The following is a 112826-nucleotide window of genomic DNA, read 5'->3' as shown; positions in this document are numbered from 1 at the left end:
GCCGAAACACGTTAAATATCTCACCCGCGCGGCTTATTTTTATTTTTCAGGTCACCTCAAAGTAGTAATTCCTGAACAAAAATAGCGATAAGCGAAGCTATTTAATTTCTATAAAGCCTTATCCATCGCAAATGAGTGAAACATCGCAGCGGCTGTTCCGACGCGAGAGAGGAAGGGTTAAACGTAACGACAGGATGACATTAACGTTAACGTGTGACACAAGACGCGATTTCTTAAGGCGAAGCGGCATTCATTCCGTAGGTTAGATTTTTTTTGAAACTCACACTTTAAAATTTCTGAAAAAGAATAGCATAAAAATATTAAAATCAGTCACATATAAATATTTGTATGATTTTTAAAATCTGTGCATCATTATTTAGCTGTACAACTTTTTCATCAATTAAAGGCTTTCAAGAAGGTACGCATTCATAAATTAATATTGATTTTTACATATTGTTACACGTTTAACACTTGCTTTAAACTTCGTAAAAGCTAGATTGAAATTAGATGTACGAAATTCGTTTTATATTTTCCTCCCTTGTGGAGGTTATGGTTTGATTCTACACACAGCAGCGCAACATCTGTCAGTACTTCTGGTGTCCTCTTTTCGCAGGAGGACAACTGCCAGGTGTCATAAAAAAGTGGGGTTTCATCATGTATAATGAAGTCCATAGTTTACATGGTCATACATTACTGTTGATCACAAAACCTTCTTTGCAGGCGACCGCTTTATTACAACATTTAAAGCAATCTTTATCACTGAACGGGAAATTGCATAATATTCAACGTTCTTTCGATGATATTGCACCTGGCTGCATTATTCTTTTCGATATGATGGAAGCGGATAAAAAGCTCATCCATTACTGGCAAGATACTTTGAGCAGGAAAAACAATAACATCCGCGTGTTATTATTGAATACGCCTGACGAGTATCCTTTCCGGGACATTGAAAGTTGGCCGCATATCAATGGCGTGTTCTACGTCACTGAAGAAGAGAACCGGGTGGTAGAAGGCCTGCAAGGTATCTTGCGAGGAGAGTGTTATTTTTCGCAAAAGCTGGCCAGCTACCTTATCACGCACTCCGGAAATTACCGCTACAACAGTTCAGAGTCAGCACTGCTAACGCACCGCGAGAAAGAGATCCTGAACAAATTGCGCATTGGTGCTTCAAATATTGAAATCGCCCGTTCGTTATTTATCAGCGAAAATACGGTAAAGACGCACCTTTATAATCTTTTCAAAAAGATAGCTGTTAAAAACCGAACTCAGGCGGTTTCATGGGCAAACGATAACCTCAGGCGTTAATCACATGAAACGCACCATGAGTTGGATTGCCGCAGCGGGCTTTCTGCTCGCTGCCGGGAACCTGAAGGCCGTCGAGGTCGAAGTTCCTGGATTGTTAACGGACCATACCGTCTCTTCTGTCGGACACAATTTTTATCGTGCCTTCAGTGATAAATGGGACAGTACGTATCCTGGAAATATAACAATCAACGAGCGGCCCAGTGCACGATGGGGAAGTTGGATAACAATAACGGCTAATCAGTTCGTTATTTATCAAACATTTTTATTTCCCACCAAAATAGACTTCGATAAAAACGTAGCCTTGGCGCTGGCGCAATCAGAAGACGCTATTAATCGCATGCAAATAGACAAAGCGCTATTAAGCACAAGAGATTTAGCAAAAGACGAGTTCTAGCGAACCTATATCCGGAGGCTGTCATGCGTATTGCATATGCAGTTGTTTCGATAATGCTCATCACCCCATTAAGCTGGGCCGGGAATATGACATTCCAGTTCCGTAATCCCAACTTTGGTGGTAACCCGAATAATGGGGCGTTCATGTTGAATGAAGCCCAGGCGCAAAATTCTTATAAAGATCCCAGCTTCAAGGATTTTAGCGTGGATACGCCATCTGCACTGGACAACTTCACCCAGGCGATCCAGTCGCAAATTCTGGGCGGTTTGCTGACCAATATCAACACCGGCAAACCCGGCCGCATGGTGACCAATGACTTCATTGTCGATATCGCCAACAGGGACGGGCAGCTCCAGTTGAACGTTACCGATCGTAAAACCGGAAAAACCTCAACCATTCAGGTTTCCGGTTTACAAAATAACTCGACTGACTTTTGAACAACCCCAAAATAAGGACAACGATCATGCAGCGCTTCCTGATACTTGTTGCAGTGTGCTTATTGAGCGGTTGTTTAACTGCTCCACCTAAAGAAGCTGCAAAACCGACATTAATGCCTCGGGCTCAAAGTTATCGTGATTTAACCCATTTGCCTGCCCCGACAGGTAAAATATTTGTCTCCGTCTACAACATTCAGGATGAAACCGGGCAATTTAAACCTTACCCGGCAAGTAACTTCTCTACGGCCGTACCGCAAAGCGCCACCGCCATGCTGGTGACCGCGCTGAAAGATTCGCGCTGGTTTATTCCACTGGAACGTCAGGGGCTGCAAAACCTGTTAAATGAACGAAAAATTATTCGTGCGGCGCAGGAGAATGGTACCGTTGCAGATAATAACCGCATGCCGCTGCAATCTCTGGCTGCGGCGAACGTTATGATTGAAGGGTCGATTATCGGTTACGAAAGTAACGTGAAATCTGGCGGTGCTGGCGCACGTTATTTCGGTATCGGAGCAGATACGCAGTATCAGCTCGACCAAATTGCCGTTAACCTGCGTGTCGTTAACGTCAGTACCGGGGAAGTGCTCTCTTCGGTAACCACCAGCAAAACCATACTCTCTTATGAAGTGCAGGCCGGGGTGTTCCGCTTCATTGACTATCAGCGTCTGCTGGAGGGTGAAATCGGTTATACCTCTAACGAGCCGGTGATGATGTGCCTGATGTCAGCCATTGAAACCGGAGTTATCTTCCTGATAAATGATGGTATCGACCGCGGGCTGTGGGATCTGCAAAACAAAGCAGACGTGCAAAACCCGGTACTGGTGAAATACCGCGATATGTCGGTTCCTCCGGAATCCTGACAGGACGCGCATAAAAAAGGCGAGATAGTTATCTCGCCTTTTTTTATTCACTCACCGCTGGCACGTTTTGCGCCTTTTCTCGTCGTGCCGCCAGCCACAGACCACTGTTCTTCATGGCATAGCCAAACAGCAACCCCAACGCCAGCGAGGGGACCACCAGCTTCCAGTCACCCTGCCCCGCAAAGGTGGCACACGCCCCCATAAACGTGCCTGGTACAAACGACAGCAACAGATGCTTTGCCTGAACGCACATCAAAAAGGCGACCACGCCCGTCATGATATAGCCGAGGATCTCCAGATGCGGAGCGAGCGCACTGCCCTTCATGATAACCAGCGCCCAGATAACGCCGCTCATCAGCGTGCAGCCTGAGATAAAAAGCCCTTTGATCCCGCCCTGCGGGCAGGCGAAGTAGGCCGTGCAGCCGAGAAATCCAGCCCAGCTGAGCAGTCCGAGAGAGACGGCCACCCATCCCCAAAGCCCGGAGAGGATACCTGTTGTGAGTGCGATACAAAGTAATATGTTCATGGCGCGCATCTTAACAGAAGCGCGCCATGGAAATGAGATCAGAAGCACATTATATGCAAGATGATGCGTTGCGTTGCAGAACTAATGTGATCATGATCACTCTTCATTCTCTTCTTCCAGCTCATCCCACATTGCAGCGATGGCGTCACGCGTCAGGGGAGCCAGCGTTCTCCAGAATGGCGAGGTGGCATGCGCTTCAACTTTCCCAAGGAATGTCCCGACCCACGGCAGCAGATACATTTCGAACAAGGTTTCGATGGCTTCGTTCTCATCGTCACCGGCGTGGTCCTCAATCCAGGATGCGGCCAGCAGCAGCGTACCGATATGATCGGCAGGCGTGTCGGTCAGCGGCATGCCGCGCTCTGAAAGAAAAGCGCGCACTTCCGCTTCCGTTGCCCCTTCCTGCCAGGCAGAGCGGTAAGGTGAAACACGGCACTCTTCCCCCACAAACAGCGCGTTGTAATCTGTGGAGATTTGCTGCATGTCGCAGCTTTTCTGCAGGCGCTCCAGTAAATCATCCTGTTCCAGCGGCCAGTTCTGCGCCAGTTTCCCTTCACGAATTAATGTAAAGAGCGGGACCAGCAGCGGGTCTTGAGGCTGGCGGTAGTACAGCGTACCCAGCACGCGGCAAAGGATGGAAAACTCATTCATTTTTTTATTCCATTACACAATTAAAGATCGGCAAATTCGGCAATCGGTTCCATTCCGCGCGACTCAAGGAAATCGAGCATGCGACGAGGGGTCACGTTCAGGATTTGCGCTTCCGGGAAGTTAACATCATTCAGCACTTTCAGGCACTCGCTGAAATCACCCAGTGTGAACGCAGTATGGGAATCTGAACCCAGCGCCACCATGCCTCCTGCATCACGCACTGCGGCCGCCACTTCGCGGCAGTTCGCTTCACTGCCCTTACGCGAGTGCACGAAGGAGGAGTTGTTAATCTCCAGCGCCACGTGATGCTTCGCTGCCGCCTGCGCGACAGCCTGAATATCGATTGGGTACTTCGGGTTGCCGGGGTGGCTAATAATATGCACGTTGCCGCTGGCAATGGTGGCAATCATCGCCGCGGTGTTGGTCTCTTTATCCTGGGGCGCAAAGACAGGTTCATGGAAACCGGCGAGAATAAGGTCAAGAGATGTCAGCATCGGGCCGGTGCAGTCGATCTCACCGTCGGTATTTTTAATGTTCGCCTCAATGCCACGCAGTATCCCAATACCGTCCACCAGGCGTGGCCAGATCCGCATATTCACAAAATGCCAGTAGTGCGGCGCATCCGCCATATCCGGGCCATGATCGGTGATCGCAAAAAGCCTGATGCCCTTGAGCTTCGCTTGTGCAATGTAATCATGGAGGTTGCTATACGCGTGGGTGCTGGCGACGGTGTGCATATGCAGGTCAACGGGATACATCTCTCTCTCCTCTGCGGTTTTTCCAAAGGATAGCAGTTATCTGCTGCGATTATTAGCAAAAACCCGGCTAACGCCGGGTTTCACTCAGTAGCCGCGCGTTCTGTCGACCTGCCCGGTCACCGCGTTGCCCTGCTCTATCTCACTGATGGTGTGCGTAATATAGGCCACCGCCTCTGCCGGACGCGTCACGGCGGCGACGTGTGGGGTCATCGCCACGCGCGGATGTGCCCACAGCGGGCTCTCTGCCGGCAACGGCTCGCGGCTGTATACATCCAGCATCGCGCCTTTCACCTTGCCACCCTCAAGGGCTTTAAGCAGATCGGCTTCCACCAGATGAACCCCGCGCGCCAGATTCATCACGTAACTCTGATCCGCCAGCTGATTCAGAAGCGCGCTATTAATAATGCCGACCGTTTCCGCCGTATTCGGCAGCAGATTGATCAGTACGCGCGTCCCCTTCAGAAACACCGGGAGTTCATCTGTTCCGGCAAAACTCTCAACGCCAGGATAGTTCTTGCGGCTGCGGCTCCAGCAGCGCAGCGGGAAGCCCCACGGTGCCAGCGCTTCGGCCACTTTTGAGCCGAGCACGCCCGCCCCGAGAATACCGATGGTAAACTCTTCACGTTGATATTCTGGCAGCGGCTCCCAACGGGATTGCAGTTTTAAGGCCTGATAATCGTCAAAACGTCGGAACCAGTGCAGCACCTGACTCACGGCATATTCCTGCATTTGCTGGCCCATGCCGGTATCTTCCAGGCGGAACAGGGGGATTTCCTCCGGCAGCATTTCAGGGTGCGCTTTCAGTTTGCTCAGAATGGAATCCACACCGGCACCGAGGGCAAAAACGGCCTTCAGCTTGCGCCCCTGGAGCATCTCGACCGGGGGATGCCAGACCAGCGCGTAGTCTGCATGTTCGTTATCACCACGCTTCCATTCACGCACGCGCGCCCCCGGTAACGCTGCCGAAAGTGCCTTAATCCAGTAAGCCGTATCAAAAGTGGGGTGATAGAAGATAATATCCATACTCATTCCTGCCTTTTTTGCGCTGTTTTATTTTCATTTTCAACTGGATTGCCAGCATAACAAATTTATCGCCGGACCGCGTTGCCGATAAAAAAGGCGCTTTCAGCACATTTAAGAATCATGTTGTTTGAAGTTTGTCTAAATGCGCTAATTTACTGAAAAAGTGTGTTGACGGCTGTTCGGCTTTTCCTTACATTAGCGCCCGTCCCGACAACAACGGGATGACAATATGGTGAGGTGTCCGAGTGGCTGAAGGAGCACGCCTGGAAAGTGTGTATACGGCAACGTATCGGGGGTTCGAATCCCCCCCTCACCGCCATATTTAAAGAAGAGCTCGCATGAAAATGCGGGCTTTTTTTTCGCATGTTGCTCGCTTGAGGGGGATGAGAACCTTGAGCCCCCTGCGCTCTTTATGTCGGGTGGCGCTGCGCTTACCCGACCTACAAAAAGCTACTCTTCAACCATCCGTGCATACTCTTCTGTAAGAAAATCCACCAGCGCCCTGACGGACGGCAGTAATCCGCGTCTTGATGGATAAACCGCATGAATCACTTCTCTTTTTGGCTCCCACGCCTCCAGCACCCGAATCAGCTCTCCTGATGCCAGCTGATCTTTCACCATCAATATCGGCAGTTGCACCACACCGATGCCCGCCATGGCCGCTTCACGCAGCGCCAGCATGTCGGTGGTAATCAGGCGCGGGATAAAATGGATTTCTGCTTTCGCGCCTTCCGGGCCGCATAATTGCCATTTATGGATATGCTTACCCTCGCCCATACTCAACCCGGGCCAGGCGCTGAGTTCTGACGGCATCGACGGTTTTCCCAGGCGTTCAATCAAGGCCGGGCCCGCGACCAGGCAATGTCCCCGGTCGGCAAGCACCCGTAATACCAGATCGCTGTCATCAAACGGACGGGGACGCACGCGGATCGCCACATCCACACCTTCCCCCACCAGATCCACCCGCCGGTTCGTTGCTTCCAGCTGAAGGTTGATCCCGGGATAGCGCACCATAAACCGCGCCAGCATCGGGCCGACATGCACATGCAACAACGTGACAGGACAGGTGAGCCTGACGATACCGCGCGGTTCCGCCTGCAGCGCGGCCACGGCTTCTTCCGCTGCTTCCGCTTCAACCATCATGGCTTTGCAGTGTTGATAGAACGTCTGCCCGACCTCCGTTACCGTAAATTGTCGCGTTGTACGTTGAATTAACCGCACGCCGAGCCGCTCTTCAAGCTGCGCAATACGGCGGCTCAGCCTGGACTTAGGCAGATCGAGTGCCCGCCCTGCTGCTGCAAAACCACCGTAGTCGACCACTTTCACAAACCACACAAAGTCATTGAGATCCTGCATAAATCCTCATCGTTCTATTTTCAGAACAGTGAATGCCATTTTCACTCTCTACCGGAACATTAACTCTGAATATAAGCTAATTACATCAACAGAACATCAGGAGTTCATCATGAAAAACGTAACAGGCATCTATACCGCCCCCCGTCAACACTGGGTTGGCAATGGTTTCCCGGTGCGTTCGATGTTTTCTTATCAGACACACGGCGAGTCGCTGAGCCCGTTCTTACTGCTGGACTACGCAGGCCCACATACCTTCCCGGCGGATGGCACAAAACGCGGGGTGGGCGAGCATCCGCATCGTGGTTTTGAAACGGTCACCATTGTCTATTCCGGCGAAGTGGAGCATCGCGACTCCACCGGCAGAGGCGGCGTCATTGGTCCGGGCGACGTGCAGTGGATGACAGCCGGTGCAGGCATTCTGCATGAAGAGTTCCACTCCAGCGCGTTCGCGCACAAAGGCGGAGAACTCAAGATGATGCAGCTTTGGGTCAACCTGCCGGCGAAAGACAAAATGGCCACGCCGGGCTATCAGAGCATTACCAAAGCCGATATCCCGGTGGTGACGCTGCCCGACAACAGCGGCTCGCTGCGGGTTATCGCTGGTCACTACGGCGATGTTAGCGGCCCGGCGCATACCTTCTCACCGCTGAACGTGTGGGACATTGCCCTCAACCAGGGCAGCCACGTCACGCTCAGTCAGCCAGAGGGCTGGAGCACGGCGCTGGTGGTGCTGGAAGGCCATGTCACGGTGAACGGTACGGCTCACGCGGGAGAAGCACAGCTGGTGGTCATGAGTCAGGAAGGTGACAGGTTACACCTGGAAGCCAGCAGCGATGCCAAAGTACTGCTGATGGCCGGTGCGCCGCTAAATGAACCGATTGTGGGCTACGGCCCGTTCGTGATGAACAGTAAAACCGAAATCAATGAAGCCATTCGTGATTTCAACTCCGGCCGTTTCGGCCAGATCTAACCGTAATAAAGGAGATGAACATGTCTACACCTGCCAACTTTAATGGAGCACGTCCGGTCATTGATGTGAACGATGCGGTGATGTTGCTTATCGACCACCAGAGTGGCCTGTTCCAGACCGTCGGCGATATGCCGATGCCAGAGCTGCGTGCCCGTGCGGCGGCTCTGGCGAAAATCGCGACGCTTGCGAACATCCCGGTGATCACCACCGCTTCCGTCCCGCAGGGCCCGAACGGTCCGCTCATCCCGGAAATTCATGCCAACGCGCCGCATGCACAGTATGTGGCACGTAAAGGGGAGATCAACGCCTGGGATAACCCGGAATTTGTGGCCGCGGTTAAAGCCACCGGACGTAAGACGTTGATTATCGCCGGTACCATCACCAGCGTCTGCATGGCGTTTCCGTCGATTAGCGCAGTGGCGGATGGCTATAAAGTCTTTGCGGTGATTGATGCGTCCGGTACTTACAGCAAAATGGCGCAGGAGATCACCCTGGCCCGTGTGGTGCAGGCGGGCGTGGTGCCAATGGATACGGCGGCTGTTGCCTCTGAGATCCAGCGGACATGGAACCGTGAAGATGCGGCCGAGTGGGCAGAAGTCTACACGCACATTTTCCCGGCGTACCAGCTGCTGATCGAGAGCTACGGTAAGGCGCAGGAAGTGGTGAAAAACAGTGAAGCGCTCGATTCACAGCGTTAAGTGCCCGTGCTGTGACCAAAGCTGATTAAGGCTTAACCGAACACGCACTAAAGCTGAAAATCTGCTTGACCGTTTTAGCGCAACTCCCTATAGTAGCGCCCCGTTGCCCCCCAAGCGGTCAGGCAGCAAAACAATATGGTGAGGTGTCCGAGTGGCTGAAGGAGCACGCCTGGAAAGTGTGTATACGGCAACGTATCGGGGGTTCGAATCCCCCCCTCACCGCCATATTTAAGACAAGAGCTCGTGCGAAAGTACGGGCTTTTTTCTTTTATAGTCTCCGAAAGGGGGGATGAGAATCCCCGACCGGGGTTCGACAAAGACAGTTCAGCAACGTAGTCGCCTTATTCGCCGGGTGGCGCTAACGCTTACCCGGCCTACAAGACCCATGGGCCCGTAAATTAATACGGGCTACCACGATTAATTGTTCAGTTTCCCTGCGTTCTGCTCTCTCACGACAGAAGTCGTCTGTTCTGGATTCGCAGCAGGTTCATCTTTACGCTCTTCCAGCCAGTAATCCGCGTTTTTAATCCCCAGTCGAATCGGGTCAAAGTGCGGATCCACCCCCTGCGCATTCTGAATTTCATAATCCTTAAGGCTGGCAAACGCTTTTTTATGTAAAAGCACAATGGCAATAATGTTAAGCCATGCCATCAGCCCTACCCCAATATCCCCCAGCCCCCATGCCAGATCCGCCGTACGGACTGTGCCATATACCGTTGAAGCCATCAGGCATAATTTGAGAACGAATGTCAGCCATGGACGGTGAATTTTACGGTTGATGAAGGCGATATTAGTTTCAGCAATATAGTAGTAAGCAATAATGGTTGTGAAGGCAAAGAAGAACAGCGCAACAGCAACAAAGTAATTACCAAAGCCTGGCATCATACTTTCCATTGCCGTCTGCACATAGCCAGGCCCTGCTGCCACGCCGGAAATACCGGTATAGAGTGCAGCACCGTCAATGCCCTGGACGTTATACAGACCGGTGATCAACAGCATAAACCCGGTCGCCGAGCAGACAAACAGCGTGTCGATATAGACCGAGAAAGCCTGAACCAGCCCCTGCTTCACCGGATGGCTCACTGCCGCCGCAGATGACGCATGCGGCCCGGTACCTTGCGCCGCCTCATTGGAATAGACCCCGCGCTTAACGCCCCACATGATAGCCTGACCAAGAATGGCACCAAAACCAGCTTCCAGACCAAAAGCGCTTTTCCAGATCAACAGAATCACACCAGGAAGCTCGGTAATATTAATGGCGATAATAACGCAAGCCACAATAATATAGCCGAGCGCCATAAACGGAACGACCATACTGCTAAAACTGGCGATCCTTTTTACACCACCAAAAATAATAAAACTTAACAGTACGGCAAGTAATGCTGCCGTGACATTTGGATCAAGCCCAAATGCAATATCCAGGCTGGCACCAATCGAGTTTGCTTGTACCCCTGGCAGTAATAAACCGCAGGAGAAAATGGTGACGACGGCAAATAACCATGCATACCATTTAACGCCTAATCCTTTTTCAATATAAAAGGCAGGACCGCCACGATATTCACCGTTGATTTTTTCTTTATAAACCTGGCCCAACGTAGATTCCACAAACGCAGAGCTGGCCCCCAAAAACGCCACAATCCACATCCAGAAAAGTGCGCCCGGTCCACCGAAGGTAATAGCGGTGGCGACGCCTGCAATGTTCCCGGTCCCTACACGCCCTGCCAGCGTCATCGTCAGTGCCTGGAACGACGATACACCAGCATCGGTAGGACGCCCCTGAAACATCAAGGTAATCATATGTTTTATATGACGTAACTGCAAAAAACGACTACGTAATGAGAAATAGAGGCCGACACCCAGACATAAAAATATTAACGCCGGGCTCCAGATAACACCGTTAATTGCACCAACCAGTTCGTTCATGTATGACCCTCAACGTGATGTTCCAGGGAAACGGTTCCCCATGGGATTTTCTTGTTAGAATGTTGTTTGAATCAGTACGAAACATAGAGAATTAGACACAATACACCAACTTAATTTTCACATCTTAGTAACATTATGTGACAACATTCACGTTTAAATTTGAGCGAACAATTAGCGCGATCATGATATTCATGGGTACTTTGTGGATATTATAAATACACATCACATTTCGCTGAGCGTGATAAAAAACCAGCGTCAAAAATGAATAACCGACATGATGAATTCCGCAAGACAGGCAATCTTATAAAAGACAACCAGACGCGAGTCGTGAGAAGAAATAAAAGAAGCTTCCCGGCATTACGCCGGGAAGGGATGACAGGTGAGCGGTAAAACGGCGATGTTTTACCGTCAGTCGGAATAGACTTCCAGCGTGCGCTGGCACAGCGCCGACCGCACACAATCTTCTTTGGTAAAGCGTACTACCCCAATCATGTCGTCTTCCTCAAAACGTGACATGGCGTCGCTCAAGCCGGATTTCACGCCGGATGGCAGGTCGCACTGGGTAATATCGCCATTGACGATAACCGTCACGTTCTCCCCGAGGCGCGTTAAGAACATCTTCATTTGCGCAGCGGTCACGTTCTGAGCCTCGTCAAGAATGACGACCGCATTTTCAAATGTACGTCCGCGCATATAGGCGAACGGCGCGATTTCCACCTTGCCAATCTCTGGTCGCAGGCAGTACTGCATAAAGGATGCACCCAGTCGCTTCACCAGCACGTCATAAACGGGCCTGAAGTAAGGGGCAAACTTCTCCGATATGTCCCCGGGCAAGAAGCCGAGATCTTCATCAGCTTGCAGTACCGGACGGGTAACAATAATTCTCTCCACGTCCTTATGGATCAGGGCCTCCGCTGCTTTGGCTGCACTGATCCAGGTTTTACCGCATCCGGCTTCACCGGTTGCAAAGATGAGCTGTTTACTCTCGATAGCATTCAGGTAGTGCGCCTGAGCCTCATTGCGCGCCACAATTGGGGAATTATCACGGCTGTCCCGCGCCATGCCAATTGCTTCTACGCCACTCATCTGCACAAGCGAGGTGACCGATTCTTCTTCACGCTGTTTATGACTACGTGAATCCCGTCTCAGCACACGTTTTGCTTCGCGACGAGCTTTGATCACTGCTTTTTGTCTTCCCATGGATAGCACCTTGAGTTGTTGGTATTCATCACACGCGCCAGTTTCGGCACGATTATGCGCACGAACATCAGAGGGTTGGCTTCCTTGTAAGCCATTGCTTGCCTTGCCGGATGACGATACAGAATAGCTACGCGCACCATTCTGCACGTCGGTAGAATCTGGTTTCTGAATAGAAGGGGAAAATTTAGTGGTGAGGAAATCGCTGCCGGAGTCTGAGCCTCCGCGCCGGGTACTGCGGTTGTTGTGTTTACCTTGTCCAGTACAGGACGATACCATTCGCGATCTCCATAGTGATTCAGCATCACTGCCGGGAACTACCGCTGTCTTATCTTAAGTACATCAGGGATTATCATAAATGCAACATTTATTTTACCTGAACGCAACTTTTAAGACTGCTCCTGCAGTTGAAAACAGTCTCATACAGGAATATTACAGAAATATAACAGAGGGATAGTCATATGAAAAAATAATGTCCCCGCGAACTATCGCAGGGACAATTATCAGGCTTCTATCAGCCCTTGCGCGAGCCATGCGTTCGAATCGCGCACGCCGGGCAGCGCGAAGAAATAGCCGCCGCCGATAGGTTTAACGTACTCTTCCAGCGCTTCACCGTTTAACCGCTTCTGCACGGTGAGGAAACCCTTCTCCAGATCGTGCTGATAGCAGACAAACAGCAGCCCCATATCCAGCTGACCGGAGTTGGTCACCCCCAGCGAGTAGCTATAGCCCCGGCGCATCATCAGGCTTGACTGCGTCTCTTTGGTGCGCGGGTTCGCCAGCCGGATATGGCTGTCCAGCGCAATGGTATCGCCATTAGGATCGCTGGCGTAATCCGGCACATCATGCTCGTGCTTCATGCCAAGCGGCGCCCCGCTCTGCTTGTCACGGCCAAAGATCGTCTGCTGCTCTTTAAGCGGCGTGCGATCCCAGAATTCCACATGGAACTGAATCACCCGCACCGCCTGATAGCTCCCGCCGACGGCCCAGGCAGGCTCACCCTGATCGGCTGTGACCCAGACGACCTCTTTCATTAGCGCGCCGTTGCTGCTGTCCGGGTTGGCGGTGCCATCCTTAAAGCCCAGCAGGTTCACCGGCGTCTCTTTGCCTTTGCTGCGGGCAGCATGGTCAGAGATAAACCCTTCCCGCTTCCAGCGCACGCTCAACAGATCAGGCGTGTGTTTGATGATATCCCGCAGAGCGTGGATCACCGTGTCCTGCGTGTTAGCGCAAATCTGCAGGAGCAGATCGCCGTGGCAGAGAGCAGCATCCAGAGAATCATTCGGGAAACGCGTCATTTTTTGCAGCGCTTTCGGCTTCTGTTTTGCCAGCCCGTAACGTTCATCAAACAGCGATTCGCCCAGCGACACCGTAATGGTCAGATTATCCGGGGCGATGAACGACCCTAAGATCCCCGAGTCCATAGGCGGCAGTCGTGGATTTGGCGTTTCTGGCGCCGGTCCCCCTGCAGTCAAAAACGCGATGCGCGTGGTCAGCAGGCGAAACAGGCGCTCCAGGTCAGCTTTATCACTTGCCAGCGAATCAAAGGCCACCAGCATCATGGAGGCCTGCTGTGGTGTCAGAATGCCCGCCTGATGTTCGCCATAGAAAGGCTGCGTCTCCATACGGGCATCCGGTGACAGCGTACCGGGCGCACTTTGCGGTTTTACCGCATGCGCCACCGGACACCCTCCGGCCAGGGCAAATGCGCCCCCCAGCGCCCCTACCCCTTTCAACAACCGACGACGTGACGGTTCTGCCACGTCGTATTCGTCATGCTTGTTCATCGTGCTTAGTCCAGACCCAGTACGCCACGCAGCAGGGAGAGATCTTCCGCCAGGGTGGTAATCGGGCCTTTCAGCGCGTTACGGTCGGCGTCGGTCAGTTTGTCGTAGGTTTCAAACCCGTCTTTGGTGCGGTACTTCGCCAGAATGGTGTCGACTTTCTTAAAGTTGGCATCCACTTTTGCCAGCAGCTCGCTATTCTCTTTCTGCAGCTGTGGGCGCAGCAGGTTAACAATTTTCTGCGCGCCATCGACGTTCGCCTGGAAATCCCACAGATCAGTGTGGCTGTAGCGATCTTCTTCACCGCTGATTTTGCTGGCGGCCACTTCTTCAATCAGTCCGGCCGCACCGCCCACCACTTTAGATGGCGGGAAGGCCAGCTCGCTGATGCGCTTTTGCAGCTCCAGCACGTCGCTGTTGAGCTGATCGGCATACTTCTCCATCCCTTTGGTGGAGTTATCGCCAAACAGGGCTTTCTCCAGACGGTGGAAGCCGGTGAATTTTGGATCGGCCGCTTTCTGCTCGTAATCGTCTTCACGGGCATCAATACTGCCATCAAGATCGGAGAACAGCTCCGCAATCGGCTCAATGCGCTCGTAGTGCTGACGGGTGGGCGCATACAGGGATTTCGCTTTGTCGATATCGCCCGCTTTCACCGCATCCGTAAAGGCTTTGGTTCCCGCCGCCAGGTCTGCCGTCTCTTTGACGACGTACGCTTTATAAGCGGTGATGGCATCGCCCAGGCTCAGCAGGGCCGTGCCTTTCGCGGCATCCGCTGTGGCATTCCCCTTAACGATGAGCTTACCTTTCGGGTTGGTCAGCAGACCGCAGGTCATGTCATATTCACCCGGCTGCAGGTTAGCCGTCATTTTCTGGCTAAAGCCCGGCGCGATATTTTCGCGCTCTTCCACGACCATCACGCCTTTGAGAATTTCCCACTCCAGCGCTTTCTGGCTGTGGTTCTGAATAATAAATTGTGTCTTACCGCTGTTGACCGTAATGGTCATCGGCTCACACTGCTTATCATTCACCGTCACCTTGACCTGTGGAATATCAGCAGCCTGAGCGGCGAAGGCAGAAGCAACAAGCGCTGCCACACCAACCTGTAACGCACTACGACGAAATTGAATTGTCATGACCCTTCCCTTTTAAAAGTATGTTGTAACTACAGTAAGCACATCAGGGCGCAGTACGCGACGGCTGAGCACTGGGGCGCGATGGCATAAAGAACAGCGCCAGCGCCGGAATAAGATAGATAAAGTACATCGCCACTTCACTGACGCTTGGCGTTTCCTGATAGCCGAAGATCCCTTCGAGCAGCGTGCCGGTCAGTGAATGGGTAGAAAGAACATTGCTAAGATCGAACGCCACATCCTGGAAGTGGTTCCACAGACCCGCCTCATGGAAAGCGCGGATCGCCCCTGCCGCCAGCCCTGCGGCCACCAGCAAAATGAACAGGCTGGTCCATTTAAAGAAGGCCCCCAGGTTCAGGCGAATGCCGCCCCAGTAGAGCAGGAAACCCAGCACCACGGCCGTTGCCAGCCCCAGCATCGCCCCCAGCGGTGGCCAGATCCCCACATCCTGCTGAAAGGCAGCCAGCAGGAAGAATACGGATTCCAGACCTTCACGCGCCACGGCGAAAAAAACCATCATGATCAGCGCCCAGCCGTGATGATTTCCCTTCTGCAGGGCATTATCTACCGCCTGCTCCAGCTGCACCTTCACGTTACGCGAGACTTTACGCATCCAGAACACCATCCAGGTGAGGATCACCACCGCTATCACCGCAACGATACCTTCGAACAGCTCCTGCTCTTTCTGCGGGAATTCACCGGTGGTTTCATTGATCAGAATGCCCAGGCCCAGACAGAGCGCAGCGGCGAGGAAAACCCCTATCCACATCACCCCAATCCAGCGTCCGCGCTGGGTTCGCTTCAGATAACTGGCGATGAGGCTAACAATGAGGGCCGCTTCCAGGCCTTCGCGTAACATAATGAGAAATGGAACAAACATGCAGACACCTTAAATGTTTATCGCGGTCAACTGATGCAAAGAAAGGTAAATTCTTGTGATAGTGATTATCATTACGGCGATAAGAAAAACAAGCGAAATGTGTGGTTTTTGATGACGAGTTGTAAACGCATCGCGGGGTAATAGTTGCGCTCGTGACGTTCCGGTTTATAAGGTATAACGAAAATGCCCATTTACGGTTAATCAGCGCTGTGGCTAAATATCCGCCTCGCAAACTAACCGAAAATAAACCATGTTTAAGATTGTCCATTTCCTGCTGGCGCTGGTGATTATTCTTGCGCTTGCCTGGCTGGTAAGTTTTGACCGCCGAAAAATTCGCATTCGCTTTGTTTTACAGCTGATCGTTATTGAAATTGCGCTGGCGTTCTTTTTCCTGCACGCCGAAAGCGGGTTATTCCTGATTAAATACATCTCCGGTTTCTTTGAATCACTGCTGAAATTTGCCGGCGAAGGGACCAATTTCGTCTTTGGCGGAATGGGTGAAAAAGGGCTGGCGTTCATTTTCCTCGGCGTGCTTTGCCCGATTATTTTTATCTCCGCACTCATTGGTATTCTTCAGCACTGGCGCATTCTGCCGATTTTTATTCGGCTGATTGGCACGCTGCTGTCAAAACTGAACGGCATGGGCAAGCTGGAATCCTTTAACGCGGTGAGTTCGCTGATCCTCGGACAGTCTGAAAACTTTATTGCCTACAAGGGCGTACTGGGCGATCTCTCGTCACGTCGTCTGTTCACCATGGCGGCCACGGCCATGTCGACCGTCTCCCTGTCGATTGTCGGTGCCTATATGACCATGCTCGACGCTAAATTTGTGGTGGCGGCGCTCATTCTGAACATGTTCAGCACCTTTATTATTCTCTCCGTCATCAACCCGGTTCGCCCGGAAGCGGAGCCGGATATTAAGCTCGAAAAACTGCATGAATCCCAGAGCTTCTTCGAAATGCTGGGCGAGTATATTCTGGCCGGTTTTAAAGTGGCGATGATTATTCTGGCGATGCTGATTGGCTTTATTGCGCTTATTAGCGCCATTAACGCCCTCTTCTCCAGCGTATTTGGTATGAGCTTCCAGCAGATCCTGGGCTATGTGTTTTATCCGCTGGCGTGGCTGGTGGGTATTCCGCTGGGCGATGCCTTAAATGCCGGCAGTATTATGGCAACTAAGCTGGTAGCGAATGAATTTGTGGCGATGATTGAGCTACAAAAAATTGCGCATCAGATGTCACCGCGCGGGCTGGGAATTTTATCCGTGTTCCTGGTGTCGTTCGCCAACTTCGCCTCTATCGGTATTGTCGCAGGTGCAATCAAGGGCCTGAACGAGCAGCAGGGCAACGTGGTGTCGCGGTTTGGTCTGCGTCTGGTGTATGGCGCGACGCTGGTGAGTTTGCTGTCGGCGAGCTTTGCGGGCCTGGTGCTGTGATGTGATGCCGGGTGGCGCGCAGCGATCCCGGCCTACGATACAACAACGGCGGGTTATCCCGCCGTTTTCTTTAAAACTGCACACACACCGGCTGATCGACCCGCATCACCGACTCCTGCGCAAAGCGGGATTTATAGATCCCGCGTAACGCCTCAATGTTCTTCTCGCTCTGCGCATCTTTTCCGTGGATCAGCATCAACGCCTTGCTCGGCTCACGCGCCACTTTACCGTCGTTGCCCAGCCACTGTCCGCGCGCATCAAACACCGTTAAGCCATCACGAAAACGCGGCGTCACGTCCCGGTCAACAAACTGCTGCCACTCGTCGGGGGTGATCTGCGCCCCGGCCGGACGATTTAAGCCGAAATAAAGCGTGGTCTGCTGCATCTGGTTATCCACTTTGCAGGTGTCAGTCGCCATATGCTGCGACGGTGCCGTACAGCCAGCCAGCATCAGGAATGCCGCTGCCAGTAACCCTGTTTTGATTGTCATGCTTCGCTATCCTCATTGTTATAAGTGCAGCGATATCACCGTAAATTACGGATTTTGGCAAGAAAAAAGCCGGGTGGCGCTGACGCTCACCCGGCTTACAGTGTGCAGGAAGAAAAATTACTCAGCCTGGAGCTTCGTCGGCGGCGCAGTGTGGTAATGGGCATCCGCTTCCGCAAAGCGTTTCTGCATGGAGGCAGACGGCGCTTTACCCAGCAGGCTAAAGACCACAATACCGAGACTGCCGAAGATGAAGCCCGGGATAATTTCGTACAGACCCAGCCACGCGAACTGTTTCCAGACGATAACCGTGACCGCACCGATAATCATCCCCGCCAGCGCGCCGTTACGGGTCATACGCGACCACATCACGGAGAACAGCACCACCGGACCAAACGCCGCACCAAAGCCCGCCCACGCGTAGCTCACCAGACCCAGCACGCGGTTTTCCGGGTTCGACGCCAGCGCAATGGCCACCAGCGCCACCACCAGCACCATGAAGCGCCCTACCCACACCAGCTCTTTCTGGCTTGCGCCTTTACGCAGGAATGCCTTGTAGAGGTCTTCGGTGATCGCACTGGAGCAGACCAGCAGCTGGCAGCTCAGGGTGGACATCACCGCCGCCAGAATAGCGGAGAGCAGAATACCGGCAATCCATGGGTTAAACAGCACCTGCGCCAGCTCGATAAACACACGCTCGGCGTTCTGGTTTACCGCGCCCGCCTGCGCCGGGTTGTTGTTGAAGTATGCAATGCCAAAGAAACCCACCGCGCACGCCCCTGCCAGGCAGAGGATCATCCACGTCATACTGATGCGACGCGCATGAACGATGGTGTGGTGAGAATCGGCCGCCATAAAGCGCGCCAGGATATGCGGCTGACCGAAATAGCCCAGACCCCAGCCCATCAGGGAGACGATGGCGACAAAGTTCAGCCCTTTCAGCATATCGACGTTTTCAATGCTCTTCTGCTTGATCACTTCCAGCGACTCGCCAAAACCACCTACGGTGAAGATCACAATCACCGGGGTCAGGATCAGGGCGAAAATCATCAGGCTCGCCTGCACGGTGTCGGTCCAGCTTACCGCCAGGAACCCACCCACGAAGGTGTAGAGGATGGTAGCCGCCGCACCGGCCCACAGGGCGGTTTCGTAGCTCATGCCGAAGGTGCTTTCGAACAGACGCGCACCGGCCACAATGCCGGAGGCACAATAAATAGTGAAGAACAGCAGGATCACCACCGCCGAGATAATGCGCAGGATGCGGCTGTTATCTTCGAAACGGCCGGTGAAATAATCCGGCAGCGTCAGGGCGTTGTTGTTCACTTCGGTATGCACGCGCAGACGGCCTGCTACCAGCTTCCAGTTAATCCACGCCCCGAGAGTCAGGCCAATGGCGATCCAGCTTTCAGAGATGCCGGAGATGAAAATCGCACCCGGCAGCCCCATCAGCAGCCAGCCACTCATGTCCGATGCCCCCGCAGAAAGCGCAGTCACCATTGGGCCTAAACTGCGGCCACCCAGAATGTAGTCGTCAAAGTTCTTTGTAGAACGCCATGCCAAAAACCCTATCAGGATCATGCCAAAAATATAAACGAGAAATGTCACCAGCATCGGTGTGCTCATTGCCATTCAAATTCTCCAAAAGTCGAGCGACAACCGTCCGGGTTGCCTTGTTATGTCATCACCGGAACGGGGTGATGGGTATCTGTGTTTCTGTTGGCCGCGCGTATCCTGCCGTAAGCAGTGCTCGCACACAAACGATTTAACACTGCATTTACATCAAATTCATCCCCGGTTTTATATGTCTTTCCTATAGGTTGCACTCGCTCACATTTATACGGGTTGCACCTTTTAAAAGTGTTAAGTACCGCATAAAAACAGGCTTCGTATGCAGAAGCCAGCGCTTTTTTCCAGCTAACCATCCGTTAACAATCCATTCATTTTTCAGCTTGCTAGCCGGGTCACATTTAACACGGTTGCACAAAGTTGCAACATGGTGGATATTTCAGGCTAACCACCGAACACGATCAAAGAACAACAGGAGTTTTGGCATGGGCATGACCACCATGGGGGTTAAGCTGGATGACGCAACCCGCGAACGGATTAAGACCGCAGCAACCCGCATTGACCGCACGCCGCACTGGCTAATCAAGCAGGCAATTTTTAACTATCTCGAACGGCTTGAGAGCGACGAAGGTCTGCCCGAGCTGCCCGAGCTGCCCGCCCTGCTGGCAGGTGCCGCCAATGAGAGCGAAGACGCGCCGGTTGCTGGCGACGAGAATCATCAGCCGTTCCTGGAGTTCGCGGAGCAGATCCTGCCGCAGTCCGTCAGCCGCGCCGCCATTACCGGTGCGTACCGCCGTGCTGAAACGGACGCCGTGCCAATGCTGCTGGAGCAGGCTCGCCTGCCTGAAGCCGTCGCCGCGCAGGCGCACAGCCTGGCGTATCAGCTGGCCGACAAACTGCGTAACCAGAAAACCGCCAGCGGCCGTGCCGGTATGGTGCAGAGCCTGCTGCAGGAGTTTTCCCTCTCCTCCCAGGAAGGCGTGGCGCTGATGTGTCTGGCAGAAGCACTGCTGCGTATCCCTGACAAAGCCACCCGCGATGCGCTGATCCGCGACAAAATCAGCAACGGCAACTGGCAGTCACACATTGGCCGCAGCCCGTCGCTGTTCGTTAACGCCGCCACCTGGGGTCTGCTGTTTACCGGCAAGCTGGTCTCGACCCACAACGAAGCGAACCTCTCCCGCTCCCTGAACCGTATTATCGGCAAGAGCGGCGAACCGCTGATCCGCAAAGGCGTGGATATGGCGATGCGCCTGATGGGCGAGCAGTTTGTTACCGGTGAAACCATCGCCGAAGCGCTGGCTAACGCCCGCAAGCTGGAAGATAAAGGGTTCCGCTACTCTTACGACATGCTGGGTGAAGCGGCCCTGACCGCTGCCGACGCGCAGGCCTACATGGTCTCTTACCAGCAGGCGATCCACGCCATCGGTAAAGCGTCCAACGGCCGCGGTATTTATGAAGGTCCGGGCATCTCAATCAAGCTCTCCGCCCTGCACCCGCGCTACAGCCGCGCGCAGTACGACCGGGTGATGGAAGAGCTCTACCCGCGCCTGAAATCCCTGACCCTGCTGGCGCGCCAGTATGACATTGGCATCAACATCGACGCCGAAGAGGCAGACCGTCTGGAGATCTCGCTCGATCTGCTGGAAAAACTGTGCTTTGAGCCAGAACTGGCAGGCTGGAACGGAATTGGCTTTGTTATTCAGGCCTACCAGAAACGCTGCCCGTTCGTTATTGATTACCTGATTGACCTGGCCAGCCGCAGCCGTCGTCGCCTGATGATCCGACTGGTAAAAGGCGCTTACTGGGACAGCGAGATCAAACGCGCCCAGATGGAAGGTCTGGAAGGCTACCCGGTTTACACCCGCAAGGTTTACACCGACGTCTCTTACCTCGCCTGTGCGAAAAAGCTGCTCGGCGTACCAAACCTGATCTACCCGCAGTTCGCTACCCACAACGCTCATACCCTGGCGGCGATCTATACCCTGGCCGGGCAGAACTACTATCCGGGCCAGTACGAATTCCAGTGCCTGCACGGCATGGGTGAACCGCTCTACGAGCAGGTCACCGGTAAAGTGGCAGAGGGCAAGCTGAACCGTCCGTGCCGTATTTATGCTCCGGTCGGTACCCATGAAACCCTGCTGGCGTACCTGGTGCGTCGTCTGCTGGAGAACGGGGCGAACACCTCCTTCGTTAACCGCATTGCCGATACCACCCTGCCGCTGGACGAACTGGTTGCCGATCCGGTGCAGGCCGTTGAGAAAATGGCGGCTCAGGAAGGCCAGATTGGTCTGCCGCATCCGAAGATTGCCCTGCCGCGCGAGCTGTACGGCAAAGGCCGCATCAACTCGGCGGGTCTGGATCTCGCCAACGAACACCGTCTGGCGTCCCTCTCTTCTGCCCTGCTCAACAGCGCGCTGCAGAAATGGCAGGCCAAACCGATGCTGGAACAGCCGGTCGCAGACGGCGAGATGCAGCCGGTGATCAACCCGGCAGAGCCAAAAGATATTGTCGGCTACGTGCGTGAAGCCACGGAAGCGGAAGTGGAGCAGGCGCTGGAGAGCGCGGTAAACAACGCGCCAATCTGGTTCGCCACCCCGCCGCAAGAACGTGCCGCCATTCTGGAACGCGCCGCGGTGCTGATGGAAGATCAGATGCAGTCGCTCATTGGTATCCTGGTGCGCGAAGCGGGGAAAACCTTCAGCAACGCCATCGCCGAAGTCCGTGAAGCCGTCGACTTCCTGCACTACTATGCAGGCCAGGTGCGCGATGATTTCGATAACGAAACGCACCGCCCGCTTGGTCCTGTGGTCTGTATCAGCCCGTGGAACTTCCCGCTGGCGATCTTCACCGGCCAGATTGCCGCCGCGCTTGCCGCAGGCAACAGCGTGCTGGCCAAACCGGCGGAGCAAACCCCGCTGATTGCCGCTCAGGGGATTAACATCCTGCTGGAAGCGGGCGTACCGGCGGGCGTGGTGCAGCTGCTGCCAGGCCGGGGTGAAACGGTGGGTGCGAAGCTCACCGCGGATAACCGCGTGCGTGGCGTGATGTTTACCGGCTCGACCGAAGTGGCCTCCCTGCTGCAGCGTAACATCGCCACCCGTCTGGATGCCCAGGGCCGCCCAACGCCGCTCATCGCGGAAACCGGCGGCATGAACGCCATGATTGTCGACTCCTCCGCGCTCACCGAGCAGGTAGTGGTAGACGTGCTGGCCTCCGCCTTTGACAGCGCGGGGCAGCGCTGCTCCGCCCTGCGCGTGCTGTGCCTGCAGGACGACGTGGCCGACCACACGCTGAAGATGCTGCGTGGTGCCATGGCCGAGTGCCGCATGGGCAACCCGGGCCGCCTCACCACCGATATCGGGCCGGTGATCGACGCGGAAGCCAAAGCGAATATTGAAAACCACATTCAGGCCATGCGTGCCAAAGGCCGTCCGGTGTTCCAGGCCGTGCGCGAGAACAGCGAAGATGCCCGCGAGTGGCAGACCGGCACCTTTGTGCCGCCTACGCTTATCGAGCTGGCAAGCTTCGACGAGCTGAAAAAAGAGGTCTTCGGCCCGGTCCTGCACGTGGTGCGTTACAACCGTAACAACCTGAATGCATTGATTGAGCAGATCAACGCCTCCGGCTATGGCCTGACGCTCGGCGTGCATACCCGTATCGACGAAACCATCGCCCAGGTCACCGGCAGTGCCAAAGTGGGCAACCTGTACGTCAACCGCAACATGGTTGGCGCGGTCGTGGGCGTGCAGCCGTTCGGCGGCGAGGGGCTCTCCGGCACCGGTCCTAAAGCGGGTGGCCCGCTCTATCTGTACCGTCTGCTGGCGAACCGTCCTGAGCGCGCGCTGGGCGTGACGCTGGCACGCCAGGATGCGGACTATCCGGTGGATGTCCAGCTGAAAACCGTGCTGACGCAGCCGCTGGAAGCACTCATCACCTGGGCGGAAAAACGTCCTGAGCTGCGCGCTGTCGCACAGCAGTACGGCGAGCTGGCGCAGGCTGGCACGCAGCGTCTGCTGCCGGGTCCTACCGGCGAACGCAACACCTGGACGCTGATGCCGCGCGAACGCGTGCTGTGCGTGGCGGATAACGAACAGGATGCGCTGGTTCAGCTGGCCGCCGCGATGGCAACAGGTTGTGAAGTGCTGTGGCCGGAAGACGGTCTGCACCGCGATCTGGCGAAGCAACTGCCGAAAGCGGTTTCTGCCCGCATTCACTTTGCGAAGCCTGATGCCCTGCTTGCGCAGCCGTTTGACGCGGTTATCTACCACGGTGATTCCGATCAGCTGCGCGAACTGTGCGAGCAGGTTGCGGCCCGCAGCGGGGCGATTGTTTCGGTGCAGGGCTTCGCTCGCGGTGAAACCAACCTGCTGCTGGAGCGCCTGTACGTGGAGCGTTCGCTCAGCGTCAACACCGCGGCAGCGGGCGGTAACGCCAGCCTGATGACAATCGGATAATCGTGTACACTCTCCCCGGTGACGCTACGCTAACCGGGGCTACAACTTCACCTTAGGCCGGATAAGCACAGCGCATCCGGCTTTTTTACACGGAGGGGATGATGAAAAGAGTATTTCTCGCAGGCGCCGCCCTGCTGCTGAGCGCCAGCGCGCTGGCCGACGAGTGCGACAACGCCACTACGCAGCTTGAACTGAACACCTGTAGCGCGCAGCAGTACCAGGCCGCTGATAAAAAGCTCAACCAGACTTATCAGTCCGCCATTAAGCGTGCGGCGGCCCCACAGCGTGACCTGCTGAAAAAGGCGCAGCAGGCGTGGATCGCCCTGCGCGATGCGGATTGCAATTTTATCGGTTCTGGTACCGAGGGAGGCAGCGTGCAGCCTATGATCATGAGTCAGTGCCTGACGGAGAAAACCGTGGAACGCGAGGCGTTTCTGGCCTCGCTGATGCAGTGTGAAGAGGGCGACTTAAGCTGTCCTCTCACCCCATAGGGGCGAGGGAGAAAAGACAGCACAGAACAGTCCCCTCTCCCCGTGGGAGAGGGTTAGGGTGAGGGAAACTAGCGCACGCGGATCCCTTCAATAATCATCCGCTGCACGTTTTCGAGAGTGCTCTGGAAAAACGCTTCGTCCTGCAGCGTCTTTCCGGTTACCGCTTCCACCTGGGCCGCAAAGTCAGCGTAGTGCTGGGTGGCGGCCCAAATCATAAAGATCAGATGCTGCGGATCGACAGGTGCCAGTTTGCCGCTGGCGACCCACCCGGCGATGATCGCGGATTTATCGTCCACCAGCTGTTTTAAATCCCCCGTCAGCTCTGCCTTCAGCAGCGGCGCGCCCTGCAGCATCTCCAGACAGAACAGCCGGGATGCCTGCGGATAATCACGGGAGACCTCCAGCTTCAGGCGAATGTACTCTTTGATCGCCACCAGCGGGGCGAACTCCTGACGAAAGGCCTTTAGCGGCGCCAGCCAGATATCCAGGATCTGCTGCATTACTGCCACATACAGCGCCTCTTTCGACGGGTAATAGTAGAGCAGATTGGTTTTGGACACCCCGGCCTGCTCCGCCACCTGTTCCAGGCGCGTGCCGTGAATGCCGAACTGTGAAAAGGTCTCCAGCGCCGCACTGAGGATGGCGTGTTTTTTGGCGCTCACCGCCTGCGAACGTTTACCTGCTGTTTTCACTGCGCCTTGTGTCATCCCGCTCTCCTTATTCTGCGTTGCCAACAGCATAGCAAAACCCCAGCCTCGCCACGACATTCTGCACTCCCATCGCGCATGAATGCCTGTTTTGTGTGCAATGTTTTTGACCAGTTAGTCCACTTTTGTCACGCTCAATTCACCAACCATTGATTAACACATTAATAACAAAGCCATTTTGAAAACTGGCACTCCCTTTGCAAAACCCTGTTCACCTGCAACGTAGTGAAGAGAGGTTCGTGATGAAAATTGGCGTATTTGTACCCATCGGCAACAACGGCTGGCTTATCTCGACCACTGCTCCGCAATACATGCCGACCTTTGAGCTGAACAAAGCCATCGTGCAAAAAGCGGAGCACTACCATTTCGACTTTGCACTTTCGATGATCAAGCTGCGCGGCTTTGGCGGTAAAACCGAATTCTGGGATCACAATCTGGAGTCCTTCACCCTGATGGCGGGCCTGGCGGCGGTGACGTCACGGATTCAGATCTACGCCACCGCCGCCACGCTGACCCTGCCGCCAGCCATTGTCGCGCGGATGGCCTCCACCATCGACTCCATCTCCGGGGGGCGTTTTGGCGTCAATCTGGTCACCGGCTGGCAAAAGCCGGAGTACGACCAGATGGGGCTCTGGCCGGGAGATGAGTACTTCTCGCGCCGCTATGAGTACCTTACCGAATACGTGCAGGTGCTGCGCGATCTGTGGGGTACCGGCAAGAGCGATTTCAAAGGTGACTACTTCACCATGAATGACTGTCGCGTCAGCCCGCAGCCTTCTGCACCAATGAAGGTGATCTGCGCCGGGCAGAGCGACGCGGGAATGGCGTTCTCGGCAAAATACGCCGACTTCAATTTCTGTTTCGGTAAAGGTGTCAACACCCCCGCCGCCTTCGCCCCAACCGCCGCACGCATGAAAGAGGCCGCCGACAAAACCGGCCGTGATGTGGGCTCTTACGTGCTGTTTATGGTCATTGCCGACGAAACCGATGAGGCCGCGCGCGCCAAATGGGAGCGTTATAAGGACGGGGCTGACGACGAGGCCCTGAGCTGGCTCACCGAACAGAGCCAGAAAGATACCCGTTCCGGCGCGGACACCAACGTGCGCCAGATGGCCGACCCGACCTCTGCTGTCAATATCAACATGGGCACGCTCGTCGGCTCGTATGCCAGCGTTGCCAGAATGCTCGACGAAGTGGCCGCCGTTCCCGGCGCGGAAGGCGTTCTGCTGACCTTCGACGATTTCCTCACCGGTGTGGAGACCTTCGGCGAGCGCATTCAGCCGCTGATGCAGTGCCGCGCCCACATTCCTGCCATCACCAAGGAGGTGGCGTAATGACAACCCTTAATGCCCGTCCGGAAGCCATCACCTTTTCTGCACCGCAGAGCGCGCTGATTGTGGTGGATATGCAAAACGCCTACGCCAGCCCCGGCGGTTATCTGGATCTGGCGGGGTTTGACGTCTCCGCTACCCGGCCGGTGATTGAGAACATCAAAACCGCCGTCGCCGCCGCACGCGCCGCCGGGATGCTCATCATCTGGTTTCAGAACGGCTGGGACGATCAATACGTGGAAGCCGGTGGCCCCGGCTCGCCCAATTTTCACAAATCGAACGCCCTGAAAACCATGCGCAAACGGCCCGAACTGCAGGGCAAGTTGCTGGCTAAAGGTGGCTGGGATTATCAGCTGGTGGATGAACTGGTGCCGGAGGCAGGCGATATCGTGCTGCCCAAACCGCGCTACAGCGGCTTTTTCAACACGCCGCTCGACAGCCTGCTGCGCAGCCGGGGCATTCGTCATCTGGTCTTTACCGGCATTGCCACCAATGTCTGCGTGGAGTCGACCCTGCGCGACGGCTTCTTCCTCGAGTATTTCGGCGTGGTACTGGAAGACGCCACTCATCAGGCGGGGCCGGAATTTGCCCAGAAAGCGGCGCTGTTCAATATCGAAACCTTTTTTGGCTGGGTCAGTAACGTCGCCGATTTTTGCGACGCCCTGAACCCGCCGCTCGCCCGTATCGCCTGAGGAGACATACGATGCCGAAATCCGTGATTATTCCACCGGGCACCAGCACGCCGATTGCGCCGTTTGTCCCCGGCACGCTCGCCGATGGCGTGGTGTACGTCTCTGGCACCCTGCCGTTTGATAAAGACAACAACGTGGTGTTTATCAACGACCCAAAGGCGCAAACGCGCCACGTGCTGGAGACGATCAAGACCGTGATCGAAACCGCAGGTGGCACGATGGAGGATGTGACGTTCAACAGCATCTTTATCACCGACTGGAAAAACTACGCCGCGATTAACGAGATCTACGCGGAGTTCTTCCCCGGCGATAAGCCGGCCCGCTTCTGCATTCAGTGCGGGCTGGTAAAGCCGGACGCGCTGGTTGAAATCGCCACCGTTGCGCACATTGGAAAGTGAGGCTGCCATGAAGCTCTCCGTCTCACCGCCCCCGTTTGACGGCGCGCCCGTCGTGGTGCTGATTGCCGGACTCGGCGGGGGCGGCAGCTACTGGTTACCCCAGTTAGCCGCGCTGGAACAGGAGTATCAGGTGGTCTGTTACGACCAGCGTGGCACCGGCAATAACCCTGACACCCTGCCGGAAGAGTACACCCTGGCGCAGATGGCCGGTGAGCTGGCACAGGCGCTGACCGCGGTCGGCATCACCCGCTACTGTGTGGTCGGCCATGCGCTGGGGGCGCTGATCGGCCTGCAACTGGCGCTCGACACCCCCGATGCGCTCAAAGCGCTGGTGTGCGTCAACGGCTGGCTGACGCTGAATGCCCATACCCGACGCTGCTTTCAGATCCGCGAACGGCTGCTGCATGCCGGTGGCGCGCAGGCGTGGGTAGAGGCGCAGCCGCTGTTTCTCTATCCGGCAGACTGGATGGCCGCCCGCGCACCGCGTCTGGAGGCAGAAGAAGCACTGGCGCTGGCGCACTTTCAGGGCAAAAACAATCTGCTGCGCAGGCTGAACGCGCTGAAAAAGGCCGATTTTAGCCGCCATGCCGCCCGCATCGCCTGCCCGGTACACCTTATCTGTTCCGCCGATGACCTGCTGGTGCCCTCTGTCTGCTCGTCTGAGCTGCAGGCGGCGCTCCCGCACAGCCACAGCGTGGTGATGCGCCAGGGCGGTCATGCCTGCAACGTCACCGAGCCGGAAACGTTTAATACCCTGCTGCTTAACGGGCTTGCCAGCCTGCTGCACAGCCATGAACCCGCTTTATAAGGAGTTTCGATGAGCGAAGCCATTACCTCTGCCGCGCTGGATTCACTGTTCACCGGCGCACGCACCCACAACGGCTGGCTGGACATACCGGTCAGCGACGAGACGCTGCGCGAGATCTACGACCTGATGAAATGGGGGCCTACCTCCGCTAACTGTTCCCCGGCCCGTATTGTGTTTGTGCGCAGCGCAGAGGGTAAAGAGAAGCTGCGCCCCGCACTCTCCAGCGGCAACCTGGAGAAAACCCTCACCGCACCGGTCACCGCGATTGTGGCGTGGGACACGGAATTTTATGAGCGTCTGCCTGAACTGTTCCCGCACGGGGATGCGAAGAGCTGGTTTACCACCAGCCCCGCGCACGCTGAAGAGACCGCCTTTCGCAACAGCTCCATGCAGGCCGCTTATCTCATCTTTGCCTGTCGCGCCCTGGGGCTGGACACCGGCCCGATGTCCGGTTTTGACCGGCAAAAAGTCGACGAGGCCTTTTTCACCGGCACGCTGCTGAAAAGCAATCTGCTGATCAATATCGGCTATGGCGATGTGGGCAAACTCTACGGCCGTCTGCCGCGCCTGGCCTTTGAAGACGCCTGCGGGCTGGCGTAAGGAGCCATCATGACGACACCCGATAAACAAACCTTTCGCGATGCCATGGCCTGTGTGGGCGCGGCGGTCAATATCATCACCACCGACGGCCCTGCTGGCAGAGCGGGCTTCACCGCCAGCGCCGTATGCAGCGTCACCGACTCGCCCCCGACGCTATTGGTGTGTCTTAACCGCGGCGCGTCCGTCTGGCCGACGTTTAGCGAAAACCGCACCCTGTGCGTCAACACCCTGAGCGCCGGACAGGAGCCACTCTCCAACCTGTTTGGCGGCAAAACGCCGATGGAAGATCGCTTCGCCGCTGCCCGCTGGCAGATGGGTGAGACGGGCTGCCCGCGTCTGGAGGAGGCGCTGGCCTCGTTTGATTGCCGTATCAGCCAGGTGGTCAGCGTCGGCACCCACGACATTCTGTTTTGCGACATCGTGTCCATTATCCGCCACCCCGCCCCGCAGGGGCTGGTGTGGTTTGACCGCGGCTACCACGCGCTTATGCGACCCGCCTGTTAACCCTTCTTAAGGAAGCAGCTCATGGCAATGTTCGGATTTCCCCACTGGCAGTTGAAATCGACCTCTACAGAACCTGGCGTGGTCGCGCCGGATGAACGGCTCCCGCTCGGGCAAACCCTGGTGATGGGCGTGCAGCACGCGGTTGCCATGTTTGGAGCAACGGTGCTGATGCCGATGCTGATGGGCCTTGACCCCAATCTCTCCATTCTGATGTCGGGTATTGGCACCCTGCTGTTCTTTTTTGTCACCGGCGGGCGCGTGCCCAGCTATCTGGGCTCCAGCGCCGCCTTTGTCGGCGTGGTCATCGCCACCACCGGGTTTAACGGTCAGGGGATCAACCCCAACCTCAGCGTCGCCCTCGGCGGCATTATCGCCTGTGGTCTGGTCTATACCCTGATTGGCGTCGTAGTGATGAAGATCGGAACCCGCTGGATCGAGCGAATGATGCCGCCAGTGGTTACCGGCGCGGTGGTGATGGCGATTGGCCTGAACCTGGCGCCAATTGCCGTGAAGAGTGTCTCCGGCTCGCCGTTTGAGAGCTGGATGGCGGTGATCACCGTGCTGTGTATCGGTCTGGTGGCGGTATTCACCCGCGGCATGGTCCAGCGTCTGCTGATTCTGGTCGGGCTGATTGTGGCCTGTCTGATCTACGCCCTGCTGGCCAATGTCTTTGGTTTCGGCAAGCCTGTCGACTTTACCCTGCTCCATCAGGCTGCCTGGTTCGGTCTGCCGCAGATCACGTCGCCAACCTTTAACACGCAGGCGATGATGCTTATCGCCCCTGTCGCGGTGATCCTGGTGGCGGAGAACTTAGGGCATCTGAAGGCCGTGGCGGGCATGACCGGGCGCAGTATGGATCCGTATATGGGGCGCGCGTTTGTCGGGGATGGCCTGGCGACGATGCTTTCCGGGTCGGTGGGCGGCAGCGGTGTCACCACCTACGCCGAGAACATTGGCGTGATGGCGGTAACGAAAGTCTACTCCACGCTGGTGTTCGTGGCGGCGGCGGTCATGGCGATGCTGCTCGGCTTCTCACCTAAATTTGGTGCGCTGATCCACACCATTCCCTCGCCGGTCATCGGCGGCGCATCGATTGTGGTGTTCGGGTTGATTGCCGTGGCGGGAGCGCGCATCTGGGTACAGCATCGCGTCGATCTCAGCCAGAACAGTAACCTGATTATGGTGGCGGTCACGCTGGTGCTGGGTGCAGGTGATTTTGCCCTGACGCTGGGCGGATTTACGGTTGGCGGGATTGGTACGGCGACCTTTGGGGCGATCCTGCTTAATGCCCTGCTGAGCCGCCGGAAAGGGGATGAAGCGCAAGGGGAAGCCATCACCCCCTCCACCTGATATAAGTCCCCCTTACTTGCCGGGTGACGCTGCGCTTACCCGGCAATCGCCTTACGTCGTTTTTTGAGCTTTAGCTCACTCACCAGCACCCCAACAACGATAAACGCCGCGCCGACCAGCGCCAGCAGCGGTAAGCGCTCTCCGGCAATGCGTCCAAAAATCCCCGCCCAGACCGGCTCCCCGGTGTAGATCACCGTCGCCCGCGTCGGCGACACGCTGCGCTGTGCCCAGTTCATGGTCACCTGAATAATGGCGCTGAAAATACCCAGTCCCAGTGCCACCACCACCAGCCCGGCAGACATCGGCGGAACCGACTCCCCTGCCGGAACCATCGTCGCGAACGCCACCAGCGACGCCGTGGCAAGCTGTACCACCGTGACGCGCTTAACGTCGACCTTCCCGGCCCAGGCGCTAATGAGGATAATTTCCGCGGCAATCGCAATGGCTCCCACCAGGGTAATGATCTCGCCCGGCCCCATTGCCAGCAGGTTATTTTCCGGCCCGGCCAGCAAAATCAGGCCGATAAACGCCAGCACAATACCAATGCAGGACATCACACCCGGCAGGCGTCCCAGACACAGCCATTGCAGTAACGGCACCAGCGGCACATACATGGCGGTGATAAAGGCCGATTTACTGCTGGAGATTGACTGTAACCCCCACGTCTGCAGGCTATACCCCATGGCAATCGCCACGCCAATCGCCACCCCGGCCTTGAGCTCCTGAAGGGTCAGTCCGCGCAGGGTTTTCAACGAGATCAACCCCACGGCAATCGCTGCCGTCGCAAAGCGCAGGCCGACAAAGAAGAACGGATCGCTCAGGGTGACCGCATACTGGACGGCGAGAAAGGTTCCGCCCCAGAACATGGTGATCAGAATGAGGATCGCTTCCTGAGGTTTGACGGAGAAGGTAAAACGAGAAACAGACATGAGGCACCAGAACGTAGAATGAAGGGACTAGTGTGCGATGCCTTTGATTGCAGTTCAATGTTACAGAAATAAAAAAACCGCCGGGAGATCCCGGCGGCAGAGGTCTTTCAACCCGGCGACTTACTTATTGCCGCCATGGCTGTTTTTACCCCCTTTTTTGCCAGCCTCAGATGCGCGCTGAGGGTCATTTTTAAAATTACCCCCGCTATGCTGGCCACCTTTACGGCCTGCTTCTGATGCTCTTTCACGATCTTCGGCGAAATTACCTGAACCACCACGATGGTTTGCCATCTCTAACCTCCAGTGTGTGAAACATTAGACATCATATTGCATTCAGTAAAAGAGGATTCTTTCACCTCGCGGCTAAAGGACAGTGCCTTTATCTGTGCCGCGTGAAACTAAGCTTAGTGGACTGAGGGTATCCGGCAAGCTGTAGTTAATATTCTGCAACAAGATCTCAGTCTTTTGGGTGAGAAAACGCGGCGGTCATTCATAAGCCTTTCTTATCATTTCAAAAATCGTCGGCGGTAAAAATGTTTCATTTTGCTACAAGCCGCGATGGTCAGCATATTGTTATAAATCAAAGAAATGCCGTTCATTTTTGCAGTCTGGCTGTGATGTCATATCTTTAAATGAACGCAGCGATTCGCTGTCAGAAAAAACAAACGAGGAGTGATGCAAAATGGCTAAAGTTCTGGTGCTCTATTATTCCATGTATGGACACATTGAAACCATGGCTCACGCGGTAGCAGAAGGTGCAAACAAAGTGGACGGCGTGGAGGTTGTGGTAAAACGCGTACCGGAAACCATGCAGGCAGAAGCGTTCGCCAAAGCCGGAGGAAAAACCCAGAATGCGCCGGTCGCCACGCCTCAGGAACTGGCGGATTACGACGCCATTATCTTCGGCACCCCCACCCGTTTTGGCAATATGTCAGGCCAGATGCGCACCTTCCTCGATCAGACGGGCGGGCTGTGGGCCTCTGGCGCGCTGTACGGCAAACTCGCCAGCGTGTTCAGCTCCACCGGGACCGGCGGAGGCCAGGAACAGACGATTACCTCAACCTGGACTACCCTTGCTCATCATGGGATGGTGATTGTACCGATTGGCTATGGCGCGCAGGAACTGTTTGATGTCTCTCAGGTACGTGGCGGCACACCTTACGGTGCAACCACCATTGCCGGTGGCGATGGATCCCGACAGCCGAGCAATGAAGAGCTCGCTATCGCCCGCTATCAGGGTGAATACGTCGCGGGTCTGGCCAAAAAACTGAACGGCTAACTCAACAGGAGGACAAGCATGCCAACTCAAGAATCCAAAGCTCACCACGTGGGCGAATGGGCAAGTTTACGCAATACCTCTCCGGAGATCGCCGAAGCCATTTTTGAAGTCGCGAAATACGATGAAAAACTGGCAGAGCAGATTTGGGAAGAAGGCAATGATGAAGTGCTGGTACGCGCCTTCGAAAAAACGGACAAAGACTCGCTCTTCTGGGGTGAGCAAACCATCGAACGTAAAAACGTCTGAGCGTTTCCCCCCGCCTGCGCGGGGGGATTATCTTATTTCGCCGCGTCGTTCATCACCGTATTAAATTTATCGATCGGGCAAAAACCGTTCGCATCCACCGGACACCCCTTCAGTTCCAGCGTCACGCGCTGCGCCGGAGACTGCAGCGACAGCACGCTGGCGTTACGCAGCTGCTCTGAGCTCTGATACACATACTCAATTTTCATCAGCTCGCGGTTGCCGTTTTTGTCGTGCCAGCGCTGGAAGACAATTTTGCCGCCGATTGGGGTGCGCTCCTGCTGGTCATGCAGCTGGTACGGCTTGAAGTCCAGCGCCGTCAGCAGAGAGGCAATGTTGGAGTCATGCCCCACCAGCAGGGTGATTTTCGGCGCTTTTGCCTGATCGGTCACCAGGGCGTTATCGATATACTTCACCAGCGGTTTGGCGACGTTTTGCGCCACCTCGGTTGAGGTAAACAGCGAGTCCTGATATCCGTTTTTCAGCTTCGACAATACGCGCCACTGCTGGTCGGTTTTAATCTCTCCCCAGGCCACCTGGTCGGCCGGGAAGCCTTCGTAATACTGCAGCGTGAACGCATCCACCAGCGAGTTGCCCACTTTCAGCGGCCCGGAAACGCCCGGTTCTTTTTCGTAGTCGGCGCTGAAGGTATCTTTCGCGTCTGCCAGTGAACAGACTTTTTTCTCTTTGCATGACGGCGAATCGGCGTAGTTCGTCATCTGCTCCAGCAGCTTATAGCTTTCGCCAAGCTGCATTTTCTGCCGCTCGGACTCCATCGCCTTGAGCGCTTTTTCGCGGAATTCCGGCGAGTTATCGGTAATTACCGGATTAAAGGTTGGGTCCATGGTGCCCATTTTGTCCTGATGGTGCACAGGCACGTCGCAGCCCGGGAAAGCCCCGGTAATGAAGAACTGCGCGGTGGCCACGGTGCGCTGCAGGCTGTTGGCGTAAGCATAAACGCTCTCCGCCGGTGGACATTCTCCCGTCTTCACCATCCCCTGCTGGGCCAGCCACTCGCGCATGTAGTGCCCCATGTAAACCTCCAGCACGCCACCTTTGGTGGTGAGCTGACCGCCCGGCACTTCCCATTCAGGCCATTGCTTTGGCGTGGACTGCTCCAGCACGCTGCCGTTATTGGCGAGCGGTGCGCGCAGGTTGTGACGGCTCATAATTAAAACTTGCTCCAGCTGATACCCTTCCGGCGTCTCTTGCGCCTGCACCCCGGAGGCTGCTGAAAAGAGACCGGCTACGGCCACCGCGAGTAGTGCTTTTCTCATCCCTAATTCCTCACTCGTTTTAAAATGTCGCGTTCAGTGTGACAGATCCGTGACAATTTTCCGGGAAGCATTTCTCAAACTGATGAATAACACGCTTACCCGGTGAGCAGATTAGTTTTATAATAAAACTACATACGCCCGGAGATTTGCCTGTGAAACGCACCCGTCTTGAAGAGAGTACCTGCCCTGTCGCCCGTTCGCTGGATATCATCGGCGACTGGTGGTCGCTGCTGATTGTTCGCGACGCATTGCGCGGGATTAAACGCTTCGGCGAGTTCCAGAAAAGCCTCGGTATCGCGAAAAACATGCTGACCGCGCGGCTAAAACTGCTGGTCGATGAAGGCATCCTCCGGCTCCAGCCCGCCTCCGACGGCAGCGCCTGGCAGGAATACGTTCTGACCGACAAGGGACGCGCACTCCAGACGGTGCTGGTTGCCCTGTCCCAGTGGGGCAATGAATTTTTGTTCGCGGAAAACGAATGCGGCACCGTTCTCGTTGATAGCGAACAGCGCAAACCGCTGCGTAAACTGCTGCTTATCGCCGATGATGGCCGCGAACTTACGCCTGAAGAGATCGTGGCTAAACTCCCCTCCTGATCGTTCCCGGCGGCAAAAGCACAAAATGACCACCAATATAGTTGCATTATAAAACCAAATAGCAGACAGTGAATTCAGTTTCATATTGAAACCAAATAACTCACTTTGCTTTGAGGTAACACACGATGACTACGCAAATCACTACCGCCCTGATTACGGGTGCCTCTTCCGGGATTGGTGCCGTCTATGCCGATCGCCTTGCCGCGCGCGGCGCTAACCTGGTCCTGGTCGCCCGCCGCGAGGATCGGCTGCAAACCCTCGCCGCCGACCTGCGCGCGCGCTATGGCGTGACCGTCGATATTCTGGTGGCCGATCTCACCGATGAAACCGGGATCCGCGCGGTAGAAGACGAACTGCGTAGCAATACCGCCATTGATGCGCTGGTTAACAACGCCGGCACCGCGCAGATGGCGCCGTTCCTCGCGGGCGATGTGGCCCAACATCAGGCCATTAACACCCTCAATACCACGGCGCTGATGCGCCTGACCTATGCGATCCTGCCGCGCCTGGCGCAGAATAACCACGGTACGCTTATCAATATCGCCTCGGTGTTGTCCCTGCACGTGCGTGCAGGCAGCGCGCTGTACAGCGCCACCAAAGCCTGGGTGCTCAGCTTTACCCGTGGGTTACAGGAGGAGTTTGCCGACAGCAATCTGCGTATTCAGGCCGTGTTACCCGCCGCAACGGCAACAGAAATCTGGCAGCATTCCGGCGTGACGGTGAACGATCTGCCCGAAGGCTCGGTGATGACCACTGACGATATGGTGGATGCTTCGCTGGCGGGTCTGGATCAGGGCGAGCTGATTACCATTCCGCCAATGCATGATGCCAGCCTGTGGGATCGCTACGAAACGGCACGTCTGGAACTGTTTAACAGCGCCCGCACCGGCATCCCGGCGCCGCGCTATGTAAAACAGTAGGCTAACGCTCAAGCTGGTCGCCGTACTCACTCATCCAGGCGGCCAGCGGCGAGAGCGCCCCTTGCAGGGTCAACCCCAGCCCCGTTATCTGGTACTCCACGCGCGGTGGGATCTCCGGGTAAACCGTGCGCGACACCAGCCCGCGCTGTTCGAACAGCCTGAGCTGCTTCGTGAGTTCTTTTTGCGTGATGGGGGCGGTAGCGCGCAGCAGATCGCCAAAGCGTACTGGCGCATTGAGGATAATCAGGCGATAAAGAACAGGGATCGCCCACTTCCCGGAAATCAGGTTCACAAACTGCGTCATCGGGCAGACATAAACCTCAGAATTTTTTTCACAACGTATATCGAGCAATTCCGCCATAGCACACCTCTTGCCGCATTAGTATCCAATTGGTACCTGGTTTCCTTTCGATACTAACGTTTCTATAGTGCTTTCTCCAGAGACATTTCAGGAGAAGAACATGGGTCGTTTAGCAGGTAAATATACGCTGATTACCGGCGGAACCAGCGGCATTGGCCTTGCCACTGCGCAGGTGTTTCTCGCCGAAGGGGCGCATGTCGCCGTCACCGGTCGTAACCCGGAAACGCTCGCCGAAGCAGAGCGCATTCTGGGCGATAAGGCCTGGGTGATCCCGACCGATGCGGGAGATATTGCTTCGCAAAAAGCGCTGGCGGAGACGCTTGCCGCCCGCTGGCCACGCCTGGACGCGGTGTTTCTCAACGCCGGCGACGTGACGCACGCACCGCTGGAAGCGTGGCAGGAAGAGGCCTGGGATCGTCTGATGGACATCAACCTGAAGGGACCGTTCTTTTTAATTCAGGCGCTGCTGCCGCTGCTGAATAATCCGTCCTCGGTGATCCTGTGCGGCTCCGTAAGCGCGCGCATCGGCCTGCCCACCAGCAGCGTGTATGCCGCGAGCAAGGCTGCCCTGCTGTCGCTGGCACGCACACTGTCGGCAGAGCTGTTACCGCGCGGCATTCGCGTTAACGGTCTGAGTCCCGGCCCGGTAGAAACCCCGGCCTTTACGAAAACGGGCTTAAGCGAAGAAACGCTTAACGCGATGATGGCGGAGATCATCAAGCTTGTGCCGCTGGGCAGAATGGGCTCGACGACGGAGCTGGCAAAAGCCGCGCTCTATCTGGCCTCCGACGAATCCAGCTACACGGTAGGAACGGAACTGCTGGTGGACGGCGGAATGGGAAGTTTGTAACTTAAAAGGCGCTGATGCCGGTGACAATGCCGACATACAGCGCCGCCCAGACGGCGGCAGAAAACAGGCTGACCGCGTAAACCTTCACCCGGTTGAGCCTGAGCATGCCCGCCGCCAGCGGCACGATATAGCGCAGTACCGCCAGAAAACGGGCGGTGAAGAGCACCAGCACGCCGTTTTTCTGTAGCTGATGCCGCACCCGCAAAAATGTATCGGCATGTCTTGAGGTAATGCGCGTCACCAGCCGCGTATGCCCCATCAACTGACCGATATGATAGTTCAGCAGCGAACCGAGCGTGGCCCCCATCACCACCGCCAGCCACGTCAACGCCGGATGCAGGCTCGCCTGGCTGACGGTGATCCCGGTCAGCAACATCACCGAGGCGGGCGGCAGCACGGAGGAGATCAGCACCGTGGATTTACTCAAAGCCAGCACGAAGAGCAGCGCAAAGAGATGCGTCGGATAATGCGCAAAATGATTGAGCAGATTGTCAAACCACGCCACCTTGTTCTCCTCGTGAATATTTATCCTCCCATTAAAGTCGAGCAAGTTTAAATAAAGGCTCAACGCGTCATGAATAATGAATACATAAACATTCCCTAAACATTTTTTAAATTCCAGAGCGGGAAAATAAAATAAGCGTATTATCCCGCTGGTTTACAACGATCTCGTTATGGCGAGGCTCCTGTACAAATACACGTTATCGCTCTGGCAGGTTCGAGAGAACCCGCACAGGGTAAAACAGGCACTGTCGAATCAAGGCTTTGTCAGTATAACTTCCCTTACGGGATACGGTGTACAGTGCTGAACCCAGGACGTGGGGATCTCCTCTTCGACATGCCCTGTCTTGCTCGCCCCTGAGAGATTTTTTATTCAAAGGGAATTCACTATGTCTTACGCTATTCACAACCAGAACCCGGTATTCAATGACAGCGCTATCGCGCAATATATGAATACCGATTTTATCGTCCTCGATATTTCATTATGCGTGGCGCTGGCGCGCGAGCAGTTTTTCGAAAAATTAAAAGACGATGATATTCCGTCGCATATTTTCATTGAAGATCAGGGTCGCCTGGCAGGCATGATTGCGGTACGCAAATTGCTGCAAACCACCGATACCGTACAGCCGGTAAAATCGCTGATGCTGTCGCAATTTCTGCAGGTCAAACCGGAAGATGAGCGGGCCGATGTCGCCGGACTGCTGGCTCACAGCGGTGCGGATGTAGTGCCTGTTGTCACCCACGGCAAGCTGGTTGGCTGCCTCACCGAGCGAGAAATGGCTCACCTGCTGGAAGACGATGTCACCGAAGATGCCCAGCGCCAGGGGGCCACGCTGCCGCTGGAAAAGCCCTATCTGGAGACCAGCGCCGTTAGCCTGTGGAAAAAACGCTCCGTCTGGCTGCTGCTGCTGTTTGTCGCGGAAGCCTACACCAGCTCGGTGATCCAGCACTTTGAAGAGGCGCTGGAGTCCGCCATTGCGCTGGCGTTTTTTATCCCGCTGCTGATTGGCACCGGCGGGAACAGCGGAACGCAGATCACCTCCACGCTGGTGCGCGCCATGGCGCTGGGTGAAGTGCATCTGCGCGATGTTGGTCGCGTACTTTGCAAAGAGATGACCACCTCACTGATGATTGCCGTCACGCTCGGTATTGCCGGGTGCATCCGCGCATGGATGATGGGGATTGGGCTGGAAATTACCCTTATCGTCAGCCTGACGCTGGTGTGCATTACGCTGTGGAGCGCCATAGTCTCGTCCGTTATTCCCATGGTACTCAAGCGCTGCGGCATTGACCCGGCCGTCGTCTCCGCGCCGTTTATCGCGACGCTTATCGACGGTACCGGGCTGATTATCTACTTCAAAATCGCCCAGTATACGCTGGGGCTGGAGTAATCTTACGAGCACCTCTTTCCTGTGATTGAGGTGCTCACTCCGCTACACATCACCCAGTTGATGCGCAATCTCGCGCAGCTGCTGGGCCAGCGCCTGGAGGTTTTTTCCCTTCTCCCCTTTCGGCCCGGTGGACTGTCGCACCACCAGACGGGCAGGTAAAATCGAAGACATGCGCAGGGCACTCTCTTCGCCGCTGTCCAGAATGCGGCGCACCGCCTCTTTGCCCTGCAGATCTAAATCCAGTGAGACCGTCGTCAGCGCCGGGTAGAAGAACGAGCTTTCGTAGGTATCATCGTAGCCAATCACCGACTTCTCGCCAGGAATGGAAATCTGCTGCTGGTGGAAGGCGCTCAGTACGCCCAGCGCCATCTGGTCGTTGGCCACCAGTACGGCGGAAAACTGCGGCGTTTCGCGCAACATCTGCAGCGCACCGGCATACCCGCTCTGCGCATCCCAGTTGCCGCGGATCACCGAAGCGGGCTCCAGCCCGTAACCCTTCAGGGTTTCGATCCAGCTTTTTAGCCTCAACTGTGCCGACACAGAGGACTCCGGCCCCGCCAGCAGGGCGATGTCGCGATGGCCCAGCTCGTAAAGGTATTTAACGCTGGCGCGGGTCCCATCCGCCGGGTTAAACGAAACGTTAAACACAGAACTGTACGGGTCGACATCCAGGAAAAGACAGACGATATCGTCGTTGTCGGTGGCGATTTTCTGCGCCTCTTCGGCCTCCAGAGGCACGTTAATGATCACCTTGCTCACCAGCTGGGACTTCAGTTCGTTGATAGAGTCCTGAATACTTTGGTTGACGTTCTCATCTATCATCGAGATCAGTACCTGGTATCCCTCCACGTTCGCATAGCGTTTTACCGCTGCCGCCACCTGAGAAGGCGCGTGCAAAGCCAGTGAAATGGTCACCAGCCCGACGGTCTGGCTCTGCTTGCCTACCAGTTGCTGGGCCAGGCGATTCGGCACATACCGCAATAACTCTATGGATTTCTCAACCTTGTGGCGCGTGGCCTCGGATACATTGGCAGATTTATTCAGTACCCTGGACACGGTCTGATAGGAGACGCCTGCGTGGCGTGCGACGTCCTCTAACGTTGCGCTTTTCGACTTCATGGTCCGGTTCCTTATGTTGTTATGCGATGATTGTAACAGGGGCGCTGTAAAAAAACGCTCACCGCCCTCACTTTGCAGACATAACACCATCAAAAAGTATTACGTTCACAATGCCATAATTTGTGGCACAGCTCATCACTCGTAACAAAATTGTCTATTTTATTTGCAGTTAATCACACATTTAGGATCGTTCAATTGCCAGCCAGAAGGTTTAGGCATTTTATGACAGCGGATTTGTGAACGTATTACAAAAAAATAAGAGGGTAACAATGAACACGACGATCCGCTCTGTATCCGTTGCGCTGGCTGCCGCGTTAGCGTCTCCATCGCTGTTTGCTGCGTCTTCAGTACCGATTGATTTTCATGGCTATCTTCGCTCCGGCGTGGGCGTCTCACGGGATGGTGGGATGGAGGAGTGGCAGAAGAATAAAATAGGCCGTCTGGGTAACGAAGCCGATACCTACGGCGAGCTGGAACTGGGCTCTGAGGTCTACAAAAAGAACGACGTGAGCTTTTATCTCGACAGCATGGTGAGCATGGTGTCTGACGGCTCTAACGATAACGAAACCACCTTTGGCGACGACGCTCAGTTTGGCCTGCGTCAGCTTAACCTGCAGATCAAGGGGTTGATCCCGGGCGATCCGAATGCGGTTATCTGGGGTGGGAAGCGCTATTACCAGCGTCATGATCTGCACATCATTGACACCAAATACTGGAACATCTCGGGATCCGGTGCAGGTATTGAAAACTATACGCTCGGCCCTGGCGCGGTCTCCGTGGCCTGGATCCGCGGCGATGCCAACGACGTGGACTACCGCGTTGACGGTGATAACGACGTGAACATCAATTATATCGATCTCCGCTATGCGGGCTGGAAACCGTGGGCAGGCGCGTGGACGGAAGTGGGTATTGACTATGCCATGCCAAACCCGACCAACAAACAGAAAGAGTATGGCGGGCTGTACGAGGCCGACAACGGCGTGATGGTAACCGGAGAGATCAGCCAGGACATGCTGGGCGGCTATAACAAGCTGGTGCTGCAGTATGCCAACAAAGGTCTGGCGCAGAACATGGTTTCCCAGGGGGGCGGCTGGTACGACATGTGGAACTATGTGAACGATGCCAGCGGCTACCGCGTGATTAATACCGGCTTAATTCCCATTACCGACAAGCTCTCCTTTAACCACGTCCTGACCTGGGGTTCGGCGGATGACACCACGCAGTATACCGATAAATCGCGCCTGATTTCGCTGGTGGGCCGCGCGCAGTATCAGTTCACCGAATATGTGCGTCTGATTGGTGAAGTGGGCGGGTTCTACCAGAAAGATACCTATACCGACGGTTCAAACTACAAGCAGAGCGGTGAGAAGTACACGATCGCCTTAGGTCTGGCGGACGGACCTGATTTTATGTCACGTCCCGAGCTACGGGTGTTTGCCTCCTACCTGAATGATTCCGAACATGGGAAATCCTTCGAAGACGGCACCGCCAGTAATACCTGGAACTTCGGCGTGCAGGTTGAAGCCTGGTGGTAATATTTATTTCTAAAATGCGTTAATCGTTATTGTATCTCCAACAACTGGCAGTTTATTCGCCTGTTTCGGGATAGCCATTATTTTGGCTATCCCTTTTTTTATTTATTGATCAAAATGTTCATCTAATAACTGACGTAAGGCATCAGACTGCCTGCCAAATATGGCATGCACCTGCTGGCCAATAATAATTACCCCCAGCGCCCCTTCATCCTGTAACGCCTCAGAGTCAACTTTATTTAAATCTTTTACCGTCACGCGCAGGCGGGTAATACAGGCTTCGACGTGTTCGATATTATCGTCGCCGCCAAATGCGGGAATTAAACGCTGGGTAATTTGACTGTCCATAATACGCCTCATTATATGCAGATAAAAAAATGCCTGCTCGTGGAGCAGGCGTTCTGTGCCTTTTTGCCCGGACGGTGCGGTCTGATGCCCTCACCCCAGTCCTCTCCCACAGGGCTGATGGTTCCCCACAAAATAATGCCTGCACGGAGGACTCCCTCTCCCTTGAGGGAGAGGGCTGGGGTGAGGGGGAACATATGGCTGTAGAGGTAATTCCGTTCACTTTACGTTCCTTGCTGCTCTGTAACAACATGACCCGTGAACGTGCCAGGGTGGCTCAATCGCCACCACCCTGGCGACCCGGGCTCCCGGCGGTAAATCGCCGCTTCGCGGTGCCCTCTGCTTATTCCTTCCGGCTTATCGGGGACGGGCGGATGTAACGTCCCTGTAAAGCCGCCCTCTCGGCGCATCCATGCGCCTCGCCCCGGCCTGCAGGAAACGCCTCAGCGATTTACAGCCGGACCAGGACGTCGCTGTAAATCATTCATTTTCCTGAAACAACATTCGTCGCTTCCGGTAAAAAAATTACTGGGGATCCCTCAGCCCTGCGGGAGAGGGAGAAAATCAACTACGCTTTACGCCTGAGCACACGACAGTCCCAGGGCAGCAGAGCGGTATCGCCCGCAGCAGCGGCGTCTGTCATGCAGTCGGTATACCCCTGTGGCAGCGTGATGTACTGCTGCTGTGCCGTGTAGTTCTGCACAAACACCCAGGTGGTTTCGCCATCCGTGCGTGCCGTGGCAACCACGCCCGGCGGGAGCTCACACTCGATGGCGCGCGGTAGTGCCAGCTCGTTGATAATCCCGGCGAAGAAATCGCGCTGGAACGGCAGATCGTTACGTGAAGCGACATGCCACGCCTTGCCTTTACCGACGCGGTTGACCGTTACCGCAGGGCGACCTGCGTAGAAATCATCGCGGTAGGTCGCCAGCACCTGTGCGGACTCAGCGTGGATCAGCTCGCATAAATGCCGCACCTGATACGGCCCCTGCAAACCTGCCGCGTTGCCTGCCAGCCCCTGAATCAGGTTGCGCTCCCCCTCGCCCAGGCACTCGATTTCTTCCGCCCAGATGCCCAGAAGCTTGCGCAGCGGGCCAGGGAAACCGCCCAGATGACAGAGATCGGTCTCATCCACCACGCCGGTCCAGTAGGTCGTCACCAGATGCCCGCCATTAGCCACAAAGGTTTCTGCCCGCTCGGCAAACCCTTCGCGTACCATATAAAGCATGGGGGCAACCACCAGCGCGTAGTCGCTCAGATCGCCGTCAGCGTCAATGACATCCACCGCGATGCCTTTTTCCCAGAACGGACGATAGTGCTCGTTGACGGTTTTTTCGTACTCCATTCCCATATTGCGCGGACCTTCGGCATCATCCAGCGCCCAGCGGTTTTGCTGGTCGAAGACAATCGCCACCCGGGCCTCGGTACGGCAACCTGCGACCTCCGGCAGGCGTGCCAGCATCTCGCCCAGGCGCGTCACTTCACGCCCGACGCGGGTATCCAGATGACCCACGTGGTCGATAACCGCGCCGTGGAATTTCTCCACCGACCCGCGGCTTTTACGCCACTGGAAGTACTGCACCGAATCCGCTCCGTGCGCCACCGCCTGCATTGACGAGAGAATATGCATCCCCGGCTTTTTCAGCTTGCTGGTTGGCTGCCAGTTGGTGGTGCTCGGCGTCGACTCCATCAGCACGAAGGGCTTACCGCCCTTCAGGCTACGCATCATGTCGTGATACATGGCGGTGTAGCAGGCGAGCGCCGTTTCGTCTTTCTCCTTGTGCCACATCGGATAGCTGTCCCAGGAGATAAAGTCGATCGCCTTCGCAAGCTGCCAGTAGTCGTAGTCGTAGAAATACTCCATAAAATTGGTGGTTACCGGCAGTTCCGCATTCGCTACTTTTAGCGGGGCCACTTCATGGCGGCAGAAATCGGTCACCTGTGCGGTATTGAAGCGACGCCAGTCGAGGTTGAGGCCGTGAATCGACACTTCTCCCTGCGGCGCAGGGGACTCTATCTGCGACCAGTCGGTGTAGGTGTGGCTCCAGAAGGTGCTCCACCACGCGTGGTTCAGCGCGTCCAGGGTTTTATAGCGCGCCTTCAGCCAGTCGCGAAAACGTGCCTGACACAGGTGACAATGACATTCGCCGCCGTATTCATTAGAGATATGCCAGCCCAGCACCGCCGGATGGTGTGAATAACGCTCCGCCAGCAGGCGGTTAATGGTGAATGTCTTCTCACGGTACACTGGCGATGACATGCAGTGGTTATGTCGGCCTCCGTGCAGCGCGGGCACCCGGTTGCGCCCGACGCGCAGCACCTCAGGGTATTTTTGCGACATCCACGCCGGACGCGCGCCGCTTGGCGTAGCAAGGAAAATATGAATACCTGCCGCATACAGTTTTTCAATAATATTATCCAGCCACGCAAAATCATATTCCCCTTCACGCGGCTCCAGCTTTGCCCAGCTAAATATGCCTACCGACATCACATTACATTTTGCCTGCTGCATCATGGCAATATCTTTTTCAATAATACCGGGATAATTCTCCCATTGCTCCGGGTTATAGTCGGCGCCATGCAATAACGCCGCGACCTTTGGGCTTAAAGGCGCAAATTTATTCATATTAAAAACGTCCTGAATGAAGATAAAAATTATTTAAATACCGTTATTGATGGCAGCACTTTTCCCTGGCAATCAAATAACGCCTGATTCTCGCGGGCATTCCCCTCTTTCCATTCGTCATGAATATATTTCATGCCGGCTTTGGTCGCCCACGTGGTGCCCGGTACGGCAATCCAGGTCGGCTCCCAATAAAAAATGCCTTTGCCACGGTGGTCCGGAACATCAATAACGGACTGCATTAAATCGTGAATATAATCGTACTGGCCCTGAACGGTACCCGGATAGCCGCCGTCTTTTTCTTCTTTCGCCTGGAAGCTGTTCTCAGCGTTATCGCAGTTGTCCAGCGTATAGCCGTATGCCGCTTCCACCACAATCACGTCTTTGTTATAGCGCCTGCTGATGTCATCCATATTGGCCTTCAGCGCGCTAATCGGGCCGTTCCAGTAGGTGTACATTGACAGGCCGATGATATCGAATGGCACGCCGCGCTTCGCGATTTCGTCAAACCACCAGCGGAAGGTGTCATTTTTAGTCCCTTCGGCCAGGTGCAGCATGATTTTCACCTGCTCGCCGCCGGTCAGATTCTCTTTTAGCCCGCCAATCGCGGCGTTGAGCAGTCCGGCCAGACGGTCAAACTCGCCGCCGCCCTGCCCCCAGCTTTTGCCTTCCGGCCACAGCATGCCGCCGTTGATTTCGTTACCGATTTGCACCATGTCCGGCAGTACGCCCTCTTGCTTAAAGCGGGCGATGGTGTCGCGGGTGTAGTCATGGATCGCCGTTTTAAGCTGCGGGTAGTCCATCTTCTCCCAGGCTTTCGGCTTGAACTGTTTGCCCGGATCGGTCCAGAAATCGCTGTAGTGGAAATCGAGCAGCAGCTTCAGGCCCTGCGCCTTCACGCGCTTCGCCAGCGCAATCGTGTTTTCCAGGTTGTTACTGCCACCGCCATAGGTCTTGCCGCTCGCATCCTGTGGATCAACCCACAGGCGCAGGCGTACATAGTTCACGCCGTTGGCCTTCAGGATCGCAATCGCATCCTGCTGCTGGCCGTTCTGGTTATAGAATTTCGCGCCGTGTTGTTCGGCTTCCAGTAGGGTCGAAATATCCGCCCCCTTAATAAAATCGGCAGGCATGGCGTTAAACGGACGCGTTTTCACCGCGTCGGCAGCAAAAGCACTCGCGGCAAGGCCACATGAGAGGCAAACGGCGAGCAAAGCGGGTTTGAGTCTTTTCATGGTTATCCTTTGGTACTCCCGGAGGTCAGGCCGGAGACGAAGTATTTTTGTAACGCCAGGTAGAGGATCGCCACCGGCACCGCAATCAGGACCGCGCCTGCCGCGTAGGTGGTGTAGCTGGCACCCATTTTTTGCGCCACCAGGTTATAAAGCCCGATGGGTAAGGTGTATTTGTCCGGGGTGCGCAAAATGGTGCTAGAGAGGATGAAATCCCCCAGCGGCCCGGTGAAGGAGAACAGCGCCACCACCGCCACAATCGGCTTCGAAAGCGGCATGATAATTTCGATGAAAATCCGGAAATTACTGGCCCCGTCCATGCGCGCGGATTCATCCAGATCTTTCGGGATGGCATCGAGGTAGCCTTTCATCAGGTAAGTGTTCATCGGGATCATGCCGCCCACGTAGATCAGCACCAGCGCCAGATGGCTATTGATAAGGCCCAGCAACTGCGACAGCACGAAGATGGCAATCAGCGCCGAGAACTGGGGGATCATCTGCAGCAGCAGGAACAGCATCAGACCGTTCTGGCGCCCCTTAAAGCGAAAGCGCGAAAACGCGTAGGCGGTAAAGCTGACGCTGATTAAGGTCAGTACCATGGTCAGGAAGCTGATTTTCATTGAGTTCCAGTACCAGGTCATGTAGTTCACCTGGCCGTTGAACAGGTCGGCATAGTGCTGTACCGAGAAGTTCTCTGGAATAATCGACGAGCTCAGCAGGCTATTACCCGCGTTAAACGACGCACCGACCGTCCACACCAGCGGGTAAATGATGATTATCGAGACCAGCACGATAACCAGCCAGGAGAGCGAGAGGCGAACCCACTTCTCACGTTTAATACTTTGTGATTGAGCCATTGTTCCGTTCCTTACGCCATGTCGTCATTTTTGAACGATTTCGTGGCGCGGAACTGCCACAGCGCCAGCCCGACGACAAAGATCGACAGCAGGATAGTGATGGTCGCCGCAATCGCATATTGCGAAGAGGACATCGTCAGTTTGTATATCCACGACACCAGGATATCCGTCCCACCCGCATTCGACCCTACCACCGCCGGTCCGCCGTTATTAAACAGATAGATGATGTTGAAATTATTGAAGTTGAAGGTGTATTGAGTGATCAGAATCGGCGCAATCGAGTAAAGCACCAGCGGCAGCGTGATGGTACGCAACTTAGTCGCGCTGCTGGCACCGTCCATGGTCGCCGCTTCGTACAGATCGTCCGGAATGGCCTGCAGCACGCCGGTGGTCATGGCGAAAACAAACGGGAAGCCGAGCCAGGTCTGCATCATAATCAGCGCCGTTTTGGTCCAGAACGGATCGGTCATCCACGCTTTTGGCGCGATGCCGAAGAAGGCCAGAATGGCGTTGTTGATCACCCCAAAGGAGTCGTTAAACATTCCGGCAAACACCAGGATAGTGACAAAGCCCGGCACCGCCCAGGGCAGAATGAAGATGGTGCGGATCAGCGGTTTAAAGCGCAGATCTTTCTGGTTCACCAGAATGGCCAGCAGCACGCCTACCGAACATTGCAGCGTGGTAGCGAGCAGGGTCCAGACCACCGTCCACTGCAGCACGTCGAAGAAGGTCGAACGCCAGATGGAGAGCGTGAAGATATTGATGAAGTTCTTAAACCCAACCCAGTCCACCAGCTTAGCCGGCGGCGTGTGATAGAGGTTGTAGTTGGTAAAGGCGATAGCAAAGCCGAACAGGATTGGGAAAACCACTACAAACACCAGCAGGATAAAGCCGGGCGTGATCATCAGATACGGGAAGCCGTCGCTCAGCAGCATCTGGTACTGCTTGCGCACGCTGTTAAGCGCAAGTCCCGTATCGCGTTTTCTGCCATTCACCCACGCATCACGCATCGACAGGTACCAGACCATCACGCCAAACGCGGCGATCAGCACGCTGATGATCCCCTCAGCCAGCAGGAAGATGGAGTTGTCCCGCGGCACCTCCTCGCCCAGCGTCACCAGCCCCCACAGCCCTTCGCGCAGAAAATCGGCAAATACGCCGATAAAACTGACCAGCAGTACCAGGAAGATGATCCCTTTCAGCCACTGACGATGGTAGAACTGGCCGAAGCCGGGGATGAACGCCAGCAGCAGGCCGGTCCAGGCATGGCGCCCGGCCCCGTGCGGTCTGGCAAAATTTTCCGGGATGATACTCACAGACAACTCCTTTCAAAAAAACGGGAGAGAGTCCTCCCGTTTTGTGACGGCAGAAAATTACTGGTTGCTGGCCTGCATGGCTTCGATTTGCATCTGGACCTGTTTTTCTGCGCTATCCAGCGCGGCTTTAGGATCCTGTTTGCCGGTCAGGCTCAACTCCAGCGCGGCGTTGGCTGGCCCCCAGACTTCACCCATTTCAGGGATGCCCGGCATGGCAGTTGCGCGCGCCGACTGTACCGCGACGGCACTCGCTTTTTCGTCGTTTTTGATAACCGGATCGTCGATCATCGCGGTAAGCGGCGGGATTTCACGCGTGGCGATGTAGCGCGTTTTCACATACTGCGGCTGGTTGATGAATTCGATAAATTTCTGCGCCAGGGCTTTGTCTTTGCTCCATGTGGAGACAACGTAGCCTTTCACGCCAAGGAAAGAACTCATAGGCTTGCCGTCGGGCAGCGTTGGCAGCGGCGCAACGCCGTAGTTGATCCCTGCCGCTTCATACGGCTGGAATGCCCACGGCCCATTGATCACGGCAGCTGCTTTCTTCTCGGTGAACAGGGAGTCAATGGCGTTCAGACCGTTGTCACCGACTATCCCGGCCGGGAAGATCCCGTCGGCGTAGAATTTTTTAAGGTACGTCACGGCCTCTACCGCGCCCGGCTTGTTCAGGCCAACGTCGCTGGCGTTATAGCCGCCCTTGTCGTTATGACCAAAGATGTAGCCGCCCATCGGGGAAATTGCCCCCCAGCTGTAGTAAATCTGGTCGAACTTGGCGAGCAGGCCGTACTGGTTTTTCGCGCGCTGCTGTTTCGAAAAGTCATACCAGTCCTGCAGCGAATTGAGGGGCTTGTCGATGAGGTCTTTGTTGTAAATCAGCACCAGCGTCTCGACCGCTTTCGGTACGCCGTAGAGGGCATTATCCATTTTGAAGGCATTGATTGAGGCCGGGGTGTACTGTTCGGTCTGCTTAGCCTCCAGATTCAGGGGGGTCAGCAACCCTTGCACTACGGCACCGCCCAGCTGATCGTTAGGGATCACCAGCACGTCCGGGCCAATGCCCGCCGGGCCGTCCAGACGCAGTTTTTCCAGCTGCTGGGCGTAAGGGGTTTCCTGAACGTTGACCTTAACGTCGTACTGTTTTTCAAAGTCAGCCACCGCCTCTTTTATACCGGATGACTTCTTGATGTCTTCCCAGACGTTAAGCTGCGTGGTGGCATGTACCTGCACCGAGAGCGTAGAGAGGATCAGAGCGGCAAGTAGGTTCTTTTTCATTACAAACCTCATGTGAAGGTATAACAATTTTATGGTTGTTATGACATTTAACGCCTTATCTGCCTCATCTAAAATTCAGTAAAATCAGATGCTGCACGTATGACATCAAATATCTTTGGTTTGGTATACGCTACCCTTCACATCATGATAACTCTACAAAAAACTGTAAGTTGTGTGATCGTCATAACATTAATGGAAAATCTGTATATGGCGCATGAATACTGGAAGTTATAGTCAATACAGACAAATTGCACCGTCCAGCTATGTTGAACCTGATTGTTATACGTAAAACATAAACAGCGGTTTACTCGGGGAACACTGATGTCAAACATACAGTTAAGGAATGTCACCAAGCGCTTTGGCGACACCGTCACCTTGCACAACGTGAATCTTGAAATTGAAGACGGGGAATTCGCCGTCTTTGTTGGCCCTTCCGGCTGCGGTAAATCGACCATGCTGCGCATGATTGCCGGTCTGGAGGAGATTAGCGAAGGTGAAGTCTTAATCGGTAATGAGGTCATGAATGACGTCGCGCCTTCCCACCGCGGCGTGGCCATGGTGTTTCAGTCCTACGCGCTCTATCCGCACATGACGGTCGCCGAAAACATGGGCTACGGGCTGAAAGTGAATAAGGTCCCAAAAGAACAGATCCGTCACCAGGTGGAGATGGTGGCAAAAACGCTGCAGCTCTCCCATCTGCTGGACCGCAAACCTAAACAGCTTTCGGGCGGGCAGCGCCAGCGCGTGGCAATAGGCCGCGCCATCGTGCGTAACCCGCGCGTCTTTATGTTTGATGAACCGCTCTCTAACCTGGACGCCGAACTGCGCGTCGAGATGCGTCTGCACCTTGCCCGCCTGCATCAGGAGCTGAAAACCACGATGGTGTATGTCACGCACGACCAGATCGAAGCGATGACCCTGGCCGACAAGATCGTGGTCATGAACTATGGCAAGGTTGAGCAGATGGGCGCCCCGATGGATCTCTATTACAAACCGGCAAATAAGTTTGTCGCCGGGTTTATCGGTTCTCCGAAGATGAACTTTCTGCCGGCGACCGTTGAAGCCTGGCAGCCAGGTAAGCTTACCGTCAGGCTATCGCAACAGAAGTCGCTCGCGCTCGCGATAACCACCACACCGCTGCAGCCGGGAAGTCAGGTCACGCTGGGCATCCGCCCGGAACATTTAACCACCGACCTTCACCGCGGCACGCGGCTGGAATTTAACTGTGAAGTGGTGGAGCGACTGGGAAACAATACTTACCTGTTTGGGCAATGCTATGGCCATGACAACGTGAAGATCTTGCTGCCGGGCGACGTGAAGTTCGCGCCCTGGCAGAAGATAGACGTGGCGTTTGACGACCATCACTGCATGGTTTTTGACGACCAGGATGTACGGGTGAGCGCTGATATCGAAGATGCGGTGCGTTCGGTGGCTTAACGCGCGCCACCGTCAGCCAGCGTCCTCACCGCCCGCCCAAACGCCTCAATCGCCAGCGCAACATCCTCAGCCATCACCGACTCCGCCGGATGGTGGCTGATGCCCCCCTTGCAGCGCACAAATAACATCCCCACCGGCCAGCGTTCTGCCAGCGCAATGGTGTCGTGCCCGGCACCGCTCGGCAGCGATAGCGTGCGGCCCTGAACCGATGTCACGGCCTCCCCTAACAGCGATTGCAGTCTGGCATCGCAGGGCGTGGCGGCTATCCGGTAAAACTCCTCGGCGCTGAAACGGAGCCCACGCCGGGCTGCGATCTCTTCCGCCTGAATGAGCAGCTCAGTGAGCAGTGCGTCCAGCGGGGCATCCTGCGGGCCGCGAATATCCAGCGATAGCGCCACCTCGCCGGGAATCACATTGACCGCGCCGGGCAGGCAGCGTAACGCCCCCACCGTGGCAACCAGATTGCCGCCGCGCTGTCGGGTGGTGTTTTCAACCTGCACCATCCATTCGGCAGCTGCGGCCAGGGCATCTTTACGGTGAGCCATCGGCACGGTACCGGCATGCCCGGCTTCGCCGGTAAAGAGACAGTTCAGACGCCGCGCACCGTTAATGGCTTCTACTACCCCCAGCGCCAGCCCCTCCTGCTCCAGACACGGCCCCTGTTCAATATGCAGCTCCAGACAGGCGCTGAAATCGTCCTGATGCCGCGCGGCAAGCGCTACCCGTGCGGGATCCAGCCCCGCCTGCACCATCGCCTGCGCCACGCTTATGCCACTGGCATCACAGGTATCAAGCCAATTCTCCGGCCAGGTGCCCGTCAGACCGCGACTGCCTAACAGCGTGATGCCGAAGCGGGTTCCCTCTTCGTCGCAGAAGCCAACAATCTCGATAGCCTGCGCCAGGCGCACGCCCTGCTGATGCAGACTGTCCACCACTTCAATGGCGGTGAGCACGCCAAGCATGCCGTCGTAGCGCCCGGCATTGCGCACGGTATCCAGATGCGAACCAAGCAATATCGCCGGTGCGCCCTCCTGCTGCGCCTCATAGCGCCCGCAAATATTCCCGACACTGTCCTGCCAGACGGTCATGCCCGCCTGGCTCATCCACTGCCCGACCAGCTGGTTGGCCTGCAGATGCTGCGTGGAAAGATAAACCCGCGTCAGGCCGTCCGGGGTTTCGCTGATGGCGGCCAGCGCATCGGCACGGGCCATCACCCGCTCTGCCGCCGGGCTCATTGTGACGTCTCGCGGCGATAATGATCCCACGCGGCCTGCATCGCCGCCCCCTGGGGGGTGGTGAATTTCAGGTAGTTCAGCACCGACTCCAGCGCGCTCAGGGTGGTCATTACGCAGTCTTTACGGGCGTTATAACCCATGGTGCCAATGCGCCATACCTTGCCGTGCAGCGGGCCAAACGAGGTGCCAATTTCGATACCGAAATCTTCCAGCATCAGCTTACGCACCTGATCGCCGTTAACGCCCTGCGGGATCACCACGCCCAGCACGTTGTTCATCTTGTGCTTCAGATCGCCAAAGGTCTCCAGCCCCATCGCCTGAATGCCTTTCAGCAGCGCATCGCCGTGCAGCTTGTGCCGGGCGATGCCGTTGTCCAGCCCCTCCTGCAGGATCAGCCGCGCGCATTCGCGGGCGCCAAACAGCGCGGTGGTGGCTTCAGTGTGATGGTTCAGCCGCTCCGGCCCCCAGTAATCCATCACCATGCCGAGATCAAAATAGTTGGAGTAGATCATCTCCTCGTCGCCGTCGCGATGGGCGTCGGTGCGGATCCCCTCCTCGACGCATTTGCGGCGGCGGATCGCCTCTTCCATGCGTGGGCTCAGGGTGATCGGTGACGTGCCGGACGGACCGCCAAGGCATTTCTGCATGCCAGCGGAGACGGCATCCAGCCCCCAGGCATCGGTTTCCAGCGCGTTCCCCCCGAGCGACGCGGTGGCGTCGGTGTAAAACAGCACGTCATAACGGCGGCAAATCGCGCCGAGCTCGGCCAGCGGCTGCAGCATGGTGGTGGAGGTGTCCCCCTGCACGGTCAGCAGCAGACGGGGACGAATACGTTTGATGGCATCCTCCACCTGATCCGGGGTAAATACCTCGCCCCACGGCACCTCGATAGTATGCACTTCTGCCCGGCAGCGGCGGGCGATTTCGCACAGCAGATGGCCGAAGCGGCCAAACACTGGCACCAGCACTTTATCGCCCGGGCGAATGGCCGACACCAGAATCGCCTCAATGCCCGCGCGGGAGGTGCCGTCCACCAGCATCGTCCAGCGGTTTTCGGTGCGGAACACCCCGCGATAGAGCGCCATCACCTCGTTCATGTAGTGGGTCATCGCCGGGTCGTACTGACCAATCAGCTGGCTCGACATGGCGCGCAGCACGCGCGGATCGGCGTTGATCGGCCCCGGCCCCATCAACAGACGCTGCGGCGGATTAAGTTGCGGAAATTGAGCGATATCCATTGTTAAGTCCTTATCAGTTGAGGCCGCGCACGGAGGAGATGAACTGCTTCAGTTCGGTGGTCTGCGGGTTAGCGAAAAGCGTTTTGCTGTCGCCCTGCTCCCAGACTTTCCCCTGGTGCATAAACACCACGCGGTCGCCCACTTCGCGGGCAAAATTCATTTCATGGGTCACGAGAATAAGGGTCATCCCTTCTGCTGCCAGCTGCTCCAGCACCTTAAGCACTTCGCCCACCAGTTCCGGGTCGAGCGCGGAGGTGATCTCGTCACAAAGTAAGACTTTTGGCGACATCGCCAGCGCACGGGCAATTGCCACGCGCTGCTGCTGGCCGCCGGAGAGACTCGACGGGTAGTAATCCAGACGATCGCCGAGGCCCACTTTCTCCAGCATCTGCTGCGCCAGCGCCCGGCATTCGGCGGCGCTTTTCTTCAGCACCCGACGCGGGGCGAGCATCACGTTTTCCAGCGCCGTCATGTGCGGGAACAGGTTAAAGTTCTGGAACACCATCCCGACCGAGCGGCTGATTTCACGCGCCTGGGAATCCCGGTCGGTAATGGTCATGCCGCCAAGCTTGATGCTGCCGTCCTGATACCCTTCCAGACCGTTGATGCAGCGCAGCAGGGTGCTTTTGCCGGATCCGCTGCGCCCGATAATCGAAATCACCTGACCCATGTCGATATCGAGATCGACCCCCTTCAGGACATGGTTATCGCCGTAGTACTTCTGCACCTGATTAATGGTGATGAGAGGCATTGAATTTAGTCTCCAGATAACGGCTGTAACGCGACAGCGGATAACACAGAATGAAGTAGCCCAGCGCCACCAGCGCAAAGACCTTAAACGGTTGATAAGTGACATTGGTGAGCATCGTCCCGGCTTTGGTCAGCTCGATAAAGCCGATGATTGACGCCAGCGCCGTGCCCTTAATCACCTGGACGGCAAAACCGACCGTCGGCGCAATCGCAATCCGCAACGCCTGCGGCGCGACCACCCGATAAAGCGTCTGGCCAAAGGTCAGCCCCAGACAGCGCGACGCTTCCCACTGCCCTTTGGGCAGCGCGCGAATGCTGCCAAACCAGATATCAAGCAAAAACGCGCTGGTGTAGAACGTGAGGGCCAGCGATGCGGCGGTCCATGGCGAGACATCGAGGCCGAACAGCGCCACGCCGAAGAACGCCAGAAATAGCTGCATCAGCAGCGGTGTACCCTGAAACAGTTCGATATAGCCGCGGATCAGGCGCATGATCATTCGCCCGCCAGTGAGACGCAGCAGCAGCAGCGGCAGGGTCACCACCGCGCCGCCAACAAACGCCACCAGCGACAGCAGTATCGTCCAGCGCCCGGCCAGCAGCAGGTTGCGAATAATGTCCCAGTCGGTAAAGGTGGTCATCATGCCTGTACCCCCAGCCATTTGCGTCCTGCCGCCATCATCAGCTGACGCAGGGTAATCGACAGCGCTAAGTAAATCCCGGTTGTCACCAGATAAACCTCAAAGCTCAGAAACGTTCTGGACTGGATCAGGTTGGCGGCAAAGGTCAGCTCTTCATACGAGACCTGCGACACCACCGACGAGCCGAGCATCACGATAATGCACTGGCTCACCAGCGCCGGATAAATACGCTGTAGCGCAGGCGGTAACACCACGCGAATGAAGGTCTGGGTGCGGGTCAGCCCCAGCACGCGTCCGGCCTCCCACTGCCCTTTGGGTGTCACCTGAATGCCCGCCCGGACAATCTCCGTGCTGTACGCGCCCAGATTGATCACCATCGCCAGCAGTGCCGCCTCACCCGCCGTCATCTTCAGCCCCATATTGGGCAGGCCAAAGACGATAAAAAACAGCTGCACTACAAACGGCGTGTTACGGATAATCTCCACGTAACCGCCCCAGATCCGGCTAAACCACGTCGCCCGCCCGCTGCGAATAGCCGCCCCGAAAATACCAATCGTCAGACCGCCCAGGGTCGCCATCACCGTCAACTGGATGGTGACCCACAGCCCGGCCAGCAGCGCCGGCCAGTGCGGCCAGAGCTCAGAGAAATGGAGTTGCTCTGTCATTGCCTTACACGCCAAGGCTTGCCGGCAGCGGCGCCTTGAGCCACTGCTCAGAGAAGCCGTTCAGGGTACCGTCTTTAATACCCTGTTCAATCAGCGCATCCACTTTCGCCTTCAGCGCTGGTTCATTTTTCTTCAGCCCGATAAAGCACGGTGAATCTTTCAGCATAAAGCTCGGCACCGGAGCTTTCTCCGCATTCTGGCGCGAGATGGCCGCCACCACGAGGTTGCCGGTGGCCACATACTGTACCTGTCCGGACAGATACGCCGACAGCGTGGTGTTGTTGTCCTCATAGCGTTTTACGTCTGCGTCTTTCGGCGCCAGGCTGGTCAGCACCATGTCCTCGACCGCGCCACGCGTCACGCCGATGGTTTTACCGCTCAGGGCGGCGGCATCTTTCAGCTCTGCGCCTTTCGGGCCAAACACTCCGAGGAAGAACGGCGCATAGGCGCGGCTGAAATCGATCACCTTTTCACGTTCCGCATTCTTACCGAGGCTTGAAATGACAAGGTCAACTTTGTCGGTTTGCAGATACGGCACGCGGTTGGCGCTGGTCACCGGGACCAGTTGCAGCTTGACCTTCATCTGTTTGGCCAGATAACGCGCCATATCAATGTCATAGCCCTGCGGCTGCAGATCGGTTCCGACCGAGCCAAACGGCGGGAAATCCTGCGGCACGGCAATGCGAATGGTGCCGCGTTTTTCAATATTTTGAAGCTGGTCCGCCTTTGCCGACAGGTTAGTGAAGAGACAAACGGCCCCGGCCAGTGCAATCAACAATTTTTTCATGGTGCTTCCCCGTAACGTTAACATGAAACAAAAGATTCTTTGAATTGGATTTTGCAACTAATGTGCCAGATAAAGCGAAACGCGGGATTTTGTTGTAAAGCCTGATAAAATAAAGGCGGGGCGAAAAAGCTCTCTCTTTTTCGCCCCGCCTCACCGCACCATTTCAATGCAAAGCACCACACCGATGCCCCATTATCGTTGTTCGAGCTCGTCCAGGTGCTGATACAGGGTGGCGATCTCATGAATGCGCGGACGGCCTTTATCGAGGATTTCATGCAGAAAGGCATTTGCCAGCAGGTTGATCAGGCTATTGACCGAGGCGTAGCTGTCATAGGCTGAGACGCTGTCCAGCGGAGCACAGAGCTGCCAGCTCGCCAGCGGAAACAGGCTGTGCGCCTGCGGCTCGCACATCAGCAGCACCGGAATACCACTGCTCTGAAGCTGCTGCAGCAGCGGGCGGATGATGCGCGGGCGGCGACGAAAGGCCATCATCACCACCAGATCGTCAGGGGTGAGATCCACCAGCTCTTCGCTCAGGCTCTGCCCGGGCTGCGGCAACACCAACACCTGTCCGCGTGCCTGCAACAGCTGCTGACGCAGGTGCAGCGCCGCGGGATAGGCGTTACGCATCCCGATAATGACAATGCGCCTCGCCTTAACCATGCTCGCCATCGCGTCGGCAAACTGCCGGGCATCCAGGGCATTCACCCACTGGGTCAGGTTGGCCATCTCCTGCTTATAGTGACGCGCCAGCAGCGTATTACCCTGCACCGCGTCGCGGTTGTCCGTCAGCGGCATACCGCTCTGGCGCAGGGTACGCAGCTCATCGCGCATGTCCTTATACTTCTCATAGCCCAGACGCTTAAACAGGCGGCTCACCGTGGCTTTCGACACCCCGCTCAGCTGTGCCAGCTCGGCGCTGTTGTAGCTGATCAGGTCGTCGAAGTGATCGAAAATAAAATCCGCCACCCGCTGCTCCTGCGGCGACAGTGACGCGTATTGTGCTTTCAGTCGTTCATCAAGCTGTTCCATAACGCCTCTGTAACGTTTGTTTCATCTCTTGCTCTCTATTCATTAAGCATGCCAGCTTATCAGCCGGGATGACATGAAACTTTTCTTTCATACCTGGAACAGCTTTTGCAGCGCCTTGTGACTTTCAGGGTTATGAGGACTGTTCATGCAAAGTAATGTCTCCGTACACGGAATGGCGGTTGCCCCCCATCATCTTGCCAGCCAGAGCGCGCTGTCTGTGCTGCGCGATGGCGGTAGCGCGATTGAAGCGATGGTCGCGGCAGCGGCCACCATTGCCGTGGTCTATCCCCATATGAATGGCCTGGGCGGCGATGGCTTCTGGCTTATCGTGCCCCCCGGCGGCGAACCGATTGCCATCGATGCCAGCGGCGCGGCGGGATCGCTGGCGACGCTTGCCGCCTATGGCGATCTGGCGCACATCCCCCACCGCGGCCCCCGTGCGGCGCTGACCGTGGCGGGTACCGTCAGTGGCTGGGCGGAGGCGCTTAAAGTCTCACACGCGCTGACGGGCAACGCCCTGCCGCTGACGCGCCTGCTGGCAGATGCCATTGACTATGCCCGCAATGGCACGCCGGTCACGGCCTCGCAGGCCACTGCCACCGCCAGTAAATTCGACGAACTGAAAGACCTGCCCGGCTTCGCAGAAACCTGGCTGGTAGACGGCAAACCACCGGAGGTCGGCAGCCGGTTTTATCAACCGGCGCTGGCCTCCACGCTGACGCAACTTGCCGAAGAGGGTCTGGAGAGTTTTTATCGTGGTCCGCTGGCGGCGCGTCTGGCCCGTGGGATGGAGACGCTCGGCCTGCCCATCACGCTGGCGGATTTGAACGCGCATGTCGCCCGACGCACCACGCCACTGAAATTAGCGCATCAGCAGGGTGAGGTCTGGAACCTCGCCCCACCGACGCAGGGGCTGGTCTCGCTGGCGATCCTCGGCATTACCGACCGTCTGGCGATGGCCGATGCCGACGACGCCGGGACAGTGCACCGCATTGTGGAAGCCACCAAACTGGCCTTTGGCCTGCGCGATGCCCACATCACCGACCCGCGCGAGCTGAAAACCGATATCCAGAGCCTGCTGGATCCTGCGGCGCTTCAGGCGCTCGCCGACCGGGTTAACGATAACCATGCCGCCCCGTGGGGCACCGGCAAAGGCCCTGGCGATACGGTGTGGATGGGGGTGATGGATAACAGCGGCCTGGCCGTGTCGTTTATCCAGAGCATTTATCACGAGTTCGGCAGCGGCGTGGTGCTCCCGGATACGGGTATCGTCTGGCAGAACCGGGGGGCGTCGTTCAGCCTCGATCCCGCACATCTTCTGGCTCTCGCGCCGGGCAAACAGCCGTTCCATACCCTGAACCCGGCCGCGGCGCGTCTGAACGACGGACGGGTGATGGTCTACGGCTCCATGGGCGGTGACGGCCAGCCGCAAACTCAGGCCACGCTCTTTACCCGCTATGTGGTGCAGGGTCTGCCGCTGCAGGAGAGCATCTCCCGTCCGCGCTGGCTGCTGGGGCGCACCTGGGGACAAAGCTCAGACACCTTAAAGGTGGAAGGCCGGTTTTCCCCCGAAACGATCGCACGCCTGCAGGCGCTGGGTCACGAGGTGGAGATCTTCCCGGACTTTAGCGAAGCCATGGGCCACGCGGGCGCGATTGTCCGCCACCCGAACGGGCTGTTTGAAGGCGCGTTCGACCCGCGCAGCAACGGCGGCGCCGCCGGATACTGAGGAGAAAACCATGACAACACAACAACCTGACTGGCATGCCTACCTGGCGCAGATGGAGGCCGTGCTGGGCGTTGAGCTGGATGACGCCCGCCGCGCGGAGCTTCAGCAGCAGTTTAGCCGCATTGCCACCATGGCCGCCCCGCTGATGGCGCTGCCGCTTGATGACCGTCTGGAGATCGCAGGAGTATACAAAGCATGAGGCTACACGAGATGAGTATCAGCGCGATCCAGCAGGCGCTGAGTGCAGGCGAGTTAAGCGCCCACGAGATCGCCCGTCAGACGCTGGAGGATATTGCGCGCATCAACCCGCAGATCAACGCCTGGACGGCGGTTACCGAAGCGCGGATGCTGGCCGAGGCAGAAAATATCGACACCCTGCGCCGGGAAAAGCGCCCCCTGCCGCCGCTGGCGGGCGTGCCTTACGCTGTAAAAAACCTGTTTGATGTGGCCGGGCACACCACCCTCGCCGGAGCCGAGCTGTTCAGCAAGCGTTCCGCTGCCAGCGCAGACAGCTTTGCGGTTCGCCAGCTACGCAGCGCAGGAGGACTGTTGTCCGGGATGGTCAATATGGATGCCTATGCCTACGGCTTTACCACGGAAAACAGCCACTACGGCGCCACGCGTAATCCGCACGATCTGACGCGCATTGCAGGCGGCTCCTCCGGTGGCTCTGCCGCCGCCGTCGCCGCCGGGCTGGTCCATTTTTCACTGGGTACCGACACCAACGGGTCGATTCGCGTCCCGGCGTCCCTGTGCGGAATTTATGGCTTAAAACCGACCTTTGGCCGCCTGTCACGCTCCGGCAGCCACCCGTTTGTCGCCAGTCTCGATCATATCGGGCCGTTTGCCCGCCGGGTGGGCGATCTGGCGTCCGTGTACGATGCGCTACAGGGACGAGACACCAGCGACCCTTTTCAGGCAGAGTCCTCCCGCGAGCAGACGCGGCCTTTGCTCGATCGCGGTCTGGATGGTTTGCGCTGCGCCGTCCTCGGGGGCTATTTCAGCACGTGGTGTAACGACGACGCCCGGGAAGCCGTCGCGCGCGCGGCACGTGCTCTCGACGTCCAGGAGGAGTTGCAGTTCCCTGAAGCCGCGCTGTCCCGCTCTGCCGCGTTTATCATCAGCGCCTCCGAAGGGGGGAACCAGTACCTGCCGTCACTTCGCCGTGAACCGGAGCGTTTTGAACCACACTCCCGCGAACGCCTGCTGGCTGGGGCAATGATCCCTTCCGCCTGGTATATTCAGGCCCAGCGTTTTCGTGCCCACGCCCGACAGGCCTGTAAAGCGCTGTTTGAGCAGGCCGACGTGCTGATCGCCCCGGCAACCCCGCGCAGCGCCACGACGATTGGCGAGCAGATCATGGAGATTAACGGGGAACCACTGCCGGTGCGCGCCAGCATGGGGATGCTGACGCAGCCGATCTCATTTCTGGGTTTGCCCGTCACCAGCGTTCCGCTACGCACCGCCCAGGGGGCACCGATTGGTCTGCAACTCATCGCAGCACCGTTTAATGAACAAGCCTGCCTGCGCGTGGCGCGGGTCCTGGAAGCGAGCGGGATAACCGATGCCCGTCCTGCGGAGATGGCACAATGATGAATCACGACGACATTAACCTTCCCTGGGTGGTGGCGGACGTCACGGCCGCGTTTTATCGCTATGAAGATGCGCTGGTGAGCAACAACATTGCGGTGCTGGATGAGTTGTTCTGGCACGACAAAAACACGGTGCGACTGGGCGCGGGGGAAAACCTTTACGGCATTGATGAAATCCGCGCCTTTCGGGCGGCGCGCCCCTCCGCCGGGCTGCAGCGGACGTTGCGCAATACCGTGATCACCACCTTCGGAGAAGATTACGCGGTGTGCAGCACCGAATTTACCCGCGAGGGCACAGAACGCATTGGCCGCCAGCAGCAGACGTGGGTGCGGTTTGCTTACGGGTGGCGGATCGTGGCGGCGCAGGTGAGTTTGATGGTGTAATGAAAAGATGCGTAGGGTTGCATCCATAAGACACCGCTGAGGTATCCACTCACGGTTGTTTATAGGGATGCATAAGTCCCTCTGCTTGCTATGGAAAAATCATCGTAGTCATTTTACAAACGGTAGTCATATATCCGGGTGAATAGTCATTCATGACATCATAAATTAACCAGACGCGTCGGGGTATTTACGGGGGAATGCATATGCTTTTGCAGTTCAGGGCGGGAAATCGCCCTGAGTGTTTTTTAGCAGTGTACGTAACGAGCGTATGATAAATCAGATCATTCTGGCGGAATATAATCTGTTATTTGCTCAGGTAAAAGAGAAGGCATTGCAACAGTGCGGCCTTCATCATCAACAAATTCAACCATGTAAGCCAGATGTGGTTTTTCATGTATGAATACGATGGCACCTATCATGCCTTTAGTTAACCCTTCATCCGGCAAATCTTCCGCTAACACAACCACTTCAAACTCTTCTCTTGTCATGGTCTGATCTCACTTAACCAAAATCGTCGTCATGCGTGGAACAACAGCATCAGTTTCATATATCCAACCGCTGCGCACTATCACTGTCTCACCGTTTATGCCTAATATCGGTATCTCTACAGCCATTCGCTGCCCGTACTGGTCCTCGTTCAAAATTTTAGCTGGGGCAGTTAGTATGCCCTCTCGGACTCGACCTGCTAACACGTCAGAATTTGTCGGGTTATAACCCAGTGCCGATTGGAATACTCTAGCCTTATGCCCGCCGACTGGGTGGTTAACATCTAAAGAGTAAGTTGATAGTTTTCTGTAATCTACAACGGCGTGTTCGGCATTAAGCAATGTGCCTGACTCTGAGGTAAACCCCTTTAAAGCTGGTGATTCAAACTCTGGGATTTTGCTTAATGACGATAACTTTTCCAGTTCGCCGGGGATGTTAATTTTTCCCATTCTTAGTCCGGCAGCAACAGAAGCGCCAGCAATGATGAGACCTTTGTTGTCCATAACCTGATCGTAACCTGCTGGAGCATCGCCGCCTAGCTGCTGTACGGTCTTATGAAACCCCTCTATGTTGCCGTTGTAGATGCCGCCCGCTGCAAGAAGCCTTCCAGCTGCTTTGTTGTTGATAGTTTTTGTGGCCTGAGCGTGTTGTATCGGGGCATCGGAATAGTGCTCCTTAACGGTCGGAGGCGGCTTCCTGCCCTGGTGTTCGTTGAGGACATGCTCGTAAATTTGATGCACAACATGCGGGAAGCTCTCGCCGTAGGTATCCATGAAGCAGTCATAAACCAGATTACCTTCGCCATCAAAGGAGAACGGATTGCGGAACCTATCCCACTTTTCCCCCGTGTCGACGCCGACCATCCAGCCGTGCCCAAGATTCCATTCCACCTCATCATGGAGCTCGTCGAATTCCGACCTGTGCTTGCGTCTGTAGGGCTGCGCCGCATAGCGGTGGTGAACACCTTGCCGACGTTTCGGGACACTATGACGGTGAAAAGGGTAACGCTGGTCATATCCCAGGTAATCCAGTTCGTAAAATATGCTCGCCATCTCAAGTGATTCACGTGGCGTGAGGATGAACTGAATATCAGCCGGAGCCAGTTTCCGCCTGGCTTCCCATTGCATGTAGAGTGTGAACATCCGGTGTCTGCCTTTCCCTTTAAAATTGCAGGGATTTTCCGGCTAATATGATGAAAAATCAATCGTTCAGATAAAGAAAGCCTCATGCCCCATGGTGGGTACACAAGAAAACGGCGAGCGGAGCGACCAACTTCAGGCCGTTCTTTTGGGTTTCAGATTTTGCTTTGGGAGGATTATAGCGTATGCAGCACCGAATTTACCCGCGAGGGCACAGAACGCATTAGCCGCCAGCAGCAGACGTGGGTGCGGTTTGTTTACGGGTGGCGCATCGTTGCGGCACAGGTGAGTGTAATGCCGTCGTAGGCCGGGAAAGGCGCAGCCGCCACCCGGCACAATACGACACCGCTATTTCTGAAACGGATGCACGTCCCGCCAGTGGTCAGCAATTTGCTGGCGGGTACAAACCCAGACCCGCTCGTGCTGCTGCACATAATCCAGGAACCGCTGCAGCGCGCGAAAACGGCCCGGACGCCCCAGCAGGCGGCAGTGCATGCCGATGGACATCATCTTCGGTGCGCTTTCACCCTCTTCATACAGCACGTCAAAGCTGTCTTTCAGATAAGTATAAAACTGCTCGGCGGTATTAAACCCCTGGGCGGTGGCGAAGCGCATGTCGTTCGCGTCCAGCGTGTAGGGCACGATCAGGTGCGGTTTACGGCTGCCATCGCTGCAGGCCACTTCCGTCCAGAAGGGCAAGTCGTCGCCATAGTAGTCGCTGTCGTAGTCAAAACCGCCGTGCTCGACCACCAGCTGGCGCGTGTTGGGGCTGTCGCGCCCGGTGTACCAGCCCGTAGGCGGCTTGCCAAACAGATCGGTCAGCACGTGCACCGCTTTGTGCAGATGTTCCCGCTCCTGGTTGATATCCATATTCTGATAGTGGATCCAACGCCAGCCGTGGCTGACCACGTCATAATCCGCCGCCTTGATCGCCGCGACAATCTCCGGGTGACGCGCCAGCGCCATCGCCACGCCAAAGACCGTCAGCGGCAGTCCGCGTTTCTGAAATTCATGATGAATTCGCCAGAACCCGGCGCGGCTGCCGTATTCGTACAGGGAATCCATGGACATGTGTTTGTCGGGATAGCTGGCCGCTCCGATGATGTCCGAGAGAAACTGTTCCGACCCGGCATCGCCGTGCAGGACGTGGTTTTCTGCCCCCTCTTCATAATTGAGCACAAACTGCACGGCGATGCGTGCCTGATTCGGCCACTGCGCATGCGGCGGGTTGCCTGCGTAGCCACGCAGATCCCGCGGATAACCCTCTTCAAAAAGCCCCATTGCTACCCCCCCAAAAAATTAAAATGGATTCAATGCCTGAAAATGTCCGCTTAACGGTTTGTTCTCCGGGAAGGCCAGATCCCCGTGCTTGCTGGTTGACAGCCCCAGCGCCACCAGCGATTCCACCATCTTCACTGCCGCACTGACGCCGTCGATCACCGGCACGCGCAGCTCGCGCGTCAGCTCCTGGGCGAGCGTTGCCATCCCGCCACAGCCCAGCACGATGGCGCCGCAGCCATCCTCTTTCAGGGCCTGTATACAGCGCGCGCGCACCTTTTCCTGCGCCAGGCCGCTGCCGTCTTCCAGCGCCAGCACCGGAAGATCAATCGCGTGCAGGGCCGCGCAGTGATCCTGAAAGCCATACTGCTGCAGCAGATGACGGGCGATAATCAGCGTGCGCGGCAGCGTGGTGACGATGGAAAAGCGCGTCGCCACCAGCGTGGCCATGTGCATGGCGGCTTCGGCAATGCCGACAACCGGCCCTTGCGCCAGCTCGCGCGCGGCCAGCAGCCCCGGATCGCCAAAGCAGGCAATCACGTGCCCTTCCACCCCCTGCTCTCTGCCTTTTTTGACTTGCTCAAGGACACCCACGGCAGCAATGGCTTCATCAAAATGGCCTTCGATTGAGGGCACACCCGCACTGGGGCAGACCGCGAGGATCTCCGTGCCCGGCGCAGCCACCGCGCGGGCGGCCGCGCCGATGGTTTCCGTCATCGCGAGGCTGGTATTGGGATTAATGACTTGTATACGGACAGACGACATTACGACTCCTTGTGGCTGGCGAACAGGCGGGCAAAATCGGGCAGGCATTCACCTGCCCGTTCGAAACAGAGGCTGGCGACGATATGTTCAAAATGGTGCATTAAGGCATCACTGAGGGGTTGCAGCGCTTTCTGACGCAGCAGCTCCACAAGCTGTTCGTGGTCATTGCAGCGACACCCCTGACGCCACGGCGCGCCCCAGGTGGCAATCACCAACGAGGAGCGCTGGCTCAGGCGGGTCACCATCTCCGTCAGGACCTGATTGCCGGAGATGGCCTGCAGCTGAATATGGAAATTTGCGGAGTGGCGGATCGCCGCCGGGCCGTCGTAAGCCTCATGCGCCTGCTGCTCCTGACGGATGATTGACGCCAGCGCGGCCAGATGCGGCGGCTGACAGTGCGCCAGCACGTCCGGTAGATTGGCGACCTCCAGCAGCGCGCGGGTGCGAAAGATCTGCCGGGCCTCTTCGACCGTCGGGCTGGCAACGTGTGCACCACGTTTGGGCGTTAAGGTGACCATTTGCACAGCGGCGAGTCGCTGCAGCACCTTACGGATGCCCGTACGACTCACGCCAAAGACCTCCGCCAGCGCCTCTTCCGGCAATTTGCTTCCCGGCAGCAGCTGATGTTCGACAATCGCGGTCATCAGCGCCTGAAAGATGGATTCGTCTTTGTCTTGCAGGTCTGGCGCGGCGTGCAGACTGTTCACGTTGTTCATTAACCACTCCACTTTTTACTTTTCGCTATCGAATCGTATACATAAAAATAAAATATTGCATACAAGATTTATTATTTTGGCCTGGATCCTGCAACACCGTCTGCACTCCCACTCAACGGGTTTTCATTCACAGGAGCAGGTTTCATGCCAAACAGACAAAATATGCAACACGGTACGGCCGCTGATTCCGGTGCGGTATACAGCCCACGGCTTTGCAATGAGGATCTGGCACCGACGCGTGACCAGAACTGGAGCTGGTACAACATCTTTTCTTTCTGGATGTCCGACGTCCACAGCATGGGGGGATACGTGGTCGCCGCGAGCTTCTTTACGCTCGGGCTGGCAAGCTGGCAGGTGTTGCTCTGCCTGCTGGTGGGAATTTGCATTGTGCAGCTGTGTGCCAACCTGGTGGCGAAACCGAGCCAGATGGCGGGCGTGCCGTATGCGGTGATCAGCCGTCAGGCCTTTGGTGTGTTCGGGGCGAACATTCCGGCGGTGATCCGCGGGCTTATCGCCTTTGCGTGGTACGGCATTCAGACCTATCTGGCCGCTAACGCCCTGATGCTGGTGGCGCTGAAGTTCTGGCCGTCGCTCTCGTCGCTCACCACCGGCGCGTTCCTCGGGCTGTCGCACCTGGGCTGGGTCTGCTTTGCCATTATGTGGGTATTGCAGGCAATGGTCTTCTGGCACGGCATGAATGCCATCAAGCGCTTTATCGACATCGCCGGCCCGGCGGTGTATGTGGTGATGCTGGCGCTGGCAGGATGGATTGTATACAAGACCGGATTCGACGGGATCTCCTTTACCCTCGCCAGCAAATCCCTGAGCGCGGGCGAGCAGACCTGGCAGATGATCACCGCCACGGCGCTGGTGGTTTCCTACTTCTCAGGCCCGTTGCTCAACTTTGGTGATTTCTCCCGCTACGGCAAAAGCATGGGGGAAATCCGCCGCGGTAACCGCTGGGGCCTGCCGTTTAACTTCCTGCTGTTCTCCATCGTGACCGTGGTGATTGTCTCCGGTACCCAGTCGCTGTTTGGCCGCATGATCACCGACCCGATTGAAACCGTCAGCCGCGTGGGCAACGATCTGGCGGTGGCGATTGGTCTGTTGACCATGATCACCGCCACCATCGGGATTAACATCGTGGCCAACTTCGTCTCCCCGGCGTTTGATTTCTCTAACTGTTCCCCGCAGAAAATCAGCTTCCGCACCGGGGGAATGATTGCCGCCGTCGGCTCGATCCTGTTAACCCCGTGGAACCTGTTTAACTCCCCGGAGCTTATTCATTACACCCTGGATGTGCTGGGGGCGTTTATCGGTCCGCTGTTCGGTATCCTGATTGCCGATTTCTACCTGATTAAGCGTGGCAAGGTATCCGTGGACGACCTGTTCGATGACACGCCAGAAGGGAAATACTGGTACCGCAACGGCTTTAACCCGAAAGCCATCGGCGCGCTGATCCCCTCGGTTGCCGTCGGGCTGGTGATAAGCTTCATCCCGGCGCTGCATGAGGTGGCAAACTTTAGCTGGTTCATTGGCGTATTCCTTGGCGGGGTAACCTACCGCTGGCTGGCGCGCGAAGGGGCGTCCGCCGCTCACTTCACGGCACGCGAGGCCACGCAAACAATCAGACAGGAGCCGTGATGGATTACCAGACTGCGATACGCGGTGCATTTTTCGATATCGCCCGGGTCTGCGACAGCGCAGACCTGATTGCCGACCATGCGCGCTACCAGGAGGACGGCCTGCTGTTTATTCACCACGGGAAAATCGTGGCGCTCATGGCCTGGCAGGAGGGAGAGCAATATCTTGACCCGCACAAGGGTTACACCGACCTGCGCGGCAAACTGCTGCTGCCCGGCTTTATCGATACCCACGTTCATTACCCGCAGACCGAGATGATCGGCGCCTTCGGCGAGCAGCTGCTGGAGTGGCTGACCACCTATACGTTTCCGGTGGAGAGCCAGTTTGCCGACGAGAGCTACGCAAAAGAGATCGCGGAATTTTTCATAAATCAACTGGTGAGCCACGGCACCACCACCGCAATGGTGTTTTGCACACTGCATCCGCAATCGGTGGATGCGCTGTTTACCGAAGCATCGCGCCTGAATATGCGCCTTATCGCCGGGAAGGTGATGATGGACCGGCACACCCCGGACTACCTGACCGAAACGGCACAACAGAGCTACCAGCAGACGCGGGATCTAATCCAGCGCTGGCACCACCATGGACGGCTGGGGTATGCCATTACGCCACGCTTTGCACCCACTTCATCACCGGAACTGCTGGCGGCGGTGCGTTTACTCAGAGAGGAGTTTCCGGACACCTGGCTGCAGACCCATCTGAGCGAAAACCCGAACGAAGTGGCCTGGGTTAATGACCTGTGGCCGGAGCATGAACGTTATCTGGATGTCTATCACCACTACGGCCTCACCGGCGAGCGCAGCGTGTTTGCTCACGGGATCCATCTGCACCACAGCGAGTGGCAGTGCCTGCACGACACCGGATCGGCGGTGGCGTTTTGCCCTACTTCCAATCTGTTTCTTGGCAGTGGGCTGTTTCGGTTACCCGCCTGCTGGCAGCACAAGGTGCGGATGGGTATCGGCACCGACGTCGGCGCGGGTACCACCTTCAGCATGCTGCGCACGCTGGGGGAAGCTTACAAGGTAGGTCAGTTGCAGAGCTATCGCCTGCGCGCCAGCGAGGCCTTTTATCATGCCACGCTGGGTGGCGCGCATGCCCTGCGTCTGGATGACAAAATTGGCAACTTCGTACCGGGCAAAGAGGCCGATTTTATCGTGATCGACCCGGCCGTCACCCCGCTGCAGCGCCTGCGTAGCGGGCGCTGCAAGGATATCTACGAGCAACTGTTTGTGCTGATGACCCTGGGCGACGAGCGTAATATCAGCCAAACCTGGGTCAACGGCGAGCCAGTGTGGTCAGCTGCCGCGGTAGGTTGACCAGCCGCCAGGGGCAATCACAAACGGCAGATGGAAGTGCTCATCTGCCGTTTCGCCGATAAGAAAATCAATCTGCGCGCAGGGATAGAGCGTGTCGCGCCCCGTTTCGCTAAACCAGACGCCAGTCTCGGCCACCAGCCGATAGCGGCCCGCAGGCAGGACGGGAACAAATTCGGTGATGCGGCCCTGCGCGTTGGTCACGCCAGTTGCGATGATCTCCGCGTCCTGTTCAAGACGTACCGTCACCCCCTGCGCGGGTTTTCCCGTCGAGATATCCAGAATATGTGTACTGAGCGTGCTCATGCGCCAATGACTCCTTCCAGTCGTAATAAGGTAATTTCCCGCAGCTGATCCAGTGCGGCCTGCACCTCCTGCGCATCGCTGTTTTCCAGCCGCGCGTTCAGGGCCTGGAGGATCTCCTCCCCGCTGCGGCCTTTGGCGCGGATCAGAAAGACGCGCCCGAAACGACTTTCGTAGCGGGCGTTGCCTGCCCGCAACGCCTCAGCAAGCCGGGCATCATCATGATTCACCGCTCCCTGCTCCCGACGCGACAGCGCCGCCTCCGCCTGCGTGCCCATGGGCTTCTCACCGATGCGCGGATGCGCGCTCAGGGCCTGCGTGAGCGCGTGTTCATCCCAGCTATGCGTCAGCGCCTGGGCCGCGTTAAACAAAACCTCCCGGCTCGGATAAGGCCGCCCGGCGACCAGCGCCTCGGCCCAGCCGGGAATGGCCACGCAAGGGTGTAATAGCGTAAGCACCTCTTCGTGACTCCGGTAATTAAAATCGTCCAGCGTTATCATGGTTCCTCCCGTGTCATCATCGTCCCTGAACATTGCACAAAACACGCCACTCTTGCCTGAGGCCTGGAACAGTTGATTCCTGATCCCTAAACCGGAAATTATTGATTCATAAAAAGGCATTCCCACCGCGATAACGCACCTTAGCAGTGCAAACATCCCTCCCACAACGCCCTTTACCCCACTCTGCAGCCTGGTACGCAAATTGCTGATGTTAATGACACCCGGCAAAAGGAGAGAAGCATGAAAGCAATCGTCATTGGTGCGGGCATTGGTGGCCTGAGCGCCGCTGTCGCGCTGGAAAAGGCGGGCATCGACTGTACCGTGTTTGAAGCAGTAAAAGAGATCAAACCCGTTGGCGCGGCCATCTCCATCTGGCCCAACGGGGTGAAATGCATGCAGCACCTCGGCATGGGCGACATTATTGAGACATACGGCGGGCCGATGCGCTTTATGGCCTACAAGGATCACCGGCGCGGCGACACGTTGACCCGCTTTAGCCTGGCCCCGCTGGTGGAGCGCACCGGGGGACGCCCCTGCCCCGTCTCGCGCGCTGAACTACAGCGCGAGATGCTGGACTTCTGGGGTCGCGAGCGGGTGCAGTTCGGCAAGCGCGTCGAACACGTCCGGGAAGATGATGCTGGCGTCAGCGTAACATTTACCGACGGCAGCACGGCGACGGGCGATTTTCTGATTGCCGCCGACGGCAGCCATTCGGCGGTGCGCCCGTACGTGCTGGGGTATACCCCCGAGCGCCGCTACGCCGGTTACGTTAACTGGAACGGACTGGTGAAGATTGATGAAGAGATTGCCCCCGCCCACCAGTGGACCACGTTCGTGGGAGAAGGCAAGCGTGTGTCGCTGATGCCCGTCTCCGGTGGCCGCTTCTATTTCTTTTTTGATGTCCCGCTTCCCCTCGGTCTGGCGGAAGATCGCACCACCCTCAGAGCCGATCTCACGGGTTACTTCCGCGGCTGGGCGCCGCCGGTGCAGAAGCTGATCGCCGCGCTGGATCCGAATACCACCAACCGCATAGAAATTCACGACATTGAGCCCTTCGACAGCCTGGTACGCGGCCACGTGGCGCTGCTCGGCGATGCGGCGCACAGCACCACGCCGGATATCGGCCAGGGCGGCTGCGCGGCGCTGGAGGATGCGGTGGTGCTGGGTGATTGTCTGCGCAAAAACCACAACATTACGCTGGCGCTGCGGCAGTACGAAGCCCTGCGCTGTGACCGGGTACGTGACCTGGTGCTGAAGGCTCGCAAGCGCTGTGACGTCACGCACGGTAAAGATATGGCGTTAACCAGAGCCTGGTATCAGGAGCTGAGAGAGGAGACCGGGGAGCGCATCATCAACGGTTTGTGCGACACCATTCAGGGCGGACCATTAGGCTGAACGTAAGAGGAATACACATGAATAAAGCACCTGTACCACCCGCCCATTGCACGTTTGAGCCAGAGGACTGGCTGCGTCTGGCAAAGTGCTGGCATCCGGTTGCGCGCGCCTGCGACATTGGCGCGGCGCCGGTTAAGGCGACCCTGCTTGACGAAGCGCTGGTTATCTACCGCGTGAAAGGCCAGGTCGTGGTCGCCCGCGATGTTTGTCCGCATCGCGGCGTGCCGCTGACGCTGGGCTTTCATGATGAGCACGGGATTATCTGCCCCTACCATGGCCTGCGCTTCGGGGAAGATGGCCGCTGCAACCGTATTCCCTCCAGCCCCGACCAGCCGGTACCGGCGAAACTCAACCTGATTAACTACGCCGTGGAGGAGCGCTTTGGCTTGATCTGGACGTGTCTGGCGTTTGACCCCGACAACCCGATGCCGCTGCCCACCATGCCACACTGGGATGACGACGGCTTTCAGCAGATCAACTGTCCGGCGTTTGAGGTGAATGGCTTCGCTGGCCGTCAGGTGGAAGGATTTTTGGATGTGGCGCATTTTGCGTGGATCCACACCAGCACCTTTGCGGACCCGGATAACCAGCTCGTCCCGACCTATCAGCCACAGGAAACACCGTTTGGCTTTGTAGCGGACTACTGGAGTTCGGTGAGCAATTATCCCGCCGGCGCTGATGTGCAGGCGCCGGAAGGCTTCCAGTGGCTGCGCCATTTTGAAATGCATTTGCCGTTTACCGCCACCCTGACGATCCATTTTCCGGGCGAATCCCGGCTGGTGATCATGAACGCCGCGTCGCCGGTCTCGTCACGCGTCACCCGCATGTTTGCCCCGATTGCGCGCAACTTTGATCTGCATATCCCGGTGGAAGAGGTGCATGCCTTTAACCTGCGGATTTTTGAGGAAGACCGCCTGATGGTCGAGACCCAGCGCCCGGAAAGTTTGCCGTTGGATCTGACCCTTGAAGCCCATATTCCCGCGGATAAAAGCTCGATTGCCTATCGCCGGGGGCTGAAAAAGATGGGTTTTGGCGCGTTTTTCCTGGTCTGATGGAGGGCTGTCATGAGTGATATCTTAAGCGTTATCGTCGACGGGCTGTGGCGTCAGGGGAACAAAAGCCTCGCCGTCAGGCTGGTGGCGGAAAACGGTGAAGCGCTGCCTGAGTGGCAGCCCGGTGCGCATATCGACGTGCATCTGCCCTGCGGGGTTATACGTCAGTATTCCCTGACCGGCCCATGCGGGAGTGAAGGCTATCTGATCTGCGTGGGCCGGGAAACCGCCTCGCGTGGCGGGTCGCGCTATATTCATGAGACGCTGCGTCCCGGTCAGACGCTGCTGATCTCCGCGCCGCGCAATCTGTTTGCCCTGCAGAAGGCCGAACGGGTGTTGCTGCTGGCTGCGGGGATCGGGATTACGCCACTGTATGCCATGGCCCTGCAGCTGGAAGCAGCCGGAACCCCGTTCACTCTGCACTATTATGTCAAACACGCTGAAAGCGCGGCTTTCGCCCGCGAGCTGGCGCAGCTGAAGCACGGCGAATGCGTTATCCATACCACCAGCCCGCGCACGTTGCTGGCAGAGCATATCCCGGTGGCCGCGGCGGGTCTTCACGCCTGGGTCTGTGGCCCGGCCGGGTTTATGGAAAAAGTACGTGAGGTGGCGACGGCGAAAGGCTGGGATGGCGCCACGATCCACAGCGAGGCGTTTCAACCCGCTGCGCCTGATACCGGCGCTGAAAGTGGCGAGATCTTCACGATTAAACTGGCCTCCACCGGAGAGCGCTGGCCTGTGCCCGCTGATAAAACTATTGCCCAGGTGCTACAGGAAAACGGTGTGGCCGTACCGCTCTCCTGCGAGATGGGGATCTGCGGTGCGTGTCTGACACCGGTGATTGACGGCGTGGTGGATCACCGGGACAGCGTACAGTCAGAGGCAGAGAAAAACGCCCCGAACCCGCATGTGGCGCTGTGTTGCTCAAGAAGTCATTCCGCTGAGCTGGTGATTGGGCTGTAAAACGAAAAAACCCTGCGATAGTGCTATCGCAGGGTTTTCGAATTTGGCGGAAGCGTAGAGATTCGAACTCTAGAACCCTTTCGGGTCGCCGGTTTTCAAGACCGGTGCCTTCAACCGCTCGGCCACGCTTCCAAAGTGAGGCGCACTATAAACATCTCTGAGCATGATGTAAAGCGTGAAATTGCATAAAGTTACACTTGCTCACCATCACTCCGCCCTCTGGCGTCATGACTCACTTCGGCGACGTTAATCTGGATGTGAAGTTTCCCTCTCATTACAGGCACCGGCAAATGTCCGGCAGGCAGCGTGTTGCGCTCAATCACAATATATATGTATTATGTTATAACATAACAATTTAGGATTGATTTTTATGCTTCTGAAAAAAGGGTTATTACTGACAGTACTGCTGGCCTTGGTACCAGCCACGTTTGCAGCAACAACTTACCCGCTGACGATTGAAAATTGCGGCGTCAGGCAGACCTTTACGCAAGTGCCACAGCGCGTCGTTACCGTGGGTCAGCATGAAACGGAATTGCTGCTCGCGCTGGGGCTGGAAAAATCTGTCGCCGCAACCTCAGTCTGGTTCGGCAAACTCCCGGATTCGCTGGCTGATGCCGGAAAAAAACTCCCCCGGCTTGCGGATAACTCCCCCTCTTTTGAAGCCGTGGTGGGACAAAAACCGGAACTCGTCCTCGCTCAGTATCACTGGCATATTGGCCCGCAGGGCGAGGTGGGAACACGCGAGCAGTTTGCATCACTGGGGATCAAGACGTGGATCTCTCCTGCCGACTGCACGGACAAAACGGTGACGGCAACCTCAAACGCAGACGGAGCACGGAGCACGCCGTTTTCACTGGCAGAAATAAAACACGAAGTCACAGACCTGGCCGCCATCTTTGATGTTCCCGCGCGCGGCGAGCAGCTCAATCGTGAGCTGACAGAACGGATTCAGAAAGCGCAGGCGCGCATCTCAGCAAAACCCCTGAAGGTTGTCTTCTGGTTTTCAAGCAGCCGCCTGAATGGCGATCCCTGGGTGGCAGGGAATTACGGCGCGCCTGGCTGGATAAGCCGCACGCTGGGGTTAAAGAACGTTATTGACTCGCATGATGAATGGCCCGCTGTCACCTGGGAACATATTGCCCAAATGCAGCCAGACGTTATCGTCATCGCTCAGATGTCACGCAGGCTCTACCCTGCCGATGACGCCGCGGTAAAAGAGGCCTTTTTACGACGCGATCCGGTGACAAGAAACATTCCGGCGGTCAGGAATAATCAGATTATTGTGGTGCCCGCAATGTCGTTAAACCCTTCTTTGCGTAACGTCGACGCGGTTGAGCTTATCAGCGATCGGCTGGCTTCATTCCAGGGCGAATAATGAGTCATGTATCTTCTCCCCGCCGCAAGCAGGGGTTAATGGCGGCAGGCGCCGTGGCATTGCCGCTGATGCTGGTCTTTGCCGCGAGTATCGGCGATATGCCGGTATCGTATGCCGTTACCGGAAAAGCGATCCTCAATGGTCTTGGGCTGACTGCATACGTTCTGCCGCAACCCGAGGAAGGCATCGTCTGGCAGTACCGCATGAGCCGCGCATTAATGGCAGCATGCAGCGGCGGCCTGGCGCTGTGCGGGCTGGTGCTCCAGTCAATACTGCGTAACCCCCTGGCGGAGCCCTATCTGCTGGGCATCTCCGCAGGCGCTTCGCTGGGGGCCGTCTGCGTGATGCTGCTCGGTATCGGGGGGAGCGTGATTGGCGTGAGCAGCGGTGCGTTTGTTGGCGCCTGCGCCGCTTTTGCGCTCATCATGTTGATTACAAACGGCATGAGCGCAAGCCCGTCGCGCATTTTGCTGGCAGGCATTGCGGGCACACAGCTCTTCAACGCCATGACCGCATATATCGTCAGCACCTCCGCCAATGCCGAGCAGTCGCGTAGCGTTATGTTCTGGCTAATGGGCAGCCTGAGCGGTGTGCGCTGGCCAGACGCGCTGCTGGCGCTGGCCGTTACGTTGACGGGCCTGCTGATGGTATGCCTCTTTGCGCGGGCGCTGGACACCTTTACCTTTGGAGACGAGGTCTCTACCACCCTCGGGATTCCGGTGACCGCTGTACGAATTATCCTGTTGCTGACCTGCGCGTTCGTCACCGCAACCCTGGTCAGCGCCATAGGCGCAGTGGGATTTGTGGGGATGGTCATTCCCCATGTGACGCGCATGCTCAGCGGTCCGGGCCATCGCCGCACGATCCCGCTGACGTTTCTTATCGGCGCGCACTTTATGATCCTGGCCGATGTCGTGTCACGCACGCTGATTGTGCACCAGGTGCTTCCCATCGGCGTGGTGACGGCACTGGTGGGCGCACCTGTCTTTGTGGCGCTGCTTTATCAAAACCGGAAGGAGCATCCATGAATATTTCCGTCTCCGGGTTAAGTGTGACCCGACAAGCACAGACGGTGCTTGAGGATATCGATCTCGACCTGTCATCCGGGCAGATTGTCGGCCTGTTAGGGCCAAACGGCTCGGGCAAATCAACGCTGCTACGCTGTCTTGCCGGGCTGTTTCCACACCACAGTGAACGCGTCGCGCTTAATGGCACGTCGCTTAGCGTGATGCCGTTAAAAACGCGCGCGCGGCAGTTAGCCTTCGTCCCGCAACATGCCGACGTTGAGGGAGAACTGACCGTCGAGGAAATCGTGCGGCTGGGACGTACGCCTTACCGGAAGGCGTTTCAGAGAAGCACTCGCGATGATGATATGGCGGTGGAAGAGGCGATTAGCCTCATGCGGCTATGCGGATTACGCCAGCGGCGGTGGCAGCAACTGTCTGGTGGGGAGCGTCAGCGAACCCAGATAGCACGAGCGCTGGCACAGCAGCCCCGGGTGTTGCTGCTTGATGAGCCGACAAACCACCTGGACATTCAGCACCAGCTGGAGCTGATGCGACTTATATCGCAACTGCCTCTTACGGTGGTGGTGGCGCTGCACGATCTCAATCTGGCGGCCAACTACTGCCAGCGGCTGATCCTGCTGAAGGCCGGGCGTATCGCGGCCACGGGCGCGCCTGCGGAGGTGCTCACCCCTGAAAATATCGAGCAAACCTGGTGCGTCAAAGCGAACGTCTACAGGGCAGACGCCGGGATGACGATCGGCTACAACATGGGCGGCATGGCGGAGATGTAGAGCCAAAGCAAAAAACCCTGCGATATTGCTATCGCAGGATTTTCGAATTTGGCGGAAGCGTAGAGATTCGAACTCTAGAACCCTTTCGGGTCGCCGGTTTTCAAGACCGGTGCCTTCAACCGCTCGGCCACGCTTCCTAAGTGAGGCGAACTATAAACACCTCACTGCAGGCTGTAAAGAGCACACGCATTCGTTCGCTTTAAAAATAGCCAAATTACGTTTAATCGGTTGAATAGACAACATATTGGCCATTTTGCCAGCACAATCTCCAGCGATTGTCTTAGTGTTTTTTGATGTACATATCTTTCGTATAGTAGTACCCGAGCTTATCCGGCGTGAATCCCCCCACCCACGGCTTCACCAGGTGCGTACGAACGTAGTGATAGACAGGGATCGCCGGCACATCACGCCCCAGCAAATCCTCTGCCTGTTGATAAAACTTACCGCGCTCTTGTGCCGTTTTCGACTTCGCCGCATTCACCAGCGCTTGATCGTACTCAGGATTGCTGTACTGCGTGGTGTTTTGGCTATCCCCGGTACGGAAGTTATTCAGGAATGTGGAGGCGTCATCGTAATCGGCAATCCAGGCGTAGCGCACCGCGTCAAAGTTATGGGTGTGCATGGTATCGAGCATGGTTTTCCACTCCTGGTTCTGCAGCTTCGCCTCGACGCCCAGATTTTTCTTCCACATTGAGCTGGCAGCAATCGCGATACGCTGGTGCGTTTCAGAGGTGTTATACAGCAGATTAAAACTCAGTGGATGGCTGGCGTTATACCCGGCCTCTTCGAGCAGTTTTTTCGCCTCGGCAATTCGTTTGTCCCGCGGCCAGCTGGCGTAATCCGGATTCTGTAACTTAACGCCACCAATGTCCGGCTGGCTGATAAGCCACGCCGGACGCTGCCCCTGCCCCATCACTTTATCTGCGATGATGTCTTTATCGAGCGCCATATTGAGCGCCTTACGCACGCGCGCATCGTTGAACGGCGGACGGGCGGTGTTGAATTCGTAATAGTAGGTGGCAAGCTGCGGAGAGACATCCAGCTGGCTGCCCAGCGTTTTCTTAAGCTGGGCGAACTGGTTGACTGGCACCGTGTAAACAATATCGATTTCTCCCGCTTTATAGCGGTTCACATCAGCCGCCTCGGAGGTGATAGGCAGATATGTCACCTTGTTGATCACAGTATGGGCATTATCCCAGTAGCGCGGGTTACGCTCCGCCACAATGCGTTCGTTAACCACCCACGAGGACAGCTTATAGGCGCCGCTGCTGACGATGTGCTCGGGCTTGGTCCACTTATCGCCGAAACGCCCCACCAGGACTTTATCTATCGGCACCAGAGACGGGTGTGCCAGCATCGCCAGGAAAGCAGCATTAGGCTGCGAAAGCGTGACCTCCAGCGTGGTGTCATTAATGGCTTTCACGCCCAGCGTATCGGGCGCTTTTTTGCCTTCGGCAATTTCAGTGCCGTTGACGATAAGCATGCTTCCGGGATAACTGGCATACGGTGAGGCGGTTTTTGGGTCAACCAGTCGCTGCCAGCTCCAGACGATATCTTCCGCGGTGATGGCGGTACCGTCGCTCCAGGTGATGCCCGGACGCAGATGGAACGTCCAGACTTTGTTGTCCTTGTTCTCCCATTTTTCCGCCAGCCGTGGCTGGATTTCACCCGCCGGGGAGACACTGACCAGCCCGTCGAATAAATCGCTGATAATATTGAATTCGACGTCGCTTTCGACTTTATGCGGGTCGAGCGAAGCGGGTTCACTTCCGTTATTCCTGACCAGTTCCTGCTTATCGGCCAGCTGCGTTCCTGCCGGCACGTTAGCCGCCCAGGTTGCCGTGCTGGCGCACAGGATCCCGGCCGCCAGTAAAGAGAGTGTAAAGTGAGTGCGTGTTTGTGGTTTCATTTCCTTCGCCTTATTGTCTGTTTTGTGACGATCCGGAAATAACTCTTAGCGGCCTTATGGTAATAAGGCAATATTTTTCAGTAACCTATAAGAGCTTGATCTGATTAATTGCGCCAAACCGCTGTTCATACTGGTGAAACGTATTTCTGCAGAAGAAACAACCAGCTCCGGCGCTAACCTACTGAGTAAAGATGGGTAAAACCACTTTGAGACTGGCGCGCCGTTTCCTATTCTTTCCGTTAATTACATCTGTCATAAGAGAGTGACTCATGGATCGTATAATTACTTCCTCACGCGACCGCACATCGCTACTCAGCACCCACAAGGTGCTGCGCAATACGTACTTTATGCTCAGCCTGACGCTGGCGTTTTCGGCGATCACCGCCACCGCCAGCACCGTGCTGATGCTGCCGTCTCCGGGGCTGATCCTGACGCTGGTGGGGATGTACGGTCTGATGTTCCTGACCTACAAAACCGCTGACAAACCGGTCGGTATTCTTTCCGCGTTCGCCTTTACCGGCTTCCTGGGTTATATCCTGGGGCCAATCCTGAACGCGTACCTGTCTGCCGGGATGGGTGATGTGATCGGTATGGCGCTGGGCGGCACCGCGCTGGTGTTCTTCTGCTGCTCCGCCTACGTGCTGACCACCCGCAAGGACATGTCCTTCCTCGGCGGTATGCTGATGGCAGGTATCGTGGTGGTGCTGATTGGTATGGTGGCTAACATCTTCCTGCAGCTCCCTGCCCTGCACCTGGCGATTAGCGCGGTGTTTATCCTGCTGTCATCCGGCGCGATCCTGTATGAAACCAGCAACATCATTCACGGCGGTGAGACCAACTACATCCGCGCCACCGTGAGCCTGTATGTGTCGCTGTACAACATCTTCGTGAGCCTGCTGAGCATCCTGGGCTTCGCCAGCCGGGATTAAGCCAGAGTGTTGTGTACCGAGCCCCGCTTATGCGGGGCTTTGTTTTTTGGTACACTGCGGCGGTTTTTGACTGATGCGTGAATAACTATGTTGAGCTTTGAAGGTAAAGAGATCGAAACCGATAACGACGGTTATCTGAAAGACAGCCACCAGTGGAGCGAGGCGCTGGCGGAAGTGATTGCAGAAAAAGAGGCGATCGCGCTCTCCCCTGAGCACTGGGAAGTGGTGCGCTTTGTGCGCGAGTTCTATCTCGAATTCAATACCTCTCCGGCTATCCGGATGCTGGTTAAAGCCATGGCCGATAAATTCGGTGAAGAGAAAGGCAACAGCCGCTATCTGTATCGTCTGTTCCCGAAAGGCCCGGCCAAACAGGCCACCAAAATTGCCGGCCTGCCTAAACCGGTGAAATGCATTTAGTAGCGAATACCGAAGTTCATGTATTCCCGGCCGGGTTGATGCGGTTCGGTTAAGACCTTATCAACCCGGGCACTGCGCGGCCCACCCGCTTTCAGCCACGCCAGCAGTTTTTCAACCTGCTCTGCCTCGCCACAGGCGACCACCTCAACGCTGCCATCATCCATGTTTCGCGCATATCCCGTTAGCCCAAGCTGAACGGCCTCGCGCTGCGTGCTGTAGCGGAAGCCCACGCCCTGAACGACGCCGTGAACCCAGGCGATAGTGCAGACTTTTGACATCTTCCTTCTCCTTATCCGTCTGGCGCGTTGCATTTCCCCGGCGAACTCGGGAAAATGGCGGCCATTTTCTTGAATCGACAGAATAGCAAATTATGAGTGTACGTTTAGTGTTAGCCAAAGGGCGCGAGAAGTCATTACTGCGCCGTCATCCCTGGGTCTTTTCCGGCGCGGTTGCCCGTATGGAAGGTAAAGCCAGCCTCGGTGAAACCATTGATATTGTTGACCATCAGGGGAAATGGTTAGCACGAGGCGCCTACTCGCCAGCCTCCCAGATCCGCGCGCGCGTCTGGACCTTCGACAAAGATGAAACCATCGATATCGACTTCTTCGTGCGTCGTTTGCAGCAGGCGCAGCAGTGGCGCGACTGGCTGGCCAAACGCGATGGTCTGGACAGCTACCGCCTGATTGCCGGAGAGTCCGACGGTCTGCCGGGCGTGACCATTGACCGCTTCGGTAACTTCCTGGTTCTGCAGTTACTGAGCGCTGGGGCGGAATACCAGCGCGCCGCGCTGATCAGCGCCCTGCAGTCTCTGTTCCAGGAGTGCGCCATCTACGACCGCAGCGATGTGGCTGTGCGTAAAAAAGAGGGAATGGAACTGACCCAGGGTCCGGTGACCGGCGAACTGCCGCCTGCCCTGCTGCCTATCGAAGAACACGGCATGAAGCTGCTGGTGGATATTCAGGGTGGTCATAAAACGGGCTATTACCTCGACCAGCGTGACAGCCGTCTGGCCACGCGTCAGTACGTTGCCGACAAACGCGTGCTCAACTGCTTCTCTTACACCGGCGGCTTTGCGGTATCGGCTTTAATGGGCGGCTGCGCGCAGGTGGTGAGCGTGGATACGTCTCAGGAAGCGCTGGATGTGGCAAAACAGAACGTCGAGCTGAACAAGCTGGATCTGAGCAAAGCCGAATTCATTCGCGACGACGTCTTCAAACTGCTGCGTAAATATCGCGATCAGGGTGAGAAGTTTGACGTTATCGTGATGGATCCGCCCAAGTTTGTAGAGAACAAAAGCCAGCTGATGGGTGCCTGCCGCGGCTATAAAGATATCAACATGCTGGCCATTCAGCTGTTGAACCCAGGCGGCGTGCTTCTCACCTTCTCCTGCTCTGGACTGATGACCACAGATTTATTTCAGAAAATCATCGCCGATGCCGCAATAGATGCTGGTCGTGATGTACAATTTATAGAGCAGTTCCGTCAGGCAGCCGATCACCCGGTGATCGCTACCTACCCGGAAGGGCTGTATCTGAAAGGGTTTGCCTGTCGCGTCATGTAACTTGAAAAGAGAAATATTGCCCGCACATAGAGTGTAAGTAGTGTTTCCCGGGAGGTGACTATGATTGCCAGCAAATTCGGTATCGGCCAGCAGGTCCGCCACACTTTGCTCGGGTATTTGGGTGTGGTCGTGGATATCGACCCGGAGTATTCCCTTGATGAACCGTCGGCGGATGAGCTGGCGGTGAACGCAGAGCTTCGCGCCGCACCCTGGTACCATGTGGTGATGGAAGGTGATGATGGACAACCCGTCCATACTTATCTTGCTGAGGCGCAGCTAAGCAGTGAATTGCAGGATGAGCATCCGGAGCAACCCACGATGGATGAACTGGCTCAGACTATCCGCAAACAGTTACAGGCTCCGCGCCTGCGGAACTAAGCGTGTAAAAAAAGCCCGATAACGGGCTTTTTTTTATGACTTTGTCAGCCCCAGCCGGGGGATTTCAATCGCCGGACAGCGGTCCATCACTACCTTCAGCCCCGCCTCGCGCGCCAGCACCGCAGCCTGTTCGTTAATAACGCCTAACTGCATCCACAGCGTTTTCGCACCGATGGCAATGGCCTCCTGCGCCACGCCCCATGCAGCCTCTGAATTACGGAACACATCCACCATATCCACCTTTTCCGGTACGTCGTTTAGCGTGGCGTATCCTTGCTGGCCCAGCAAGGTCTTACCGGCCACTTTTGGTGACACAGGGATGACGTGGTAGCCCTGATCGAGAAGGTACTTCATTACCCGATAGCTTGGACGATCCGGTTTATCGCTCGCCCCCACCAGCGCAATGGTGCGTGTGGACGTCAAAATCTCGGCAATATCATTCTCTTTCATGCTTTTCCTCCTGGCTTTTTAACAAGTGTATGTCAAAGCGCACATCTCAACCATCCATCCCATACAGATGTATGAGAGCAAAAGGCCAGAATATGTCTATATGTTAGTAAACATGATTATCGACAAATTTAGATACATTATCGCGGTAAGCGTACGTTAAACAGGAGCCCCTATGAAAGCCGGCCTTGCCACTGCTGTGATTGCGTTAGTGATGCCGGTTTGCGTTTTTGCAACCACGCTGCGGCTTTCTTCCGACATTGACCTGCTGGTGCTGGACGGGAAAAAAGTCTCCAGTTCGTTATTACGCGGTGCAGACAGCATCGAACTGGATAACGGCCCTCATCAGGTGGTGTTCCGGGTGGAAAAAACCATCCGCCTTGCTAATCATGAACAACGAACGTACCTCTCTCCCCCGCTGATTATGAGCTTTAACACCCAGCAGGTAAGCCAGGTGAACTTTACGTTGCCGCGTCTGGAAACGGAAAAAGAGTCGGCGACGTTTGACGCCTCGCCGCGTGTGGAACTGGTGGATGGCGATGCCACCCCGATCCCGGTGAAGCTGGATATTCTGGCGCTGACGTCGTCACCGACGGGCACAGATTATGAGGCCGCAACCCAGGCCTATAACAAAGCGGGTAAGCGCGCCTCGCTGCCCCGGTTTGCCACCATGATGGCTGACGACAGTACACTGCTGTCCGGCGTCTCAGAGCTGGATGTGATCCCCCCTCAATCCCAGACGCTGACAGAACAACGCCTGAAATTTTGGTTCCAGCAGGCCGATCCCGACACGCGAGCCCGTTTTTTACAGTGGGTGAAGCAACAACCTTCGTCGTAAGCCACATTTTTTTCGCCTTTCTCTTGCAGCATCAGGCGGTTCCCGTCATCGTGTAGCCAGTTAACCTGATGGATATGATTATGGAACTGACAACACGCACATTACCGGCACGCAAGCACATTGCGCTGGTTGCGCACGATCACTGTAAACAAATGCTGCTTAACTGGGTTCGCCGCCATCAGTCCTTGCTGGAAAAGCACGCCCTCTCGGCGACGGGCACCACCGGTAACCTTATCCACCGCGAAACGGGTCTGGAGGTGAACGCCATGCTGAGCGGCCCGATGGGTGGCGATCAGCAGGTGGGCGCACAGATTTCTGAGGGGAAAATTGATGTTCTGATCTTCTTCTGGGATCCGCTGAATGCGGTTCCGCATGACCCGGACGTGAAAGCGCTGCTGCGTCTTGCCACCGTCTGGAATATTCCGGTGGCGACAAACCTGTCGACGGCGGATTTCATCATTGAATCACCGCAGTTCAACTCGCCGGTTGAAATTCTCATCCCGGATTATCAGCGTTATCTTTCCGAGAGACTGAAGTAGCGTTATGCCCGGCGGCGCTACGCTTGCACGGGCCAACGAGTTTTGTCGGCCGGGTCAGGCGAAGCCGCCACCCGGCAATCCCGCTACGGCTTGCGCGCCACCGGCACATCAATACTCTTCAGAATATCGACAAACACTGACGGCTCCTCTTTGTTGAACAGCAGCCACACGCGATGACGCGCGCGGGTGATCGCCACGTACAGCAAACGCCGCTCTTCGGCATCCGGGAAATCCTCCGGTACCGGCAGTAATGCTTCTTCCATCACCGACTCACGGGCAGGGGCCGGGAACCCATCGCTCCCCTCTTTCAGCCCGACCACAATGACGTAATCGGCCTGCTGGCCTTTGCTTGCGTGGATGGTCATAAAATCAAGCTGCAGCTTCGGCCAGCGAGTCGCCGCCTTCTCCAGCGCCGCAGGTTTTAGATGGTGATAACGCGCCAGCACCAGAATACGTTCATCTGGCTTTGCGTAGCCGCTGAGTTTGTCCAGCAGCGGCTCAAGCTGGTCGTCCGCCAGCAGGGTTACGGCTTTTTTATCTCCCGCCCTCAGACTATTAAGCGGCTTGGCCAGCTGATGGGGGTTCTGCTGAATAAAGCGGTTCGCAATTTCACCAATTCGGGAGTTAAAGCGGTAGGTGGTATCCAGATCGCTGCGATCGCCTTCGCCAAAATAGTGATGGAACGCGGTGGTCAGTGAAAGCTGCGCGCCGCTAAAGCGGTAGATGGCCTGCCAGTCATCCCCTACGGCAAACAGAGAGGTATGTTTATTTTGCGCCCGTAACGCCGAAAGCAGCGCGGCACGCTGCGGAGAGATATCCTGGAACTCATCAACCAGAATATGTTTCCACGGACTGACGAAGCGCCCCTTCTCCAGAATGATGATGGCCTGATGGATCAGGCCTGAGAAGTCGACGGCGTTTTCCTCCTTCAGCGCTGTTTTCCAGGCTTTCAGCAGCGGTGCCATCAGTTTGACCCGCTTTGAAAAAAGCGCGCGGATGTCCTCCGGCGCACTCTCAATCATCTCGGCTTGGGTTCCGCCGTGCATACGCATCAGGCTCACCCAGCGGTCGAGACGCGAGCCAAGCCGACGCGCCAGCTTTTCATCCTGCCAGAAACTGCCTTCCGGCACGTCCCAGTTGAGCTCGTCTTCCAGCCACTGTCGCCACCCTTTCGCCTGCGCTTTTTTCTCGCTGCACTGCTGCCGCCACGCCTTAATAAACAGGGCCTGACGCGCCTGGGTGTCGTTTTCCAGTTTACTGATGGAAGGGACTTTTTTGCTGCCCTGCTGAATGATGTGCAGGGCAAGGGCATGGAAGGTTCGGGCGGTAATATCCCGGGTGTGCAAACGCTCCTGAATGCGTTCGTCCATCTCCTGCGCCGCCTTGCGACCAAACGCCAGCAGCAGGATCTGATCGGCGACGGCCTCGCCCGTTGTCAGCAACCACCCCGCCCGCGCGACCAGTACGGACGTTTTGCCGCTCCCGGCCCCCGCGAGCACCAGCAGCGATTGTTCGCCGTTAACCACGGCGCGAGCCTGGGCAGGATTCAGCGGCGACGACTCCACCGTACTGAAGAAATCGGCATAGCGGGTGAGCATTTCGTCAGTCCACGCCTGGTTATGCGCCAGCCGGCTCTTGTCTGCGTCGCTCAGCCAGGCCTGACACTGTCGCCAGGCGTCACGGCAATTATCAAACTCATTGAGACGCGTCACCGGTAACGGCAGCGCCGTCAGCGCCTGCCTGATTTTTTGCTGCAGACCGGCGGTCTGCTGACGGGTCAGCCATGTTTGTTGGGCATTACTCTGCGCGATATCACTCAGCACCTGCTGCAGGACCTGTGCGGCTATCACGCTCATATCGTGACTCCACTGCTGCCAGAGCTGGTTCAGATGATGATGAAAACGCTGGGTTTCGCCCCACTCCGTACCGTGAAGACGTACGACTTTATCTGCAGGGAGCACAAACTCCAGTTCGCCCCATACCAGCCCGCGTTTGCAGTGGATGGCCAGGAGTTGATTGAACGGAATGAGGTATTCGTGGCGTTCACCGGAGACCTTTACTCCCGCGTTGAGGAGGACAACCTTGTCGTAAGGGTGTTGCGCCAGGCGTTTGCCCATTGAAGTTGCTTTCAGTTCCATATCCAGCCGGATCCGCGAAGAGATAATTGCCTGATAGTTTAACTGCCAGTTTTAAGGTGCTCCAGCCTAAAAAAACGTTACAATCATTGGGCGTTAATTTTATCGAAAGGAAGTGAGGGTTTATGCGTACCGTTCTGAATGTGTTGAATTTTGTGCTGGGCGGTTTTGCCACCACCCTTTCCTGGCTTTTTGCCACCCTGGTGAGCATCGTCCTGATTTTTACGCTTCCCCTGACCCGCTCCTGCTGGGAAATCACCAAACTCTCCTTTATCCCTTACGGGAATGAAGCGGTTCACGTTGACGAACTGAACCCGGAGAATAAAAGCGCGCTGATGAACACGGGCGGAACCGTGCTGAACATTCTGTGGCTGATTTTCTTCGGCTGGTGGCTGTGCGTAATGCATATTTTTGCCGGTATTGCGCAGTGCATCACAATCATTGGTATTCCGGTGGGGATCGCGAACTTTAAGATCGCCGCCATCGCTCTGTGGCCTGTCGGGCGCAGGGTAGTTCCGGTCGAAGTGGCCCAGGCGGCGCGTGAAGCGAATGCACGTCGTCGTTTTCAGTGATTAAGGACTGGCCGCGTCTATGCTAAGCCCACTGCTTCGCCGTTACACCTGGAACAGCTCCTGGCTCTATAACGTCAGGATTTTTATCGCACTTTGCGGCACGGTTGCGCTGCCGTGGTGGCTGAACGATGTCAAGCTCACCATTCCGCTCACGCTGGGGGTGGTTGCGGGAGCGCTGGCGGATCTCGACGATCGCCTTGCCGGGCGTCTGCGCAACCTGGTCATCACCCTTGTCTGCTTTTTTATTGCCTCCGCGTCCGTGGAGTTGCTGTTCCCGTGGCCGTGGCTGTTTGCATTAGGTCTTACGCTTTCCACCAGCGGGTTTATTTTGCTGGGTGGTCTGGGGCAGCGCTATGCCACCATCGCGTTTGGCGCCCTGCTGATTGCCATCTACACCATGCTGGGGGTGTCGCTTTACGACCAATGGTATCAGCAGCCTGTACTGCTGTTGCTGGGGGCCATCTGGTATAACCTGCTGACATTAACCGGCCATCTGATCTTCCCGGTTCGTCCTCTGCAGGATAACCTTGCCCGCAGTTACGAGCAGTTGGCCCACTATCTTGAGCTCAAATCCCGGCTGTTTGACCCGGATATCGAAGAAGAGAGCCAGGCTCCGCTCTACGATCTGGCTCTGGCGAACGGCCAGCTTGTCGCCACGCTTAACCAGACAAAAGCGTCGCTGCTTACCCGGCTTCGCGGCGACCGTGGCCAGAGAGGGACGCGCAGAACGCTGCACTATTACTTTGCCGCTCAGGATATTCATGAACGCGCCAGCTCGTCTCATGTTCAGTATGCTGCCCTGCGCGAGAAGTTTCGCTACAGCGACGTTATGTTCCGCTTCCAGCGTCTGCTTTCCATGCAGTCCCAGGCGTGCCAGCAGCTGGCGCGCTCCATTCTGCTGCGCACGCCTTATCAACACGATCCACGCTTTGAACGCGTGTTCAGCCATCTTGATGCGGCAATTGACCGCGTGCGAGCCAGCGGAACGTCGCCGGAGCACATCAAAGCGTTGGGATTTTTGCTCAATAACCTGCGGGCGATTGATGCTCAGCTGGCAACGATTGAGTCTGAACAGGCCATGGCGCTGCCGGGCAATGAGGCGGACAGTCAGCTCGCGGATGACAGCGTGCACAGTTTTAGCGATATGTGGCTCCGGTTAAGCCGAAACTTTACGCCGGAATCTGCCCTGTTTCGCCATGCGGTACGCATGTCGCTGGTGCTGTGCGTGGGTTACGCCTTTATCCAGATAACCGGTTTACATCACGGGTACTGGATCCTGCTGACCAGCCTGTTCGTCTGCCAGCCGAACTATAACGCTACCCGACACCGCCTGGCGCTGCGTATTATCGGCACGCTGGTGGGGGTCGCAATCGGGCTACCGGTGCTCTATTTTGTACCCTCGGTGGAAGGCCAGCTGATCCTCATCGTAATCACCGGGGTGCTGTTCTTCGCCTTTCGTAATGTGCAGTACGCCCACGCGACGATGTTCATCACCCTGCTGGTGCTACTCTGCTTTAATCTGCTGGGCGAAGGGTTTGAAGTCGCCCTGCCCCGCGTGATCGATACGCTGCTCGGCTGTGCCATCGCCTGGGCGGCAGTGAGTTTTATCTGGCCCGACTGGCGTTTTCGTAATTTGCCGCGCGTCCTGGACAGGGCGATGAATGCCAACTGCCGCTATCTGGATGCCATTCTTGAACAGTACCACCAGGGACGCGATAACCGTCTGGCTTACCGCATTGCCCGACGTGATGCGCATAACAGCGATGCTGAACTGGCTTCCGTAGTCTCTAATATGTCAACGGAGCCGCGCGCCACGGCAGAAATTCGTGAAACGGCTTTCCGCCTGCTGTGCCTGAACCATACCTTCACCAGCTATATCTCAACGCTCGGTGCCCACCGCGAAAAACTGACAAACCCGGGCATCCTTGCCTTGCTGGATGATGCTGTCTGCTATGTCGATGATGCGCTACATCACCGCCCAGCCGATCAACCGCGTGTCCAGCAGGCGCTGGATGAACTGGCTCAACGGATTGCGCATCTTGACCCAGGAAACGACAGCAAAGCGCCGCTGGTTCTCCAGCAGATTGGTCTGCTTATCGCTCTGCTGCCAGAAATTTGCCGACTGCAACAGCAAATCGCTACCTGGAGGAGCGATTCTCCTGTGGCTCAGGCAGCGCATTAAACCACTCCGTCAGCTCCCGGCGAATTTCCGCCGGGAGTGCCGCTTCATGCAGGCCCTCAATCGCCCCTTCCAGGGCAAACAGTACTTTGATACTGAGTGCTTTATTTTTTGCCCGCAGCTTTAGCCAGCTCGTTCTGGCTCCCAGCGACCGGAGGGTATCTTCGTTGGTAATCCCAGCTTCACAGAGCAGGACCTCCAGCTGAAAAGTCAGGTTGGGCAGATCCTTAAGCCGGTTTCGCTGGTAGCGTTGTATGCGCTCTTTACGCGCGGCATTAAGCGCGTAAGAGGAAAGCTGAAGCAGCCGCTCCCTATCCTGCCAGAGACCGTCATCCACACGATAATAGTTGAGAAGGATCGGCCGGCCGCGTTTCATTAAGGTCAAAAAGGAGGATCCGTTTTTTACACAGTACTTCGCACTTTCCTCACAGGCGCGAAGGTAAAGCTCACCGTCTGACACCATGGCAAACACCGCCTCATCGACGGCCAGGGTATAGCCACCAAAAAGCGCACGATGATGAATTTCTCCTAATGGAGAGAGGTATTCCTGGGATTTATAAATCCGTTCATAAGATATCTTTTTCATGATATTTCCATTAAAAATCAGATATTAACGACGACATTTCTTACTAACGGATCCGTTAACAGGAAAATAGGCAACTTATTGCCGATGAGCAAGATGATTTTTTCAGGTTCGCCAGGAATGAATGAATTTTGCGAGTCGCTTTCCGAAATTGAGGTTGATCTTTATGCATACAGGGGTTACTGTATATTCATACAGTAACTACAGGGCTGGAATGATTATGTACACTTCAGGCTATGCAAATCGCTCAACATCTTTCTTTTCTACCGCTGGCGATGTCGCACAGAACGCCGTCGGGCGTGTTTCGACAGGGCTTATCAGTGAAGTGGTTTATCGTGAAGACCAGCCCCTGTTGACCCAACTTCTGTTACTGCCGCTCTTGCAGCAGCTTGGTCAGCAATCGCGCTGGCAGCTCTGGCTGACGCCGCAGCAGAAACTAAGCCGGGAATGGGTTCAGTCTGCAGGCCTGCCGCTGACGAAGGTCATGCAAATTAACCAACTCTCTCCTTGCGATACGGTTGAGTCGATGATCCGGGCATTACGTACAGGGAATTACAGCGTGGTGATTGGATGGTTATCAGACGAATTGACGGAGCAGGAACATTTTCGCCTCACCGAAGCGGCAGAAGAAGGCAATGCGATCGGCTTTATCATGCGCCCGGTTCGCCAGGATTCTTACCGCAGAGGACAACTTTCTGGGCTAAAAATTCACTCAAATTTGTATCACTGAACAAATTTAAGAGTTTTCCTGGAATTTTTTTCGACCTTAAGATGCGCTTTTAGTTCCATCGTCCAAAACGGCGGCAAGGCTTGTCTGGTGCGGTTCTTCTTAATTTTATTGCACAAATTTCGTTCAGAAATTGTTAAATAATCGGTATACGGAACTTTTTTTTTCATATGCCTGACGGACTTCACACTTGTAAGTTTTCAGCTACGTTGTAGACTTTACATCGCCAGGGGTGCTCGGCCTAAGCCGAAGATATCGGTAGATTTATATTTGACCACGCCCCCCGGTGAAGGATTTAACCGTGATTCTCGATTGAGATTTTCATGGCGAATTTTGGATGATAACGAGGCGCAAAAAATGAAAAAGACAGCTATCGCGATTGCAGTGGCACTGGCTGGCTTCGCTACCGTAGCGCAGGCCGCTCCGAAAGATAATACCTGGTATGCAGGTGGTAAACTGGGCTGGTCTCAGTTCCACGACACCGGCTGGTACAACAGCAGCCTGAACAATGATGGCCCGACTCACGAGAGCCAGCTTGGTGCAGGTGCGTTCGGTGGCTATCAGGTTAACCCGTATGTTGGCTTTGAAATGGGTTACGACTGGTTAGGTCGTATGCCATACAAAGGCGACACCGTAAACGGCGCTTTCAAAGCTCAGGGCGTTCAGCTGACCGCTAAACTGGGTTACCCAGTAACTGACGATCTGGACGTGTACACCCGTCTGGGCGGCATGGTATGGCGCGCTGACTCCAGCAACAGCATCGCTGGTGACGACCACGACACTGGTGTTTCCCCAGTATTCGCTGGTGGCGTTGAGTGGGCTATGACCCGTGACATCGCTACCCGTCTGGAATACCAGTGGGTTAACAACATCGGTGACGGTGCTACCGTTGGTGTTCGTCCAGACAACGGCATGCTGAGCGTAGGTGTTTCCTACCGCTTCGGCCAGCAGGAAGATGCAGCACCAGTTGTTGCTCCAGCGCCGGCTCCAGCTCCAGAAGTACAGACCAAGCACTTCACTCTGAAGTCTGACGTTCTGTTCAACTTCAACAAAGCGACCCTGAAACCAGAAGGTCAGCAGGCACTGGATCAGCTGTACACCCAGCTGAGCAACCTGGATCCTAAAGACGGTTCTGTAGTGGTTCTGGGCTTCACCGACCGTATCGGTTCTGACGCTTACAACCAGAAACTGTCTGAGAAACGTGCTCAGTCTGTTGTTGATTACCTGATCTCTAAAGGTATCCCAGCTAACAAGATCTCCCCACGTGGTATGGGCGAATCTAACCCAGTTACTGGCAACACCTGTGACAACGTTAAAGCTCGCGCTGCTCTGATCGACTGCCTGGCACCAGATCGTCGCGTAGAGATCGAAGTTAAAGGCGTTAAAGACGTTGTAACTCAGCCAGCGGCTTAAGTTATCGTCTTATAAAAAAACCCCGCGATGCGGGGTTTTTTATTATCTGAAGAAACTCAAAAGTTATTTTTTACCCAGCAGCGCCTGAAGATCGTTCTTCAGCGTAGACATCTGGTTGGCGTATTTCTCTTTATGCTCGGCATCTTCAATCAACTGCACCACCGTTTCTGACAACGTTTTTCCCCGCCGTTGCGCAAGCCCTGCAAGACGCTGCCAGACCATGAATTCGAGGTCGATGGATTTTTTACGGGTGTGCTGATGCTCAGCATTAAAATGCCGTTTGCGTCGTGCACGGATAGTTTGCTTCATCCGGTTCAACAGTGCCGGATTGATATGTTTCTCAATCCAGCCATTCACCTGTACCGGTTCATTTTCGAGGGTCAGCAAAATATCCACGGCCTCTTGTGCGGCGCTGGCTTCGATGTAGCAGGTAATCAGCTCCCCTTCTCGGTGCTTCTTGACCAGGTACTTCCATTTCCAGCCGCTTTCGAGATTTTCCAGTTGTTGATATTTCATTGCGATCTCAGTGTTACCATGTAACTCTGTTCAGAATATCAGTTTTTTAGCAATCTGCTGAAAAGAAATCATATCCTGTGAAGCATTGCAGGCGATTCGCTTCCCGAAAACCCCAATCCTGCTTGGGAAGAGCCCCCCGCTTACGGTATACTCCACGGTTTTACATCTGACTAAAAAACATCAACTTTGACCATTACGAAACTTGCATGGCGTGACCTTGTTCCGGATACCGAAAGTTATCAGGAATTGTTTGCACAGCCAGACCTCGCACAAGAACACGAATTCATACTTAGCGATACACAACCGCGTTTGCATTACGCACTGGAGCAGGTGTTAAGCCCGTGGGCGACATCTCCCTTCATGCTGCTCAAAGCCCCGGAAGAAGCCGAGTATTTAACGCTTCTGGGTGATGCCATGCGCCAGTTGCAGCCGGAAGCCAATGCTATTTACGGCGGCCAGTATCGTATTTCAGGACATGATGTCACTTTCGAACCCGCAGAACAGGCTGATGGCCGTTTTGCGGTAAAGGGCGAAGTGGTATCCGCTAACTGGGCCGAGGCCGAACAACTCTTTGGTTGCCTTCGCCAGTTCAATGGTGAGTTATCGCTGCAACCGGGCCTGGTGCATCGCGCCAATGGCGGCGTACTGATCATTTCCCTGCGTACCCTGCTCTCCCAGCCGCTGCTATGGATGCGCCTGAAAACGATTGTGAGCCAGCAACGCTTTGACTGGGTGGGCTATGATGAGTCTCGTCCTCTGCCGGTCTCTGTCCCCTCCCTGCCGCTGTCGTTGACCGTGGTGCTGACGGGTGACCGTGAATCGCTGGCTGATTTCCAGGAAATGGAGCCGGAGCTGGCTGCACAGGCGGTATACAGCGAGTACGAAGACAATATTCAGATTGCTGATGCCGATGACATGGCGCAGTGGTGTCAGTGGGTGATGGCCGTTGCCGCCCGCTTTGCCCTGCCGACGCCTGCGGCTGACGCCTGGCCGGGACTTATTCGCGAAGCGGTTCGCTATACCGGTGACCAGGAGACGCTGCCGCTGTGTCCGCTCTGGATCAGCAAACAGCTGCGTGAAGTGGGTGTGATCAGTGGGAATAGCGCATTTAACGGTGAGCAACTTTCCCAGATGCTGGCCCAAAGAGAGTGGCGGGAAGGCTATCTGGCCGATCGTATGCAGGATGAAATTCTGCTGGAGCAAATTCTGGTCGAGACCGAAGGCGAGCGCATCGGACAGATCAATGCCCTGTCGGTGATTGAATTTCCCGGGCATCCGCGTGCGTTTGGCGAGCCTTCACGCATCAGTTGCGTCGTCCATATTGGCGATGGCGAGTTTACCGACATCGAACGGAAAGCCGAGCTGGGTGGAAACATCCACGCCAAAGGCATGATGATCATGCAGGCGTTCCTGATGTCAGAGCTGCAGCTTGAGCAACAAATCCCCTTCTCTGCCTCGCTGACGTTTGAGCAATCCTACAGCGAAGTGGATGGTGATAGCGCCTCTATGGCCGAGCTGTGTGCCTTAATCAGCGCCCTGGCGGAAGTCCCGATCAATCAGAACATCGCCATTACCGGTTCGGTCGATCAATTTGGTCGTGCCCAGCCTGTGGGGGGCCTGAATGAAAAGATTGAGGGCTTCTTCTCTATTTGTCAGCAACGCGGGTTAAACGGCAAACAGGGTGTGATTATTCCAGCCCCCAACGCACGCCATTTAAGCCTCAGCCAGGCACTGCTGGATGCGGTAGAGCAGGGACAATTCTCCCTGTGGGCCATCGAAGGCGTCGAGGATGCACTACCCTTACTGACAAACCTGGTATGGGACGGCGAGGGACAAACGACCCTGATGCAGACCATCCAGGAGCGCATTGCTCAGGCGACCCAGCAAGATGCTCGTCATCGTTATCCGTGGCCGTTACGCTGGTTAGGTTGGTTTAGTTCAAACTGATCGGACTTGTTCAGCGTACACGTGTTAGCTATCCTGCGTCCTTCACTAAAATAAGGCTTACTGAGAACATGGTAGATAAACGCGAATCCTATACAAAAGAAGATCTTCTTGCCTCTGGTCGCGGTGAACTGTTTGGCGCGAAAGGCCCACAGTTACCGGCCCCGAACATGCTGATGATGGACCGTGTCGTGAAAATGACCGAAACCGGCGGCAACTTCGATAAGGGTTACGTAGAAGCAGAACTCGATATCAATCCGGACCTGTGGTTCTTCGGTTGCCACTTTATTGGCGATCCGGTAATGCCTGGCTGCCTGGGCCTGGATGCGATGTGGCAGCTGGTTGGCTTCTACCTGGGCTGGCTGGGCGGCGAAGGTAAAGGCCGTGCGCTGGGCGTGGGTGAAGTGAAATTCACAGGTCAGGTTCTGCCATCTGCGAAGAAAGTGACCTATCGTATTCACTTCAAACGCATTGTTAACCGCCGCCTGATTATGGGCCTGGCGGATGGCGAAGTGCTGGTAGATGGCCGTCTAATCTATACCGCGAACGACCTGAAAGTGGGCCTGTTCCAGGATACTTCTGCTTTCTAAACGCTGCTTTACGCGGCTTCAGAAAGGCGAAACCTCCGCATTGCGGAGGTTTCTGTTTTTAAAGAGACGTTATCAGGCTATGAGTGCCCTGTCGCCGATGGCTTCTCGCCAGCCTCCCAGCCATTGTGACCTTTGATTAATCGTCTGATAAGGACACATTTCTTTAGATCGTCCAGCGATGCCGGCCTGATAACCACGTTGATGAGCCCGTTCCAGGCGATCTCGTTTCTGTCTCTTCATGCCTCGTTTCCCTCATTCTTTTGTCTGGTGGAAAGAAAACAGTGACTGCACAATGCGTGCAGGCACAGATAACGAATACCCCGAATTAGTCGTAGCGTCAACGTTCAAAATTCATACGGATGTCATATTTGTGAGCTAGCCAGAAGATCATTTGTACAAAAATTGTGACCCGGGACAAGTAACGGTCTGACGTGAAAACGAAAAAAAAACCGCAATCAGTGGCAGACCGATTGCGGTTTTTGATGATGAATTTTACTTATGGCAGCCGGGAGATTTCTCTCGCGATGTTGGCCGATTCCTGTGCCCACCCCTGGGCAAGCACTTTCACCATTTCATCATAGCCATCTTTTTGCTGCTTGAGCTCCAGATGGAACGGACGCTTAATCAGCTGTCCCTGATGGTTAAGCAGCCATTCTCCGCTGATGACAACGGCACCGTCATAACGACCATGGAAGCCCGTTACCGTCACGTTCAGCGTGTCCTGGTCGCTTCCAAGAGGCTGGGAGGCGACAACCCAGCCCGGAAGCTGGCTGCTGAGATTCGCCACCAGCGTATTGCGCAACTGTTGATCCAGCGGGCTGGCCCACAGGTTATTATTCGCAATCACATACTGCACATCGCTGGTCTGGTAGACCACCCCGTTGCCGGCCAGATAATCTGGCACAGCCACTTGCTCAACCCACAGCAGACGGTTGCCCTGTGAGGCGGTACTCTGTGTACCCGCCTGCGCCATCAGCGGCAGCTGATAGTAGCTTTTCGTTTCACTCCCTGAGCTACAGGCCGTGAGCACCATCGCACCTACAATCGCTAGCCATTTTTTCATTGTTTCGCCCTCTTCGGCTCAGGATCCTTTTTATCTTTTGCTTCAAACACCAGCGCGTTACTCTTCTCATTGAGCGTTTTCAGTACGGGCTGCAGTTCACGCAAGACCTGATCAAGACGCTGCATATCTGCCACCATCTTGTTGTAGGCCGCCGAACCAGGCTGGAAGCCCTGCATGCTACGGTTCAGTTCACGCAGCGTTTTCTGCATATCCTGCGGCAACTGCTGCATGCTCTGGCTTGCCGTGAGCTTATTGATGTTATCCAGCGTGGTTTGCAGACGCTGCATCGTCTCCTGGCTCTGATGCAACGAGCCTGTCGCCGCTTCAATCATCGGATTAAGTGGCAGATTGTTGATCTTATCCAGTGTTTCCATCAGACGCTGCTGGATTTGAGCCAGACCGCTGCTCACAGTAGGAATGATCTTGTAGCCGCCAAATTCACGGATACCGGTAATCGGCGGAGCTTTTGGATAGAAATCCATATCCACATACAGCGCACCAGTCACCAGGTTGCCGGTCTTCAGCGAGCCGCGCAGGCCACGGTTCATCAAATCAGTAATATGCGCGCCGATATCCTGATTCTCGCCAATCTGGTTAACCAGACGCTCTGGCTCAATGCGGATCAGCACCGGAATACGATAGTCATCATCAAGTACTTGCTGAAGTCCCGGCACAAAGAACGGCACCTGTCCGACCGTACCCAGACGAATACCGCGGAACTCAACGGGCGCCCCTGGCTGCAGGCCGCGGACGGAATCTTTAAAGAACATCAGGTAATCAATATGATCGGTATAGAGCGCGTCCTGAATGCTTCTTTGATCGTCAAAGAGCCTGAAGGCCGTTTTCTCGGCCACCGGCTGCCCCAGATCCAGTCCTTCCGGCACGTCAAAGCTGACGCCGCCGCCAAACAGGGTGGTCAGCGACCCCATTTCAACGCGCATACCTGCTGAGGTGAGATCGACCGCGATCCCGCTGTCTTTCCAGAAGCGTACGTTGCTGGTCACCAGACGATCGTTTGGCGCATTGATGAACAGCTGATAGCTGATGGTCCTTTTTTGCGGATCAAAGGTGCTGGTCTCGACTGAGCCAACACGATAGCCGCGGAACAACACCGGATCGCCAGGTGAGAGCTGGCCCGCTTTTTTACTGTCGAGAATCACGCGGATCCCTTTTGCATCAGGCGGCGCAAGCGGTGGAGAGTCTAAAAGCTGATACTGGGCTGGCTGCGCCCCTTTTGCCCCCGGCTGTAGCTCAATATACGCGCCCGAGAGCAGCGTGCCTAAACCACTGATCCCTTCCCGTCCGACCTGCGGTTTAACCACCCAAAAAACGGAGTCACCGTGAAGCAGCTTTTCCATCCCGGCATTTAACCGCGCTTTAATTTCTACGTGCGTTAAATCATCCGTCAGGGTGGCGCTTTCAACCACCCCTACATCCACGCTGCGGCTTTTGATGGTCGTTTTACCGCCCTCAATCCCCTCGGCATTGGTGGTGATGAGCGTCACTTCCGGTCCCTGATGGCTGTAATGATAAAACAGGATCCATGCACCAATCAGCGCCGTCACGATGGGGAAAATCCACACCGGTGACCAGTTTTTGACCTTCTGCACTTTCGCCTCTCCACTCTTATTTTCCATGCTCTTACTCTTCCTCATGGCTTGATTCAGGCTCACGATCCCACGATAAACGAGGGTCGAAGGTCATGGCCGCAAACATGGTCATAATCACGACCAGCGCAAACATTAAAGCCCCCATCGCAGGATAAATACTCATCAAACCGCCCATCCGCACCAGTGCAGAGAGAACGGCAATGACAAACACGTCAATCATTGACCAGCGTCCAACAAACTCGACAACTTCATAAATGAGGTGCATGCGTTCGCTGTCGCGTTTGCCGTGCCCTTTCGCATCCCAGCAGAGCCAGGCAATCGCGATCATTTTTAAGGTAGGCACCATAATACTGGCGATAAAAATCACCCCAGCCACCGGATAAGATCCCTCGCCCCACAGCAATATCACCCCGGCGAGGATCGTCGAGGGCATTTTGTCACCGAGCAAATCGGTGATCATGATCGGCAGAATATTCGCGGGAAGATACAGCATGACAGAGGTCACCAGCAGCGCCATGGTCCACTGCAGGCTATTTTTGCGCCGCACATGGCCTTTGGTTTCACAGCGTGGGCAGACGTCCAGATCGGCGGGCAGCACGGCAGTACAGCAGGAGCAAGAGCGCAGTCCCTGGCGGATCCCCGGCACGCCAACCTTCACCGTCTGGGCAAGCGTGGGAGCCGGAGCAATATCATCCCATGCCCAACGCCGGTCAACGCACTGGAATGCGCGCAGTTGCAGCACGCAATAGAGACACCACGGGATAAAGCTGCTGCCAATCCCCACGTCACCGTAGGCCATCAGCTTTACGAAGCTGACCAGAATACCCGCCAGAAAAATCTCGGCCATTCCCCAGCTTTTAAGCTGAAACAGGACTCGCGCCAGTTTGATTTTCAGGGCTGCGGGCATTTTTACGCGGTTGACCAGCAAAAGGATGACAACCAGACAAAAAGCCGGAACGATCTGCACAAACAGAAGAAAGAAGGTGCCGAGGCTGGCGTAATCTTCCGAGAACATCACCCCCGGAATTTCAAGCAGATCAACCTGGCTTGTCATCCCTCCCACCTTCATATAGATGAAGGGGAAGAGATTAGAGAGCAGCAACATGAACAACGCGGCCAGCGCATACGCCGTGGGACGCTGTCTTGGCGCGTCCCATTCGGTTGTCAACGTTGTGCCGCAACGCGGGCACAGGGCCTTATGTCCGTGACCAAGCTCTGGCAACGCCACGAGCATATCGCATTGCGAGCATAATATATGCCTGTCGGCATGGTGCTGGTCACACATATGTTATCCCTGTTTATGCGCCGTTTTTCAGAGACTCAAGGTACTCCCAGCGCTCAAATGCTTCTTCCAGAGCTTTTTCAGCTGCGGACAATTCGGCCAGGACTTTTTGAGTATAGTCGTGCGATTGGGTGAAGAAGGATGCATCGGCAACCTGCGCTTGCAGCGCCTCCAGCGCGGCCTCCAGCTCCTCAAGACGCTGAGGCAAACCCTCCAGTTCGCGCTGCAGGTTATAGCTTAGTTTAGCCGAGGTTTTCTTGACAGTTTCTGCTTTTGTTACAACAGGTTCAGTCGTTGTTTTAGACTTCGCCTGTTTTTGCGCCAGCGACTGTGCCTGCTGCCCTTTCGCGTCGTGGTAGCCACCCACATATTGACCAATCCGCCCTTCGCCTTCGAAGATCCAGCATTCGGTCACGGTGTTGTCAACGAATTGACGGTCGTGGCTCACCAGCATCACAGTGCCCTGATAACCATCGATCAGCTCTTCCAGCAGTTCGAGCGTTTCGACATCCAGGTCGTTGGTTGGTTCATCGAGAATCAACAGGTTGCTTGGTTTCAGGAATAACCGCGCCAGCAGAAGACGGTTTCGCTCACCGCCAGACAGCGCACGCACCGGGGTCATCGCCCGTTTAGGGTGGAACAGGAAGTCCTGGAGATAGCCCAGCACATGGCGCGGCTTACCGTTTACCATGACCTCCTGCTTACCTTCGGCAAGGTTATCCATCACCGTTCTGTCCGGATCCAGCTCCGCGCGGTGCTGGTCAAAATAGGCCACTTCCAGTTTGGTACCGCAGTGAATTCGGCCACTATCCGCCTGCAACTGGCCCAGCATCAGCTTCAGCAGCGTGGTTTTACCGCAGCCATTGGGGCCAATCAGGGCGATTTTATCCCCGCGCTGAACCTGGGCGGAGAAGTCTTTCACCAGCACTTTCCCGTCAACCTGGTAGTTAACGTTTTCCATCTCGAAGACGATCTTCCCGGAACGGGAGGCCTCTTCTACCTGCATTTTGGCGCTGCCCATCACTTCGCGACGTTCGCTGCGTTCACGACGCATCGCTTTCAGGGCACGAACGCGGCCTTCGTTGCGGGTACGGCGGGCTTTGATACCCTGACGGATCCACACCTCTTCCTGCGCCAGTTTGCGGTCGAATTCGGCGTTTTGCAGCTCTTCCACGCGCAGGTTTTCTTCTTTTTCCAGCAGATAAGTATCGTAATCGCCGGGATAAGTGACCAGCTTGCCACGATCGAGATCGACAATGCGCGTCGCCATATTGCGAATGAAGGAACGGTCGTGGGAGATGAAGATAATGGTACCGCTGAAAGTTTTCAGGAACCCTTCAAGCCAGTCGATCGCTTCAATGTCCAGGTGGTTGGTTGGTTCATCCAGCAGCAGCACCTTCGGCCCGCTGACCAGCGCGCGGCCCAGTGCCGCCTTACGCAACCAGCCGCCAGATAGCGCAGACAGCTGCATATCCGGCTCCAGGCCCAGCTGAGCCAGCACCTCGTTAATACGGTTCTCCAGCTGCCACAGGCCGTGGTGATCGAGCATCTCCTGGACTTTCGCCAGTTCGTTAAGATTTTTGTCGCTCGGGTCGGTCATCACCAGATGAGAAATTTCGTGATAGCGCTTCAGGTATTCAGCCTGCTCCGAAATCCCTTCCGCCACGAAATCGTACACGCTGCCGGTGACATGACGCGGCGGATCCTGCTGCAGACGGGAGACAATCAGATCCTGCTCGTAAACAATACGCCCGTCATCCAGACCCTGCTCGCGGTTGAGGATTTTCATCAGCGTGGATTTACCCGCGCCGTTACGGCCCACCAGACAGACGCGTTCGTTGTCTTCGATGTGCAGTTCAGCATTGTCGAGAAGCGGTGAGTCGCTGAAGGAGAGCCACGCACCGTGCATACTAATTAAAGACATTTATTTTTCCTTTCAGGCCGCGGTGATAAGCCAGCAGTTATGGATCTGACGATTACGGGCAAAGTCCTGAGACAGCGTTTTTTGGCTGATTTCTTGTGCTTTCAGTCCCAGAGCGGCCAGGCCGTCGTGATCCATGCGGAAACCGCGTTTGTTATTCGAGAACATAATCGTGCCGCCTTTACGCAGGAGGCGCTTCAGGTCGGTCATCAGGCGCAGGTGATCGCGTTGTACATCAAAGCTATCCTCCATACGCTTGGAGTTGGAGAATGTTGGCGGATCGATGAAGATCAGATCGAACTGTTCATCGGTGTCACGCAGCCAGCCCAGGACATCGGCCTGCATCAGACGATGCTGGCGTCCGGTCAGGCCATTGAGACGCAGGTTGCGCTCCGCCCACTCCAGATAGGTGCGCGACATATCCACCGTAGTGGTGCTGCGCGCGCCGCCCAGGCCCGCGTGCACGCTGGCGCTACCGGTGTAGGAAAACAGGTTAAGGAAGTCCTTACCTTTGCTCATCTGGCCCAGCATACGACGGGCAATGCGGTGGTCGAGGAACAGCCCGGTATCGAGGTAATCCGTCAGGTTAACCCACAGGCGAGCGTTGTATTCACCCACTTCAATAAAGTCGCCCTTCTCACCCATCTTCTGATACTGGTTTTTCCCTTTCTGACGCTCGCGGGTTTTTAGCACCAGTTTGTTTGGCGCGATGCCAAGCACGGCAATCGTCGCTGCGATCACGTCCAGCATGCGCTGGCGCGCTTTTTGCGCATCAATGGTTTTTGGTGGAGCATATTCCTGAATCACCACCCAGTCTGCATAGCGGTCAACCGCCACGTTGTACTCCGGCAGATCGGCGTCATACAGGCGATAGCATTCAATGCCTTCCTGTTTGGCCCATTTTTCAAATTTCTTCAGGTTTTTGCGCAGACGGTTAGCGTAATCTTCCGCCACGCCCGACGGTTTGCTGTCCGCCGCTTTCTCTGCCAGATGGTAGTTTTTCTGCACACAGTCCAGCGGGCCATTCTTCGCCTTAAACTGGCGATCGGCGCGCAGCTGCAGACAGCTCAGCAGTTCTGGTGAAGCGCTAAACAGGGAGAGATTCCAGCCGCCAAAGTAGTCTTTCATATTGCGACCCAGCAGGCTGTGCAGGGCAATCAGCGCCGGTTCGCTATCCAGACGCTCGCCGTATGGCGGGTTGCTGATAACGGTACCGTAGGGGCCTTTCGGCAGCGGGTTGGTCAGGTTCGCGACATCTTTCACTTCAAAGGTCACCAGCTCACCGATACCTGCGCGACGGGCATTGCTGCGCGCACGTTCAATGACGCGCGGGTCGCTGTCAGAGCCATAGAAATGCGAGGTATACTCCGCCAGGCCTTTACGCGCACGGGCCTGCGCTTCGGCTTTGACCTCTTTCCAGAGCGCTTCATCGTGCTGCGCCCAGCCGCTAAAGCCCCAGTGGCCGCGATGCAGGCCGGGAGCGCGGTCGGTGGCCAGCATCGCGGCTTCAATCAGCAGCGTACCGGAACCACACATTGGGTCGAGCAGCGGCGTGCCCGGCAGCCAGCCGGAGCGCATCACGATGGCGGCGGCCAGCGTTTCTTTGATGGGCGCCATACCGGTGCGATCGCGGTAGCCACGCAGATGCAGACCTGCCCCGCTCAGATCCAGAGAGATGCTGGCGGTATCGCCATTGAGCCAGACGTTAATGCGCAGATCCGGGTTTTCACGATCGACGTTTGGTCGTTCTTTGTTTTTACGGGTAAAGCAGTCCACGATGGCATCTTTCACACGCAGCGCGCCGTACTGGCTGTTGCGGATCTCATCGTTTACACCGTTAAAATGCACCGCGAAGGTCGCGTCTGGCGTGAAGATCTCTGTCCAGTCGATCATCTGTACGCCGGTATAGAGATCAAGATCGCTATAGACCTTGCACTCTTTCATCGGCAGCATGATGCGCGACGCCAGGCGGCTCCACATCAGGCTCTGGTAAATAAGCCGTGTGTCGCCCTCAAAATGGACACCACCCTGAACCACCTGGCACTCTTGCGCGCCCAGGGCTTCCAGTTCAGTTTTTAACAGCTCTTCCAGCCCACGGGCCGTACTGGCAAACAGAGAATTCATATCGTCACTTTTACTCTAAGAAAATTGTCGCGCATTATAGCTAATATGACGTGTATGTCATAAAGTTGAAGGCTTATTTTCATTCGAGGGACTGTGCACAGTGGCGACGTTATCCAGGCTTTTTATTCATCCGGTGAAATCCATGCGCGGTATCGGCGTTTCTCACGCCCTGGCTGACATCAGTGGATTTGCCTTCGATCGTATTTTTATGGTCACCGAGCCTGACGGTACGTTCATTACCGCACGCCAGTTCCCGCAGATGGTGCGCTTTACGCCTTCACCGCTGCATGACGGCCTGCACCTCACCGCCCCGGATGGCTCAAGCGTATTGATTCGCTTTGCTGATTTTGCGCCTGTCGATGCGCCAACGGAAGTGTGGGGCAATCATTTTACCGCTCGCATCGCTCCGGACGAGATTAACCGCTGGCTGAGCGGCTTCTTCTCCCGTGAGGTACAGCTGCGCTGGGTGGGTCCGGCGCTGACACGACGCGTCAAGCGCCACGACGCGGTTCCCCTCTCGTTTGCCGATGGTTTCCCGTTCCTGTTAACCAGCGAAGCCTCGCTGCGTGACCTGCAGCGTCGCTGTAAGGCCAGCGTGCAGATGGAGCAATTTCGCCCGAATCTGGTGGTGACCGGTACGGAAGCCTGGGAGGAAGATACCTGGAAAGTGATCCGCATCGGCAGCGTCATTTTTGATGTCGTGAAGCCGTGCAGCCGCTGCATTTTCACCACCGTAAGTCCGGAGAAAGGCCTGAAGCATCCTTCCGGCGAGCCGCTGAAAACCCTGCAATCATTCCGTACCGCGCAGGATAATGGCGACGTGGATTTCGGCCAGAATCTTATTCCGCGCTCAAGCGGAGTGATCCGCGTGGGTGACGAGGTGGAAATTCTCACCCGTGGGCCTGCGCGCGTGTACGGTGCGGGTCAGGAAGAAGAAATGGTAGACGTTGAGACGCAAGCCAGTTCGGCAGTGGATATTCACTGGCAGGGCCGCGTTATACGGGGTAACAATCAGCAGGTGATACTTGAGCAGCTGGAGCAAGCCGGGATCCGTATCCCGTATTCCTGTCGGGCGGGTATCTGTGGTTGCTGTCGAATCAAGCTAGTCGGGGGCGACGTCAGTGCGCTGAAGAAATCCGCAATCGGTGATGACGGGACGATCCTGTGCTGTAGCTGTATTCCAAAAACGTCGATACAGCTGGAAGCTTAAACCGCCTGTTCCAGGCTGAATGAATCCACGCGCAGCTGCGGTTTCAGCCTGTCATTCATGACCTTAATGGCATCCCCGAGCTGCATCGTCCGCCCGGCAATGGTCACGCCGGGCTGGGCCAGCAGACAAAGCGCGGCATTTTCGCCAGGTTCCACCACCAGTAAACTCACCTCTTCTGCGGTATCGCTCAGGTTGACGCTGGCCGCATCGCCCGTGGCCGGCGTCCAGTTCATATCATGCGGCAGAAAATGCCAGCTTTTCGGCATTTGCGGTTTCAGAAAACGAATCGCCACCAGCGCGTTTAATATCAGTTCGGCACGCTGTTCTTTTGAGAGCAGCAGGTCACGGCATTTCTCTTCAAAGGAGAAATAAAGCGCAGCATCGTCTACACAAAAGCCAGACGGGGAGAAAGCGTCCGGGGTTAACATTCGACGCGCAAAACGAGAACGGAACAACATGCCATTGGCTAAATCGAGCATCATTCGGTCATGCTCTTCACAAAAATACCAGCGCCAGTTATCGTCAGGTTTAATTCGCATGTGTCTCTCCCGTACCCAAACGTCCTGTACTAAAAATGTCCCATTCGCCGCTTCGTTTATAACACCATTAATAAAAGACTATAATGTCTAAATAAGCAACAGTGATGGAATATAAAACAACCAGGGCTGGAAATAAAGCCCTGGTTGTCTGATTAAGAGAAAAGATTAGATATGAGTAACGATTTCTTTTATGAGCGGCGGGCCTTTAAAAATAAAGCCGGAATAGATTTGCACCAGTGAGGCGCCCGCAGCCATCTTCTCGCGCGCAGCAATCACCGAATCGATACCACCGACACCGATTATTGGCAGACGACCTTTTAATTCGGCGGAGAGCGCCCGAATAATTTCCGTACTTTTTAATTGTACCGGACGTCCACTTAACCCACCCGCTTCGTCACAGTTTTTCATTCCCTGGACGAGGGATCGATCGAGCGTCGTATTGGTCGCAATCACACCATCAATATTATGGCGAACTAAGCTGTCGGCAACCTGGATCAATTCTTCAGCAGAAAGATCCGGTGCGATCTTAACCGCCACCGGAACATATTTATGATGGATCGCCTGCAGCTCATTTTGTTTATTTTTAATGGCGCTGAGAAGATCGTCCAGCGCTTCACCATATTGCAGAGAACGTAGCCCTGGGGTATTCGGCGATGAAATATTCACGGCGATATAACCGGCATAGGCATAGACTTTTTCCATACAAATCAGGTAGTCATCTTTACCCTGCTCAACCGGCGTGTCTTTATTTTTGCCAATATTGATGCCTAATACACCATCAAAATGGGCTTTTTTAACGTTTTCTACGAGATGATCCACGCCGAGGTTATTAAAGCCCATGCGGTTGATCAGCCCCTCGGCTTCGACCAGGCGGAACAAACGCGGCTTATCATTACCCGGCTGTGGACGCGGCGTGACGGTACCGATTTCGATGGAACCAAAGCCCATCGCGCCCAGGGCATCAATGCACTCGCCATTTTTATCCAGACCTGCCGCCAGACCCAGCGGGTTTTTAAAGGTCAGACCCATGCACTGCACAGGTTTTTCCGGCACGTTCTGACGCACCAGCGCGGCCAGCGGCGTTCCCGTAATACGGCGTAATTGCTGGAATGTAAATTCATGAGCGCGCTCAGGGTCGAGCTGGAAAAGGGCTTTACGAACGAAGGGGTAGTACATGAACTCTCCTGGATTCCCGGTGTGCAAACCGGGAGGGGATTATGTGCGATCCTGCCCGGAAAGGGAATTGACCTGCGGCAAAAAAATCAGCGTAAAACGCAAACGTTTACTTCCCCGTACACTTCTTATGCGCTTTTTCGCATTTTAATTGCGGATAAATCATTTAGTGGAATAACCACGCAGTGTCACACTCCTGAAAATTGTTATGAATGTTAGATAAAAGCAAACAATTAGTTATAAGGAGCACACATGCGCGTCATCACCCTGGCCGGAAGTCCACGTTTCCCTTCTCGTTCCAGCGCCCTGCTGGAATATGCCCGCGAAAGGCTTAATGCTCTGGATGTGGAAGTGTGCCACTGGAATCTGCACAACTTTGAACCTGAGGATCTGCTCTACGCGCGCTTTGACAGTCCGGCATTGAAAACCCTGATTGAACAGCTAAAAAGTGCTGACGGGCTTATCGTCGCGACCCCGATTTATAAAGCCTCATTTTCCGGCGCACTGAAAACCTTGCTCGATCTGCTGCCTGAACGTGCACTTGATGGAAAAGTGGTGTTGCCGCTGGCTACGGGCGGTACGGTTGCGCATTTACTGGCCGTGGATTACGCCCTGAAGCCAGTACTGAACGCGTTGAAGGCGCAGGAGATCCTGCACGGCGTTTTTGCCGATGACTCGCAGGTTATCGATTACCAGCACAAACCGCATTTCACACCGAATCTGCAAACCCGACTCGACAGTGCGCTGGAGACATTCTGGCATGCCCTGCACCGTCGCGATATTCAGGCACCTGCGTTTGGACAGCCACAAGGAGTCGCACATGTTTAAAACACTTACCCGTATCAGCCTGGCTGGTCTGCTCGCACTCTCGTCCCTGACCCATGCAGCAGAGACGGTACCTGACAGTTTGCGCATTGGTTACCAGAAAGGCAGCGTCAGTATGGTGCTGGCAAAAAACCACCAGCTTCTGGAAAAACGCTTCCCACAGACCAAATTCTCCTGGGTGGAGTTTCCTGCAGGGCCACAAATGCTGGAGGCGCTGAACGTTGGAAGCATTGATTTAGGCAGTACTGGCGATATTCCACCGATCTTTGCGCAGGCGGCCGGGGCCGATCTGGTCTACGTTGGCGTTGAGCCACCCAAGCCCAAAGCCGAGGTGATTCTGGTGCCGGAAAATAGCGCCATTAAAAATGTCGCCGAACTTAAAGGTCACAAAGTCGCATTCCAGAAAGGTTCCAGCTCGCACAACCTGCTACTCCGCGCTCTGCAGGAGGCCGGGCTAAAGTTCACCGATATTCAGCCCGTCTATCTGACCCCAGCTGATGCCCGCGCCGCCTTCCAGCAAGGCAATGTCGATGCGTGGGCTATCTGGGATCCTTACTACTCCGCGGCATTACTTCAGGGCGGCGTACGGGTATTGAAAGATGGCACTACCCTGAAACAGACCGGTTCGTTCTACCTGGCAGCCCGTCCGTATGCAGAGAAAAACGGTGCCTTTGTTCAGGAGGTCCTGAATACCTTTACCGAGGCCGATACCCTGACGCAAAGCCAGCGCCCGGAGAGCATCACCCTGCTGGCGAAAACCATGGGCTTACCGGAGGCGGTGATCGCGAGCTACCTCAACCACCGTCCACCCACCACCATTATCCCGGTGGACGCACATGTCGCAGCCCTGCAACAACAGACTGCCGACCTCTTTTATCAAAACCGCTTAGTCCCAAAACAGGTGAACATTCGCGAACGCATCTGGCAACCCGCAGCTAAAGAAGGAGCCAAATCATGAGTCTGAATCTTTTCTGGTTTTTACCCACCCACGGCGATGGACACTATCTTGGCACCGAAGAGGGGTCGCGCCCGGTTGACCACGGCTATCTGCAGCAGATTGCGCAGGCGGCAGACCGAATCGGTTTCACCGGCGTGCTGATCCCCACCGGACGCTCGTGCGAAGACGCCTGGCTGGTCGCCGCGTCGATGATCCCGGTCACCCAGCGCCTGAAATTCCTTGTGGCATTACGTCCGAGCGTGGTTTCCCCGACCGTTGCCGCACGTCAGGCGGCAACGCTCGACAGGCTCTCCAACGGACGCGCGCTGTTTAACCTGGTCACCGGCAGCGATCCGCAGGAACTGGCCGGTGACGGCGTGTTCCTCGATCATACGGAACGCTATGAGGCCTCCGCCGAGTTTACCCGCGTCTGGCGACGTCTGCTTGAGGGGGAAACGGTCACCTTTGATGGCAAGCATATTCATGTTCGCGACGCGAAACTCTACTTTCCTCCGGTACAGCAGCCGCGTCCACCGCTCTACTTCGGCGGATCGTCGGATGTGGCACAGGATCTGGCGGCAGAACAGGTCGATCTCTATCTGACCTGGGGGGAGCCACCTGAACTGGTGAAAGAGAAAATTGCCCAGGTGCGGGCCAAAGCCGCCGCCCACGGCCGAAAGGTGCGCTTTGGCATTCGCCTGCACGTGATTGTGCGTGAAACCAACGAAGAGGCCTGGCAGGCCGCTGACCGGCTGATCTCGCATCTGGACGATGAGACCATCGCCAAAGCGCAGGCGGCATTTGCGAAAACCGACTCCGTAGGACAGCACCGGATGGCTTCGTTACATAACGGCAAACGCGAGAATCTGGAGATCAGCCCCAATCTCTGGGCGGGTGTCGGCCTGGTACGTGGTGGTGCGGGTACTGCGCTGGTGGGTGACGGCCCGACCGTGGCGGCGCGTATCAATGAATATGCTGAGCTGGGTATCGACAGCTTTATCCTCTCGGGCTATCCGCATCTTGAGGAGGCATACAAAGTGGGTGAACTGCTGTTCCCGCATCTGGATGTCGCTATCCCGGACATTCCGCAGCCCCGCCAGCTGCAGCTTCAGGGCGAAGCCGTGGCCAACGAGTTTATTCCGCGTAAAGTCGCGCAAAGCTAAGGAGTGGCTATGTCTCTCACCTCACAAAAATGGCTGTTGCGCGCCGCCCCGTGGTTTTTACCTGTCGGCATCGTCCTTATCTGGCAACTGGCCTCCTCCACCGGCTGGCTGTCGAGCCGTATCCTGCCCTCTCCAGAGGGCGTGATCGAAGCCTTCTGGTCGCTGAGTGCCAGCGGCGAGCTGTGGCAGCACCTGGCCATTAGCTCCTGGCGCGCGGTGATTGGGTTTGCCATCGGCGGGAGCATCGGCCTGACGCTGGGGTTGATCAGCGGCCTGTCCCGCTGGGGGGAACGGTTGCTGGATACCTCCATTCAGATGCTGCGCAACGTACCGCATCTGGCGCTGATCCCCCTGGTCATTCTGTGGTTTGGTATCGATGAGAGCGCCAAAATTTTCCTCGTGGCGCTGGGCACGCTGTTCCCGATTTACATCAATACCTGGCATGGGATCCGCAATATCGATCGCGGGCTGGTTGAGATGGCACGCAGCTACGGATTATCAGGATTTGCCCTGTTTATCAACGTGCTGCTGCCGGGCGCCCTGCCCTCCATTATGGTTGGCGTTCGCTTTGCGCTCGGCCTGATGTGGCTGACGCTGATCGTCGCGGAGACCATTTCAGCCAACTCCGGCATTGGCTATCTGGCAATGAACGCCCGCGAATTCCTGCAAACGGACGTGGTGGTAGTCGCCATTATCCTTTATGCCCTGCTGGGCAAACTTGCTGACGTCAGCGCCCAGTGGCTGGAACGCAGCTGGCTGCGCTGGAACCCGGCCTATTTCTCTCAGGAGGCGAAAGCATGAATACCGCCCGACTCACTCAGGGGACACCGCTGTTACTTAACGGCGTCACGAAACGCTACGGCGACAAAACCATTCTTAACGCCCTGGATCTGCATATCCCCGCCGGACAATTTGTGGCCGTTGTCGGCCGCAGCGGCGGCGGCAAGAGTACGCTGCTGCGCCTGTTAGCCGGACTGGAAGCGCCGAATGGAGGGGAGATTCTGGCAGGGACAACGCCGCTGGCCAATATTCAGGATGATACTCGCATGATGTTTCAGGATGCGCGCCTGCTGCCCTGGAAAACGGTGATCGATAACGTCGGGCTGGGGCTGAAAGGTCACTGGCGGGAGGAGGCGCGTCAGGCGCTGGCCGCCGTCGGGCTGGAGGATCGCGCCGGTGACTGGCCTGCGGCCCTCTCAGGCGGGCAAAAACAGCGCGTAGCGCTGGCGCGGGCGTTGATACATCGTCCAGGCCTGCTGCTGCTCGATGAGCCACTCGGGGCACTTGATGCCCTGACGCGGATTGAAATGCAGGATTTAATTGCCTCGCTCTGGCAGGAGCACGGTTTTACGGTCCTGCTGGTGACGCACGACGTGAGCGAAGCCGTCGCCATGGCTGACCGGGTGCTGTTAATAGAAGAGGGAAAAATTGGTCTGGATCTGACGGTAGATATTCCACGCCCTCGCCGTGTGGGATCGGCCAGACTGGCAGAGCTGGAAGCGGAGGTGCTGGAGCGAGTGATGAGGCGCGGTGTGAATGAGCGCGCCTTGATTACGGCTAATGCCTGATGCCTTCACCCGGCCCTCTCCCACAGGGAGAGGGTGGGATTAACGTTTATATTACGCCAGCGCCTTCGAAATCTTCTCGTACAGATCGCCAGAGAGATTTTCCAGCCCTTTAAGCTGCTCAAGCGCGGCACGCATCTTCGTCTGGCGCTGCGCATCGTAGCGTTTCAGGCGGATCAGCGGCTCAATCAGGCGTGATGCCACCTGCGGGTTACGGCTGTTCAACTCGGTCAGCATTTCTACCATGAACTGATAACCGCTGCCGTCTTCCGCGTGGAACGCAGCCGGGTTGCTGCTGGCAAACGCGCCAATCAGGGAGCGGACGCGGTTCGGGTTGCTCATGGTAAAGGAGCGATGCTTCAGCAGGCTGCGCACGTTGCTGAGCGCATCGGCTGCCGGACTGGTCGCCTGCAGAATGAACCACTTGTCCATAACCAGGCCATCCTGGTGCCACTTGTCGTCATACTCTTGCATCAGCGCATCACGGCACGGTAACTCGGCTGCCACGCTTGCCGCCAGGGCTGCGAGCGCGTCGGTCATATTATCCGCTTCGTGATACTGCTTGCTCACCAGCGTGTTCGCCAGGTCTGTTTCACCAAAGGCCAGGTAGCGCAGACAGGTATTGCGCAGGGAACGTTTACCAATGTCGCCATGTTCCACGCGGTACGCATCCAGCTTGTTGGCGTTGTAGATCGCCAGGAACTCATCCGCCAGTTCGGCCGCCAGCGTGCGGGTCAGCGCTTCACGCACAGCCACGATGGCAATAGGATCGATGGTCTCGAACAGCTCGGCGATTTCGGTCGCGGACGGCAACGTCAGGATTTCAGCCGCGAGGGCCGGATCAATCTGTTCATCCAGCAGAACCGCACGGAACGCGTCAGCCACGTGAACCGGCAGCGACAGCGGCTGGCCCTGCTGATGACGATTAACGTTCAGCTTGATGTATGTCGCGAGCAGGCTTTGCGCGGCATCCCAGCGGGAGAAATCGTTGCGCGCGTGACGCATCAGGAACGTCAACTGCTGATCGCTCCACTTGTACTCCAGCTTCACTGGTGCAGAGAATTCACACAGCAGTGCAGGCACCGGCTGGAAATAGACGTTATCGAAGATAAAGGTCTGCTCTGCCTGGGTCACGTTCAGCACGTTGTGTACCGGGTGGCCGCCCTTCTGCAGCGGGATCACTTTGCCTTCGTTATCATACAGTTCAATGCTGAACGGAATGTGCAGCGGATATTTTTCTTCCTGCTCAGCCGTTGGCGGCGTGCGCTGGCTGATGGTCAGGGTGTACTGCTCGGTCTCCGGATTGTAATCGTCTTTAACGGTGACAATCGGCGTACCGGCCTGGCTGTACCAGCGGCGGAAGTGAGAGAGATCCACATTCGACGCATCTTCCATTGCCTGCACAAAATCATCGCAGGTGGCGGCGCTGCCGTCGTGACGCTCGAAATAGAGCTGCATCCCTTTCTGGAAGTTCTCCTCGCCCAGCAGGGTGTGGATCATACGGATAATTTCCGCCCCTTTTTCATACACCGTCAGGGTGTAGAAGTTATTCATCTCGATGACTTTGTCCGGACGAATTGGGTGCGCCATCGGACTGGCATCTTCCGCGAACTGCAACCCACGCATGGTGCGCACGTTGTTGATGCGGTTAACCGCCCGCGAGCCCAGATCGGAGCTGAACTCCTGGTCACGGAATACGGTCAGGCCTTCTTTAAGGCTCAGCTGGAACCAGTCGCGGCAGGTGACGCGGTTACCGGTCCAGTTATGGAAATATTCGTGGCCAATAACGCGCTCGATATCGAGGTAGTCTTTATCGGTGGCGGTATCGGTACGGGCCAGCACGTATTTGGAGTTAAAGATGTTGAGACCTTTGTTCTCCATCGCGCCCATGTTGAAGAAGTCGACGGCGACAATCATATAGATGTCGAGATCGTATTCCAGACCAAAACGCTCTTCGTCCCATTTCATGGAGTTGATGAGCGAGGTCATCGCCCATGGCGCGCGATCGAGGTTGCCACGGTCAACGAACAGTTCCAGCGCCACTTCTCGGCCAGAACGGGTTTTGAAGGTGTCACGTAAGACGTCGAAATCACCCGCCACCAGCGCAAACAGGTAGCATGGTTTCGGGAACGGATCCTGCCACTGTACCCAGTGACGGCCGTTTTCCAGCTCACCCTCACCCACGCGGTTACCGTTAGAGAGCAGGAAAGGATAAAGCGTTTTATCCGCGATGATTTTGGTGGTAAAACGCGCCAGCACGTCCGGACGATCAAGATACCAGGTGATGTGGCGGAAACCTTCCGCTTCACACTGGGTGCACAGCGCCACGCCAGACTGGTAGAGCCCTTCCAGCGCCGTATTGGCGGCAGGGCTGATTTCATTCACGATGCGCAGCGTAAAGCGTTCCGGCAGGTTATCGATCACCAGCTGGTTGTCTTCTTCTTTATAGTCAGTCCAGGCTGCATCATTAATATGCAGGGAGACCAGCGTCAGGTCTTCACCATCCAGACGCAGCGGCACTGCCGTCGCGCTCTGGCGCGTCACCTGGCTTACCGCCGTCACAACGGTTTTAGTGGCATCCAGGTCAAAAGTCAGATCGATATCGCTAATCAGGTAATCCGGCGCACGATAGTCGTGGCGGTATTTGGCTTGTGGCTGTTGTGTCATAGAAAACCTTATGCATCGTTTGTCGAATAACGATTCCAGTCTATTCCTGTTGTGTAGATCGCGCTATGCAGAATGTTCATCTTTTCAGGTACAAACACCCTTTTTGCTACATTTGTATAATATGAACTCATAATTTTTAAAATCGATAAAGATCGTCCAGGAGCGCATAAAACAAGGGATGAGCGAGATCGAGACAAAACATGATTAACGAACTTTAACGCACTTTACCATGCACTTTTGCCCCATCCATGCCCCAAAGCTTTTTTAAGCCAACCTCAGACACCATCGGCTCTGCAGGTCACATCGACAATAATTCTTCCCTCAGAAATACCCTCAAAATTTAAAAACAAAGGGCTCACGCCTTGACAGACAAATCCTCCACAGCAAAAATACTGTATATCCAAACAGTAGATAATGGAGCGCATTATGTTTGTTGAACTGGTTTACGATAAGCGAAACGTTGAAGGCTTGGAGGGAGCCAGGGAGATTATCCTGGCCGAGTTGACGAAACGAGTGCACCAGATTTTCCCTGATGCTGAAGTGAAGGTTAAGCCGATGCAGGCGAACGGTTTAAATAGCGATGCCAGCAAAAGTGATCGGGAAAAGCTGAACCGCATGTTAGAGGAAATGTTTGATGAATCCGATATGTGGCTGACATCTGAATTCCCAACTGTCCGGCAAAATGTGTAACAGTTCGACGGGCAGCCTATTTCAACAGCTGCCTTTCAATTATTCAGGCTTGGCCCACCGGGAATTTTTTATAAAGCGTGCAAACAGCCACATCATAAATTATTGCAACCTGTTTTCTGTCCACACCGTTTGATATTAATCTCCCCGCCTGCGCCCATTGCTCAGGTGTTAACTTTGGACGCCTACCACCTATGCGCCCTTTCTCGCGCGCCGCGGCCAATCCTGCCCGGGTACGTTCAGCAATCAGCTCTCGCTCCATTTCCGCCAGCGCTGACATGATGTGAAATATAAACCGCCCCATCGGGCTGGATGTATCAATACTGTCTGTCAGGCTCTTAAAGTGGATGCCACGCTGCCGGAGTTCGTCCACCAGCAGTACCAGGTTGCGCATGCTTCTCCCGAGTCGATCAAGCTTCCACACCACCAGCGTATCCCCCTCGTTCAGGGCGCGTAGAAGCTTTTTTAGCGCTGGCCGGTTCGCTACCGTCCCGCTCATTTTTTCTTCAAAAATCTGTTCACATCCTGCGCGTTCGAGGGCTTGCCGCTGGAGATCTGTGTTTTGGTCATTTGTTGACACTCTTACATAGCCAATTTGCATACTATTCACCCACTAATTACGGCAAAAAAATCAGGTGAAGTTATCGGCATTGACTCATCAGAGCAATCTATAAAACGTCGGTTTAGGAAGTAGCGCCACGAAAGATATTGGTACTTCAGGTGCTGCAATTCCGATCTTAAATGCAGCAAATACCTGGAGTGCCACACAAACGTTTTCTACTTACCCATACATCGACATGACATC

The 112826-nt window shown here is 56.0% G+C and carries 109 protein-coding genes, 4 tRNA genes, 2 pseudogenes and 1 riboswitch; of the genes and pseudogenes, 58 read left to right on the top strand and 57 right to left on the bottom strand.

The annotated features are described in order from the left end of the window. Window positions 1-654 precede the first annotated feature (654 nt). Genes csgD through csgG form a run of 4 tightly spaced genes read left to right on the top strand, consistent with a single transcriptional unit; the run spans window position 655 to window position 2996 of the window. On the top strand, window positions 655-1305 hold the full coding sequence (gene csgD, locus EQV24_RS21435; protein WP_023620195.1) for a biofilm master transcriptional regulator CsgD: 651 nt from the start codon (window positions 655-657) through the stop codon (window positions 1303-1305). Between the two features lie 4 nt (window positions 1306-1309). Further along, complete coding sequence (gene csgE / locus EQV24_RS21430) at window positions 1310-1699, top strand: curli production assembly/transport protein CsgE (RefSeq protein ID WP_023620196.1); 390 nt, start codon at window positions 1310-1312, stop codon at window positions 1697-1699. 23 nt (window positions 1700-1722) lie between these two features. Further along, on the top strand, window positions 1723-2136 hold the full coding sequence (gene csgF, locus EQV24_RS21425) for a curli production assembly/transport protein CsgF (RefSeq protein WP_013097173.1): 414 nt from the start codon (window positions 1723-1725) through the stop codon (window positions 2134-2136). A 26-nt stretch (window positions 2137-2162) separates the two neighbouring features. Then, window positions 2163-2996 carry a curli production assembly/transport protein CsgG gene (gene csgG / locus EQV24_RS21420; protein ID WP_028027948.1) on the top strand — a complete coding sequence of 278 codons (834 nt, stop codon included), beginning with the start codon at window positions 2163-2165 and terminating at the stop codon, window positions 2994-2996. Between the two features lie 43 nt (window positions 2997-3039). Here csgG and EQV24_RS21415 read toward each other — a convergent pair whose 3' ends face one another. The 4 genes from EQV24_RS21415 to ghrA all read right to left on the bottom strand — a co-directional run bounded on the left by EQV24_RS21415 (window position 3040) and on the right by ghrA (window position 5954). Then, window positions 3040-3522, bottom strand: a complete 483-nt coding sequence (locus EQV24_RS21415; RefSeq protein ID WP_072200468.1) for a DUF1097 domain-containing protein — start codon at window positions 3520-3522, stop codon at window positions 3040-3042. A 96-nt stretch (window positions 3523-3618) separates the two neighbouring features. Then, window positions 3619-4173 carry a molecular chaperone gene (locus tag EQV24_RS21410; RefSeq protein WP_013097176.1) on the bottom strand — a complete coding sequence of 185 codons (555 nt, stop codon included), beginning with the start codon at window positions 4171-4173 and terminating at the stop codon, window positions 3619-3621. A 20-nt stretch (window positions 4174-4193) separates the two neighbouring features. After that, window positions 4194-4931 carry a phosphatase gene (locus tag EQV24_RS21405; protein WP_040019375.1) on the bottom strand — a complete coding sequence of 246 codons (738 nt, stop codon included), beginning with the start codon at window positions 4929-4931 and terminating at the stop codon, window positions 4194-4196. Window positions 4932-5015: 84 nt separating this feature from the next. Beyond that, window positions 5016-5954: a glyoxylate/hydroxypyruvate reductase GhrA gene (gene ghrA / locus EQV24_RS21400; RefSeq protein WP_130627031.1), complete on the bottom strand. Its 939-nt coding sequence runs from the start codon at window positions 5952-5954 to the stop codon at window positions 5016-5018. A gap of 231 nt (window positions 5955-6185) precedes the next feature. On the opposite strand from ghrA, the gene EQV24_RS21395 reads away from it, so the two are divergent. After that, a tRNA-Ser gene (locus tag EQV24_RS21395) sits at window positions 6186-6273 on the top strand. Window positions 6274-6404: 131 nt separating this feature from the next. Here the strand turns inward: EQV24_RS21395 and EQV24_RS21390 are convergent. Next, window positions 6405-7310 (bottom strand): LysR family transcriptional regulator, encoded by a 906-nt coding sequence (locus EQV24_RS21390; RefSeq protein WP_047024588.1) that lies wholly within the window; start codon window positions 7308-7310, stop codon window positions 6405-6407. Between the two features lie 109 nt (window positions 7311-7419). Here EQV24_RS21390 and EQV24_RS21385 point away from each other — a divergent pair, with 109 nt between their 5' ends. The 3 genes from EQV24_RS21385 to EQV24_RS21375 all read left to right on the top strand — a co-directional run bounded on the left by EQV24_RS21385 (window position 7420) and on the right by EQV24_RS21375 (window position 9203). Further along, window positions 7420-8280, top strand: coding sequence for a pirin family protein (locus tag EQV24_RS21385; protein ID WP_130627030.1), 861 nt, complete (start codon window positions 7420-7422; stop codon window positions 8278-8280). 20 nt (window positions 8281-8300) lie between these two features. Beyond that, window positions 8301-8978 (top strand): isochorismatase family protein, encoded by a 678-nt coding sequence (locus EQV24_RS21380; RefSeq protein WP_020689641.1) that lies wholly within the window; start codon window positions 8301-8303, stop codon window positions 8976-8978. 137 nt (window positions 8979-9115) lie between these two features. Continuing rightward, window positions 9116-9203, top strand: a tRNA-Ser gene (locus EQV24_RS21375). A 192-nt stretch (window positions 9204-9395) separates the two neighbouring features. Here EQV24_RS21375 and EQV24_RS21370 read toward each other — a convergent pair. The 5 genes from EQV24_RS21370 to efeU form a co-directional block, all read right to left on the bottom strand. Then, on the bottom strand, window positions 9396-10901 hold the full coding sequence (locus tag EQV24_RS21370; protein ID WP_038419085.1) for an alanine/glycine:cation symporter family protein: 1506 nt from the start codon (window positions 10899-10901) through the stop codon (window positions 9396-9398). A 408-nt stretch (window positions 10902-11309) separates the two neighbouring features. Next, window positions 11310-12101, bottom strand: coding sequence for a phosphate starvation-inducible protein PhoH (phoH, locus tag EQV24_RS21365; RefSeq protein WP_013097183.1), 792 nt, complete (start codon window positions 12099-12101; stop codon window positions 11310-11312). Between the two features lie 500 nt (window positions 12102-12601). Continuing rightward, complete coding sequence (gene efeB / locus EQV24_RS21360) at window positions 12602-13885, bottom strand: iron uptake transporter deferrochelatase/peroxidase subunit (protein WP_038419084.1); 1284 nt, start codon at window positions 13883-13885, stop codon at window positions 12602-12604. 5 nt (window positions 13886-13890) lie between these two features. Beyond that, window positions 13891-15018, bottom strand: coding sequence for an iron uptake system protein EfeO (gene efeO / locus EQV24_RS21355; RefSeq protein WP_130627029.1), 1128 nt, complete (start codon window positions 15016-15018; stop codon window positions 13891-13893). A 43-nt stretch (window positions 15019-15061) separates the two neighbouring features. Further along, window positions 15062-15895: an iron uptake transporter permease EfeU gene (efeU, locus tag EQV24_RS21350; protein ID WP_013097186.1), complete on the bottom strand. Its 834-nt coding sequence runs from the start codon at window positions 15893-15895 to the stop codon at window positions 15062-15064. A 250-nt stretch (window positions 15896-16145) separates the two neighbouring features. Here efeU and EQV24_RS21340 point away from each other — a divergent pair, with 250 nt between their 5' ends. Then, window positions 16146-17330: a nucleoside transporter C-terminal domain-containing protein gene (locus tag EQV24_RS21340; protein ID WP_095440288.1), complete on the top strand. Its 1185-nt coding sequence runs from the start codon at window positions 16146-16148 to the stop codon at window positions 17328-17330. A 70-nt stretch (window positions 17331-17400) separates the two neighbouring features. Here the strand turns inward: EQV24_RS21340 and EQV24_RS21335 are convergent, their stop codons facing one another. Together EQV24_RS21335 and putP are read right to left on the bottom strand one after the other, a co-directional pair. Further along, on the bottom strand, window positions 17401-17820 hold the full coding sequence (locus tag EQV24_RS21335; RefSeq protein ID WP_095440289.1) for a DUF3574 domain-containing protein: 420 nt from the start codon (window positions 17818-17820) through the stop codon (window positions 17401-17403). Between the two features lie 117 nt (window positions 17821-17937). Further along, window positions 17938-19446, bottom strand: a complete 1509-nt coding sequence (putP, locus tag EQV24_RS21330) for a sodium/proline symporter PutP (protein WP_029882760.1) — start codon at window positions 19444-19446, stop codon at window positions 17938-17940. Between the two features lie 422 nt (window positions 19447-19868). Between putP and putA the strand changes: the two genes are divergently transcribed. Together putA and EQV24_RS21320 are read left to right on the top strand one after the other, a co-directional pair. After that, on the top strand, window positions 19869-23840 hold the full coding sequence (gene putA / locus EQV24_RS21325) for a trifunctional transcriptional regulator/proline dehydrogenase/L-glutamate gamma-semialdehyde dehydrogenase (RefSeq protein ID WP_130627028.1): 3972 nt from the start codon (window positions 19869-19871) through the stop codon (window positions 23838-23840). Window positions 23841-23941: 101 nt separating this feature from the next. Continuing rightward, window positions 23942-24331 carry a lysozyme inhibitor LprI family protein gene (locus EQV24_RS21320; RefSeq protein WP_044158640.1) on the top strand — a complete coding sequence of 130 codons (390 nt, stop codon included), beginning with the start codon at window positions 23942-23944 and terminating at the stop codon, window positions 24329-24331. Window positions 24332-24399: 68 nt separating this feature from the next. Here the strand turns inward: EQV24_RS21320 and rutR are convergent, their stop codons facing one another. Next, on the bottom strand, window positions 24400-25038 hold the full coding sequence (rutR, locus tag EQV24_RS21315; RefSeq protein WP_013097192.1) for an HTH-type transcriptional regulator RutR: 639 nt from the start codon (window positions 25036-25038) through the stop codon (window positions 24400-24402). A 242-nt stretch (window positions 25039-25280) separates the two neighbouring features. Here rutR and rutA point away from each other — a divergent pair, with 242 nt between their 5' ends. From rutA to rutG, 7 genes are read left to right on the top strand one after another with little or no spacing between them, the layout of a single operon-like run. Further along, a complete protein-coding gene (gene rutA / locus EQV24_RS21310) occupies window positions 25281-26372 on the top strand; it encodes a pyrimidine utilization protein A (RefSeq protein ID WP_013097193.1) in 1092 nt (363 codons plus the stop codon). After that, complete coding sequence (rutB, locus tag EQV24_RS21305) at window positions 26372-27061, top strand: pyrimidine utilization protein B (RefSeq protein ID WP_013097194.1); 690 nt, start codon at window positions 26372-26374, stop codon at window positions 27059-27061. The genes rutA and rutB overlap by 1 nt, the downstream gene beginning before the upstream one ends. Before the next feature lie 11 nt (window positions 27062-27072). Continuing rightward, entirely contained in the window at window positions 27073-27459 is a 387-nt protein-coding gene (gene rutC, locus EQV24_RS21300; RefSeq protein WP_013097195.1) for a pyrimidine utilization protein C, read from the top strand. 7 nt (window positions 27460-27466) lie between these two features. Beyond that, a complete protein-coding gene (gene rutD, locus EQV24_RS21295; RefSeq protein WP_048972204.1) occupies window positions 27467-28267 on the top strand; it encodes a pyrimidine utilization protein D in 801 nt (266 codons plus the stop codon). A 9-nt stretch (window positions 28268-28276) separates the two neighbouring features. Next, entirely contained in the window at window positions 28277-28867 is a 591-nt protein-coding gene (locus EQV24_RS21290; RefSeq protein ID WP_013097197.1) for a malonic semialdehyde reductase, read from the top strand. Between the two features lie 9 nt (window positions 28868-28876). Then, on the top strand, window positions 28877-29371 hold the full coding sequence (gene rutF, locus EQV24_RS21285) for an NADH-dependent FMN reductase RutF (protein ID WP_047024038.1): 495 nt from the start codon (window positions 28877-28879) through the stop codon (window positions 29369-29371). A 21-nt stretch (window positions 29372-29392) separates the two neighbouring features. Beyond that, window positions 29393-30721 (top strand): pyrimidine utilization transport protein G, encoded by a 1329-nt coding sequence (gene rutG, locus EQV24_RS21280; protein ID WP_013097199.1) that lies wholly within the window; start codon window positions 29393-29395, stop codon window positions 30719-30721. A 35-nt stretch (window positions 30722-30756) separates the two neighbouring features. Here rutG and EQV24_RS21275 read toward each other — a convergent pair whose 3' ends face one another. After that, window positions 30757-31650: a DMT family transporter gene (locus tag EQV24_RS21275; RefSeq protein ID WP_114519442.1), complete on the bottom strand. Its 894-nt coding sequence runs from the start codon at window positions 31648-31650 to the stop codon at window positions 30757-30759. Between the two features lie 120 nt (window positions 31651-31770). Then, a complete protein-coding gene (locus tag EQV24_RS21270) occupies window positions 31771-31941 on the bottom strand; it encodes a general stress protein (protein WP_013097201.1) in 171 nt (56 codons plus the stop codon). Between the two features lie 391 nt (window positions 31942-32332). On the opposite strand from EQV24_RS21270, the gene wrbA reads away from it, so the two are divergent. Then, window positions 32333-32929, top strand: a complete 597-nt coding sequence (gene wrbA, locus EQV24_RS21265; RefSeq protein WP_013097202.1) for an NAD(P)H:quinone oxidoreductase — start codon at window positions 32333-32335, stop codon at window positions 32927-32929. Between the two features lie 18 nt (window positions 32930-32947). Then, entirely contained in the window at window positions 32948-33175 is a 228-nt protein-coding gene (locus EQV24_RS21260) for a YccJ family protein (protein ID WP_008499832.1), read from the top strand. A gap of 32 nt (window positions 33176-33207) precedes the next feature. On the opposite strand, the gene agp is transcribed toward EQV24_RS21260, so the two are convergent. Then, entirely contained in the window at window positions 33208-34449 is a 1242-nt protein-coding gene (gene agp / locus EQV24_RS21255) for a bifunctional glucose-1-phosphatase/inositol phosphatase (RefSeq protein WP_013097203.1), read from the bottom strand. 152 nt (window positions 34450-34601) lie between these two features. Between agp and EQV24_RS21250 the strand changes: the two genes are divergently transcribed. Both EQV24_RS21250 and EQV24_RS21245 read left to right on the top strand, forming a co-directional pair. Beyond that, on the top strand, window positions 34602-35045 hold the full coding sequence (locus EQV24_RS21250) for a helix-turn-helix domain-containing protein (RefSeq protein WP_013097204.1): 444 nt from the start codon (window positions 34602-34604) through the stop codon (window positions 35043-35045). Between the two features lie 125 nt (window positions 35046-35170). Further along, window positions 35171-35965, top strand: coding sequence for an SDR family oxidoreductase (locus EQV24_RS21245; RefSeq protein ID WP_013097205.1), 795 nt, complete (start codon window positions 35171-35173; stop codon window positions 35963-35965). A gap of 1 nt (window position 35966) precedes the next feature. Here EQV24_RS21245 and EQV24_RS21240 read toward each other — a convergent pair whose 3' ends face one another. Next, complete coding sequence (locus EQV24_RS21240) at window positions 35967-36326, bottom strand: helix-turn-helix domain-containing protein (protein WP_013097206.1); 360 nt, start codon at window positions 36324-36326, stop codon at window positions 35967-35969. Between the two features lie 100 nt (window positions 36327-36426). Here EQV24_RS21240 and EQV24_RS21235 point away from each other — a divergent pair, with 100 nt between their 5' ends. Continuing rightward, window positions 36427-37176 (top strand): SDR family oxidoreductase, encoded by a 750-nt coding sequence (locus EQV24_RS21235; protein ID WP_130627027.1) that lies wholly within the window; start codon window positions 36427-36429, stop codon window positions 37174-37176. 1 nt (window position 37177) lies between these two features. Here the strand turns inward: EQV24_RS21235 and EQV24_RS21230 are convergent, their stop codons facing one another. Continuing rightward, the gene (locus EQV24_RS21230) at window positions 37178-37681 is read right to left on the bottom strand and encodes a DedA family protein (RefSeq protein WP_045902796.1); all 504 of its coding nucleotides are present in this window, start codon (window positions 37679-37681) and stop codon (window positions 37178-37180) included. A gap of 156 nt (window positions 37682-37837) precedes the next feature. After that, a riboswitch (M-box (ykoK) riboswitch) is annotated at window positions 37838-38007 on the top strand. Window positions 38008-38066: 59 nt separating this feature from the next. Between EQV24_RS21230 and EQV24_RS21225 the strand changes: the two genes are divergently transcribed. After that, window positions 38067-39068: a magnesium transporter gene (locus EQV24_RS21225; RefSeq protein WP_045902795.1), complete on the top strand. Its 1002-nt coding sequence runs from the start codon at window positions 38067-38069 to the stop codon at window positions 39066-39068. Between the two features lie 42 nt (window positions 39069-39110). Here EQV24_RS21225 and EQV24_RS21220 read toward each other — a convergent pair whose 3' ends face one another. Next, the gene (locus EQV24_RS21220; protein WP_038419069.1) at window positions 39111-40187 is read right to left on the bottom strand and encodes a LacI family DNA-binding transcriptional regulator; all 1077 of its coding nucleotides are present in this window, start codon (window positions 40185-40187) and stop codon (window positions 39111-39113) included. A gap of 269 nt (window positions 40188-40456) precedes the next feature. On the opposite strand from EQV24_RS21220, the gene EQV24_RS21215 reads away from it, so the two are divergent. Further along, window positions 40457-41722 carry a maltoporin gene (locus EQV24_RS21215; RefSeq protein WP_013097211.1) on the top strand — a complete coding sequence of 422 codons (1266 nt, stop codon included), beginning with the start codon at window positions 40457-40459 and terminating at the stop codon, window positions 41720-41722. Between the two features lie 102 nt (window positions 41723-41824). Here EQV24_RS21215 and EQV24_RS21210 read toward each other — a convergent pair whose 3' ends face one another. The 6 genes from EQV24_RS21210 to EQV24_RS21185 form a co-directional block, all read right to left on the bottom strand. Next, complete coding sequence (locus tag EQV24_RS21210) at window positions 41825-42067, bottom strand: glucose PTS transporter subunit EIIB (protein WP_130627026.1); 243 nt, start codon at window positions 42065-42067, stop codon at window positions 41825-41827. A 565-nt stretch (window positions 42068-42632) separates the two neighbouring features. Then, window positions 42633-44690: a beta-galactosidase gene (locus EQV24_RS21205; RefSeq protein ID WP_130627025.1), complete on the bottom strand. Its 2058-nt coding sequence runs from the start codon at window positions 44688-44690 to the stop codon at window positions 42633-42635. 29 nt (window positions 44691-44719) lie between these two features. After that, complete coding sequence (locus EQV24_RS21200) at window positions 44720-45922, bottom strand: arabinogalactan endo-beta-1,4-galactanase (RefSeq protein WP_013097214.1); 1203 nt, start codon at window positions 45920-45922, stop codon at window positions 44720-44722. Window positions 45923-45924: 2 nt separating this feature from the next. Continuing rightward, window positions 45925-46776 (bottom strand): sugar ABC transporter permease, encoded by an 852-nt coding sequence (locus EQV24_RS21195; RefSeq protein WP_013097215.1) that lies wholly within the window; start codon window positions 46774-46776, stop codon window positions 45925-45927. An 11-nt stretch (window positions 46777-46787) separates the two neighbouring features. Then, complete coding sequence (locus EQV24_RS21190; RefSeq protein ID WP_047351983.1) at window positions 46788-48092, bottom strand: sugar ABC transporter permease; 1305 nt, start codon at window positions 48090-48092, stop codon at window positions 46788-46790. 57 nt (window positions 48093-48149) lie between these two features. Continuing rightward, the gene (locus EQV24_RS21185) at window positions 48150-49364 is read right to left on the bottom strand and encodes an extracellular solute-binding protein (protein ID WP_128311073.1); all 1215 of its coding nucleotides are present in this window, start codon (window positions 49362-49364) and stop codon (window positions 48150-48152) included. Window positions 49365-49685: 321 nt separating this feature from the next. On the opposite strand from EQV24_RS21185, the gene EQV24_RS21180 reads away from it, so the two are divergent. Then, a complete protein-coding gene (locus tag EQV24_RS21180) occupies window positions 49686-50801 on the top strand; it encodes an ABC transporter ATP-binding protein (protein ID WP_094084078.1) in 1116 nt (371 codons plus the stop codon). On the opposite strand, the gene hpxK is transcribed toward EQV24_RS21180, so the two are convergent. From hpxK to hpxU, 7 genes are all read right to left on the bottom strand, one after another. Continuing rightward, complete coding sequence (gene hpxK / locus EQV24_RS21175) at window positions 50798-52036, bottom strand: allantoate amidohydrolase (RefSeq protein WP_130627024.1); 1239 nt, start codon at window positions 52034-52036, stop codon at window positions 50798-50800. The two genes, EQV24_RS21180 and hpxK, sit on opposite strands and share 4 nt — an antisense overlap. Then, window positions 52033-53274: an alanine--glyoxylate aminotransferase family protein gene (locus EQV24_RS21170; protein WP_038419062.1), complete on the bottom strand. Its 1242-nt coding sequence runs from the start codon at window positions 53272-53274 to the stop codon at window positions 52033-52035. Before EQV24_RS21170 ends, hpxK begins: the two co-directional genes overlap by 4 nt. Before the next feature lie 13 nt (window positions 53275-53287). Next, complete coding sequence (locus EQV24_RS21165; RefSeq protein WP_013097221.1) at window positions 53288-54025, bottom strand: amino acid ABC transporter ATP-binding protein; 738 nt, start codon at window positions 54023-54025, stop codon at window positions 53288-53290. Then, window positions 54006-54662: an amino acid ABC transporter permease gene (locus tag EQV24_RS21160; protein WP_047351997.1), complete on the bottom strand. Its 657-nt coding sequence runs from the start codon at window positions 54660-54662 to the stop codon at window positions 54006-54008. The genes EQV24_RS21165 and EQV24_RS21160 overlap by 20 nt, the downstream gene beginning before the upstream one ends. Beyond that, on the bottom strand, window positions 54662-55327 hold the full coding sequence (locus tag EQV24_RS21155) for an amino acid ABC transporter permease (RefSeq protein WP_040021584.1): 666 nt from the start codon (window positions 55325-55327) through the stop codon (window positions 54662-54664). The genes EQV24_RS21160 and EQV24_RS21155 overlap by 1 nt, the downstream gene beginning before the upstream one ends. A gap of 4 nt (window positions 55328-55331) precedes the next feature. Further along, entirely contained in the window at window positions 55332-56114 is a 783-nt protein-coding gene (locus tag EQV24_RS21150; RefSeq protein ID WP_130627023.1) for a transporter substrate-binding domain-containing protein, read from the bottom strand. Between the two features lie 192 nt (window positions 56115-56306). After that, a complete protein-coding gene (gene hpxU, locus EQV24_RS21145) occupies window positions 56307-57146 on the bottom strand; it encodes a MurR/RpiR family transcriptional regulator HpxU (protein ID WP_130627022.1) in 840 nt (279 codons plus the stop codon). 145 nt (window positions 57147-57291) lie between these two features. Between hpxU and hpxW the strand changes: the two genes are divergently transcribed. The 4 genes from hpxW to hpxZ are packed head-to-tail and all read left to right on the top strand — an operon-like array spanning window position 57292 to window position 60851. Continuing rightward, window positions 57292-58875 (top strand): oxamate amidohydrolase, encoded by a 1584-nt coding sequence (hpxW, locus tag EQV24_RS21140; RefSeq protein WP_130627021.1) that lies wholly within the window; start codon window positions 57292-57294, stop codon window positions 58873-58875. Between the two features lie 10 nt (window positions 58876-58885). Then, window positions 58886-59074, top strand: coding sequence for an oxalurate catabolism protein HpxX (gene hpxX, locus EQV24_RS21135; protein ID WP_029883244.1), 189 nt, complete (start codon window positions 58886-58888; stop codon window positions 59072-59074). Beyond that, entirely contained in the window at window positions 59071-60468 is a 1398-nt protein-coding gene (locus EQV24_RS21130) for an AtzE family amidohydrolase (protein ID WP_130627020.1), read from the top strand. The genes hpxX and EQV24_RS21130 overlap by 4 nt, the downstream gene beginning before the upstream one ends. Continuing rightward, a complete protein-coding gene (gene hpxZ, locus EQV24_RS21125) occupies window positions 60465-60851 on the top strand; it encodes an oxalurate catabolism protein HpxZ (protein ID WP_013097228.1) in 387 nt (128 codons plus the stop codon). The genes EQV24_RS21130 and hpxZ overlap by 4 nt, the downstream gene beginning before the upstream one ends. Before the next feature lie 281 nt (window positions 60852-61132). On the opposite strand, the gene EQV24_RS21120 is transcribed toward hpxZ, so the two are convergent. Together EQV24_RS21120 and EQV24_RS21115 are read right to left on the bottom strand one after the other, a co-directional pair. Then, the gene (locus EQV24_RS21120; protein ID WP_130627019.1) at window positions 61133-61339 is read right to left on the bottom strand and encodes a DUF4926 domain-containing protein; all 207 of its coding nucleotides are present in this window, start codon (window positions 61337-61339) and stop codon (window positions 61133-61135) included. Window positions 61340-61348: 9 nt separating this feature from the next. Next, entirely contained in the window at window positions 61349-62479 is a 1131-nt protein-coding gene (locus tag EQV24_RS21115; protein WP_130627018.1) for a DUF6883 domain-containing protein, read from the bottom strand. 168 nt (window positions 62480-62647) lie between these two features. Between EQV24_RS21115 and EQV24_RS21110 the strand changes: the two are divergent. Then, window positions 62648-62782, top strand: a pseudogene (locus tag EQV24_RS21110) (AtzH-like domain-containing protein); the annotation flags it as partial. Between the two features lie 42 nt (window positions 62783-62824). Here EQV24_RS21110 and puuE read toward each other — a convergent pair. The 3 genes and pseudogenes from puuE to EQV24_RS21095 form a co-directional block, all read right to left on the bottom strand. Next, a complete protein-coding gene (puuE, locus tag EQV24_RS21105; RefSeq protein WP_038419056.1) occupies window positions 62825-63757 on the bottom strand; it encodes an allantoinase PuuE in 933 nt (310 codons plus the stop codon). Window positions 63758-63776: 19 nt separating this feature from the next. Then, a pseudogene (locus tag EQV24_RS21100) lies at window positions 63777-64519 on the bottom strand (aspartate/glutamate racemase family protein); the annotation flags it as partial. Continuing rightward, window positions 64519-65235, bottom strand: coding sequence for a GntR family transcriptional regulator (locus EQV24_RS21095; RefSeq protein WP_013097231.1), 717 nt, complete (start codon window positions 65233-65235; stop codon window positions 64519-64521). The pseudogene EQV24_RS21100 and the gene EQV24_RS21095, both read right to left, overlap by 1 nt. Before the next feature lie 144 nt (window positions 65236-65379). On the opposite strand from EQV24_RS21095, the gene EQV24_RS21090 reads away from it, so the two are divergent. Next, window positions 65380-66879: an NCS1 family nucleobase:cation symporter-1 gene (locus EQV24_RS21090; protein ID WP_130627017.1), complete on the top strand. Its 1500-nt coding sequence runs from the start codon at window positions 65380-65382 to the stop codon at window positions 66877-66879. Beyond that, window positions 66879-68195 (top strand): guanine deaminase, encoded by a 1317-nt coding sequence (gene guaD / locus EQV24_RS21085; RefSeq protein ID WP_130627016.1) that lies wholly within the window; start codon window positions 66879-66881, stop codon window positions 68193-68195. The genes EQV24_RS21090 and guaD overlap by 1 nt, the downstream gene beginning before the upstream one ends. On the opposite strand, the gene uraH is transcribed toward guaD, so the two are convergent. Continuing rightward, window positions 68175-68498: a hydroxyisourate hydrolase gene (uraH, locus tag EQV24_RS21080; RefSeq protein ID WP_029883239.1), complete on the bottom strand. Its 324-nt coding sequence runs from the start codon at window positions 68496-68498 to the stop codon at window positions 68175-68177. The two genes, guaD and uraH, sit on opposite strands and share 21 nt — an antisense overlap. After that, a complete protein-coding gene (gene uraD, locus EQV24_RS21075; RefSeq protein WP_130627015.1) occupies window positions 68495-68995 on the bottom strand; it encodes a 2-oxo-4-hydroxy-4-carboxy-5-ureidoimidazoline decarboxylase in 501 nt (166 codons plus the stop codon). Before uraD ends, uraH begins: the two co-directional genes overlap by 4 nt. A gap of 240 nt (window positions 68996-69235) precedes the next feature. Between uraD and hpxO the strand changes: the two genes are divergently transcribed. Genes hpxO through EQV24_RS21060 form a run of 3 tightly spaced genes read left to right on the top strand, consistent with a single transcriptional unit; the run spans window position 69236 to window position 72405 of the window. Beyond that, entirely contained in the window at window positions 69236-70390 is a 1155-nt protein-coding gene (gene hpxO / locus EQV24_RS21070; RefSeq protein ID WP_045295751.1) for an FAD-dependent urate hydroxylase HpxO, read from the top strand. 17 nt (window positions 70391-70407) lie between these two features. After that, window positions 70408-71442: a molybdenum cofactor-independent xanthine hydroxylase subunit HpxD gene (gene hpxD, locus EQV24_RS21065; protein ID WP_130627014.1), complete on the top strand. Its 1035-nt coding sequence runs from the start codon at window positions 70408-70410 to the stop codon at window positions 71440-71442. A gap of 12 nt (window positions 71443-71454) precedes the next feature. Beyond that, the gene (locus EQV24_RS21060; RefSeq protein WP_130627013.1) at window positions 71455-72405 is read left to right on the top strand and encodes a PDR/VanB family oxidoreductase; all 951 of its coding nucleotides are present in this window, start codon (window positions 71455-71457) and stop codon (window positions 72403-72405) included. 44 nt (window positions 72406-72449) lie between these two features. Here EQV24_RS21060 and EQV24_RS21055 read toward each other — a convergent pair. Further along, window positions 72450-72537: transfer RNA gene (locus tag EQV24_RS21055), tRNA-Ser, on the bottom strand. 238 nt (window positions 72538-72775) lie between these two features. Between EQV24_RS21055 and EQV24_RS21050 the strand changes: the two genes are divergently transcribed. Genes EQV24_RS21050 through EQV24_RS21040 form a run of 3 tightly spaced genes read left to right on the top strand, consistent with a single transcriptional unit; the run spans window position 72776 to window position 75578 of the window. Then, a complete protein-coding gene (locus EQV24_RS21050) occupies window positions 72776-73780 on the top strand; it encodes an ABC transporter substrate-binding protein (RefSeq protein WP_130627012.1) in 1005 nt (334 codons plus the stop codon). After that, window positions 73780-74808 (top strand): iron ABC transporter permease, encoded by a 1029-nt coding sequence (locus EQV24_RS21045; protein WP_130627011.1) that lies wholly within the window; start codon window positions 73780-73782, stop codon window positions 74806-74808. Before EQV24_RS21050 ends, EQV24_RS21045 begins: the two co-directional genes overlap by 1 nt. Beyond that, window positions 74805-75578, top strand: a complete 774-nt coding sequence (locus EQV24_RS21040) for an ABC transporter ATP-binding protein (RefSeq protein ID WP_130627010.1) — start codon at window positions 74805-74807, stop codon at window positions 75576-75578. Before EQV24_RS21045 ends, EQV24_RS21040 begins: the two co-directional genes overlap by 4 nt. Window positions 75579-75627: 49 nt before the next feature. Here the strand turns inward: EQV24_RS21040 and EQV24_RS21035 are convergent. Next, window positions 75628-75715: transfer RNA gene (locus EQV24_RS21035), tRNA-Ser, on the bottom strand. A gap of 143 nt (window positions 75716-75858) precedes the next feature. Next, window positions 75859-77487 (bottom strand): ABC transporter substrate-binding protein, encoded by a 1629-nt coding sequence (locus tag EQV24_RS21030; RefSeq protein WP_130627009.1) that lies wholly within the window; start codon window positions 77485-77487, stop codon window positions 75859-75861. Window positions 77488-77756: 269 nt separating this feature from the next. Between EQV24_RS21030 and yccA the strand changes: the two genes are divergently transcribed. Both yccA and tusE read left to right on the top strand, forming a co-directional pair. Then, the gene (yccA, locus tag EQV24_RS21020) at window positions 77757-78416 is read left to right on the top strand and encodes an FtsH protease modulator YccA (protein ID WP_013097244.1); all 660 of its coding nucleotides are present in this window, start codon (window positions 77757-77759) and stop codon (window positions 78414-78416) included. An 87-nt stretch (window positions 78417-78503) separates the two neighbouring features. After that, entirely contained in the window at window positions 78504-78833 is a 330-nt protein-coding gene (tusE, locus tag EQV24_RS21015) for a sulfurtransferase TusE (RefSeq protein ID WP_130627008.1), read from the top strand. Here the strand turns inward: tusE and yccX are convergent. Further along, the gene (gene yccX, locus EQV24_RS21010; protein WP_013097246.1) at window positions 78830-79111 is read right to left on the bottom strand and encodes an acylphosphatase; all 282 of its coding nucleotides are present in this window, start codon (window positions 79109-79111) and stop codon (window positions 78830-78832) included. The genes tusE and yccX overlap by 4 nt on opposite strands. Window positions 79112-79203: 92 nt before the next feature. Between yccX and rlmI the strand changes: the two genes are divergently transcribed. After that, complete coding sequence (gene rlmI / locus EQV24_RS21005; protein WP_129328245.1) at window positions 79204-80394, top strand: 23S rRNA (cytosine(1962)-C(5))-methyltransferase RlmI; 1191 nt, start codon at window positions 79204-79206, stop codon at window positions 80392-80394. 60 nt (window positions 80395-80454) lie between these two features. Beyond that, window positions 80455-80772, top strand: a complete 318-nt coding sequence (gene hspQ / locus EQV24_RS21000; RefSeq protein ID WP_013097248.1) for a heat shock protein HspQ — start codon at window positions 80455-80457, stop codon at window positions 80770-80772. A gap of 33 nt (window positions 80773-80805) precedes the next feature. Here the strand turns inward: hspQ and EQV24_RS20995 are convergent, their stop codons facing one another. Further along, complete coding sequence (locus tag EQV24_RS20995) at window positions 80806-81222, bottom strand: CoA-binding protein (RefSeq protein WP_013097249.1); 417 nt, start codon at window positions 81220-81222, stop codon at window positions 80806-80808. Window positions 81223-81394: 172 nt separating this feature from the next. On the opposite strand from EQV24_RS20995, the gene EQV24_RS20990 reads away from it, so the two are divergent. Both EQV24_RS20990 and mgsA read left to right on the top strand, forming a co-directional pair. Further along, window positions 81395-82057 carry a DUF2057 family protein gene (locus EQV24_RS20990; RefSeq protein WP_013097250.1) on the top strand — a complete coding sequence of 221 codons (663 nt, stop codon included), beginning with the start codon at window positions 81395-81397 and terminating at the stop codon, window positions 82055-82057. Between the two features lie 80 nt (window positions 82058-82137). After that, the gene (mgsA, locus tag EQV24_RS20985) at window positions 82138-82596 is read left to right on the top strand and encodes a methylglyoxal synthase (protein ID WP_013097251.1); all 459 of its coding nucleotides are present in this window, start codon (window positions 82138-82140) and stop codon (window positions 82594-82596) included. 83 nt (window positions 82597-82679) lie between these two features. On the opposite strand, the gene helD is transcribed toward mgsA, so the two are convergent. After that, window positions 82680-84734, bottom strand: coding sequence for a DNA helicase IV (gene helD, locus EQV24_RS20980; protein ID WP_040021610.1), 2055 nt, complete (start codon window positions 84732-84734; stop codon window positions 82680-82682). A gap of 122 nt (window positions 84735-84856) precedes the next feature. On the opposite strand from helD, the gene EQV24_RS20975 reads away from it, so the two are divergent. Together EQV24_RS20975 and yccS are read left to right on the top strand one after the other, a co-directional pair. Continuing rightward, a complete protein-coding gene (locus EQV24_RS20975) occupies window positions 84857-85303 on the top strand; it encodes a YccF domain-containing protein (RefSeq protein WP_013097253.1) in 447 nt (148 codons plus the stop codon). Between the two features lie 19 nt (window positions 85304-85322). Beyond that, window positions 85323-87485 (top strand): YccS family putative transporter, encoded by a 2163-nt coding sequence (gene yccS, locus EQV24_RS20970; RefSeq protein WP_014831317.1) that lies wholly within the window; start codon window positions 85323-85325, stop codon window positions 87483-87485. Here the strand turns inward: yccS and EQV24_RS20965 are convergent. Beyond that, a complete protein-coding gene (locus EQV24_RS20965) occupies window positions 87442-88068 on the bottom strand; it encodes a TfoX/Sxy family DNA transformation protein (protein ID WP_013097255.1) in 627 nt (208 codons plus the stop codon). The genes yccS and EQV24_RS20965 overlap by 44 nt on opposite strands. Before the next feature lie 217 nt (window positions 88069-88285). Here EQV24_RS20965 and sulA point away from each other — a divergent pair, with 217 nt between their 5' ends. After that, complete coding sequence (gene sulA / locus EQV24_RS20960) at window positions 88286-88795, top strand: SOS-induced cell division inhibitor SulA (protein ID WP_130627056.1); 510 nt, start codon at window positions 88286-88288, stop codon at window positions 88793-88795. Window positions 88796-89149: 354 nt separating this feature from the next. Further along, a complete protein-coding gene (ompA, locus tag EQV24_RS20955) occupies window positions 89150-90205 on the top strand; it encodes a porin OmpA (RefSeq protein WP_028027914.1) in 1056 nt (351 codons plus the stop codon). A 63-nt stretch (window positions 90206-90268) separates the two neighbouring features. Here ompA and matP read toward each other — a convergent pair whose 3' ends face one another. Further along, window positions 90269-90721: a macrodomain Ter protein MatP gene (gene matP / locus EQV24_RS20950; RefSeq protein WP_013097258.1), complete on the bottom strand. Its 453-nt coding sequence runs from the start codon at window positions 90719-90721 to the stop codon at window positions 90269-90271. A 186-nt stretch (window positions 90722-90907) separates the two neighbouring features. On the opposite strand from matP, the gene EQV24_RS20945 reads away from it, so the two are divergent. Continuing rightward, the gene (locus tag EQV24_RS20945) at window positions 90908-92668 is read left to right on the top strand and encodes a Lon protease family protein (RefSeq protein ID WP_130627007.1); all 1761 of its coding nucleotides are present in this window, start codon (window positions 90908-90910) and stop codon (window positions 92666-92668) included. Between the two features lie 68 nt (window positions 92669-92736). Continuing rightward, window positions 92737-93255, top strand: coding sequence for a bifunctional 3-hydroxydecanoyl-ACP dehydratase/trans-2-decenoyl-ACP isomerase (gene fabA, locus EQV24_RS20940; protein WP_013097260.1), 519 nt, complete (start codon window positions 92737-92739; stop codon window positions 93253-93255). Window positions 93256-93327: 72 nt separating this feature from the next. On the opposite strand, the gene rmf is transcribed toward fabA, so the two are convergent. The 6 genes from rmf to rlmKL all read right to left on the bottom strand — a co-directional run bounded on the left by rmf (window position 93328) and on the right by rlmKL (window position 101255). Further along, entirely contained in the window at window positions 93328-93495 is a 168-nt protein-coding gene (rmf, locus tag EQV24_RS20935) for a ribosome modulation factor (protein WP_013097261.1), read from the bottom strand. Between the two features lie 256 nt (window positions 93496-93751). Next, window positions 93752-94318 (bottom strand): membrane integrity-associated transporter subunit PqiC, encoded by a 567-nt coding sequence (pqiC, locus tag EQV24_RS20925; RefSeq protein WP_020689691.1) that lies wholly within the window; start codon window positions 94316-94318, stop codon window positions 93752-93754. Further along, on the bottom strand, window positions 94315-95955 hold the full coding sequence (gene pqiB / locus EQV24_RS20920; protein ID WP_013097263.1) for an intermembrane transport protein PqiB: 1641 nt from the start codon (window positions 95953-95955) through the stop codon (window positions 94315-94317). Before pqiB ends, pqiC begins: the two co-directional genes overlap by 4 nt. Before the next feature lie 4 nt (window positions 95956-95959). Next, window positions 95960-97213 carry a membrane integrity-associated transporter subunit PqiA gene (gene pqiA / locus EQV24_RS20915; RefSeq protein WP_028027912.1) on the bottom strand — a complete coding sequence of 418 codons (1254 nt, stop codon included), beginning with the start codon at window positions 97211-97213 and terminating at the stop codon, window positions 95960-95962. Between the two features lie 13 nt (window positions 97214-97226). After that, window positions 97227-99134, bottom strand: a complete 1908-nt coding sequence (locus EQV24_RS20910) for an ABC transporter ATP-binding protein (protein WP_029883226.1) — start codon at window positions 99132-99134, stop codon at window positions 97227-97229. A 12-nt stretch (window positions 99135-99146) separates the two neighbouring features. Then, a complete protein-coding gene (gene rlmKL / locus EQV24_RS20905) occupies window positions 99147-101255 on the bottom strand; it encodes a bifunctional 23S rRNA (guanine(2069)-N(7))-methyltransferase RlmK/23S rRNA (guanine(2445)-N(2))-methyltransferase RlmL (RefSeq protein ID WP_045902768.1) in 2109 nt (702 codons plus the stop codon). Between the two features lie 100 nt (window positions 101256-101355). On the opposite strand from rlmKL, the gene EQV24_RS20900 reads away from it, so the two are divergent. Beyond that, entirely contained in the window at window positions 101356-102465 is a 1110-nt protein-coding gene (locus EQV24_RS20900; protein ID WP_048972448.1) for a YcbX family protein, read from the top strand. Here EQV24_RS20900 and zapC read toward each other — a convergent pair. Beyond that, on the bottom strand, window positions 102462-103004 hold the full coding sequence (gene zapC / locus EQV24_RS20895) for a cell division protein ZapC (RefSeq protein ID WP_013097268.1): 543 nt from the start codon (window positions 103002-103004) through the stop codon (window positions 102462-102464). The two genes, EQV24_RS20900 and zapC, sit on opposite strands and share 4 nt — an antisense overlap. A gap of 165 nt (window positions 103005-103169) precedes the next feature. Next, window positions 103170-104180 (bottom strand): quinone-dependent dihydroorotate dehydrogenase, encoded by a 1011-nt coding sequence (gene pyrD, locus EQV24_RS20890; protein WP_013097269.1) that lies wholly within the window; start codon window positions 104178-104180, stop codon window positions 103170-103172. A 249-nt stretch (window positions 104181-104429) separates the two neighbouring features. Between pyrD and ssuE the strand changes: the two genes are divergently transcribed. The 5 genes from ssuE to ssuB are packed head-to-tail and all read left to right on the top strand — an operon-like array spanning window position 104430 to window position 108670. Continuing rightward, a complete protein-coding gene (gene ssuE / locus EQV24_RS20885; RefSeq protein WP_129252585.1) occupies window positions 104430-105005 on the top strand; it encodes an NADPH-dependent FMN reductase in 576 nt (191 codons plus the stop codon). Then, a complete protein-coding gene (locus EQV24_RS20880) occupies window positions 104998-105960 on the top strand; it encodes a sulfonate ABC transporter substrate-binding protein (protein WP_129252583.1) in 963 nt (320 codons plus the stop codon). Before ssuE ends, EQV24_RS20880 begins: the two co-directional genes overlap by 8 nt. Next, window positions 105957-107102, top strand: a complete 1146-nt coding sequence (gene ssuD / locus EQV24_RS20875) for an FMNH2-dependent alkanesulfonate monooxygenase (RefSeq protein ID WP_058661615.1) — start codon at window positions 105957-105959, stop codon at window positions 107100-107102. The genes EQV24_RS20880 and ssuD overlap by 4 nt, the downstream gene beginning before the upstream one ends. Window positions 107103-107111: 9 nt before the next feature. After that, a complete protein-coding gene (gene ssuC / locus EQV24_RS20870; protein WP_029883221.1) occupies window positions 107112-107903 on the top strand; it encodes an aliphatic sulfonate ABC transporter permease SsuC in 792 nt (263 codons plus the stop codon). Beyond that, window positions 107900-108670: an aliphatic sulfonates ABC transporter ATP-binding protein gene (gene ssuB, locus EQV24_RS20865; RefSeq protein WP_038985600.1), complete on the top strand. Its 771-nt coding sequence runs from the start codon at window positions 107900-107902 to the stop codon at window positions 108668-108670. The genes ssuC and ssuB overlap by 4 nt, the downstream gene beginning before the upstream one ends. Window positions 108671-108721: 51 nt before the next feature. On the opposite strand, the gene pepN is transcribed toward ssuB, so the two are convergent. Continuing rightward, complete coding sequence (gene pepN / locus EQV24_RS20860; protein ID WP_130627006.1) at window positions 108722-111334, bottom strand: aminopeptidase N; 2613 nt, start codon at window positions 111332-111334, stop codon at window positions 108722-108724. Window positions 111335-111760: 426 nt separating this feature from the next. On the opposite strand from pepN, the gene EQV24_RS20855 reads away from it, so the two are divergent. Then, entirely contained in the window at window positions 111761-112024 is a 264-nt protein-coding gene (locus EQV24_RS20855) for a DinI family protein (protein ID WP_130627005.1), read from the top strand. Between the two features lie 43 nt (window positions 112025-112067). Here EQV24_RS20855 and EQV24_RS20850 read toward each other — a convergent pair whose 3' ends face one another. Beyond that, a complete protein-coding gene (locus tag EQV24_RS20850; protein WP_130627004.1) occupies window positions 112068-112622 on the bottom strand; it encodes a recombinase family protein in 555 nt (184 codons plus the stop codon). Window positions 112623-112826 lie beyond the last annotated feature (204 nt).

Source organism: Enterobacter sp. A8 (genome assembly GCF_004296595.1).
In the GTDB taxonomy this organism is placed as follows: Bacteria; Pseudomonadota; Gammaproteobacteria; order Enterobacterales; family Enterobacteriaceae; genus Enterobacter; species Enterobacter cloacae.
This window is presented reverse-complemented; position numbering and strand designations above follow the sequence as displayed.

Excerpts from the sequence above, each read along its gene's own strand:
- csgD (WP_023620195.1), top strand. The coding sequence starts at position 655 with ATGTATAATGAAGTCCATAGTTTACATGGTCATACATTACTGTTGATC.
- csgE (WP_023620196.1), top strand. The coding sequence starts at position 1,310 with ATGAAACGCACCATGAGTTGGATTGCCGCAGCGGGCTTTCTGCTCGCT.
- csgF (WP_013097173.1), top strand. The coding sequence starts at position 1,723 with ATGCGTATTGCATATGCAGTTGTTTCGATAATGCTCATCACCCCATTA.
- csgG (WP_028027948.1), top strand. The coding sequence starts at position 2,163 with ATGCAGCGCTTCCTGATACTTGTTGCAGTGTGCTTATTGAGCGGTTGT.
- EQV24_RS21415 (WP_072200468.1), bottom strand. The coding sequence starts at position 3,522 with ATGAACATATTACTTTGTATCGCACTCACAACAGGTATCCTCTCCGGG.
- EQV24_RS21410 (WP_013097176.1), bottom strand. The coding sequence starts at position 4,173 with ATGAATGAGTTTTCCATCCTTTGCCGCGTGCTGGGTACGCTGTACTAC.
- EQV24_RS21405 (WP_040019375.1), bottom strand. The coding sequence starts at position 4,931 with ATGTATCCCGTTGACCTGCATATGCACACCGTCGCCAGCACCCACGCG.
- ghrA (WP_130627031.1), bottom strand. The coding sequence starts at position 5,954 with ATGGATATTATCTTCTATCACCCCACTTTTGATACGGCTTACTGGATT.
- EQV24_RS21390 (WP_047024588.1), bottom strand. The coding sequence starts at position 7,310 with ATGCAGGATCTCAATGACTTTGTGTGGTTTGTGAAAGTGGTCGACTAC.
- EQV24_RS21385 (WP_130627030.1), top strand. The coding sequence starts at position 7,420 with ATGAAAAACGTAACAGGCATCTATACCGCCCCCCGTCAACACTGGGTT.
- EQV24_RS21380 (WP_020689641.1), top strand. The coding sequence starts at position 8,301 with ATGTCTACACCTGCCAACTTTAATGGAGCACGTCCGGTCATTGATGTG.
- EQV24_RS21370 (WP_038419085.1), bottom strand. The coding sequence starts at position 10,901 with ATGAACGAACTGGTTGGTGCAATTAACGGTGTTATCTGGAGCCCGGCG.
- phoH (WP_013097183.1), bottom strand. The coding sequence starts at position 12,101 with ATGGGAAGACAAAAAGCAGTGATCAAAGCTCGTCGCGAAGCAAAACGT.
- efeB (WP_038419084.1), bottom strand. The coding sequence starts at position 13,885 with ATGAACAAGCATGACGAATACGACGTGGCAGAACCGTCACGTCGTCGG.
- efeO (WP_130627029.1), bottom strand. The coding sequence starts at position 15,018 with ATGACAATTCAATTTCGTCGTAGTGCGTTACAGGTTGGTGTGGCAGCG.
- efeU (WP_013097186.1), bottom strand. The coding sequence starts at position 15,895 with ATGTTTGTTCCATTTCTCATTATGTTACGCGAAGGCCTGGAAGCGGCC.
- EQV24_RS21340 (WP_095440288.1), top strand. The coding sequence starts at position 16,146 with ATGTTTAAGATTGTCCATTTCCTGCTGGCGCTGGTGATTATTCTTGCG.
- EQV24_RS21335 (WP_095440289.1), bottom strand. The coding sequence starts at position 17,820 with ATGACAATCAAAACAGGGTTACTGGCAGCGGCATTCCTGATGCTGGCT.
- putP (WP_029882760.1), bottom strand. The coding sequence starts at position 19,446 with ATGGCAATGAGCACACCGATGCTGGTGACATTTCTCGTTTATATTTTT.
- putA (WP_130627028.1), top strand. The coding sequence starts at position 19,869 with ATGGGCATGACCACCATGGGGGTTAAGCTGGATGACGCAACCCGCGAA.
- EQV24_RS21320 (WP_044158640.1), top strand. The coding sequence starts at position 23,942 with ATGAAAAGAGTATTTCTCGCAGGCGCCGCCCTGCTGCTGAGCGCCAGC.
- rutR (WP_013097192.1), bottom strand. The coding sequence starts at position 25,038 with ATGACACAAGGCGCAGTGAAAACAGCAGGTAAACGTTCGCAGGCGGTG.
- rutA (WP_013097193.1), top strand. The coding sequence starts at position 25,281 with ATGAAAATTGGCGTATTTGTACCCATCGGCAACAACGGCTGGCTTATC.
- rutB (WP_013097194.1), top strand. The coding sequence starts at position 26,372 with ATGACAACCCTTAATGCCCGTCCGGAAGCCATCACCTTTTCTGCACCG.
- rutC (WP_013097195.1), top strand. The coding sequence starts at position 27,073 with ATGCCGAAATCCGTGATTATTCCACCGGGCACCAGCACGCCGATTGCG.
- rutD (WP_048972204.1), top strand. The coding sequence starts at position 27,467 with ATGAAGCTCTCCGTCTCACCGCCCCCGTTTGACGGCGCGCCCGTCGTG.
- EQV24_RS21290 (WP_013097197.1), top strand. The coding sequence starts at position 28,277 with ATGAGCGAAGCCATTACCTCTGCCGCGCTGGATTCACTGTTCACCGGC.
- rutF (WP_047024038.1), top strand. The coding sequence starts at position 28,877 with ATGACGACACCCGATAAACAAACCTTTCGCGATGCCATGGCCTGTGTG.
- rutG (WP_013097199.1), top strand. The coding sequence starts at position 29,393 with ATGGCAATGTTCGGATTTCCCCACTGGCAGTTGAAATCGACCTCTACA.
- EQV24_RS21275 (WP_114519442.1), bottom strand. The coding sequence starts at position 31,650 with ATGTCTGTTTCTCGTTTTACCTTCTCCGTCAAACCTCAGGAAGCGATC.
- EQV24_RS21270 (WP_013097201.1), bottom strand. The coding sequence starts at position 31,941 with ATGGCAAACCATCGTGGTGGTTCAGGTAATTTCGCCGAAGATCGTGAA.
- wrbA (WP_013097202.1), top strand. The coding sequence starts at position 32,333 with ATGGCTAAAGTTCTGGTGCTCTATTATTCCATGTATGGACACATTGAA.
- EQV24_RS21260 (WP_008499832.1), top strand. The coding sequence starts at position 32,948 with ATGCCAACTCAAGAATCCAAAGCTCACCACGTGGGCGAATGGGCAAGT.
- agp (WP_013097203.1), bottom strand. The coding sequence starts at position 34,449 with ATGAGAAAAGCACTACTCGCGGTGGCCGTAGCCGGTCTCTTTTCAGCA.
- EQV24_RS21245 (WP_013097205.1), top strand. The coding sequence starts at position 35,171 with ATGACTACGCAAATCACTACCGCCCTGATTACGGGTGCCTCTTCCGGG.
- EQV24_RS21240 (WP_013097206.1), bottom strand. The coding sequence starts at position 36,326 with ATGGCGGAATTGCTCGATATACGTTGTGAAAAAAATTCTGAGGTTTAT.
- EQV24_RS21235 (WP_130627027.1), top strand. The coding sequence starts at position 36,427 with ATGGGTCGTTTAGCAGGTAAATATACGCTGATTACCGGCGGAACCAGC.
- EQV24_RS21225 (WP_045902795.1), top strand. The coding sequence starts at position 38,067 with ATGTCTTACGCTATTCACAACCAGAACCCGGTATTCAATGACAGCGCT.
- EQV24_RS21220 (WP_038419069.1), bottom strand. The coding sequence starts at position 40,187 with ATGAAGTCGAAAAGCGCAACGTTAGAGGACGTCGCACGCCACGCAGGC.
- EQV24_RS21215 (WP_013097211.1), top strand. The coding sequence starts at position 40,457 with ATGAACACGACGATCCGCTCTGTATCCGTTGCGCTGGCTGCCGCGTTA.
- EQV24_RS21210 (WP_130627026.1), bottom strand. The coding sequence starts at position 42,067 with ATGGACAGTCAAATTACCCAGCGTTTAATTCCCGCATTTGGCGGCGAC.
- EQV24_RS21205 (WP_130627025.1), bottom strand. The coding sequence starts at position 44,690 with ATGAATAAATTTGCGCCTTTAAGCCCAAAGGTCGCGGCGTTATTGCAT.
- EQV24_RS21200 (WP_013097214.1), bottom strand. The coding sequence starts at position 45,922 with ATGAAAAGACTCAAACCCGCTTTGCTCGCCGTTTGCCTCTCATGTGGC.
- EQV24_RS21195 (WP_013097215.1), bottom strand. The coding sequence starts at position 46,776 with ATGGCTCAATCACAAAGTATTAAACGTGAGAAGTGGGTTCGCCTCTCG.
- EQV24_RS21185 (WP_128311073.1), bottom strand. The coding sequence starts at position 49,364 with ATGAAAAAGAACCTACTTGCCGCTCTGATCCTCTCTACGCTCTCGGTG.
- EQV24_RS21180 (WP_094084078.1), top strand. The coding sequence starts at position 49,686 with ATGTCAAACATACAGTTAAGGAATGTCACCAAGCGCTTTGGCGACACC.
- hpxK (WP_130627024.1), bottom strand. The coding sequence starts at position 52,036 with ATGAGCCCGGCGGCAGAGCGGGTGATGGCCCGTGCCGATGCGCTGGCC.
- EQV24_RS21170 (WP_038419062.1), bottom strand. The coding sequence starts at position 53,274 with ATGGATATCGCTCAATTTCCGCAACTTAATCCGCCGCAGCGTCTGTTG.
- EQV24_RS21165 (WP_013097221.1), bottom strand. The coding sequence starts at position 54,025 with ATGCCTCTCATCACCATTAATCAGGTGCAGAAGTACTACGGCGATAAC.
- EQV24_RS21160 (WP_047351997.1), bottom strand. The coding sequence starts at position 54,662 with ATGACCACCTTTACCGACTGGGACATTATTCGCAACCTGCTGCTGGCC.
- EQV24_RS21155 (WP_040021584.1), bottom strand. The coding sequence starts at position 55,327 with ATGACAGAGCAACTCCATTTCTCTGAGCTCTGGCCGCACTGGCCGGCG.
- EQV24_RS21150 (WP_130627023.1), bottom strand. The coding sequence starts at position 56,114 with ATGAAAAAATTGTTGATTGCACTGGCCGGGGCCGTTTGTCTCTTCACT.
- hpxU (WP_130627022.1), bottom strand. The coding sequence starts at position 57,146 with ATGGAACAGCTTGATGAACGACTGAAAGCACAATACGCGTCACTGTCG.
- hpxW (WP_130627021.1), top strand. The coding sequence starts at position 57,292 with ATGCAAAGTAATGTCTCCGTACACGGAATGGCGGTTGCCCCCCATCAT.
- hpxX (WP_029883244.1), top strand. The coding sequence starts at position 58,886 with ATGACAACACAACAACCTGACTGGCATGCCTACCTGGCGCAGATGGAG.
- EQV24_RS21130 (WP_130627020.1), top strand. The coding sequence starts at position 59,071 with ATGAGGCTACACGAGATGAGTATCAGCGCGATCCAGCAGGCGCTGAGT.
- hpxZ (WP_013097228.1), top strand. The coding sequence starts at position 60,465 with ATGATGAATCACGACGACATTAACCTTCCCTGGGTGGTGGCGGACGTC.
- EQV24_RS21120 (WP_130627019.1), bottom strand. The coding sequence starts at position 61,339 with ATGACAAGAGAAGAGTTTGAAGTGGTTGTGTTAGCGGAAGATTTGCCG.
- EQV24_RS21115 (WP_130627018.1), bottom strand. The coding sequence starts at position 62,479 with ATGTTCACACTCTACATGCAATGGGAAGCCAGGCGGAAACTGGCTCCG.
- puuE (WP_038419056.1), bottom strand. The coding sequence starts at position 63,757 with ATGGGGCTTTTTGAAGAGGGTTATCCGCGGGATCTGCGTGGCTACGCA.
- EQV24_RS21095 (WP_013097231.1), bottom strand. The coding sequence starts at position 65,235 with ATGAACAACGTGAACAGTCTGCACGCCGCGCCAGACCTGCAAGACAAA.
- EQV24_RS21090 (WP_130627017.1), top strand. The coding sequence starts at position 65,380 with ATGCCAAACAGACAAAATATGCAACACGGTACGGCCGCTGATTCCGGT.
- guaD (WP_130627016.1), top strand. The coding sequence starts at position 66,879 with ATGGATTACCAGACTGCGATACGCGGTGCATTTTTCGATATCGCCCGG.
- uraH (WP_029883239.1), bottom strand. The coding sequence starts at position 68,498 with ATGAGCACGCTCAGTACACATATTCTGGATATCTCGACGGGAAAACCC.
- uraD (WP_130627015.1), bottom strand. The coding sequence starts at position 68,995 with ATGATAACGCTGGACGATTTTAATTACCGGAGTCACGAAGAGGTGCTT.
- hpxO (WP_045295751.1), top strand. The coding sequence starts at position 69,236 with ATGAAAGCAATCGTCATTGGTGCGGGCATTGGTGGCCTGAGCGCCGCT.
- hpxD (WP_130627014.1), top strand. The coding sequence starts at position 70,408 with ATGAATAAAGCACCTGTACCACCCGCCCATTGCACGTTTGAGCCAGAG.
- EQV24_RS21060 (WP_130627013.1), top strand. The coding sequence starts at position 71,455 with ATGAGTGATATCTTAAGCGTTATCGTCGACGGGCTGTGGCGTCAGGGG.
- EQV24_RS21050 (WP_130627012.1), top strand. The coding sequence starts at position 72,776 with ATGCTTCTGAAAAAAGGGTTATTACTGACAGTACTGCTGGCCTTGGTA.
- EQV24_RS21045 (WP_130627011.1), top strand. The coding sequence starts at position 73,780 with ATGAGTCATGTATCTTCTCCCCGCCGCAAGCAGGGGTTAATGGCGGCA.
- EQV24_RS21040 (WP_130627010.1), top strand. The coding sequence starts at position 74,805 with ATGAATATTTCCGTCTCCGGGTTAAGTGTGACCCGACAAGCACAGACG.
- EQV24_RS21030 (WP_130627009.1), bottom strand. The coding sequence starts at position 77,487 with ATGAAACCACAAACACGCACTCACTTTACACTCTCTTTACTGGCGGCC.
- yccA (WP_013097244.1), top strand. The coding sequence starts at position 77,757 with ATGGATCGTATAATTACTTCCTCACGCGACCGCACATCGCTACTCAGC.
- tusE (WP_130627008.1), top strand. The coding sequence starts at position 78,504 with ATGTTGAGCTTTGAAGGTAAAGAGATCGAAACCGATAACGACGGTTAT.
- yccX (WP_013097246.1), bottom strand. The coding sequence starts at position 79,111 with ATGTCAAAAGTCTGCACTATCGCCTGGGTTCACGGCGTCGTTCAGGGC.
- rlmI (WP_129328245.1), top strand. The coding sequence starts at position 79,204 with ATGAGTGTACGTTTAGTGTTAGCCAAAGGGCGCGAGAAGTCATTACTG.
- hspQ (WP_013097248.1), top strand. The coding sequence starts at position 80,455 with ATGATTGCCAGCAAATTCGGTATCGGCCAGCAGGTCCGCCACACTTTG.
- EQV24_RS20995 (WP_013097249.1), bottom strand. The coding sequence starts at position 81,222 with ATGAAAGAGAATGATATTGCCGAGATTTTGACGTCCACACGCACCATT.
- EQV24_RS20990 (WP_013097250.1), top strand. The coding sequence starts at position 81,395 with ATGAAAGCCGGCCTTGCCACTGCTGTGATTGCGTTAGTGATGCCGGTT.
- mgsA (WP_013097251.1), top strand. The coding sequence starts at position 82,138 with ATGGAACTGACAACACGCACATTACCGGCACGCAAGCACATTGCGCTG.
- helD (WP_040021610.1), bottom strand. The coding sequence starts at position 84,734 with ATGGAACTGAAAGCAACTTCAATGGGCAAACGCCTGGCGCAACACCCT.
- EQV24_RS20975 (WP_013097253.1), top strand. The coding sequence starts at position 84,857 with ATGCGTACCGTTCTGAATGTGTTGAATTTTGTGCTGGGCGGTTTTGCC.
- yccS (WP_014831317.1), top strand. The coding sequence starts at position 85,323 with ATGCTAAGCCCACTGCTTCGCCGTTACACCTGGAACAGCTCCTGGCTC.
- EQV24_RS20965 (WP_013097255.1), bottom strand. The coding sequence starts at position 88,068 with ATGAAAAAGATATCTTATGAACGGATTTATAAATCCCAGGAATACCTC.
- sulA (WP_130627056.1), top strand. The coding sequence starts at position 88,286 with ATGTACACTTCAGGCTATGCAAATCGCTCAACATCTTTCTTTTCTACC.
- ompA (WP_028027914.1), top strand. The coding sequence starts at position 89,150 with ATGAAAAAGACAGCTATCGCGATTGCAGTGGCACTGGCTGGCTTCGCT.
- matP (WP_013097258.1), bottom strand. The coding sequence starts at position 90,721 with ATGAAATATCAACAACTGGAAAATCTCGAAAGCGGCTGGAAATGGAAG.
- fabA (WP_013097260.1), top strand. The coding sequence starts at position 92,737 with ATGGTAGATAAACGCGAATCCTATACAAAAGAAGATCTTCTTGCCTCT.
- rmf (WP_013097261.1), bottom strand. The coding sequence starts at position 93,495 with ATGAAGAGACAGAAACGAGATCGCCTGGAACGGGCTCATCAACGTGGT.
- pqiC (WP_020689691.1), bottom strand. The coding sequence starts at position 94,318 with ATGAAAAAATGGCTAGCGATTGTAGGTGCGATGGTGCTCACGGCCTGT.
- pqiB (WP_013097263.1), bottom strand. The coding sequence starts at position 95,955 with ATGGAAAATAAGAGTGGAGAGGCGAAAGTGCAGAAGGTCAAAAACTGG.
- pqiA (WP_028027912.1), bottom strand. The coding sequence starts at position 97,213 with ATGTGTGACCAGCACCATGCCGACAGGCATATATTATGCTCGCAATGC.
- EQV24_RS20910 (WP_029883226.1), bottom strand. The coding sequence starts at position 99,134 with ATGTCTTTAATTAGTATGCACGGTGCGTGGCTCTCCTTCAGCGACTCA.
- rlmKL (WP_045902768.1), bottom strand. The coding sequence starts at position 101,255 with ATGAATTCTCTGTTTGCCAGTACGGCCCGTGGGCTGGAAGAGCTGTTA.
- zapC (WP_013097268.1), bottom strand. The coding sequence starts at position 103,004 with ATGCGAATTAAACCTGACGATAACTGGCGCTGGTATTTTTGTGAAGAG.
- pyrD (WP_013097269.1), bottom strand. The coding sequence starts at position 104,180 with ATGTACTACCCCTTCGTTCGTAAAGCCCTTTTCCAGCTCGACCCTGAG.
- ssuE (WP_129252585.1), top strand. The coding sequence starts at position 104,430 with ATGCGCGTCATCACCCTGGCCGGAAGTCCACGTTTCCCTTCTCGTTCC.
- EQV24_RS20880 (WP_129252583.1), top strand. The coding sequence starts at position 104,998 with ATGTTTAAAACACTTACCCGTATCAGCCTGGCTGGTCTGCTCGCACTC.
- ssuD (WP_058661615.1), top strand. The coding sequence starts at position 105,957 with ATGAGTCTGAATCTTTTCTGGTTTTTACCCACCCACGGCGATGGACAC.
- ssuC (WP_029883221.1), top strand. The coding sequence starts at position 107,112 with ATGTCTCTCACCTCACAAAAATGGCTGTTGCGCGCCGCCCCGTGGTTT.
- ssuB (WP_038985600.1), top strand. The coding sequence starts at position 107,900 with ATGAATACCGCCCGACTCACTCAGGGGACACCGCTGTTACTTAACGGC.
- pepN (WP_130627006.1), bottom strand. The coding sequence starts at position 111,334 with ATGACACAACAGCCACAAGCCAAATACCGCCACGACTATCGTGCGCCG.
- EQV24_RS20855 (WP_130627005.1), top strand. The coding sequence starts at position 111,761 with ATGTTTGTTGAACTGGTTTACGATAAGCGAAACGTTGAAGGCTTGGAG.
- EQV24_RS20850 (WP_130627004.1), bottom strand. The coding sequence starts at position 112,622 with ATGCAAATTGGCTATGTAAGAGTGTCAACAAATGACCAAAACACAGAT.